Below are 106329 nucleotides of genomic sequence, written 5' to 3'. Positions count from 1 at the left end.
CAGAGCTGTTGAAGAGACCCCAGCCTTGTCGAGGATTCGGCCTGCCAGGCCCTCTTGGTCTAACAAAGCTCTCAGGAGGTGTTCGCTTTCAAGTTGTTGATGCCGGCGGTTCTGGGCTAGCTGCTGGGCTGAAGTGATCGCGGACCAGGCTTTTTCGGTGAATTGTTCTGCTGTGGGTTGCATCGCTGTCTTTAGGTTTTATTGATTGGAACCGTATTTGGATGTTTCGTATTTGTAGACCGGAGAACCGATCCAGATCGGTCGGTCTTTGCGCCAGTCTGCGGCTTACCGACCCGAACTTGTAGGGTCAGCCGATCCTTAACGTTGACTGGGTCATAACAATGGAAACTGATCAAACTTTGGTGTTAGCACTCGTTGAGCGTGTCCACGCTGTGTATGGAGCTCCACTCAGTGATGTAGAGCGCAAATGCTGGACCGTGGTGCACGAACATCACCATGGTTCAATGCCGACTGAATACGACATTCGAGAGATCGATGAGGATCTTTATCTTGCAGTGTTGGAGGCAGTTCGAAATTAATTTTAAGGCTCTTAGGAGCAGAATGAAGACGTCTTAAGTCGTGATTGTTTAGTTTTCAATCTTTGATTTTGGATGTCCTGGTGGATAACCATTCACAGCATTCGTCTGTTTGTCGCTCTCGAAAAATTCGTGCCATCGGCTGAGTGCTTCTTGGCGTTGACCAATAGGGCGGGCTGCCATGATGAGTCCTGCTTCGACCAGTGCGCCAGAACCAGCTTCGGGCATTTCTAAGCGCACTTGCTGCAGAGCTTCTTCATGCTCCGTTCTCCAAGCTTCGCCATTGATTTGATATTCCTCCCAGGCTTGGGCATAAGTCATTTCACTTGGACTTGGGCGATTGTTGAGTTCGGTCATTTCTCATTTGGTCTCACTTAGCCAACCTTAATCAAATACTGCTAAAAAAAGATTTGTCTATTCATTTGAAGTCCTCCTTAGTGTTTGCTGTTACAGGTTTTGTTGGGATGACCGTGACCGTAGCTGGAGTGCTTTTGATTGGCATCTGTAGGTCATGCTGATTTGTTTTTGGGATGTGGTTTGATAAATTTTTCTTGTAGTTATTGTGATTGGATTGTCCATAGATGCCTTTAGGATGTTTTGATGTAGCTGCTTTGAAGCCTCTTCGATTGCCAGTTTGTTTGTGGCTAACGAATTGGTTCAATCAAGAATGTATCGGTCTGAGCGAAGATGATGCTTTCTGTTGAGTCCTCTCTTAGCGTAAGCAAAAGGTCGTTGATTTCGATGAATCCCAAACAGGTCGGAGCTCTTCGAAGGGCTGGTATTTACTTTGTGGTTGGTTACGGAGGATTGGTCGTCATCAATAACAGTGGTCTACAGCTTGACAACATGTGGATCGCTTACTTGCCGATGTTTATTGCTGTTTATTTTTTTTCACGTTGGGCAGATGCCAAGATTGCGAGTCGTTCAAGCAAGCAATCAGACGATTAAAATTTAAATTTATTTAACTGTGGCATGCCGCTTTGAATCGATCGGCATTGCTCGTTGCTGCATGCTTTGTTTTGCGTCCTGAGACACGTTTACGCCAAGAACGGAAGGATCCAGGCTTCAATGATTGGCGCATCAAGCTGATCACCTCTTTTTCCATTAGGCCGAACTGATATTCAATGGCTTCAAAGGGAGTGCGGTCTTCCCAGGCCATCTCAATGACTCGATCCAGCTGCTCGCTGTCCATGGCATTCGCTTTGATCAATACCTGATGCTCGTCGTGGATCACTACGCTAAAGCTGCGATTTACGGGTCGTGATCTGCGGTTTTGTTTGATTATTGGATTCTGCTTTGCTCGAACCACTTGCTGATGGTTTCCGCTTGGGCATCACTGCTGAGATCGTTTAGGCACAAGGAAAAGCCAAGGCGTTTGCCAAGCTCGATGATGTCTTGCGCTTCGCTACAGGCGTTGATCTCACGCTGAAGAGCAGGACTTCGTTCTGCCGCATGCAAGAAGTCTTTCCACCCTTCTCGGCTCATCGTTGCCAGCCTTTTTCAGCTTTTAGTTCTACGTAAGCGGCGACATCAAGAATGTCTTGCTCGCTGAGTTTCCCAACGAACGATGGCATTGCATTTTTACCTTTCTCAATTTGGTGTTCGATGGCTTCCAGGTGGTCGTCGCCGTACTCGTTGAGATGTGCTTGCAGATCGCTCTGACTCAACGTTCTGGATGCGCTGATCACATTGCCTCCACCCATATGGCAGGCAGCACAATTTGCAGAAAACAGTTGTCCACCATGGTCAAGGTCACCGCTGGGACTGCTCGCCGCAGAGGCAGGTGAGACTCCTAACAGGTTGAGGCTGATGCAAAGTATCAAGGCGAACAGGGAAATGGGATTGAGCATCACCATCAGCTTCTCTTTCTTAAACCCTATCCATTTCGGTCGACAAAAAAAGAGCCCGGTGAGCATCTGTTAAAACGCTCGCCGGACTTGTGTTCAACTGCTGATCAAACGATCATTCAACGATTACTTTGCCGACCATGCCAGCGCCACGGTGGGGCTCGCAGTAGAAGTCGAAGGTGCCAGCCTCAGTGAAGGTCTCTTCCCAGGATTCACCTGGAGCAAAGGCAAGATCGCTGTGGCTGAGTTCGTCATGGCCATCAAACACAGCGTTGTGAGGGGCCAGCTTGTTATTGACGAATTTGACGGTGTCACCGGTCTTGATGTTGAGAGTGTTTGGCTCGAAAGCCAGCATCCCGGAGTCTGTACCGAGCTTCACCTCAACAGTGGCTGCATTGGCTGTGCCAACACCAAGGCCTAAAACGAGAGCGAAGGCAATCGCGGCTGAAATGAGAGAACGCAAACGGCTGATCATTAGCTCATAAACATTTCGATCAGTTTAACGCTGTTCAGATGCTTCCACGATGTGGAAGTCCTGAATTCATCAGAACTGTTTCAAGGTCCGGCCCATGGCTTTGACCACCGAACCGTTCGGGCTGGGTAACTGGATCATGGATGAAGTGACGTTGGTGAATTGAAAATCGATCCCATGCGTTGATTTCGATCGGGAGGATTTTGATCAAGCCTTCAATCAGCCAGCTCCAAAGGGGGATCCCAGGGGTTCGCGAAACACCTCTCCAGCGACAGAGCGTGGCAACTGCCTCGTTCACGCTGATTGATGGTTGTCCCATCACAATTTTGCGGACCGGTCCCTGGCCAGGCTCTGGATTGGGTTGGTGAGGCTTGGTCGCAAGAAGTCCGCAGATTGCTGCAATGTCAGCGGCATGAATGAAGTGAAAGCTAGCGTCGGCTCTCAGCCAGCGAGCAAGCCATAACCATTTGCTTGCTTCCGCAAGGCCTTCCGTTAAGTAACTGGTTGGGAACGAACTGGTTCCATCCACCCTTCCGCCGAATACCAGTGTTGGAAACACCGCCACAATGCGCTCAGCTAAAGGGTGTTGTTCAAGCTCCCTGAGGCATTGAGCTTTGGTTTGGATGTATTCGGTGCCATAGGCCAGGGCTTCTTGAAGCGGCTGCAAGGAACGATCGAGAATGCTGGCGGTGGAGAAATAGATGATCTGCTCAACCACTTCTGGATTCAACAGGGCCAGCATCCTCTTAACAGCTACAACATTGACCTGGTGGGCACGCTCCGGATCTCCCCATGCGGTGGCCGTGTGAATCACTCGGGTCACAGTCGAGAGTTCGCTGGCAAATCGATCTGTTTCACGTAGATCTCCCACCAACAGGCGAACACGCGGTTGATCTGTTGAGATCGCCGTCAGTTTGGCCGGATCACGCAGCCAAAGCAGCAACTCGGCATCAGAGTTTTCAAGCAGCCAAGCCGCTGTGTACTGGCCGACGCAACCACTTGCGCCGGTGATCAGGATTCGTGCGGGTGTCTGGATCAATCAGGCCCCCCCGATTCGATCCATCACAGTCTTGCCAGCTTCAAAGAAAGCGCGACCGTTCTCCTCAGGCGTGCCAGGCAAAATGCCATGGCCCAGATTGAGAATGTGGCGACGACCACGGGCCTTGCGCACACAATCATCGATGCGATCGCGAATGGCCTCTGGTGTGCCAAAGAGCAGTCCTGGATCGACGTTGCCTTGCACACCGATGTGGTCAGGTAGGCGGGCGAGTCCCTCAGCCATGTCGACCGTCCAATCCAGAGAAATGATGTCGACACCAGTGCGACCCATTCGTTCTAAGACCCCTGCGCTTCCTGAGATGTAAAGGATGAAAGGTGTGTCGGGATGGGTTTGTTTGACGAGATCGACAACTTTTTTCTGATACGGCGCTGCAAACGTGTCGTAATCGGCGGGGCTGAGTTGCCCTGCCCAGGAGTCGAACATCTGAACCACCTGCGCTCCGGAATCGATTTGATACCGCAGGTAAGTGGCAATCGACGTCGCGAAGTGATCGAGAAGTTTGTGCAGGAGTTCTGGCTCCTGAAAGGCCATCTTTTTAATGACCGCATAATTTTTGCTGCTTTTCCCTTCCACGACGTACGCCGCCAGGGTCCAGGGAGCGCCTACAAAGCCAAGGACGGCGGCCTGATTGCCAACACTGCTGCGCAGGCGTCCAAGCACTTCGCCGACAAAGGGCATGCTCTCTTCGGGCTGCAGAGGTCTTAGAGCTTCCACCTGACTGAGGCTCCGGATCGGATCACCAATTTGAGGGCCTTTGCTCTCAACAATGTCGAACTCGATCCCCATGCCAGGGAGTGGAGTCAAGATGTCCGAAAACAGAATCACTCCATCAGGCTGGAACGCCTTGAACGGCTGCATCGAGATCTCGTAAGAGAGATCTGGGTTCTCAGATCGTTCTCGGAAGCTCGGGTGGCGATCGCGAAGGTCGCGATAGACCTTCATGTAGCGCCCTGCTTGGCGCATCATCCAGACAGGAGGACGCTCTACCGTTTCTCCGCGGGCGGCACGGAGCAGTAGGGGCAGGGTCTCGCTCATGAATGCGTGCAGATCAAGGCGGCAACCTACCTGACGAAACTGACCAAAACGCTGTGTTTTACGGCGATCCGGGCAGTTTTGTCACATCACATGAACCTAGGCCCTCTCTTTGTTGGTGACTTCGGCCAAACTTTTTTTGGGGTCATGCTTGAACACCATCAGGCTGAGCGGTGGCAGACAGAGATCCAGGGAGTTCTCATAACCATGGATGCCCCACTCATCGGAGGGCTTTCCACCAAGATTTCCCAGATTGCTTCCGCCATATTTGGCAGCATCCGTGTTGAAAATTTCTTCGTAGAAACCAGAGATGGGAACGCCAACCTTGTAATGGGAATGGCTTTGGGGAGTGAAGTTGGCCACGACCACGAGCCAGGAGCCGCTTGTGCTCTCTCGGCGCATAAAGCTGATCACGGAGTGCCGGTTGTCATTGCAATCGATCCACTGGAAGCCGTACTGATCAAAATCGTCTTGCCAGAGAGCAGGCTCTTGCTTGTAGAGCGCATTCAGTTCTTTCACCATCCGATGAACGCCTGCATGCGGCTCGTAGTTCAGCAAATCCCACTGCAGATCTCCCCACACGTTCCATTCAGCGCGTTGGCCGAACTCCATGCCCATGAAGATCGTTTTCTTGCCTGGATGCGTCCACATGTAGGCAAGCAGGGCGCGCGTGTTGGCGTATTTCTGCCAGTCATCGCCAGGCATTTTGTGAAGCAGATGACTCTTGCCATGCACGACCTCGTCGTGACTTAGGGCAAGCATGAAGTTTTCGGTGTAGGTGTACCAGATCGAAAACGTGATGTTGTTTTGATGAAACTGGCGGAACCACGGATCCAGCTCGAAGTAATCGAGCATGTCGTGCATCCAACCCATGTTCCATTTGAGATTGAAGCCCAGTCCACCGTTCTCCGTGGGCTGAGTCACCATCGGCCAGGTTGTGGATTCTTCAGCGATTGAAAGAGCGCCGGGGAAATGCTCAAACAGAACGTGGTTGGCTTGTTGGAGAAAGCGGACGGCTTCGGTGTTTTCTCTGCCGCCATGTTCATTGGCTAACCACTCACCATCGGGTCGTAAATAATCTCTGTAGAGCATCGATGCCACGGCATCAACCCGGATGCCATCGATATGGAATTGGTCAAACCAAAAGACGAGATTGGCAACTAAGAAGTTTCTAACTTCATTGCGGCTGTAGTTGAAGATCAGCGTCCCCCATTCTTTGTGTTCGCCAATTCGTGGGTCGGCGTGTTCGTACAGGTGGCAGCCATCGAAGAAAGCAAGCCCGTGACTGTCTTTGGGGAAGTGACCAGGCACCCAATCGATGATCACCCCGATGCCTTCGGCATGGCAGCGATCCACGAAGGCGCGGAATTCGTCGGGAGTGCCGTAGCGGCTTGTGGGTGCATACCAACCAGTGACTTGGTATCCCCATGACCCATCAAAAGGATGCTCTGTGATTGGCATCAACTCGATGTGGCTGAACCCCTGTTCTTTCACATAGGGAATCAGACGATCGGCAAGCTCTGGATAAGTCAGCAGGCGTGCACCTGGCTTTAGGTCGGCCGCAGGCACCGGTGGGCGCGGAGTTCCATCGGCTTCGATGAATGGATCGTCAGCAGAGGCATGAATCCAGCTGCCGAGGTGCATCTCGTAAACCGAGATCGGCTGATCGAGGGGGTTACGACGATCTCGGCTGTTGATCCAGGCGTCATCATTCCACTGAAATCCGTCGAGATGACTAACGATGGAGCTGGTATCAGGTCTGACCTCATGCTGGAAGCCGTAGGGGTCAGCTTTCTGATAGCAGTGGCCGTCTTGGGTGCGGATTTCGTATTTGTAAAAGTGTCCTTCTTCAAGTTCGGGAACGAACAACTCCCAGATGCCGCCCAGCCTCTGCTGCATGGGGTGATATCGGCCATCCCATGAATTGAGATTGCCGATCACGCTGACGGTTAGTGCGTTTGGTGCCCAGAGGCAGAACATCACCCCCTGGATGCCACCTTGTTGGCATCGGTGGGCTCCCATCCGACGCCAAATGTGATGGTGATTGCCTTCTGCAAACAGATGGCGATCCATCTCGCCCATCCATTCATGACGGAAGGCCCAAGGATCGAATTGCTCGTGCTCGATCCCGCCTCGGCGGATCTGCAACTTGTAGTGATGCCCTGGATCCCTAGAGCACTCGGCTTCAAACACCCAAGGGTGATGAGGCGTCTGCATCGATAGGCGTTCGCCATCGAGGATTAGTTCAACGGTTTCAGCTTCAGGAACCCAAGCTCTAACAACCCATTGACCCGACTCCAGCTGTTGTGGCCCGAGAAGAGAGAAGGGATGATCGTGTCGGCATTCAGCCAGCCTCCGGCTGTCCTGAACCATCCAGTCGAGAACAGCGCTGGTCATGCAGGGGGATGGATTTCGTTAGCCCGGGAGCTTAAGCGGAAAACCCGCCCTGGCTCCATTGATTTCCCCGACTTTTTGGGATCAGACCAGATCCTCAGAGAAGTCCACGTTGATGATCCGGCCTTGAGCATCGAAAATGACGAACAAGTTGTCGGTCACGGTTCCAAATTCAATGGTGACCAAAACCAGTTGTTGTTCGGCTCCTCTGCTTGAAACAACAGCGTTTTTGATCCGCTTCACTCCACCCAAGACGCGGCTCAATTTGCTCCACTTGCGTTCCAGGTCTTCTGGGGAAATTTCTTTTTGAAAATCGAGAGAAAGGTAATAGCGAGCAGCAATCCAGCGTTGTGCATCGAGATCGCGTACAAATTTCAGAGCCGTTGTCTCGATCGGCAGCGTTTCACCTAGCCATTTCCAGGCCACAAGCTTGCCTTCGTCGTCAAGAACGAGCAGCAGCTCCTTGCTTCCCTTCTCGGTTTGGGCAATCACATCCACAGTGGTGTCATCCATTCCTGGATAAATCGCCACAACACGTGTGGATTGGATGCGATGCGCATGATTCAATCGCCCCTTCACTGCTTCAACAGTGGTTGCGTTTTGCAGGGGGGTGGACAGCCGATCAAACAAAGCCTGGGCGTTACGGGTTTGTAGAGCCGTTAGTAATGAATCTGCCGCTTGGCTGGCTTGACTGGCACTCAAAGGAGTACGTGGGGCCAAAGCTCCCTGGGCCAAAAGCTGTTCTCCTCGTGCCTCTGGCACAGGGAAAGCCTGCAGCATCGGAGCCGCGAGAGCGCAGACCAGAAGGCAGGAGGAGAGCTTCATGAATGTGGAGCAACAATGGAGTTAGTTTGCCGGAGTTCACCCGTCTTGGGGAACGAGTAGTGGCGCCATTTGCAGTGTCGCCTCATCTAGCTGTAAGTAGAGGGTGATGACGCGGCAATCGCTGTTGGGAGGGCCAAAGCGTTGCTCGCCATCTCCTGGATTGACACCAATGGCTGGCCATGAGGCTCCGGCCAGCGAGAGTCGCAGTCGATCTCCAGGTTGGAAGCTCACGAACAGCGGCTGCATCTCCAGTGTGATGTGGCCGTATTCCGTGTCCATGGACCGTCGCACTCGCAACACACCGGTTGAGAGTTGCTGCACCTCATCGCGATCAGCGGGGAGTCTGGAAAGTGCAGCGCAGAGATCAAAGGCTGGCTGATCGGCGGACACCTTTAATTTCAAGAGAGGGCGACCACATAGCTGGAGCGCTGTTTGGAGCGGCTCGGAACTAAAGGCGGCCACGTCCGAACGTTGATCAACAATCCTCCGATCGCAGGGACCAGCTGTGGGACTCAAATGCCCACCAATAGCCGGTGCTGGTCGCCACGGATCATGGACGATGACACAGGTCCCTGATCCAGGTATCGCTGCATCGAGCAATTGCCCATCGGTGAGATCAAGGCAAGCCAAACCTTGGCTGCTGAGGTGCCAACAGGCGCTGGAGCACTCGTTTCCAATCTGACGAGACCAGGTGGCATCGCCTTGATCCCAAAGCCTGATCTCTGCTGTTTTGTCTTTGCTGTGGTTCGGGGGACTTTTGAGGTGTTGATTGAAGAAATCCAGCAAAAGCTGGTTGGTTTCTGGCCACCACTGCAGATGGGTAGCAGGTCCGATATGGAGTTCTGGATTGCCCCCACTGGATCGGGCCATTTTGAGAAGGTCGAGGAGGCCTCGCAGATGGGGATCCCACCAGCCTCCGATCAGCAGCATGGGTTTGCGGAGCCAGGCTTCGGTTGGGCGATGGAGAGTCCATCCTTCGGCCTGATCTGCAGGTTGTTGCAACCAGCGCAACGCCATTCCCTTGGGGTCATGTCGCTGCAAGAGCCCGATTCCCTCACGTAGATAGCGACCATCCACCAAAGCGCTTTGGATTTCGTTCCAGACGACGGAATCGTTGTGGCGTTGGGCTTGCAGTGCTGCAAGCTGCAAACCCCAACCAAGACCGAGGTGCCACCAGTGAGCGCCGCCTTCGCAACTCCAATGCTCTCGTTCAGCCAAACCGCACATGGCGGGCGCGAGGCAATCAGGAGCTGGGCAATCCGCTGGTGCGAGTAGTTGGGTGAGGCCTTGATAGGACAATCCATACAGGCCAATGCGGCCATTGCATTCAGGCCGTTTGCGGAGCCAAGTGAGGGTCGCGGCGGTGTCGGCAGCTTCTTGGCCGAACCCTTGAAACGTTCCCTCAGAACTTCCCTGTCCGCGCACGTCTTGGACAACGACCGCAAAATCTTGATCGGTCCACCAGAGCGGGTGGGGGAGGGTCACGGTGGAAGCAATGGCCCTGCCGTAGGGCTGTCTCATCAGCAGGGTGGGCCATGGACCAGCCCCTTTTGGAGTCCAGATGCGCGACACCAACGCCACGTCATCAGGGGTGATCAATGTCGCGTCGGCGAACCTCTGGTGGCGAAACGTCTGATCAGCGACCATCCGAATTAGCGAACATCCGAGCAATGCAGTCCGATCACGTACGTGGCCAGGATTTCTGCATTTCCCGGACTCAGGTTTCGTTGGCTTGCCAGCTGATTGATGGCTTTAGATGACAATGCTGACTGGCCATTGCTGTTCATGGCTCTGAATGATTGGCAAAGCGCTTTGGCTTCCGCAGGGTTGCGCTTAACGCTCTCTAAAAGACTGGATTGAGCAAACCCTGCAGAAGAGGATATCAACAATGAAAGTGATAAGCATCGAATCGTCAGGCGGCGCATAGACCAAGTTTTGACGAGACCTTGTTGGAGGGGACGCAAGGTTCCTCCTTGAATAACTTTGACTATTTCAAAGGTGAAAGACGAGGGTTGCCGCTTGGAGCGGTCAGTTCGTGGTTTGCCTGGCTCTGGCCAGCAGGATCCAGTGTTTGGCAATCGCAAGATCCACAACCGGAGGTCTTCCACTCCCTAACTGCCGTTCGAGACGCCCGGTGCGGTTCGTAATTTCCTGCGGGGAAGAGTTGGCGATAGCTGCGACGGTTGCAAAGCCTGCGTGCATTAATAAGGCTGCATCGGCTGGGGCAAGTTCCAAACAGCACACCAAGTCAGCTATGCCGCGGAGGCGTTTGAGATTGCGTGCTGTGGATCGACCTGTTGCGACAAGACGACTCAGGTTTTGATCTGTGAGATCGCGTAGCTGCCCCCAGTGGGTAATGCCGGCTTGTTTTAAATCACGCTCTTCATCGCGAAAACCTTGGGGTAAAGAATGGAGAGGGAGCATTTGCGCTCATTCCTAACTGAAGTTTCGTTTGGTTTCTCCCAGCACTACCGGTCTGGAGGTGCCTTCCCTCACGGCCTGAATCTGCCGGAGTCGAACGCGTACTTCTATGTTTCGACCTCCGGGACGGAGGTTTGCAGCGATCTGGTTCAGCGTGGGTGTGATGGCGCCTTGTTCAAAATCACTGGAAGCCTGTGCCACGACAAGGTCGCTGCCGTTATCAAACACAATCGGCACTTGCAGAGCTCCTTCCACACGCACCGGGGGGGAATAACTGATTGAAAAAGCCCAGCAACTCACTGATAACAAGAACGTAAAACTACTGACGCCAACAAGTCGAAAACGCAGTCCCCATCGGGTTACGAAGGCAATCACGGTCAGAACAGAGAGGCCTAGGCCACTCCAGGCCAGCCATTTGCTGGATACCTCCAATAATTCCGGAAGCGGCATGGGCTGGTTAGGGACAAATCTCCTCTCTATATTGCGTCGACCTTGGCTGGGATGACGGTCATCAATGGGGAGCACTGGCAAAGGCGCGATGGCTCCACGAGTAGTGATCTCTGGACTTGGTTTCACAGTTGTGGCTGCTGCTGCCGTTTGGCTCACTGCTGACCGCTTGCTTGAACAGGCTGTGAATGGCCTGCGGCCCTCTCTCGAACAGCAACTTTCCGTACCGCTTGGGCATCCGATTGAGATCGGCCCTTATCGCGGACTTGGTTTTGATGGAATCGGGATTGGACCGATCAAGATTCGTCCTGGAACGAAGGATGCTTCATCACTTCGTGTGCAAAAACTCAGCTTGGGGATTGACCCTCTCTCCAGCATTCGCCATTTGCGGCTGGTGGTCGTGGCCCGACTGAAAGGGGCATACGTCAACCTAAGACGCAATCAGCAAGGGCAGTTTTGGGTGCCAGGTCCTCGGTCAGATGGTGAATTTCTGCATCGCGTTGACCTTCGAGTTCGGCTCATCGATCCAGCCAAAATACGTGTTGAGCCAGCCAACCTTCAGCTTTCTTTGGCGGGAGCTGCGCGCCTCCGTCTCAATGAGAAATGGGCCGATGGTGTCTTTCAGGTTGGTCTCCCTGATCGAGGCTCGGTGAAGTTAAAAGGGCTGGCTCACTGGGATCGTCCTGAATTTCGGCTTACGACCCGTCTGAAGCGGATACGCCTGGACAACTTGCAAGGGTTGCTCCCGATGGCGCAGCCCATCCAACTGAGGGGTCAAGTGGGTGGTGATCTCAGATTTGAATGGAATCGAGGTCAAACCAGCTGTGGTGGTGGTCTCTCTGTCGTGGGCTTTAAGGTCAGCGGCCAGCCGCTTCAGCACCCGCTTGAGTCGCGACAGCTGCGTCTCCATTGTGATGATGATCGCCTCACGATTCCCCGCAGTCAGTGGCGTTATGGCCCGTATCGGGCCAGCTTGGGCGGTCGGTTCCACCTGAATCAGCGCTTTGATTTGAGCGCCACTCTGAAGGAGTTGAATCAGGACAATCAGCTGGCTATGCGCCTTGATGGTGACTGGTCTCAGCCCCGTTTCAAGCTTTCAGGGCAATGGAGCTTCCCCGAAGCCAAGGTCCTCGATCAACCCGTTGCGATTGATTTGCAAGTGCGGGGAGATGGGCGTCGCCCGAAGGCATGGAAAGCCAGGCTCGAAACACTTGCTTTAGACGCTCCTGGTGTATCGGTGAAGGCGCAGGGAGCCTTGTACCCGCTGCTGGATATCAAGACGAAGCAGCTTCAACTGGTCGGGAAGGCCTGGAAGGGACTGCCTTTGATTCCTGAGCTGTTGGGGACGAAAGCCCCTCTCAATGGTGAGTTGCGTCTGTCTGGGCCCAGCCTGACGCCTCGACTTCAGTTGGCGCTTGATCAGGACAGCAATCCTTTGCTTGAACGTTGGTCTCTTCAGGCCGAATGGTCCTCAGATCAGGGGTTGTTGAGTCTCAATCGCTTCAGCAGCCCTCAGCTCCATGCTGATGCTGTATTGCCCCTTCAGCTCGGAAAGGGTGGCCTGCAGGTTGGCGCGTTGCAATCCAACTTGCGCTTACGGGCCTATCCACTCAGCAGGATCGGTTCTCTTCTTGGGACGGTGATGGATGGCACGATTGCCGCCGATGGGGAGGTCCGTGGTCCTCTTCAGTCATTGCAGCCTGACCTTCAGCTCGAAGTTGATAGTCCTCGTGCAGGGTTTATTCGCCTGGTTGAAAGGTGGAAAGGTGGCTTTAAAGGACGCCCTGGTGGTGGTGGACAGCTCCAGATGGCATCCGTTGGAGCTGTGATTCCTGGCTCCTTGGATGCGCAACTCGGGGGGAATTGGTTGCCAGAAACCGTTCGCTTGCAGCGCAGGAACGGTGAGCTGCAGATCAGTGGCAGTCCTGCTCTTTACCGCTGGACAGCAAATGACCTGAGTGTGGATGGTTTGGAGTTGGTTTTGCCTCCGAAACAGCGTTGGGAAGGGGTGTATGGCCGTTTGAGTGGTTCCGGTGATTTGAGCTTGCAGCCTTGGAGCATGTCGGCCGATCTCAAACTCGCGCAACCGGGATTGTTAGGCATTCAGTTCGGCCAAGCTCTGATGACGGTCAAATACAAAAATGATCGGTATGACATCAGCGGCGAACTCCTGCCTCGCGATAGCGGGCAGATCACCGTTGAGGCTGACGGATATCGGAATGCCGGACTGAATGCCACACTTCAGGCCCGTGGCCTTAGTGCACGCTGGCTGACAGCCAGTGCGCTCAGCCTCCCGCAGCTGTCCCAGGCTCTTCCTCCTGATCAAGGCGATGCCACCGACTTAGGCACCTTGCTGGTGAACACCTTTGGTGGATCACTCGATGGTCAGTTGAAGGCGCTTAGACGATCCCAATTGGCAATTGCAGATGCCCGTCGTGATCGCAGAGAGAAAGAAGCGTTTCATCCTGAAGATCTAAGGGGGCAGGTTGATGCTGTCGTTGACCTTCAGGGGCCAAGCCTCAAGCGCCTCGAGGTTGATCTCACAGCGCGTGGTCACCTATGGATCGATGGTGATGACGAAGATATTGCCTTGCAGGTGAAACCGTTCATCGCTGAGATCAAGGGGCCCCTTCAATCTGGTCAAGGCAGCTTTTCTCTGGTTCATTTGCCGTTCAGTCTTTTGGCACTGGTGGCACCGGTTCCACCAGCTCTGCAAGGGGCTTTGGGTCTTACGGGCAGCTATCGCTTGGGTGAGGGGGCACCAGTACTGACAACGGAGCTGGTGCTGGAGAAGGCACGCGTGGGTCAGGTGCCGATTGCACTCGATCGCGGTCAGATTTTGCTTTCAAACGAGACGGTGCAGCTTGATTTGGCTTTGCGGGCAGAGGGCGCTGATGAGCCTCTGACGGTAATTGGGCAGGTCCCCCTGACGCCTGATCGCCCCTTGGACGTCAGGGTTGAAAGTCATGGTGATGGTCTTCATTTTCTGGCTGGTTTCTCGAGAGATGTGGTTGCTTGGAATCAGGGGAACACCGATCTCAGACTGTTGATTGGCGGCAGTCTTTTAGCCCCTGAGGCCAATGGATTCATCGTGATGAACGATGGCGAATTTGTTGTTCGGGACCAAGCAATTAGCAAGGTTAAAAGTTCCATTGTGTTCGATTTCGATCGCCTTGAGGTGCAGGATCTCAAGGGTCGAATTGGTCGCTCAGGAACCATTCAGGCCAGTGGTGCTCTGAAGTTGTTTAAACCTGCGCCTGAAGACGTTCCTTTGGCTATCACCGTTGAGAAGGCACGAATCAAGATGCCCAACGCTGATGTGGCGATTGCTGCTGATCTTCGCGTGAGTGGAGCACTTGTGAGTCCAGATTTTCGAGGCAATCTTCAGCTGAGTGAAGGGGCGATTACTCCGAACCGATCTCTGTTCAGAAGATCAAAAACGAGTAATGCGGATAGTGCTAATAACGCCAATAATGTTGATCCTTCCAGATCTTTTGTCTCAGCGAATGCTCTGCTTGAAGAGGATTGGAATTTTAAGGACCCACTTGTTTTGCTGGGACCCAATGTTCAGGAGGATCCAAATAAAAGCCTCAAGGCATCTCTGCCCAATTTGCCGTTCATTGCCTTTGACAACTTTAGGGTGCAGTTTGGCCCTGGCTTAAAGGTGCAAGTGCAACCTGTCGCTAACTTTACGACGGCGGGATTGATCACTGTAAATGGTCCTTTAGACCCAAGTATTGAGCTGCGAGGTGTGCTGCAGTTGCTTACTGGGCGTGTGTCGGTATTTACGAGCACCTTTAATTTGGATCGTAAATCTCCAAATGTGGCAGTTTTTACTCCCTCGCTTGGTCTGATCCCTTATGTCGATGTCGCGATGGAAACAAGAGTTTCGGATAGTGTTAACCCTGGGGTTGGTAGTGATTCTTCGAATACGTCCATTTTTGACACGAATGGAACAGGTGCTCTCGGTGCTGGAGGTCAATTGCGTTTGGTGAAAGTGATGCTCCAGGCTGAAGGTCCTGCTAATCGCCTTGCTGACAGCATTCGATTGCGAAGTTCGCCTCCGATGTCCCAGACCCAGCTGCTTGGATTGGTTGGAGGCAATTCCTTGTCTGGGTTGACAGGAGCAGGAGCTGGAACAGCTCTTGCAGCAGTTGTTGGCCAATCTTTGCTTTCCCCTTTATTGGGAACGCTTACTGATGCCTTTAATCAGAGACTCCAATTTGCTTTGTACCCAACTTATGTAACGCCTAACGTAGATAACAATAGAGAGCGAGTTTCGGGTCAAGTTCCTCCTCAGTTGGCGATTGTGACTGACCTGGGAATCAGCATTACTGATCGCATTGACTTGTCTGTCCAGTCCGCGCCAAATCGTAATGATATTCCTCCTCAGGGCAGTCTTAGTTATCAAATAAATCAAAAGTTAAGTATCTCTGGTGCTGTTGATTCGCAAGGTACTTGGCAAAGTCAATTGCAGCTTTTCTTCCGCTTCTAAGTGATAAATTCCCCTGAGGTCATCGGAATCGATTTGGGTGGAACGGCGATCAAGCTTGGTCGCTTTTCGGCCGATGGTTGCCTTCTTGAGACACAGCAGGTGCAGACTCCTCAGCCTGCTACTCCAGGTGCGGTTTGCATTGCTTTGGTAGAGGCGATTGAAGCTTTAGATCCCGATCGCCGAGCCTTGATCGTTGGGATTGGTTTACCGGGTCCAATGGATGTGGGGGCTCGTGTAGCCAGGGTTTGCATCAACCTGCCTGGCTGGGAGGACATTCCTCTCGCTGATTGGCTGGAGTCTCGTCTTCAACGTCGGGTCACCCTCGCCAACGATGGCAACTGTGCCTTGGTCGGAGAGGCATGGCAGGGAGCGGCCATGGGTTATTCCGATGTGGTGATGCTCACTCTCGGCACGGGTGTGGGTGGCGGCGTGATGCTGTCTGGCCGTTTATTCACCGGTCACAATGGGGCCGCGGCTGAACCGGGGCTGATTGGTCTCGATCCCAACGGCCCACCCTGCAACAGCGGTAATCAGGGCAGTCTCGAACAGTTCGCCTGTATTTCTGCTTTGAGGCGGCTGTGGGATGGAGACCCAGCGGCATTGGCAACTTTGGCTGCAAATGGCGATGGGGAAGCCCAAGCAGTGTGGTCCCGTTATGGGACCACACTTGGCGTAGGAATCAGCTCGTTGGTGTACATGTTCACGCCAGAGCTGGTCCTCGTGGGTGGTGGAATTTCAGGAGCGGCGTCCCATTTTCTGCCTTCTGTTCGTAAGGAAGTTGAACGACGGGTGCAGGCCGTGAGTCGTCAAGGTCTGCAGATTGAAGCCTGTGCCCTAGGAAACGGTGCAGGCCGTCTTGGGGCTGCCCGACTGGCCATCGAACGCTTGACGTAACCCGAAACGAGATGATGAAGCAAAGAACAAGCGCGCGACGATGAACAGTCAGGGTGTGCCAGAACCATCAGCTGATCTTTTGAGCCTGGCTACAGCGGTTCGGCGTGCTGCTGTTGTCTTGGGACAGAGTTCTAATCAACAACGTCAACAGGCGCTGATGGCAATGGCAGCCTCACTGGAGGCCCATGCCGATCGCATCGTTGCTGCCAATGCGGAGGATCTTGCTCAGGCCTCCGCTGATGGCTTGGCACCTGCGTTGGTGGCACGCCTCAAATTAGATGCGGGCAAATTGGCAGGAGCCATCGATGGCGTCCGTCAATTGTCGTCCCTGCAGGATCCTCTGGGTGCCAGGCAATTGCATCGCGAGCTGGCCGATGGCCTTGTTTTGGAGCGCGTTACGGTCCCGCTCGGGGTCTTGGGGGTGATTTTTGAGGCAAGGCCAGACGCTGTGATTCAAATCGCTGCACTGGCGATTCGTTCAGGTAATGGTGCAATCCTGAAGGGTGGTAGCGAGGCCAAGTGCACCAATCAAGCTGTGATGCAGTCGCTGAAAGAGGGCTTGGCTGGCACATCGGTGTCTGTAGATGCGTTGGATTTGCTAACAACCCGAGCGGAGAGCTTGGCTCTTCTGCGCCTCGATGGTCTTGTTGATTTGATTATTCCCCGGGGTAGCAATGAGCTGGTCCGTTTTATTCAGGACAACACCCGAATTCCAGTCCTTGGTCATGCCGATGGTGTTTGCCATTTGTATGTGGATCAAGAGGTCGATTGCACGCAAGCTTTGCGGATTGCGATCGATAGCAAGACCCAGTACCCGGCGGCTTGCAATGCGATCGAGACGCTTCTAGTCCATGAAAAGATTGCGCCAATCTTTTTGAAAGAGGCTGTTCCCGCCTTCCAAGAGGCTGGTGTTTGTTTGCGCGGTGATGAAGCCAGTCGAGATTTAGGGGTCGAGCAGGTCGCCACCAGCGACGATTGGAGTCAGGAATACCTAGATCTCGTGCTTGCTGTGCGAGTAGTGAAGGATTTCGACGAAGCGCTCGAACATATACGGATGTACGGCTCACGCCATACGGAAGCCATTGCAACTGTCAATCACGACACCGCAGAAAGGTTTTTGCGGGCAGTGGATAGCGCCGGCGTTTATCACAACTGCTCAACCCGTTTCGCTGATGGTTTCCGCTATGGATTTGGCGCAGAAGTTGGCATCAGCACCCAGACCTTGCCGCCGCGTGGGCCTGTAGGGCTTGAAGGTTTGGTGACCTATCGCTACCGATTGCGCGGTGAGGGGCATGTTGCTGCTGATTTTTCTGAGGGGCGTGAACAGTTCAGCCATCGCGATCTACCCACCGGGACGGAGTGATTCCTTTGGATTTGATTCATATCCATGATCTACGACTCTGGGCTCATGTCGGCGTTCTGGACCATGAACGACGGGATGGTCAATGGTTTCAACTCGACATCACCCTGGGCTTGGATCTGCGTGCATCGGCCAAGTCCGACGATCTCAGCGCAACCGCTGATTACAGCCTGGCGGTGGGGGCGCTTCAGACGTTGGTGAGCGAGCTGTGTTGCCTCACCATTGAACGTTTTAGTGAGGAGGTCTTTGAGGTGCTGGAACGTCTCTACGGCCCTTTGCCAATGCATCTGGTCTTGCAGAAGTGCCACCCTCCCATTGCAGGTTTTACGGGGTCTGTTGCCATTGAACGGCGGCGCAACTGGTCTGGTCAGCAGGGCTTTTGATGCAATCTGAAGCTGCCACCCGTCCCCTCGTTTTGGTCCACGGTCTTCTCGATACGCCTCGTTTGTTCTCTTGCTTAGAACGTCGTCTTGAAGGACAGCATCGCGCAGTATTTTCTCCCCATTTGCCCCATCGATTCGGTGCAATTCCTCTACGCAAGCTCGCTCAACAGCTGGATGGCTTGATTCAAGAACGTTGGGGAGCGGAAACGCCGATTGACTTGCTTGGGTTTTCCATGGGCGGGGTGATTGGTCGGACTTGGCTCCAAGAGTTTGGTGGCGCCAAGCGAACGCATCGGTTCATTAGCGTTGGTAGCCCCCAAAAGGGAACGCTCACAGCACAGTGCATTCCTGCCTGGTTGCTCGCTGGTGTGGCAGACATGAAGCGGGGTAGTCCTCTACTGCGCTCTTTAAATGGCAATTACGCCGAGTTGCAGTCTGTGGAGTGCATCAGCTTTTTCTGCCGTTGGGATCTCATGGTCTGCCCTGGGTGGCAAGCCGTGCTCCCAATCGGGCCGAATACTGCGGTACCCGTCTGGACGCACCAGCAATTGATGTCACATCCCAAATCGCTTGATCTGTTGATCGAATCACTTCTTATCGATTGACTGACAACGTGGGTGGGCGTGGCCAAGCTTGGTCGTTCGATGATTTTGATTAGAGCTCATGTGCTTCTCGGCTTCTGCGAGTTTCACTGCGTCTGCGGTTCTCATGCCATTAGGGCTGTATTCCCATCACCTCGCTTCTAAGGCTGAAAAGCCTGGATACAAACCGTTAGCACTAGTGCCTTTCTTCTTTGGTGTTCAGCAATTTGTAGAGGGATTGGAGTGGACTGGAATCGTGGGTGGAAAAATTGAGCCATTGACATCAATGGCCGGGCTTGGATTTCTATTTTTTGCTTATTGTTTTTGGATGATTTGGATTCCGTGGAGTGCCTGGTCTATTAGTCGAACAACTGATTCAACGGGTTTGCAAAGGCGTTTGAAATGGGTGGCAATTGTTGCAACAGTTTTGGGAATCTTTTTCTATGTTCCTTTATTGCTTAATCCTCCAGCTCTTCAGCCTTCCGTATTCAGCAACGGTCGATTGATGTATGACGTCTCTAACCTTCAAAGCATCTTCCATAATTTCGTCAATACTGAGCCAGTTGGGGAACTTGTTTACTGGGGCTTCATTGTTCTGCCACTGGTTGCTGTAAGTGATCGGGCTGTGAAGTTGTTTGGTGTGTTGATCTTTGTCTCGATCTTCCTTACTTGGATTACCTACAGCGCAACATTTAACTCTGTTTGGTGCTTCTACTGCGCCGTTCTTTCCATCATGGTGTTGTGGATTGTAAATCGTCCTCAAATTCAGCGTTCGTGAGCTGATGATTCAGCAACTTACAGAGCAGCTTGTTTCGATGGGTCAGATTCTTCTGGCCCTTGATACTGGTGTGGGCCTTCTTGTGGCTGTCGGTTTTTCAATGTCTGTGTCTCATCTGTTTTCTCTGCTTGCTAATCGACTCACTCCCAGGCAAATCTTTCTCCATATGGTAGTAGATGCTCTTGTGCTTAGCCTGGCTCTTCTGCTTTGCCTGATCAGTCATTGTTTGATGCTTGCCTTGATGGCAGGGATTCCCTTGCAGCCCATTGCTTTCGGTAATCGGATGGCAGTAGCACTCTGGCCAGGCCTTTTTTATGTTCTGGCGGCAGCTCCTTATGTGAGTGATCTTATTGCCGTCACACTTCTGGCATGGATGCATCTCAATATGATGATATTAGTGAATGCGATGTACGGGATTCCTTTTCTTCAAGCCTTATTTGTTTGCCTCCCTGGCTTTGTGATTGCTCTGCTACTTGTAGGGGCTTTGTTTTCTCAGCGATGGCGATCGAGTTATGACACTTTGGCTAAAGAAGTTGCACTTCAAATCCAGCGATGACTAGAAGCAACGCCGTCGTTAATGGTCATCGGCACAGCATTCGCCTTGGCGCGCGTGTCTTGATTGGTGTGTTGGTCTTGGTGGGAATTCTGATGCTGATTGGTGTTGGAGTGGTGCGGCGCGATGCAGATTCCCTTCTGCAATCCGGATCTCTTTTAGAGCTTCTTGGCGTGTCTGGAGGAGCGATTGTTGTTGTGCTGGCCTTGGTAGGTGTGTATTCAGTGATGGTTGATTTTGTGTTCTGGGAAGGGTGGATGCAAAGCTTTCCTGATGCCAGCGGATTATTTGATGGGAATGAGGAGAAACGGTCAGATCACCGCCATTTTTTGGTTTATCTCGATGGTATTCATCAAAGTGAAGAGAGTCATCCTCCAAGAGTTCAAGAGTTTCTGAATTGCTTGGAGTCTGAGATTGCCAATGATTCCTTACTGGTAAAAGGAATTGAGGCTTATACCATTACGGATGTTGGACTTCGTGCTGCTTCTTACTCCAGATGGTTTTGGCAGTGGTTGTTTTCTCTTCAGGAGCATCATCCTAATAAGTTTGTGCAATTCGTTTGTGCGTTTTGTATTCAGGCAAATAATGTTATTAAGGTTGGGATCTCGTCTGATCGGCGTTATGGTCCTGTGATGAACTATGAATTAGCTTTAAAAATAGCCCGACGATTAGAGCAGTTAAATTTTCATCCTTCACATGCCTCTCGTGTGGTTTTAGTTGGTTATAGCGGTGGTGCTGAAATGGCCATTGGTACTGCTGAAATGTTGCAGAAGCTTTGCTGTAGTCCTGTACAAGTAATTACGATTTGTGGGGTCTTTAGTGGAAATGCGGCTCTCGAAAGTATTCAGGATGTTGCGATGGTGGTCGGTAGTAAAGATCCTGTCGCTGCATTTGGCCGACTCGCCTATCCAGGACGATTGAGCTTATTGCCTTTAACGAACTGGAACCGTTGGCAGCGATCGCATTGCTTGCATCGTTATCTCATTAACCATATGAGTCATAACGGTTCTTCGGGACCTTTTAGTGTCGCCTTCCGCCAAAAGGTTGTGGCTGCAATTTGTCGTGAACTTGAACGCAGTTTGGTCAGCTCTTCTGCAAGTTGAGATCTTGGATCAGTAAAAAAGGTGAATAACTAGGTTGACTGGCTAAAAGGCGTCTCCTCGCATCTGTTCGGGTCACTGAAGTGTGATAAAGATCTTGAGGCATGTCTTCAATTGCCCTCTTGTAGCGATCAACAGCGTCATCATTGGGCCGCATGTTTTGTTCAAGTAAATGATTCAGCTGTGCGCTTAGCCGTTCTCGCCATAGGCCTCCAAGCGTGAGTGGAAAAAGGTTGGTCTGACCTGTCAGTGCATATTCCAAGAGCGCAGTGGAGTCGATGCAGAAACCGATCGCTCCGTATCCACCGAGATGGAGGTTTTCCATGCCCGCCTCGCTGTTGTGAATGGCGCCCATCAATTCGCAGAGTTCAACAGCATCGGACAGTTGTTGATCGCGAAAGACCGTTGGCGAGTATTGAACGCTTCCGTTGGAACGTCCGTTTTGCCATGGTCGATCCAAGTCATTCATCGCGGCCCAGCCATTCAGGCCTTCTGTGCCTTGGTAGTACTGCAGCAGAACGGTGTCATCCTCTGGCGGTTGTAACTCCAGCTCTAGGCAGGCGTGGGGTAGTAAGGCGTTGATCTCTTTTTGGTTCGTCTCTTGTAATCCCGTTCGGTAAGGGACCGCAAGGGGGATTTGATTCCATTGATTGCTGTCAGAACTAGGTGTACTGGCTCCAAGTCCGAAGCTGGCCACACTGGTCCGTACTCTCGCTTGACACCTCCATCCTTTGGATTGAAGGCATTGGATTAGATCCTTTCCGGAGGACTGGCCTTCGAACCGATAGGTGTCCACGTTGAGGTTCTGTTCAACGAGAAGATTGCTTCCAAGAACGTTGAACACTTGAGCCATCTGTTGATTCCGATGTCTGGCCTCTGCGGATTGGAGATAGGAGAGTCCGTGATTGCTCCAAGCAATCTCCCCACCTAGCGATGTCAGTCCCGTTAGCCCTGAACGACCTTTCGGCTTAAGTCGCTCGTTTTGTGATTTGAGGGATTCCGCGGCTTGGGACCTCCATGTTTCCAGTCCCTCAGGCAGTGGCCATTGCTGGCTGCCGGGGTTGTTGTAGGTGCGCTGGCACCAAAGATCCAAAGCTGAGCGTCTGGGGTTTGTTCGTTGAGGCAGTAAGTGCTGCAAGTCATCAGCGAATGCCGCAAGAAGCAGTGGACTCATCAGTCCCTCTCCAAGCAGGTTCCCTAGACCTCTCAATTGTTCCGGCAGTGACGCAGGCTCCTGCCGCCAGCGGCGAGGAAGCATCGCCAGCAAAGGAAGCAGGCGTTGATGTTGAACGTCTTTCAGGAGCTCCGCAAGAAAATCTCGACGGCTAATCCCTTTCTTCAAACTGCTGCGCTCGAGGGCTTCGTCTAGCGAGACCAGCGGAACACGCGTTGATGGATCGGTTTGAGACAGGTTCCAGTTGGAATTCAGTGCAAGCAGGTCATGGTGCATGTCTGCAAGCTCAACGTCCGGTTGCTGCCAGTCCGGAATGGCGAATTAATGCATCAGTGCTAGCCGTTCGACCCCGGAAGGATTTGTAGATATCAGCTGGTCGCTGACTTCCTCCAAGGCTGAGAATCGTGTTGCGGAAGCGTTGACCGGTGGTTTGCACCTCCTCTTCCTGATCGAGGCCAACCTCCTCGAAAGCGGCAAAAGCGTCAGCGCTTAAGACTTCTGCCCACTTGTAGGAGTAATAGCCAGCGGAGTAACCACCAGCAAAAATATGGCCGAAGGCGCAAAGGAATCGGTCTTCCGGTATCGGGGGCAACACGGTCGTGCTGTCTGCGATCTTGCGTCTGAACGCATCAGGGGATTGACCGAGCTCGGGAGTCCACGTGCTGTGAAGACGTAAATCGGTTAAGGCGAAATGAACCTGGCGCAGCGTTCCGCATCCCTGCATGAAGGTGCGGCTGTTGCGCAGTTTGTTGTAATCCTCTTCAGGCAAGGGTTCACCTGTTTTCCAATGACGGGCCATTCCCATCAAGGTCTGGTGATCAAGGCACCAGTTCTCCATGAACTGACTGGGAAGCTCCACCGCGTCCCATTCCACGTTGTTGATTCCGGCTGCTTGGGGATGTTCCACCGTGGTGAGCATGTGTTGTAGCCCATGGCCGAACTCATGGAAAAGGGTCTCAACCTCTTCAAAACTCATCAGACTTGGGATGTCTCCGGAGGGTGGGGTCTGATTGCAAATCAGGTATGCCACAGGATGGGTGAGCTCACCTTCAGAATTACGAGACCGGTTTAGACATTCATCCATCCAGGCTCCACCTCGCTTGCTGGCGGGCCGGCTGAAGGGATCGAGATAAAACGCCGCGAGTGGATGGCCTTCTTGATCGTTGACTCTGAAAAAGCGCACATCCGGATGCCAGATCGGTGCTTCGCCATCAGCAGCTTCAATCCTGATGGAAAACAAACGTTCGCAAAGCTGGAAAAGTCCATCGAGCACTTGTGGAAGTGGAAACCACGGACGCAAAGCTTCTTGATTGAGATTGAAGCGCTCTTGACGAAGTTTTTCTGCCCAGTAGCTCACATCCCAGGGGCTGAAATCATCCGCTTCTGTCGCACCATGACGACGGGCACAGTCCCTGAGCTCGTCCATCTCTTGTTCTGCGATAGGCAGGGCTGCAACGCGAAGTTCTTCGAGAAGCTTTTCAACGGCTTCTACGTTGTCAGCCATTTTTGAGGCCAGGCTTCGTTCAGCCCAATTTTGGTAGCCAAGGCGAGAAGCCTGATGGGTCCGAAGGTCGAGGATTTCTTCGATCAGAGGAGTGTTGTCGAGTTCTCCTGAGCTCGCCCGACTCACCTGTGCCCTATAGACGGTTTCTCTCAGGTTGCGGTTGTCGGCATGGGTCAGAACGGGTAGGTAACGAGGCATGTCGAGACCTAGGCGCCAAGGCCCTTCCAAGGCTGTCGGGTCCTGTCCATTGCGATTCTGATCTCCAGCTTCCTTTGCGGCAGCAGCAAAAGCCTGCATGGCGCGCTCCGGTATGCCTTGAAGTTGGTCTGCGTCCTGAACCAGAAGGGTCCAACTCTGCGTGGCGTCGAGAACGTGATTGCTGAATCGGGTGGACAACGAGGCGAGTTGTTCGCTGGCTTCGTTAAAAGCCTCTTGATCAGCTCCGCTCAATCCCACCCCTCGATGGCGCATCGATAACAATTCGGCGTCAAGAATCCTGATCTGGGTGGAATCCAGCGGATGACTGGGGTTTTTTTGAAGGCTTTCCAGTGCTTGGTGGATGACCTGACTCTGCCCAGCACGGTTGCCAAAACGGACGACATCGGGTTGCTGTTCCGCATGGGCTTCGCGCAGCTCAGAGCTGTTGCAGACACCGTTGAGATGGCTCACCACCCCCCAGCTCCAGCGCAAGCGTTCGCCAATCAAGTGAAGTGGAGTCATCACCTCATCCCAGCTCAGCGCTGTGTTGTCAGCTAGGCGCTGCTGAAGGGTGGATTCCAGCGTGCTGAGCTGTTCTCCTAAGTCGTTGATCAGTGCTGGGATATGAGCTTTCACCTGGGATGCATCGATGGCCTCGAAACGCGGAAGGCCATGTCCGCGCAAGAGTTCTGAATTGGTCATCGCTGTCAGCCCGCCGGCAGCAGGGTCGTGAGAGCTACCAGGCTATGAGTGCCGAGATCACTGGCGAGAGCATCGGTGGCTGCTTCGTAGAAATCCATCGCGATACGAGGCCAAATTCCAATCACCAAAGTTGGCACCAGCAGGGTGAGACCGATCACTAATTCTCGGGAGCGCATGTCATCGATGAAAGCCAAAGCAGGGATTCGTGGGCCGAAGAACACTCGCCTGCACATGGAAAGGAGATACATCGGGGTCAGTACCAGCCCAATCGCTGCAATTGCAACAGTGGTAACGCGGAACAAGGTCGTGAAATTTTCTTGACTCGTGATGCCAAGGAAAATGGTGATTTCACTGATGAATCCGCTCATGCCAGGAAGGGCAAGGGAGGCCAGAGAGCTTGCTAGGAAGAACGCAAAGGTGATCGGCAACACTTTGGCCAGTCCGCCCATGTTGGGAATAGACAGCGTTTTGGTGCGTTCATAAAAACAGCCTGTCACGAAGAACATGGCTGCTGCGATCAGTCCGTGGCTGATCATTTGGAGCATGGCACCACTAAGACTGAGGGCATCGACAGCACCGATGCCAAGCAACACAAAGCCCATATGGCTGACGGAGCTGCAGGCGATCCGCCGTTTCACATTGTCTTGAGCGAAAGCATTCAACGCTCCATAAATGATGTTGACGATGCCAAGAACGATGAGTGCTGGCGCAAGAACAAGATGGGCATCGGGCAGCATCTGAACGTTGAAGCGCAGCAAGGCATAACCGCCCATTTTCAACAGCACACCAGCTAGCAACATCGACACCGGCGCATTGGCCTCTCCGTGAGCGTCTGGGAGCCAAGTGTGAAGCGGAAACATCGGTAACTTCACCCCAAAACCGATCAAGAAGCCGAGATAGCAGAGCAACCCAAAGGTTCCGCCTGGAGAGCGCGCAGCGAGCTCAGTCAGGTTGAGAGTGAAGGTGTCTCCGGAAAGGGCTAGGGCAAGACCGCTGATCAGAATCAGAAGGGATGCAATAGCGGTGTAGAGGATGAATTTTGTGGCTGCATATTGACGATTGCTTCCACCCCAGATCGCAATGAGGAGGTAGACAGGGACGAGTTCCAGCTCCCAAGCAAGGAAGAACAGCAGGAAATCCTGGGAGAGGAAGACCAGTCCCTGAGCAGAGGCTTGAACAAGAAGAAGACCGAAATAGAGCTTCGTCTTGTGTTGAACGTTCCAGCTGGCGGCAACGGATAAAAGCGTCACTAGTCCACTTAGAACCACAAGTGGAGCTGAAAGCCCGTCGGCGCCAAGGGACCATTCCAGGCCGATCGAAGGAACCCAGTTCACCCGTTCAACGAGCTGAAGACTGCTGTCGCTGGGGTCGAAATGCTGGCTAAAGACCACCAGCATCAGCACGAGGTCCACAAGAAGGACGCCGATGGCCAGATTGCGTGGCAAAGGTGATTGCTTCGAGTCGTCACCTGGGAGCAATGGCATCAGCAAAGCCATCGCTGCAGGAAGCAAAACGATGAGAGAGAGCCAGGGGAACGCTGCCTGAGACGCAGCCGTCAGCGGCAAATTGGCGTCCATGGCGTTCGCAAGATTGTGATTGAACTTATCAGCCCTAGGGGCTTTGTTGAGTAATTCTACTCAGCGTCTTTGGGTTGCCAGTGGCTCCCAGCCGTCTGAAGGTTAAGCAGTGGAGCGCGACTAGCGACGCCAGCCGCTTCCCAAGCCTTCACCATGGCATGACTCACGGCTGGCCCTCTCTCTTCTGAGCAAAGCGCCAAAATGCTTGGCCCTGCGCCGCTGATGGCGCATCCCCAGGCTCCAGCCGAGAGTGCAGCCTCTTTGACTTCCTGCCCACCTTTGATCAGCCTCCAGCGATAGGGCTCGTGCAGGCGGTCATGCATTCCGTCTGAGATCAAATCGCCGTTTCCGGTCCTTAGTCCTTGCAGCAGCAGGGTGAGGGCACCAAGGTTGACCACTGCATCACCAACGGGGACCGATTTGGGCATGGCTCGCCTCGCTTCGCTGGTGCTGAGGCGAATTGCTGGGATCGCAACAACTGCCTTAATGCTGTGCATCCATTCGCAACGCACCACTCGCCAGCGTTGAGATGCAGCCTTTGCTGTCATGCACAGTCCCCCCAGTAGCGAAGGCACAACATTGTCTGGGTGGCCTTCGATATCGATTGCGAGCTCCAGCAGTTTTTCTCGACTGAGCGGTTCTCCCACTAAGGCATTGGCACCCACGAGTCCTGCGACGATGGCCGTGGCACTGCTGCCAAGCCCCCTGGCTGGAGGAACGGCTAAACGCACTCGAGCCTCGATAGCTATGGGCTCTTGGCCAGCTGCTTTCCAAACCCTCTGTGCAGCTCGATAGACGAGGTTGTCCGGTCCTCCCCGTAAATGAGACCCCTCCTGTCCCTCGATGATCAGTTCAAATCGCTCTCCATCGCCATCGATTCGACGCATGGTGAAACGGTTGTTGAGATCCAGAGCAGCGCCTAGACAGTCGAATCCTGGTCCAATATTGGCGGTGGTAGCGGGAACATCCACCACCACTGTTTGGCCGATACGCGGCTGCGCCATCCCTGCGTTTCCACTCAGGCCAGTGTCCCACTCGACTCAGCCAGTTCTCGTGCTCTGCAAGCAGCACTAAACAGACCAGCTTCCGGATCGATCACAGCGCGCACCGTCAAACCTTCCAAAAACGGCTGAAAGCGCCCCTTTTGACGCATGGCGTTTAAAAAATGAATCGACTTCAATCCATCCTGGTTTTTTTCGGCCGTGCCCCCACCAATCCAGAGCCCACCCGTGCACAGTTCCTGTAGGGCAAGATCTCCTGCGGCTGCGCCGTAAGCACTAAGCCAAAGCGTCATTGCAGCGTTCGCGAGCTGGTCGCCTGCTTTGGCGTATTGGCATGTTGAAGCAGGGAGATCGTGATAATCAGGGTGATCTGGTTTGTTCCATCTCCATGCTTTGGCCTTCTCTTGAAGCGGGTGCTTTGCATCTTTCGACTGCTGCAGCATCCAGTGCATGACATGGCCCAATCCGGTTCCGCTCACAACCCTCTCCACAGAAATCCTCTCTAGAGACAAATCGCGCTTGAGCCATTGAACAAGGCCCCATTCGTCGTCGGATCGGGGCGCGAACTCTCGATGTCCCCCCTCGCTGGGTAAGGCAATCCATCCCTTATTGCTCGGAAGCCCCCGAGCCATTCCCAAGCCCGTTCCCGCTCCAAGAATGGCGACGGGGCCTGGCTCGGATTGGGTGTTTTCAGAATTCTTTGTAGATCCAGCTTGAAGCGTGATCTGCTGGCTATCGCTGAAATGGGGAAGGCCGTAGATCAGAACAGCAAAATCGTTAACGAGTTCCACCTGCTCTAAACCAGCCGATTGTTTCAGCGACTCTTGGCTAATCGTCCATCCCAAATTAGTAAGTTCAGCAGCACGGTTCTTAACCGGGCCAGCGACGGCGAAGCAGCTGGTTTGAGGAGTGGAGTTGGTGTCTGGGCGTGCTTGCAGGAAGTGATTGAGCATGGAGTCCAGAGACGTCCATTCCGCCGACACGTAACGCTGGACATGCTCTTGTTTCAGCTCGCCATTTTGATCGCTGTAGATGGCTAGGAGCGTTTTGGTGCCACCGAGATCCCCGGCCAGGTAAGTCGTTGGCTGCATTGGGTCGATCGGTGCATCTCAGCTCAAGGCTGATCGCTTTGCTCGGAATCGACAAGTCTTGATCAGGCTCTGGAACGCTCAGTCACGAAACAGGTCGAGAGGCAGGGGGCCCCAGGTGGGACCTGATTGTTGCCATTCACCTTGATGGCCGCTGAGCAAGAAGCCTTTACCCAGGCCTGCCTCTGCACGGATGCGAATGCAACCGGTGGATTGGTTGGCTTTCAGGAAAACTCCGCTGTCAATGCGTGTTTCGTCCTCGAGATGCATGGATGGCCAACCCATCGCCAGCTCAAGGTCGCGAAGACAGGTCATCGCTTCAGTGGATGAGGAGGCCATGACGCCAACAGTGAACCAGGCGAAGTGGTTCATTTCAGCGATCAGCTCAGTTTTGAGAGTTTTCCGCTCAAGCACACTCAGCGGAGGAGCAGTGCGTAATCGATTGAGATCGGCCAAACCAGTGATCGCTGGATCGCTCATTCTTCGACGCTCACACTGTTATCAAAAGAAAGTGATGCTTTCCGATCTTGGTTGGCCGATTGTGCCGTTGCGATCAGGCGTTCCTTGGTGATCACGCCAAGGTCGCCATCGCGGCGGCTGCGCAGGCTCGCGGCGCCCTGTTCAGCTTCCTTGGCTCCAATAACAGCCAGCACCGGGATTTTCATTTTTTCTCCTATGCGAATCAGCTTCCCAAGTCGGTCTCCGCTGCGATCGATGCTGGCGCGAATACCAGCTGCTTTGAGTTGGTTTTGAAACTCTTCCGCATAACCCAGAACTTCATCCGTCACCGGAAGTAGCCGGATCTGTTCTGGGGCAAGCCAAAACGGAAAGTCTCCCGCATAGTTTTCGGTCATGATCCCGAAAAATCGTTCGAGTGAACCGAAAATGGCCCGGTGAATCATGATCGGGCGCTGTTTGCTGCCATCAGCAGCGATGTAGTCGAGTTCGAAGCGCTCAGGCAAGTTGAAATCGAGCTGAATGGTGGAGCATTGCCACATCCGACCAATGGCATCTTCAATTTTTAGGTCGATCTTGGGTCCATAAAACGCTCCGCCACCCTCATCTATTTTGTAGGCCCAACCCTTGCGTTTTAGGGCTTCGATCAGGCCTTTGGTCGCGAGCTCCCAGACAGCGTCATCGCCGATGGCTTTGTCTGGTTTTGTTGAAAGGTTGATCTCGTAGTTACTGAAATCGAACGTTGAAAGAATCCGTTCTGTGAGATTCAGGATTCGCAAGATCTCATCACTGATCTGTTCGGGTAGGCAAAACACGTGGGCGTCGTCTTGCGTGAAGCCACGGACTCTCATCAGCCCGTGCATCACCCCCGGTCGCTCGTAGCGGTAAACGGTTCCGAGCTCCGCCCATCGGATCGGGAGTTCTCTGTAGCTGCGAAGTTTGCTGGCGTAGGTCAGAACGTGGAATGGACAGTTCATCGGCTTGAGCTGGTATTGCCTCTCATCCACCTCCATGGGGCCGAACATGCTTTCCGCATAGAAGTCGAGGTGTCCAGAGGTCTTCCAAAGGCTGATGTCCGCGACGTGGGGTGTGTAGAGCAGCTCATACCCCCCCTCAAAGTGCGCTTGCCTCCAGAAGTCTTCAATTAAGAGACGCATGCGTGCGCCCCGGGGGTGCCAGAAGACAAGGCCTGCTCCCGCTTCATCTTCGATGGAGAACAGATCAAGGTCTTTGCCAAGGCGGCGATGATCACGTCGGAGTGCTTCTTCTTTGCGGCGTTTGTGCTCTGACAGTTGGTCGGCGGTTTCCCACGCTGTGCCATAAATGCGCTGAAGTTGAGCCTTGGTTTCGTCACCACGCCAGTAGGCACCTGCCACACTTTCGAGCTCAAACGCTTTTGGATTGAGTTCGCTTGTGTTGGCCACATGAGGCCCAGCACAGAGATCCCACCACTGCTCACCCAGGGTGTAGAGCGTGATGGGCTCGACCAATCGCTCGAGAATTTCTAATTTATAAGGTTCGTTTTGCGCCTTGATTCGACGTTCTGCTTCCTCACGACTGACTTCAATGCGTTCTAACGGGAGCTTGCGGCCAATGATTTTTCCCATCTCCTTCTTGATCGCCTTGAGATCTGCTTCCGTGAAGGGTTCCGGATTGTCGAAGTCGTAATAAAAGCCTGCTTCAGTCCATGGACCAATGGTCACTTGGGCCTTGGGAAATAGCTTCTGAACTGCCATGGCCATCACGTGGCTCATCGAGTGGCGAATCTTGAGCAGATTCTCACTTTCGCTGGTCTTGGGCAGAACCACAGGCGCGATAGGTGCGGGGGTGGTTGCTGCGACGCTGCTCACCATTTCCTGTTCAGGGCCAGTCATCCTATGAGTGTGCGCTGAATAGGCAATGAATCAAGAGGCGGATGCTCTGCTGGAGTCGTTGTTGGACTCGTTGCTCAATGACTTCAACCACTGGTTCAAACGTGGTCAGGAGCTTTTAAAAGCTTGTCCGGATTCAGTGATGCCCCGAGTTGAACGCGAAGCGATGGGAGTGCGAATTGATGAGGGTCTAAAGGCGATTATTGCCACAAGAGCCCTCGTGAATGCCACCCCAGCAGCTATGGCTATCTCGATGGAGGCGATGACTCCTTGGCACCAGCTCGTGATCGAGGTCTGGGGCCTTGCAGCCCGTGTATCGGAGGCAAATGCGAAGAACTCGCTCTAGGCGCCTTGACGAAGCTTCTGAAGATTTTTTGAATAGAAACTTGCTAGCTCAGCATGGCTTTTGACGGGCTGACCGTAGGCACTGCGTCCTGAATGGGTGGGAAAAGATGCCCATTCAGGGGCGAGGCTATTCATCGCTTCGGCTGTTAATCCTTTTTGGTCTACCTCTTTGAGAGCTCCGCGTCTTTTGACTAGATGAAGAGCCGCTTGGTCTTGATGTTCTGGAGAGAAACTGGGCAAGCTCAAACGTCCTGAAACTTCTTCCCAAGTGGTGGGCAAAAATTGATAAGCCCCTGCAGCGGCACTGACGTAACGCTTAACGACCACCTTCTCTGGGTGTTTTGAGAGATCTTCAAACTGGCCGCCTCCATAAAGAGTGCGATAGCCAAGATCGTGCCCATCCTTCCAAGTTCCTTCTGCAAAGCGAATGGTGTTTAGCAGGGCGCGTCGTTCTGGAGTGATTGAATAGGGGGAAGCTTTGTGGTCCGTTTTGACGTCTTGCAGAAGGGCTGATGCCACTTGCTCTGCTTGATCAAGTCTTTCGCTGGAGCGCTCGGCATGAATGCCTTGTCCAAGGCCTAGAAGCAGCCCCACGCTGACAACACCAATGCCTCTTGCTTGACGGAAAGCGGGTAAGACGGCGAAGGGCAGCTTGGCGAAGGAGCTCAGCAAAAGGTGACGTTCCGTAATGGAGACACCACTTTCTTCAGGAAGGGATGCTTTTGGCGAGTCGTTTGCTACCGGCCTTGACGAGTGAGGATCAGTTGTGCATGAGCAGAAACACTTAATTAGTCCCTGCTCGAGACTCGCGAGACGCGCTGTTTTGGCTGGTTCTTGCTGGCATTTCTCGGGGTTGGCGTCAAGGCTTCTCAGTCAGCTTTAAGCATTAGAGAATCTTTTCGATAAATGCTCTATTGATTAGGCCGTCAGGAAGCCCATGGCCTTGCGTACGCGATCCACTGTTGCTGTTGCAACGCCTTCAGCCCGTTCACGGCCTTGTTGCAGCACGTTTTCTAACTCTCCCCTGTCATTCATGAGCTCGTTGTATCGGTCTTGAATCGGCTCAAGAGCGTTTACGGCGGCCTCTGCCAGTAGGGGCTTAAACGTGCCCCAGCCCATCTCTGCACATTCCTCGGCCGCGGCTGTTCGGCCTTTGCCACTCAACAGCGCATAAAGGCCGAGGAGATTGTCTGTTTCAGGCCGATCTGGGTTGCTGAACTCAAGACCCATTTGAGGGTCTGTTTTGGCCCGCTTAATTTTTTTGGTGATCAGTGCAGGTGGATCAAGAAGGGTGATTCGACTGTTGTCATTCGGATCACTTTTGCTCATCTTGTTGCGGCCATCTGTGAGGCTCATCACCCTTGCCCCCTCTCGCATGATCAAGGGTTTGGGAACCTGAAGCAGCGGTTGATCCTCTGAGCCGAAGCGAGCGTTGATGCGTTGTTGGGCGATGTCGCGAGCCAATTCCAAATGTTGTTTCTGATCTTCTCCAACAGGTACAAGGTCTGCGTCATAGAGAAGGATGTCGGCGGCCATCAGCACTGGGTAGTCAAGAAGGCCTACCGAGACGTTGTCGCCTTGTTTAACGGCTTTTTCCTTGAACTGAATCATGCGCTCGAGCCAGTTCAGGGGCGTGACGCAGTTCAGAAGCCAGCACAGCTCGCTGTGAGCTTTGACGTGGCTTTGGACAAAGACGGTGGATTGATCGGGATCGAGACCGCAGGCCAGGTAGAGGGCTGCGGTGCTGAGGGTGTCCTCCGCTAAGCGATTTGGTTGGTGCGGAACGGTGACGGCATGCAGATCAACGACACAAAAAAATGTGTCGTTGTCATTCTGCAGATCCACCCAATTGCGAATAGCGCCCAGCCAGTTGCCCAAATGAAGAGCACCTGTTGGTTGAACGCCGGAGAGAACCCTCGGCCGCCCCATCGTTCAGTCTCCTGTTTCAGTGTTGTTGTCAGTCACTTGCGTGTCAGTCCCATCGCTAGCGCTGGCGTCTGCTGACGCGTCTGTCTCAGTTGAAGCCTCTGACTCCGCTGCAGGCTCTGCTTCGGCAGCAGCCTCTGGTTCAGGGGCAGGGGGTTGGGGTTTGGCTGGCCGTGCAAATGGATCAGGACGAGGTGTCCGATTCCGGTCACCTCGATTACGTTCTCCGCGTCCGTCTTCGGATCGTCGTCCTCCGCCTTGGGCTCTTTGCTGAGCGACCAGCTCAGTGAGTTGGCCGTCCTCCAGCATCTGAGCAAGTGTGCGAACAGCAAAACCCAGCACTGCAACTGTTGAGCGCAGATTGAAAGCCTCTTGAAGGGCTCTCACTGCGCGCATTTCATTGTCACTGAGTCGAATACGGAACCCTCCCCCTTCTCGGCTGCCGGCATTGCGGCCGCCACGGGACCCCCCGCCGCCCTCACCTTGTCTGCCCTGTTGACGGGAATCGCTGTTGGAATCAGTCATGGCCCGAGGCCTGGAATCAGGCGCAAGTGTGACGCATCACCGAACGAAAGGTGCCTCTTTTCTTGATCTCCGTGCTTAACCGTGGGTTCCACGGAAGGTGATCACCTGTTCGACATAGTCCCGAGGTTCGAGATGAATGGTGCAGCGAACAGGGCCGAAGCGGGATTCCAGGCGCTCTTCCACTCGCTCAGTGATTTGATGAGCCGCAATCAAGTCATCGACATCCACAACCATGTGCATGTCAATGAACACCTGTTGACCCAGAACTCCTCTGCTGGCGATGTCATGGCAATTAAGAACTCCAGGTACCCCTAAGGCCGCTTCGTTAATCGCCTCGGGTGCAATCGCTATGTGATCCACAAGCCAAGGGAGGTTGTCGCGTAAAACCTGCCAGCAGACACGGATCAAAAACACTGCAAGTGGAATGGCTAGGGCGACGTCTAGCCAGCTGATCTTGAGTAGCCAAGCCCCAGTTAGGCCTACCAGCACAATCATCGTGGTCCAGATGTCACTTGTGGTGTGGTGGGCATCGGCGAGGAGCAGCGGGCTATTTAATCGGCGCCCCTCCCGGCGCTCGTAACCGGCAAGAAGAAGATTGAAGACGAGCACTACGAGCAGAAGCAATAGCTCAGTTGCATTGATCCGCAGTTCAGGCAATCCCTTAGTGAGTCGTTCGCTTGAGGTGATCAGGATTTCGATCGCGGTGAAGAAGATGAAACCGGCGACCGCCAGAGCTCCAATTCCTTCATATTTGTGATGTCCGTAGGGATGATCTCGATCTGGTTTCGGATCCGACAGCCCGTTCGTGATCAGTCCTGTCAAGCTTGAGAGGGCGTCGGTTGCGCTGTGCATCGCATCAGCAATCACAGCCAAAGATCCACTTGCTATGCCCACCACCATTTTGAGCAACGTCATGGCCACGTTGATGGTGAGGGCCACCATTAGGACACGTGTGACCTCATGACGACGATCGCGGGCCATCGATGTCAGGCACAGGTCTCCATACCATATGAATACCTCGATCAGAGGTAAAGTTGTTAGGAAAGAGTGGACGCTGCCAGTTTTTATAGGTGCGCAAGCACTGGCCCTGACTAGTCAGGTTGAGCTAAGAAAGCCCCAAGTCATGGATTTGTCGTGCTGATGCCGGTTCCATCAATCAGCACCATCAAGCTGATTCCATCCATCGCAGGGAAACTTGCTTTGGCTGGAGGAACCCTCGCATTTGGGAGTTGGCTGTTCAGCGACCTTGTTCACCTTCCTGGTGGTGGCGCAGGCTTCCTGGCCTTGGGGGCTGGGATCTGGTGGGTGTCCCGCTCCTCTAGGCCTGCTCAATTTTCAGAGCCGTCCTCAATCCCTGGTTGGATCCGACGTTGTGAGAAGGTGCTGGCGCAGTTCACAGAGCTTGAGCTGTCGTTAGGTCTCGATGGTTTGCGATCTCCTCGCGAACAGGAGCTTGACCGCTTGAAAGCTCAGCACTCACCTCTCAGCGTGGGGGTGGTTACCAGTGAGGGCGGGACTCATCCGAGTACTTCAGAGCTTCACACCGCTTTGGAGGGTTCCCATTCACTTGAGCTGTGCATTGCCAAGCCATTGCCAGTGGTTGCTGATGCCTGGAGCTGGCCTCAGGAGCTTGAGTCGCTTGATGTGATCTTGTACGGACTTCCAATGCCTCTAAGGGCAGCTGATCTTTTGCGGCTGGAACAATTGCCCACGGATCAACCTGCTTGGTTGCTGATCAAGGATTCTGTCCACGACTCTCGTGAAGCACGACAGGAGGCCTTGAGTTGTCAGTTACCTAAGCCATGGTGCGATCGACTGTTGTTCTGGAGCGGGGAGTCAGCTGATCTACGGCGGGGCTTGCTTCCAGTGCGACGTCATTTTGCCCAACCGTCTCGGAGCCGCGAGATCACCAAGCAACGCCTGTTGACTTCACTTCATCGCCGTTGGCAAGCAGAACTAGAACAGTTGCGTCGTGAGCGATTCCGCTCCCTGCTTCAACGGAGTCAGTGGATTGTGGCGGGTGTGGTGATTGCCTCCCCTGTTCCAAGCGTTGATCTTCTTGCTGTGGCTGTAGTGAATGGCCTGATGGTGAAGGAAATGGCTGAGATCTGGGGCTGCTCCTGGAGCTCTGAGGTGTTGCAGGTTGTGGCGCGCCAATTGGGGACTGCAGCTCTTGGGCAGGGCGTTGTGGAGTGGAGTGGTCAAGCCTTGCTTGGCATGGCCAAACTTGACGGTGGTACTTGGTTGGCGGCAGGTTTGATTCAAGGCCTCAGCGCTGCTTATCTCACAAGAGTTGTGGGCGCATCAATGGCTGATTGGATGGCTCTGAATGCCGGAGTTACCCAGCCTGATTTGGACGATCTCAAGCGTCAGGCACCGTTGTTGGTGGCGAAGGCTGCAGAGCGTGAACGCTTGGATCTCTCCGGTTTTGCCGATCAGGCAAAGGAATGGCTCAAAACGCAGAGATACGCGGGTGCTTGACACAACTTCATGAACAATTCATGAAGTTGTCATGAACAATGTTGTCGAGATGATGAGATCCGTTTGTTTCTCTTGAATTGTGGAGGTCTTTTCATCATCTTGAGCTCGATCATTTGTCCTTTTAAGGATGGAGTGATCGATCCCGTTCTTATTTTTTTCTCATGGCTACTGCCGTTCGCAGCGGTCGCTTAAGCAGCTGGCAAAGCTTTTGTCAGTGGGTCACAGATACCAACAACCGTATTTATATCGGTTGGTTTGGTGTGCTGATGATTCCTTGTCTGCTTGCCGCTACCACCTGCTTCATCGTCGCTTTCATCGCCGCACCTCCGGTTGATATCGACGGCATCCGCGAGCCTGTCGCTGGCTCACTGCTTTATGGCAACAACATCATTTCTGGTGCTGTTGTTCCTTCCAGCAACGCCATTGGCTTGCACTTCTACCCAATTTGGGATGCTGCCTCACTCGATGAGTGGCTCTACAACGGCGGCACCTATCAGCTGGTTGTTTTCCACTTCCTGATTGGTATTTCGGCCTATATGGGCCGTCAGTGGGAACTTTCCTACCGCTTGGGCATGCGCCCTTGGATCTGTGTTGCATACAGCGCTCCGCTGTCTGCAGCCATGGCTGTTTTCCTGGTGTATCCCTTCGGTCAGGGTTCGTTCTCTGATGGCATGCCTTTGGGCATCTCTGGAACCTTCAACTTCATGTTGGTGTTCCAGGCTGAGCACAACATCCTGATGCACCCCTTCCACATGCTGGGAGTTGCTGGTGTGTTCGGTGGTTCACTGTTCTCCGCCATGCATGGCTCACTGGTGACCTCCTCCTTGGTTCGTGAAACAACCGAGAACGAGTCCCACAACTATGGCTACAAGTTCGGCCAAGAAGAAGAGACGTACAACATCGTGGCTGCTCACGGCTACTTCGGTCGCCTGATCTTCCAATACGCCTCCTTCAACAACAGCCGTAGCCTTCACTTCTTGCTTGGAGCCTGGCCTGTTGTCGGCATCTGGTTTACGTCCATGGGCGTGTCAACCATGGCCTTCAACCTGAACGGCTTCAACTTCAACCAGTCCATCCTTGATAGTCAGGGCCGCGTCCTGAACACCTGGGCCGACATGGTGAACCGTGCCGGTCTCGGCATGGAAGTGATGCACGAGCGCAACGCTCATAACTTCCCCCTCGACCTTGCAACTGTTGAGTCCACACCTGTGGCTCTTCAGGCACCTGCAATCGGTTGATCTGGAAACCAACCAAAGTTCAGATCAACTGAACTAGAAAGCCCCCGCCGATTGGTGGGGGCTTTTTTATGTATTACTCAGAGGGGAAGCGTCTTTAAGAGCCATAGGACCAGCTGGTGTCACGCCGATCCAAAGTTGGAAACGATTTTGAGCTCAATTGCTTTGGTAGGGAGTTAAGGCTGATGGGCTCCAATGTTTTCAAGCTGAATGTGGTTTCACGCACTGTTTTTGTGGCTGGAAAAAGATCAAGCAGTGTGAGGCTCGGATCAGATGTGCGTTGCGTCCCTAACAATCGACGAGGTCCGTTTCCCATAGCACCAAGACTGAGCAATCGCTGTCCCCTGAGTTCGCCTGGATACCAGGCGTGGTGATGTCCTGAGAGATAGAGGTCTACCCGATGACGTTGCATTAAATCGGTGAGGTTCACGGCGTCTTCGATGCACTCACCGGCACGATCCCGACCATGACTGATCGCGGTCAGTGGGAGATGTCCCATCACTACACAGCAATCGTCGGAAGATCTGGACTCTGAGGTCAGTGCTTGCTCAAGCCACTGCCGTTGACCTCGATCAACCGTGGCGGAAGAGGCATCAATCACGATGACGAACAAGCCAGGTTGTTTAACGCTGAATTGAAATGGGTACTGCTTCGCATCGATGAACTCGAGCCCTAGCCGGTTCTTCTGACGTGCCCAAAAGCTTTCTGCCTGATGGCGTTCTCTTGCAAACACGTACTGAGAGGACCATTTCTGACTGGATGCGTCGTGATTGCCCATCGTTGGGATCATTCCAATCCCCTGCTGAAGGAGGGGATTGAGAATGGTGGATTGGAAGCTGCTCCACATCGCCTCAAGCTGCGAATCCGTCAGGCTGATCTTCTGGCCGGCCACCATGTCTCCTGCGCAAAGCACCAGATCTGGTTTCAGTTCAGAGAGCAGATCAAATCCTGTTGCAACGGTGGGGCTGTAGATGGTTGATCCATAAGGTCCGTTGAGATCACTGATCAATGCAAGGCGAAGATTCCCTCGCTCTAAGACGGCAACTGATTCAAACGTTTTTTGGTTAGGCGCTGCTTGCACGGCATGAAGGAAGGACGGACTCACTGCCGTGGTTGCTAACAGCTTCAGAAATAAGCGCCGACTTGTTTGCATCTCGCTAACGCTATGAGCCGAACAGCAACAAGGCCACTTATTAGCTGGCTTTATGGGCGTGATGATGAGTCGCTATCCCAGGCGCAACACAAGGCAACACAACTCAATTAAATTTTGTGAGCTGGATCTTTCCAGTCTTATTTCGCCTCAAGGGCTCGTCTCTACAGGCATCTATTTCCGTTCTCATGACTACCACCATCCAGCAGCGCTCCGGCGCTAACGGTTGGCAGCAGTTCTGTGATTGGGTCACCTCCACGAACAACCGTCTGTATGTCGGTTGGTTCGGTGTGTTGATGATCCCCACACTGCTTGCCGCTACCACCTGCTTCATCGTCGCTTTCATCGCCGCACCTCCGGTTGATATCGACGGCATCCGCGAGCCTGTTGCAGGTTCACTGATGTATGGCAACAACATCATTTCTGGTGCTGTTGTTCCTTCCAGCAACGCCATCGGCTTGCACTTCTACCCAATCTGGGAAGCTGCCTCACTCGACGAGTGGCTCTACAACGGCGGTCCTTTCCAACTGGTTGTGTTCCACTTCCTGATCGGCATCTACGCCTATATGGGACGTGAGTGGGAACTTTCCTACCGCTTGGGCATGCGCCCTTGGATCTGTGTTGCATACAGCGCACCTGTTGCTGCTGCATCTGCAGTGTTCCTGGTTTACCCCTTCGGTCAGGGTTCGTTCTCTGACGCCATGCCTTTGGGCATCTCTGGAACCTTCAACTACATGTTGGTGTTCCAGGCTGAGCACAACATCTTGATGCACCCCTTCCACATGCTGGGAGTTGCTGGTGTGTTCGGTGGTTCACTGTTCTCCGCCATGCACGGTTCATTGGTGACCTCCTCCTTGGTTCGTGAAACAACCGAGACCGAGTCCCAGAACTATGGCTACAAGTTCGGCCAAGAAGAAGAGACGTACAACATCGTGGCTGCTCACGGCTACTTCGGTCGCCTGATCTTCCAATACGCCTCCTTCAACAACAGCCGTAGCCTTCACTTCTTCCTTGCAGCCTGGCCTGTTGTCGGCATCTGGTTCACCGCCCTTGGCGTGTCAACCATGGCCTTCAACCTGAACGGCTTCAACTTCAACCAGTCCATCCTTGATGGTCAGGGCCGTGTCCTGAACACCTGGGCCGACGTGTTGAACCGTGCCGGTCTCGGCATGGAAGTGATGCACGAGCGCAACGCTCATAACTTCCCTCTCGACCTGGCAGCTGCTGAGTCCACACCTGTGGCTCTTCAGGCACCTGCAATCGGTTGATCTGGAAACCAACCAAAGTTCAGATCAACTGAACTAGAAAGCCCCCGCCGATTGGTGGGGGCTTTTTGTTGCTTTGGGCTTAAAGCGATAGACCAAAGCCAGTCGGCTTGCAGTTCAGCGTGGTTCACCAGTGCTGCGATCACAACAGATATAGCTGTCTTTGCTGTTGCTGGTTGGAGTCCACGCCGAATTCATATCGAGCAGATTGGCAAAGACATCTGTGCTGAGCACCCCATCCTTTCTGTGAAGAGGCCCCTCTTGTTGCCGCCTGTGTATCCGTTAAAACGACACTTCAGATCAGACATAGCAATCGTCTTTGCTTAGTTCTTGTCTTCTCGGGAGTATGTATGAATAACAGCGTCTCCCAAACCGCTGGAGCGCTGTGTTTTTGGGTTCAGGCGTAAGGACCAAAGTGTGTTGCACAGGTCGCTCCGCACTGGGCTCCAAGCTTGATCGCGTCAGTGATGGCAAATCCTGCAGCGAGTCCGGCTGTTACTCCAGCTGCAAAGCTGTCGCCGCATCCGTAGGTTTCTGCGAGGAGGCCAGGGAGAGGTTGGGCTTCAAATCGACCACCTGGAATGAGAATCCCTCCCTTCTCTCCTTCCGTGGCGATCCGCAAGGTTGGCGCTGGGGTGAGTGCATCCTCTTCGATGGACTCTGCTGGATCCAAATTGCTGCCGATCAAGGCATCGAGACTGACACCTGCCTCTTGAAGAACCGGTAAACGAAGGCGTGGCGTTGCCGTTAGAACTTTGGCTGCTCGTGCCAGCCTTAGCCCCTGCGGATCGGTTGCTGAGACGAACACCCCATCGCAATCGGCGAGATGCTCCCAGGGCAATGGATCATTGGCGACCGGCGTTAGTCGCTCTCCGATCACTGTGATCGCCCGATCGCTGCTGTGATCAACCAAGCTGATTCCGCGTCTGGTGGGTTGGTCACGCCAGGCAACGATTGGTATGACACCCAACTCAAGCAGGCGGGCTTCGCTTCGCTCGCCGATTTCATCCTTCCCGAGTGCCGTGAAGAAGGCCACTCTTTGCCCTGTAAGCCTGGCCAGTTGAACAGCCACGACAGCTCCGGCTCCAGCTGGCTCTTCTAGCGAGCGATGGGCACGGCTGATCTGCCCAGGCGCAGGCAACGCATTAACGGCAAGGAAATTAACCCATTCGAGGTGTCCAACAACAGCAAGAGTGAGATCAGCGTGAAGTGATGCCATTTAAGGAATCGGCAAAACAGATTTCGCCGCATCTCGCAGGCGCACATTAATTGGACCGCCTACTTCGGTTACCTCTACAGCTCCACCCACGGTTAACTGATCTTCGTCGGATGTACCTACAAGGACAGGACCTTCATCCACACCTTGCACTTTGACTGGGTTTGTCACCTCGTTAACTGACACCTGTCCTTGAACATCAAGTGATTGATTGGATTCAATCAAGACGGGTTTGGTTACTGATACTTCGCCTTGAACAGGAAGGGCCTCAGAGGCTTCAATGGGGAGTTTTTTCGAAGCTTCGATGGCGATCGAGCCCTCACTTTTCACACGGATAGGTGCCTTGAGTTCGTCAACAGTGACTCCACCAACGAGGCGTACTGGAAACGGCTTATCGAGGGGAAGTCCGATGGGGATGGGGTGACGGAGAATCTGGATCGCAGCAAGAGCGACTGACCATGCCGCAATGACGACAGCGAGGGGCCAGCGGCTTGCCATCGCCAGAGTGAACCAGCGCGGTTCGTCGTTGTTTAGCATCAATTTATTTTTAAAAACCCATCCGGTTTTACCGGGTTTTTAGAAAAAAATTAGTGTATGAGGACCAGGTTTTGAAAATGTCCTAAAGCTCGTAGTCTTCTTCAAATTGATTGAGAAGACCTTTGTAGAGGACCAGTGTCCCCTCGCTTTCTTCAGTAATGCCTTCAGCGTCGTAAAGCTGGGCGAGGTGGGTGCATGCGGCATGCACTTGTACAAAGGCTTCCGCGTATTCGTTTTGGATGTCTTCTTCGCGGATGTCTCGAATTAACGCAGAAATAAACTCAACTTTTTTATTGGCCGCTTTAATTTCGGCCTCCATGTCTTTGCTTAGTTTGCGCCGCTTTCGAGCCATTGGCCTGAACTGTCAGCCCTTAATCCTAAGGCTAGGGGGCTGACAAGCACTGTCTGATCTGATCAGAAACAGAAGGGGAGCATCTGAACGCTGCAAGTCACGTATCCGTCAACGAGGGGGCCGAGGCCGATCTGATGGAGAATTCCCTGGCCTGTAAGTCCTTCTGTGATCACGCCGATGACGAAACCAATCATGGCTGCACGACCATTGAAGAGCTCAACCTTCTTGAGTTGATCTTCGTGAATGGAGCGGGTTGCTTGGCCTTGGAACCAGGTGTCGTTAGCGGGAGTGCGTTCCATCGTGCTCATTCAATTGAAACGAACTGTAACAGAGTTTTGACGTTGGGCTGGTAATTAGCTAGGGCCTCCGCCAAATTACTGGCTTCCGTCGCTTTGGATACAGCTCCCGGCATATTGGGCAAACGGTTCCGTCGCATCCACGTGCAGTGCAATGCTCGCGTCCATAAAAAATAATTTGCAGATGAAGTTTGTTCCAGCTCTCAGCTGGAAATAGGGATTTCAGATCCTTTTCGGTGCGCTCCACGCTGTCTCCATTGCTGAGCCCCCAGCGCTGCGCCAATCGATGAATGTGTGTGTCCACAGGGAAGGCCGGTACTCCGAAGGCTTGGGCCATCACCACGCTGGCGGTTTTGTGGCCAACGCCCGGCAGTGCCTCGAGCTCTTCAAAGCTGCTCGGCACTTTCCCCCCATGCATCGTGATCAACATGTGAGCAAGTTTGTGCACGTTTCGGGCCTTGGTTTTCGCAAGCCCCAGCTGGCGGATGTGTCCGAAAATCTCCGCTTCTGTTAATGCCGCCATTGCATTTGGGGTTGGTCCCGCAGCAAATAAGGCTGGTGTGACTTCATTGACCTTTTTGTCGGTGCACTGCGCACTTAGGAGCACAGCGATCAGCAGGCTGAAAGGGTCGCTGTGATCGAGAGGAATGGGTGGATCTGGATAGTGCTCATCCAGGCGGCAGAGCAGATGGGAAGCGCGCTCTTTTCTGAGCAATGGTCATCGAGTTGCAGGACTGCCATCATGGCCACACTGCTTTGGCGGCCATGACATCTGTGCGTAATGACGACTTATCAGACGTAACTTCGGCCTATCAGCGTGCGATCGCTCGAGAAGAAAACGGAGTGATGCCTAAACAGCGGATTGAAGCGGTTGAGCCGCGAGAGCGCCAAGCGAAATCTGAGCCGGAAGCTGATGGAGACAGCGATCTCTATCGCCATCACAGCCGGCAGCAATCGCTCGAGGGAGGGTGAAGGAATCTGCTCTTAGGACTAGGAGCCAGGCTGAATCGCTTTTTTAATGGTGTCTACGCCTTTCTGGATCGCTTCTTTGGGCGCCTCGATCATTCTTTTCTGTGTGTTTGACCAAATGGTGACGGAGTAGACAAGCGCACCTCCAAGAATTAACGCCGCCAGAACCAGTCCAATGCCAGTGCCGCCGCCTCCTTGCTTGATTACGACAGGTTGCTGCTGATTGTCTTCAGACATAGGGGAACCTTTCAGCTTCGATCAAAGTGATTACGCCAAGGTCTTAGCGACACGAAGGATGTTTGTCAGGTTGCTTCAAGAAGCTTTGAAGAAACTTTTTTGAAAGGAATGAGTGATCAGGTTCATTGATTAGTCATCCCATCAGCACTGAAGGACTTTGATTGAAGGTTGGCCTAGCGTCGAAATGAACAAGCATTTTCAAAAGGAGCTGCCGTGAACACCGCCGTGAGGGGGATTCTCTACGTTTCGGTTTGGGTTGTTGTGTGGGGTGTGGCCTCATCACTGGTGGATTGGGTGTTGTTAAGCGGCGAGGTTTATGAGATGGGATCTTTTGGTCAAGTGGCCACCTTTATCGGCTATGGAGCCGCTTGCTCTGTCTTGGCTGTTCGTCTGTCAGGTCGCTTTCTCAAATCAGCTGAGGATCAAGCTGACGGCTGATGAGGCTCACGTGACACAGCTCCTGCTGCCAAAAGGCCAGCTATGAATCCACTCGCGTGGCCAATCCAGCTCACTCCCGCGGGTGAGGCCCAAGGCAGCAATCCAGGTAGGGCGCTTCCGTAAAAAGCAACGGCAATCACGCTTAAAGCGATGGCCAGTGGTCTGCGTTCAAGAAATCCGATCAGAACGAGGTAGCCAAGGAGTCCGTAGACGACTCCTGAGAGTCCGTGACTGCCAACCGGCCAAAACAACCAGAGCGGAATTTCGAGAAGAATCACGGCAATCCAAACCGCTACATAACCGCGCAGGTTTTTCAAGAGCACGAGATAGCTGAGCGGGAGAAAAATAATGCTGTTCCCAATGAGGTGACCAAGATCTCCGTGGCTGAATGGAGCGGTCAGAAGGGTCCACCAAGGAGTGCCAGGCCCCATAGCCAAATTCCAGCGTCCGCCCAGCAGGAGTTGGTCGATGCCTTCCTGAAGCCAGGACAGACCTAACAGGATCAAGGGAAGAATGATCACTGCACTCTGAACGTCACTCCCATCACCGCGGTGATGTCTTTGTCGATGGTGCTGGTGTCATAGGAGCCATAGCTCCCCATTTTTGTGGAGTTCGGCACGGTGATTTGGAAGGTGCCTGTGTCGGCATTGGTGATCGCTCCAATGCCGGAGCCAGCTTGACCCGCGATCGCAATCGCTCGTTCTCGAGCATCAGCGGTGGCTTTGGCCAGCATGTCGACACGTTTTTCAGCCAGTTTTGTGTAGGTGTAAGCCGGTGGCTGAATCGCCAACGACACACCGTCGCCAATCAGGTTGCTGATTTTGTTCGATGCCTTGCGGATTAAATCCACATCCGAGCTGCCAACGTGGATGGATTGACGTGCCGTCCACTCCGTGTTGGTGAGCACCCCGGTCACACGGTTGCGAATGTCGTTGCGATCAGTCCGTAAAACAGTGAGTTGGGTGCTGCTTTCTGGGATGCCAGCATCACGCAGAAATGCAAGCGTGCGCTTTAAATCGGGTTGCAGATTTTGATAAGCCTGCTGTTGGCTCAGGCCATTGCCACTCACGGTCACGGTCCAATCTGCATAGTCGCTGCGCAGCCTTTCAGTGCTGGCACCGGTCACGGTCACGGTGTCTGTTGCGGTTCGAATTCCTTTCACGGCAACAGCTCCGGCGACCACAAGCCCGCAGCTCAGCACCAACATGGGCAACACCAGGGGAGGCGTTCGACGCCATAGCGATAGCTGGTTCTGGCCTGGGGAGGATTGTTCTGGCATGAACTTGGTGCTTTGAACCATTTCAACCGATCTTTTGATTGGGACCAGTTTTTCGCGATCACAGCTGTGACTGGCTATGACCCGAGTTGGGATCTCTGATTGGTGATTGATGCCAAAAAGCGCTGAGGTGATCGTGATTGGCAGCGGTATCGGTGGCTTGTGCTGTGCCGGTCTCACTGCCCGGGCTGGAAAGGAAGTTTTGGTTCTAGAAGCCCATAGCCAGCCAGGCGGCGCTGCCCATGGCTTTGAACGGCACGGCTATCACTTCGAATCTGGTCCATCCCTTTGGAGTGGATTGTCACGTTGGCCAAGCAGTAATCCCCTCGCTCAGATCCTGCGTGCGTTAGATCAGCCCCTGGATGTCTTGACCTACAAGGATTGGGATGTCTTGTTCCCGGAGGGACATCTCCGTGTAGGGGTTGGAGGGGATGGCTTCGAACGCGTGGTGGAAAGGCTGCGTGGACCTGAAGCTGTGGCTGAATGGCAGCGCTTCACCGCCGTGTTGCAGCCGATTGCAGCAGCTGCAGATGCTTTGCCATTGCTGGCATTACCAGCATCTGTGGATGGGATTGGTCCTCTGTTGAGGCGTAGTGGACGACTGGTTCAGCATTTGCCGGCCATCCGCCACCTCAGCGGTGCTTTCGGGCCTTTAGTCGACCGTCACCTGCAGGATCCATTTCTTCGCCATTGGGTTGATTTGCTCTGTTTTTTGATCAGCGGTATGCCGATGGTTGACACCAACGCAGCCGCTATGGCCACTTTGTTTGGTGAATGGTTTGACCCTGAATCGTGTCTTGATTTTCCGCGCGGAGGCAGTGCAGCCGTAGTGAACGCACTCGTGCGCGGCATGGAGTCTTACGGCGGTAGTTTGCGGCTTGGTGCAACAGTGAGCGAGCTGCTGCTTGATGGTGATCGTGTCATCGGCGTAGAACTCAGCAATGGTGAGACGCTTTACGCCGATGTTGTGGTGAGCAATGCGGATGCCTGGGGTACGGCGGCTCTGTTGCCCGAGATGGCTGCGAAGACTTGGAGTCAGGAACGGCTTTCCACTCCTGGTTGTCATTCTTTTTTGCACCTTCATCTGGGATTCGATGCGAACGGTCTCGAGGATCTGCCGATCCATACCGTTTGGGTTGGTGACTGGGAACGGGGCATTGATTCCGAGCGCAATGCCGTGGTGGTGTCGATTCCATCTGTGCTCGATTCCTCGATGGCGCCTGAGGGCCATCACGTGCTTCACGCCTATACCCCTGCCAATGAACCCTGGTCAGAGTGGGCTGGTCTACAGAGGGGAACGGCGGCTTATCAGCAGAAACGTGAACAACGTTGTCAGGTGTTTTGGGATGTGTTGGAGCAACGCATACCCGATCTCCGCGGTCGTTGCCAAGTGGTGATGGAGGGAACTCCTCTTACCCACCGTCATTACCTATCCACGCATCAAGGCAGCTATGGCCCTGCGTTGTCTGCGGCGAAAGGGCTGTTTCCTGGGGTGACCACCCCTCTTCAGGGATTTTTGCAGTGTGGAGCGAGTTGTTTCCCAGGGATTGGTATTCCACCCGTGGCTGCGAGTGGTGCGATGGCAGCCCATGCCATTACAGGCCGTAAGGCCCAGCGGGACTTGCTTCGCTCGCTCGAACTTTAAGCGTATGTCCTGATTAAAAATTCCAAAATCTCAGCTTCTCGATAGCGAGAAATAACTTGAAAGAGAGGAGGACTCGATGATTGTTTGTAAGACCTCAATCAGAATAAAATTTATACGATAAGCATGATTATGTTGATTATTTAATCAATTGCCACAGGTTTGGCTTGATGCAATTTCTCAGACTTTGTATTGTCTTGTGGATCAAGTATTGATTATGAATCGATACTTTTGCGCGCTACAACTGCAAAAAATGGGTCGCCTTTGCCTCCTACCAGTCCCATCAATCCTGAGGCTTTTGTCTCTTCAGCAAACACCCGTACGTCAGACCATCCATTGGCTTGCAGCACTGTGCCGACATAGTCGAGATGCTGCTTGTCGTCGTTATCGGTCCAAACCTGTGGAGCCTTTGTGAAAAACATCCGATTCGAAAATGCAACGATGGCAGTGCCATTGGGCCTCGTGACTCGGAGCATCTCCGACGCGACATTTTCTGGTTGAGTCCAGTACTGCCAAGCAGCAACAGCGAGACAGGCATCAACGGATGCATCCTTTAAAGGGATTGTGGGATCCAGGTTCATGTCTTGGACGTAGTGGCTGTCGAGCCTTGTGTTCGCTACGAGTTCCGCTTCATTCATGCCATGGCCAATCACGCGCTCGTAATGGATCTCTTCTGGTAGGTGACTCACCCAAGACGATCCCAAGTCAAGGACAACAGCTCCAGACGGAATGTGCTCTCTGTAGAAGTTTGTGAGACGTGTCCTAAAGCCTTCGTCTAAGTGTTGAACGAAGCGTGGTTCAGCATAAAAAACCCGATCGGGCTCCCGGTCGAGCTTGTATCGCTGGTCTTCGGTAAGAATTTGAACTGGCATTAGCGCATTTTGGCGCGTTAGTTGGTTGCACTGCGAGTAAGACCTCACTCGTCTGGTGGCAGCTGTTGCCAACCGCTGGTCCAAAGTTCTTGCTTCTTGAGTTCGTTCCAGTTGATGCGTAGACGCACGTTTGAATCAAGAACTGCTTCCAGTTCCACCCATCGCGATTGCCCTTTCCCGCCCTGAAGGATTAGTCGAAAATGTCGGTAACCCTGTTGGGGCAAAACGCTTGTCCAGGATTTGGCAACAGTCCAGCTCATGGTTATGGTGCGGAGGTTTTTATTGAAAAGTTGAAATTCTGGCTTGTTAAGAGTTGGCTTTCAATATTGCTGTTTATGAAACTGATTGGATTCAGAGGAGTGTAAAGCATCAGGTTTCCGGTGAAGGTAAATGGTATTTGATGGTTGTCAGGTGACAAAGCTTTGAGGATTTTAACTGTGTTTATCGTCAACCCGATTAAATAAATTCATTAGCAAAGCCAACAGGTGCTGATGTTGAAAATCTTCAGTCATTTAATGCAGTGGTAGACGCTCGAATGAATGCACTCCGTAAATCTGTTTGAAACGGATTGATTAGAAGTTTGAGCTCTCGTCTTATTAGTTTCTGTTGCTTTCGTTTTAAAAGGAATTGTTGTCACTATGATTGTGACCTGTCTTTGCTATGAGCTTAGTTAGGATCTTTTATCCATTTCTATTGTTCCACGTTAGGGCTTCGGATTAATGGTGTCTGCGATTATTGTCTTATTCTGTTTAATTCTGAACGGTTAATTTGTTGATCCCGGTGGCTTTTACCCATGCGGCAATGGCTTCGAGGTTGTTGCGATTAGGAATGCAAAGACATCCGCTTCCGGGATTGCAGTGGTGTATGCCGAGTCCACTTCGGTCTGTTTTGAATTGTGGCTGTAAGTTCAACCAGATGTCTGTTCCCCATGGTTCTGGCTGCCCCAGCACATAATCTCCTATTGGTAGAGCTGCTCCATTTCCTGGGCTCCAACGCCGATCGGCCGAGGGCCTGGTGTTGTATCCGCTGATGGCAGGCCATAGGGCAAGGCGTTTGCTCCCCTTAAATAATTCGACGACCCATTGGCCGTTGCTCATTGTGACGGTACTGCTAAGACGTCTGGCTTTGAGTGAAAAATCATCGTGATTTCCCTGAAGAAGGTCAGGATGTGGACCTGTTTGGCCAGGATCAAGCTTTTTTGAAGTTTGTGCAGTGCTTCGTTTGGTGTTGTGTTCGCTATTGGCCTGCTTCGCCAAATTTCCCGGTTCACAGCTCATGATCAAAAGCAAGGCTGTTACCCAGGACAACCCTTTAATAACATGAAGCATTGCTTTGGAAGGCATGGTTTTCTGTTGTTTGCTCTGTCCTTTGCCCTGAAAAGATAATTGTTCCTTTGAGAGGATTTGATGCTTTTTGATCAGTGACTTTGGATTAGTTGCGCTTGTATGAATAATACCGCATCTTTTAAGGACTATTTTGCTACAGCTTTTTGTCCCTATAGTCTTAGGTGTTTGAGTGATATGTTTTTCCGCATTGGGTGTGCGGAATTGGTTTGTTTGGGCCTAAATATTGCATGATTTCCTGCTATCGAATTGCTTTTGGTTGTTTCCGGCTTGTGGGCTGTGGACCAAGGTTTTATCCAGAAGTGTTGCTACTAATGAGTGGTCGTCTCTTTTCCTGATATGAAGCGCCTGGCTCGTTTTGGTGTTGTGGTGTCTGGGGTGGCCACTATGTCATCCCTGGCATTGTTAACAGCTCCTTCAATGGTTTCCGCCAAAACAATTGCGCGTGCTCAGGGAGTGTGCCGCTTAATGAGTGGAGGTGCTGTTGCCTTTCAGGGGCATTGTGTGAGCCAGCAAAAAGTCAATGGTGGCAACACCGTGCTGGTGATCAAGCTTGAAAATGGCTCTACTTTTCGCTTCCGCGGACCTTCCAAGGAGGCACTGCAAATTGAAACGTCCTCTGGATTGCATAACGCGCAATTTCGTGATGGAGGAAATCGCAATGTTTTTGCCTGGAACGATGCAGGTCAAGCGCAGCGTCTTGCTGTTCGTTTAGAAACCGCACACGATCCGAGCCCTCGTTATGACAATTCTTCTTCGACGAGTACAGGGTCTGCAATCGGAGCGTTTGCAGGAGCTTTGATCGGAAGTTTGATTCAAGGTCACTCTGGCCATGGCGGTGGCAATCAGCGCCAGCATGCAGAGTCCACTTGTCTTCGCGCGGTCTCGCATCAGGTTGGGCGAAGCCGTGATTCTCTTCAGATCGTTGGGACTGAACCATATAAGGGAGGCTTTTCGGTTCGCGTCCAGGTTCCTCGTGCCAAGGCACCCTGGCTTTGCCGTGTAAATGGTGAAGGTCATGTGGTGCAAGTTCAGCACACCCACCCCAATGGTTTCCTTTGATCCTGATTTGTGTCTTTGTATCGAGGTGAACGACGATTTCCTTGACCAATCACTATGTTTGTGCAGTAGCAACTGCTACACATTGCATCGTTCACCTCGTTTTTGCGAGGCGCAGATCGGCCCAAGCCAAGGAACGGGGACTTGGGTTTTCTCGGAGAACATCATGACTACTCTTCACTACAGAGGTCAGGCCTACGTAACTCGTGAGCCTTCTAGTGTTAAAGCTTGCGTTGAATTGACTTATCGTCATGAGCACTACAACACGTGCCGTGAACTCGTAAGGGCTGAGATGCAAGAACATCCCTCCTTGACCTATCGAGGGGTTGCTTACTCCAGATAAATTACGCTCTATTGATCTGAGCTTGTAAGTTCTTTGTTTTTTTGCCGATAGCCTTTGGTTGTCGGCTTTTTTGTGTTCCAGTTGAGTACGTTCGAGTGTTCATTAATTATTTGTCCCAGATGCTTTTGCAGTTGGCTTTTTTGTATTGTTCTTTTGCTGCTCTATAGTTTTTTGTTTGCTCGGAAAGATCATTGCTTGCTTGCTTGATCAGGTTTTCGTCTTTTTTGCTCGAGATGACATACCGATTAATGCTCATCTTTGCCCCCAGCTTATTCATGATCCGTGTCAGCAGCTCACACTCAGTCATCGCTTGGCTTTGCTGTGGATGAATACTGGAGATCGTTAGTAAGGCAAGGGTTGTTAAGGATTTCATTGGTTGATCAGTTCCCCTTCCGAATGATGCGTTTTTTATGACAACTCATCTTAGTTCTCGTTTACGGTTAACTCATGAATTCTTGGGTTGTACCAGGTGATTTCAATGAGTGATAGAACGATTGCGATTACAGGGGCCTCTGGGAAAACCGGGTTTCGGATTGCTGAGGAGTTGTTGGCTTGTGGAGATCGTCCTCGTTTGTTGGTGAGGCCTTCTTCTGTAATTCCTGACACCCTTATGAATGCTGAGCAAGTTCGACTCAGCTTGCAAGATCCAACTGCTTTGGATTCAGCCTTAAAGGGGGTGGATGCCTTAGTGATTGCGACGGGTGCGAGGCCTTCGATTGACTTGTTAGGTCCGATGAAGGTTGACGCTTGGGGGGTGCGTTCTCAGGTGGAAAGCTGTCTGAGAGTTGGTGTGTCCAGGGTGATTCTCGTGAGCTCTCTTTGTGCAGGACGTTGGCGTCATCCCCTGAACTTGTTTGGTTTGATTCTTGTTTGGAAGCGAATTGGTGAGCAGGCTCTGGAGAATAGCGGCCTTGATTGGACCGTCATTAGGCCAGGCGGTCTAAGTGAAAGAGAGGAATCACTGGAAGAAGAGGGGGTGTATTGGTCAGGTCCCGATCAACAGGAGGAAGAGTCCATCCCAAGGCGTCTCGTTGCTCGCTGTTGCTTGGAGGCGTTGAACACTCCGGCCTCGACCGGAAGGATTCTTGAAGTAACAAGCAGTAGGTTTCGACCAATCATCTCTCTTCCTGAAGCATTATTTAGAATGGATTCCTAGAGACGAGCTCCTATGAATATGCGATAAATCTGCTATCAGAATAAAATCCTTGATCCTTGTAATCGTATTAAAAAATGGGTCGCCACCCATCTTATTAACGGCTCTTGATTGTTTTTGGTTGATTGCGTGGCAATCAATCTCAAACAATGCTTTTGCTGTTGATGAATTCATGGATGCCAAGCTTACCCAGCTCTCTCCCATAACCACTATCTTTAATCCCGCCAAAGGGAACCCGAGGATCACTTCGTACAAAATCATTGATCGCGATGCATCCTGCCTCAATGTTTTCGATGGCGATTCGCTGGGCATTGGCGGTGTTTGCTGAAAAAATGGCAGCTCCTAATCCAAAGCGTGTCTCTGAGGCCAGTTCTATCGCATGGTCGTCATGCTCTGCACGCACAAGGCTCAGCACAGGACCAAAAATCTCATCATCAAATGCAGGCATTCCCGGCTTGACGTCTTCGAGGATGGTGATGGGATACCACCAGCCTTGTTGTTCAGGGAGAACGCCACCTTTGCGTAGTATTGCTCCCTGTTCAATACTTTTTTTAACCTGCTGATGAACTTGTTGCCGTAGATCCAATCGTGCCAATGGTCCGATATTGAATGCAGGATTCATGGGGTCCCCCATGACATAGGAATTCAACTTTTCTTGCAGAAGGTCAAAGAATTGATCGTAAATATCATTGACAACAATCAATCGTTTTGCTGCAATGCAAACTTGTCCGGAGCAAAGCATCCGACTTGCTGCACAACGATCTGCTGCCAAATCAAGATCTGCATCGTGAAGGATTAGGTAGGGGTCTTGACCCCCTAGCTCTAAAACACATTTTTTTAGATTGGCGCCTGCAATCGATGCCACAGCTCGACCAGCCTCTTCACTCCCTGTCAGGGTGACTGCTCGTACTTTTGGATGGGAAATCACCAGTTCTGCATCCGTTGATCGAATGGGCATATTCGTGAATACGCCTTTAGGGATTTCGCAGCTGTCAAAGATATTTTGAATGGCCCTGCTACATCCCGGCACATTGGATGCACCTTTTAGAAGGAGCGTATTTCCTGCCATTAAGGCTGGGGCAATCGCCCTGAATGCTTGCCATAGCGGGAAATTCCAAGGCATTACTGCAAATAGAACCCCAAGTGGTTGTGCTGTTACGATTGCATTCTTGTGATCCAGTTCGATCGTTTCATCAGATAGGTGCTGTTGACCATATTTTGCAAAATAGTCGCAGACCCAGGCACACTTCTCCACTTCTGCAAATGATTGCTGAATGGGTTTTCCCATTTCTTGGGTGATGCATTCCGCCAAGGCAACGTTGTTGGCTTTTAAGGCTTGTGAGGCGTGAGTGAGGGCTTTTGACCTTTCGGAAAAAGCAGAATGTTTCCATTGTTTGAATCCAGAATGCGCCTGTTCTATGGCTTGTATGATCTCCTCTTGATGCATTAAAGGATATGTGGCAATGATTGCTCCAGTGGCAGGATTGATTGCTTGAAGACCTGTTGTCTCTGTCATTTTTCTCTGGCGTGGATACTTTTCACAATGATGGCTTGTGATCTCAATTTTAACTTCTATGTCCAACGAACAGGATCTTTGGAAAAGTGGTGGAGACATGAATCGGATTCATTTCCAAGTAAGTCTCGGCTAATTGTCAGACAGATTGCATTGAGAGGCAATGCAAATGTGCTTCCATCTTCGTCAAATGGTCCCTCAACGTAGGCACCAATACGCTCTGCCATTAAAAAGCCTAGGAATAGCAAGATCCCTGTGATGCTTCCGACAAAGGATGTGCCATCCATCTTGAAGTTCAACAAAAGTTGAAAACCGAAAATCCAGCTGAGCATGCGGACAAATACGTCGTAACTTGCCGGCAAGGGTGTGTTTCTAATTCTCTCTAGACCGCCAATTGCATCAACAGTGGCGTTTGCAATATTCATTAATTGCTCTCGGCCACGAGCATTAATTTTTTTATTCTCATATAATTCACGAACAGCAACTGCCCTGGCCTGCCCTAATTGCCTGAGAGTGGTGCTTGGCTTCATTCCTAGATTTTCCAGGAGGTAGTCTTGAAAACATCTGAGATCGTGATGGTAAAAATTTCTCAACTGAAAGTTAAGCTGCCATACCATCGCAACTTGATAACGCACTAGATTTCGTCCTTGTGTACTCATTAACTCTTCTTCTGGGAGGAGGCTTGCCAGAGTGTCTGTCCAGTTGCGGCTTTGGTTAACGATTTTGCCCCATAATTGTCGTGCTTCCCACCAGCGGCCAATGGCCTGAGTATTTCTAAAGCCTATAAAGATTGAAACCGTGATTCCCATAATTGAAACTAAGCTGCCGCTTTGTTGCCAATTTGTAGGCACTGTTTCGGTCAAGATTAGAGTGCCAATTGCTGCTAACAGCAAGAGGTCGTAGCGCATACGCCACAGCAACAGCAACAAAACAACGAAGTAGTCCCGACGCGCTGTGCGCGGTGGATCGCCGTAAGGCCCAGACTTAATGGGCATGGCGTTTTTGAAGATTCGCTTTGACATCGTTCTGCCACCTTTGCGCTTCACAAGCATGACCTTATTGGGTGATTCTCAGCACTTAGACGTTGATCTTGCTGTGATCGGAGCGGGTCTTGGCGGCACAGGTCTTGCTGCCGCGCTTCGCCAACGCGGTTTTGACGGCTCAATATTGCTACTAGAGGCTGGTCGAGGTCCGGGTGGTCGAGCGGCGACGAGGCGTCGACGTGATGACCTGCTCTGGCGCCTTGACCATGGAGCTCCTTGTTTCAGCTTCAGTCAACCACCGCAGGGCTCTCTTGCTGAACTGTGGAATCCTCTTCTGGATCAAGGGATTGTTCAGCCCGATCTAGGACTTGTGGTTGGGCTGAGTGAGACGGGTTGTCTTGTTGACCCACCTCAGCATCCACTGCTCCAGGGTCCGCGTTTTCGTGGTGTGCCAACCATGTCGTCCGTGCCGGAAGCTTTCCTGCGGGCTGCTGGTTCTAAAACCCAAGGGGCGTTTGGAGAACGAATCTCTAGCTTGCGCAGAGAGAACGGATGGTGGTGTTTCTCAGGTCGACGACGGGCGCGCTCTTTGGTGGTCACAGGCAATCTTCTCGCTCATCCTCGCTCTCTAGCGATGTTGGGTTGGCCCGATGTTCCATTGCGCTCGGCAGTTCCGCTGTATGTCGATCCCTTATTGGACGCTGCACTCGCGCAAATATCTGAGATGGATGCATCGGTGCGCTGGAATTTGATGCTCGAATTACCTCGCTGTACCGACCATCTTCCTAGGCAAATTTGGTTGACATCTGATGCCCAAGAAAGGTTTGGCATCGAACGGATTGTTCTCCATCGTCAGCGCGATCGAAGGCTGGGTTTAGTCGCCCACGGTAAAGACGACGGATCCCCGATCACGCCAGCTAGCCAACCAGGTTTGTTGTTGGAGCAGGAATCACGTCAACGTAAGGCTCTAACTCAATTATTGAGGCCTTGGCCCGAATTAGCTCAGGCACTTCCCTTGGCCCGTTCCTTGGGGGTGATGCGCTGGGGAGCATCTCAGCCTCTGGATTACCCTCTCCCCAAGTCCCTTCAATGGTGCGAGCTCAGCTCGGTTGGCTTTTGTGGAGATTGGATCGCCGGCCCAGGCTTTGGCATGGCTGAAGGAGCTCTGCAAAGTGCGGCTGATTTAGCCGACCAACTGGTCTGAGAGAAGACTGATCTAAGTCAAAATGGACTGCTGAAGCATTGATAACCACCATTTCAGAATGAATTGGCAGATCTGGTGAGTGTTTCATTGATGCGTCAAAACAGTCCTAAGCGGATGACGCATGCGCCCGAGTTATCGACCAGTTCAGCACCATGCCAGCTTGCATGACTACGCCCCTTGTCTGTGTCCGAGGTGCACTGATCAACGTGGTCGCGTGACATTGAACACCACACAATCTCAATCAATCTTGCTTGGACAAGACAGACTCCAAGCTTCGGAGACGTTGTTCGTTGACGCCAAGATCTGATTCTCCAAGTCTTGAAACTGAGCGTGCTTGGAGAACGGAACGTGCCGTATCGGCATAGAGCTCTAGATCGTCAACGAAGCCGAAGATCTGACTGCTGGCCGTTGCATGGAGGTAGTTCGTGTGCTGTTCGACGATCTCGGATCGTGGGGTTTGTTGGATGACTTTGGCGAGTTCGTTCAGGCTTCCGATCGGATCATTTCGCTCCCACTCAAGTTGAGCGCAGTGTGCGGGTGATTCACATGGACTCAGTTGACCTTGATGGATGCCCAGATCGGTAGGTATCGGCCCGACGAAATGAAACAGCGCCAGAAGGAATGAAAAAACGGTCAAGACCATAGAAAAGGTGTCTAGGAGTTGATCAAAGGTTGAAGGGAGCGGATGGTTATCGCATTGAGCACTGCAGAGGCAGGGGCAGCAATACTCTCCTTTCTTCCATGATCGCGCGCTTTGGAGTCAGCTTGACTTGCTCTGAACGACCAATCTGCTCGGTTCGGTATTTCTCCTCACGTCACGGATCATGATCCGACGATCATGTCGTCAGTCGTGCAATAGCCATGCACCCCAGCTGGAGTGAACAGTGGTGGCCTGTGGCCTATTTGCGCGATCTTGACCGGACCCGTCCCCAGCGATTCACCCTCCTTGAGCAAGACCTGGTGTTGTGGTGGGATGCTCCAGGCCAATGTTGGAGGGCTTTTGAAGATGTCTGCCCTCATCGACTAGTTCCTCTCAGTGAAGGTCGTATTAATGAGGCTGGTCAATTGGAATGCCCTTATCACGGTTGGAGTTTTGATGGGCAGGGCACCTGCCGGGCGATCCCTCAAATGGGAGAGCGAGCTCGCTCGGAATCCAAGCGAACGGGTTGTGGAAGTTTTCCTACAGCAACAGGCCAGGGGTTGTTGTTTGTCTGGAGTGGCACCGCTTCAGCTGCTGACTCTGCAGCACTTCCTTTGGTTCCCGTTCTTCAGGAGCAAGGAGATGGTTGGGCAGATGGCTGGATCGTGCAGGACACCTTCCGCGATTTGCCGATGGATGCCCTCACCCTTCTTGAAAATGTTTTGGATGTGAGTCATGTCCCATTCACCCATCACCGCACCGTGGGCAAAAGGGAGAATGCGTCTCCCGTGGAGGCGGTGATTACCCGCGAGGACTCGCAAGGATTTGAAGCGTTTTGGCAGGAAGGCCCTCGCAGGGGAAAGCTCGGCTCACAGGACACGCACTTTCGAGCTCCCCAGCTGATGTGGCACGACCTCACGGCTAAGGGGTTTGCGCGGATTCTGACGGTGGTTTATGCCGTACCGATTAGCAGAGGGAAATGTCGCTTGTTTGCTCGGTTTCCCTTTCAGTTCAAGGCAGCTGCTCCTCGTCTCTTGGTGGGACTTCGGCCTCGCTGGTTACAGCACATCGGTAACCACAAGGTCTTGGAAGACGATCAGGTGTTCCTGCACTGGCAAGAACGGGTCCTTGAAACCGCTGGTGGTAGTGCTGCCGCTGAACAGGCCTTTGTCCTCCCAACATCAGCCGATATATATGTCAAGGCGCTGCATCGTTGGGTTAACCGCCAAGGTGGGGGCCCCTTTGCCGGTCGACCGCTTCCACCTCGTCAAGAGGTGGAAGCCTTAATGGACCGATATCACAGTCATACCAAGCACTGCCGTAGCTGTTCGGTTGCACTGCGTCGCATTCGCTCGCTACGGCCTTGGCTTTGGGGATCGCTGTGGCTGTCTGCTGTCCTGATTGGAGCCGGTCAGTTGAGTTGGCTGCTTTGGTTGGGTGTCGGTCTTGCTGGTTTCAGCGGTCTTTTGCTCCGACAAACATCACGTTGGCAGCGTGGATTGCTTGTTGGGGATGGTCAGGCGCCCCGAAATCAGCGAGTCTGAGAAAGTCTGCTTAATTAGTGTGATGATCAGCGTCACATCGACTTGCCCCGAGAGCACGATCCTGGCTCTTGGGTTGCGCGACTGGCCGATTTGGGGCTGCGACATCAGCACATTCCCCTGGACTTACGACCAGAGTGAAACCTGTTTGTTGCTGGACGGGGACGTAACGGTGACCCCGGATGGGGGCGAGCCGGTCCGCTTTGGGGCTGGAGATCTTGTTGTGTTTCCAAAGGGAATGAGCTGCACTTGGGAGGTTCACCAACCTGTCCGCAAGCATTACCAATTTGGTTAAACGCTTTGGATGAGGCATTCCGAATGCAGCGTTGACTGGTAATAGAGGAAGCTCAGATGTCTGAGTCTGGACTCCACTGTGGGCTGCAGGGTCGCCATCCGACGCGTAAGAGTTCTCGCCAAAGTTGATTAGCTGTTTGCTGGCTCAAATGGACACGCGTCTTCAACAGGGGAGGGTCACCTGAAAGAGGTCGCCCTGAATCCACGAAGACGTGTGGATCACGGCCCCAACTCTTTTCGTCGGGGTGGAACCGTTTCGTGTCAGTGGAGTTGGGGTCCTGGATCCAGTCCTGGTGTGGCATGTCTTTCGAGGGCTGATGACAGAGTCATGCATCCACGCTTCAGCCTGGAAAGTGGCATAGGGCGAGCTCGGAGCCAAGAGTCTGTCGCTGGTACATTCGTTCTAGTTGAGTTGGTTGCGCGCGTCAACGCCGAGGTTGTTGCTGGCTAAAGCTGAATCAGGCTGCCTGGATCGATCCTGGATATTTCTTCCTGGGGAAGAGGCGAGTGCATTGGCGTTTCTTTGAAAGGTCAAGCCAGTTCTGTTTGAGTCTGTTGCTAAGAAACTGGTTTTAAACGCTGCACTGGCCTTTCTTGTTGGTGTTGTGGAATCAATCATTCAGTACAACTCAAGGAGAGGAGCTCAATGTTTACTTTCTCTCGCTTGGCCTGCCAACTCGCAGCATTGACAGCCCATTCTTTTTTGAACGCGTCGCTGTTCCTCGCACTGAGTTTGCAATTTAAATATTGAAATCGTCTGGAGCCTGCCGCGCCTCCGATCCAGGATTGGCTTTGAGATCCACATTTCTTTTGGACGTACTTTTTTCGCGCTTCTTTGAAGGATTTTTCCTCTTCAGCATTAATCCTGCTCAGCTTGGTTGAAAAGGTGTCGCAACTGGCATGAACTGAGCTGGATGCTCCGAGCGCAAGCAGCAGCAGCGGAAGGTAAAGATGTTGGCTTTTCATGCTGAATGCTGCATTCATGGATGGGTCATCATCGCTCTGTGGCTAACGATTCTCAGTCCTCATCGCCCGCCCTCCATGGCTTGTGATCGTGGCTGGTGGTCGGGGGAGGCCAGCCAGTCTTGATGTGCTCCCCAAGACAAACCCTTGTGACACCCTGCATGGTCCGATCAGATTTGGATTGTGGATGGAGACCTCGCCTTGATTGTCACCTCTAAAAAAATGGTTGATCCCAGCCAGTACCTTGTGACTGATGGTCACATTTACAAGCGCATTGACATTCCGAATGCTTCCTCCAAGCAGTGGCGGTTAGAAGAGTTAGAGATTGAAGAAGCGATCCTGTCAATGATCTCGGATTTTGGATTACGCAGTGATGAGACTTAATCACTTTGTTGAAACGCGTGCTGATTCAGCACAGGCGAAGTGATTGCACCAATAAAATTCATTGAAAAGTTGCCATGGCTAGGGGGAATTGATTGTATTTAGGAAGATTCAAATCTGATCAGTCAAATGTCATACACGCGAATCTTTTTGGGTTGCTGTTGATGGTGCAAACAGCAATCGCTTGGTCTTTCCCATGATGTTTTCTACATCCTGAGTTGGTGCATGAAATTTTTAAATTAGGAGATCGGATCCAATTTTGCTTAGGCTTGAGATCTCAGTATCGAATGACTCCGTTAAGGCTTGATCGAATATGAAAGCACCAGAAGCCATACGCGCTTACCTCCAGCAAATTCCTGGCATGGAATCAGGCTCCAAGCGTTTGGTATTGCTGTTCACACAGCTGGGTGATTTCGACTCAATGGAATATGCCCAAGCCCTTGTGCCTGCGCTTTCTCGTTTGGAGCACGCAGGGATCAAGACGTTGGGTATTGCGATCGGAGATCAAGCAGGTGCTGATCGTTTTTGCGTGTTTACAGGATTTCCAAGGTCTCAGCTTCGGGTGGTTCCCGATGCGGATCTGCATCGCAGTGTTGGTCTTTCACCAGGACTTCAAGCTGCTGGAGGCCCTTGGCCATCTCTTCTGTTGATGTGTGCAGGGATTGGTTCCCCTGGCACTCTTGCTGAAGTTCTGAGGGGATATATGGGAGACCGCAATGCTCCCGCTCGTTTTGAAGACTCTCCTTTGTTTCGCCTGGCTGGGGGAAGCGGGTTTCTACGCCCGTTCGAGCTGGCCACGGTTCGTCTTCGCAACATGAATGAAGTGCTAACAAAGTGGGGAACTTATGTTCCCAACAACGCTTACATCACTCAGCGAGGCGGCACATTTCTGTTGGACGAGGATGATTCAGTTCTCTACTTTCATCGCGACCAGGGCATCTTGGGCTTCTCGGAAACAATGAATAAGCCACTTACTTTTCTTGATCCTTGGCTGGACATTGAGCACTGATATGGATGCAACGCAGTCCCTCCCTCCTTGGAGACCACTCTTGATTGCGGCACGCAAGAGGGAAGGTCGTTCACCGGGTGGTCGCTGGGTGCAGCTTGCAAGTCTTGCGGTTGATGGTTGTCCAAGAGTGCGAACGCTCGTTTTCCGCGATTGGAGTGCGGCGGCGACGATGGACCTGCTAACTGATGCCCGCAGTGAGAAGTGCTTAGAGATTGAACGAACACCTGAGGTGGAGTTGTGCTGGTTGTTTCGTAAGGCTCGCGAGCAGTTTCGCCTCCGTGGAACGGCAAGACTGATCTCTGCCGCAGATGATTCTGTGGCTTTGAATCCAGAGTGGAAGCGACTCTCACCTTCTGGTCGAGCAGTCTGGGCCTGGCCCCCTCCCGGTGATCCATTTGATCCTCAAGGTCCATGGCCTCAGGAAGTGTCAGAGGATTCAGCGATGCCAGAGCATTTGCGCCTTCTTCGGATTTCCTTGCATCGCATTGAGCAGCTCGATCTCAAGTCGCACCCGCACGTGCGACGTCTGTGGTTGTCTTCCACGCAATGGCAAGAACAAAGGATTAATCCTTGAGTGTCCAGAGCGCGAGTCCGCCACCCCGTCCACGGGCTGCCATCCAGCCATCAGGATTGCGTTCGATCAGAGCAAAAAAAGGAGTGCGCTTTTTCTCTGGAGCGGGCAATGCTTTTTTGAGCAAGACAATTCCACCAATCCGCAGCGTTAGCGAGTCAAAGTGAAAGATCAGTAATGGGCGCTTCCCTTTCAACAAACCTGGGCCTTGAAATTTAAGTTCAACAGGCCCCAAGTTGACGGCGTTAGAAAGACGCAACTCTCTGCAGTTGTCCCCTAACTCTGCGTTGATCATGAGGCGGGCATCCAGGCTTCTCAGCATCCAGCTGCTAAACGGGTTGGCTTTCTGGTCTCCTTTCGACCAAACCGTTTGCAGATACCAGCATCCCAAGAGATCACTGCTCTTGAGGCCAGTGCCCGTCAGTCGCACAGCCTTCTCTCTCGCATTCAGAATGGCGAAATTCATGAGAGCGGGCAAGAACAAGACAATCGTCGCATTGGAAATAAAAAAAACCTAAAGATGGGTCTGTTTTTGTGTTGAGTTAGACAACCTTTCTGAGGTTTTCAGAGGATGTTCTTCTGATCGTGAATGTGATTCTTAGATGGGCGAATGTTGCTATCACAACGACTCCTCAAAAATGGTCATTCTCAAATGTATTGGCGAGAGTCATTTCTTTTGTGAAAAAGTTTTGATGCCGTTTGAGGTGTACTTTTTCGAGGCGCCCGATGATGCTCGGCTTGAACTCTGGTTGCTGAATGGCGGTGAGCCAATGCTGCACAACACGTTTGAGGCTAAGGAGTATGCCCTCCTGAGCAACCGCAGGCTCGGTGATCCTTGATCATGCATAGATCCGAACGTGGGCTATGTCCGATCTGCTCGCTAATGCTGTTGCCCTGAGTTGGGAGGAGCTGGATGCCTTGGCACCTGAACCTGCAGAGCGTTGTGAAGGTCCAGCTAATGCACAAGCCACATTGCGATTGTTTGGAGAGTTGGAGTCTCAGGTACGGGTCACGCTGTTTCGTGATCACCACGCTTGGTGCCCCTATTGCCAGAAGGTTTGGCTATGGCTGGAGTTTCATCGAGTCCCTTATCGGATTCGAAAAGTCACCATGCGCTGCTATGGGCCGAAAGAGCCATGGTTTACCGCAAAGGTGCCATCAGGAATGCTTCCAGCCCTTGAGTTGGATGGACGCCTTTTTACAGAAAGTGATCGCATCCTTGAAGTGTTGGAGCATGCCTTTGGCCCTTTGGGCACAGGGATGCATGACAAACGTGTGCGACGGTTGCGCGATCTTGAGCGTCTTTTGTTTCGCGCTTGGTGTATTTGGCTCTGCACACCCAGGCTGAATAACCGGCAGGAGGTTCAAGCGCGTGAACAGTTTCATACGATTGCACGTCAAATGGAGGAGGCGCTGACAGCCGGAGGTGGCCGATGGCTTGATCCTGATCATCCGGGTGGAGCGCATCCAGGAACGGCAGATTTGGTGTTCGTTCCTTACGTCGAGAGGATGAATGCATCGTTGGCCTATTTCAAGGGCTTTGCGCTTCGTCAAGAGCATCCAGGTATCGATCAATGGTTCAACGCTTTGGAGCAGCTTGCGACTTATCGCGGTACCCAAAGTGATTTCCATACCCATGCCCACGACTTGCCACCACAAATGGGTGGTTGTTGGAGCAATGCAAGTCCCGAACAGCAAGAGATGGCGCGTGCGGTGGATCAAGGTGCTGGTCTCGCTGAACTCGAAACTGGTTGGTGTGCCGAGATGACTGACGACGGTGTGATGTTTTCTGAAAGGGCACTCGAGAGAGTTCTGCGCCATCGTGCTGCGCTATTGGCTCGCAATCCTCTCGGTGCTGGGTTTGATCAGCCCCTCCGTGCTGCATTGACCTATTTGATATCAGGCGATCTTTGCCAGCCAAATGCCGATACTGCAAGCGGTCTCCGTTACTTAAGAGATCGAATTTCGGTGCCCAGAGATATGCCTTTGCAGAGTGCTCGGTTGTTGAGGAAGGCCCTTGATGCGACAGCAGCTCTTGATGGTGAGGCCCAGTCAGCCCCCCCGCCCTTTGATCATCGTTTCGATCAAGACCCAAGGCCATTTTTGAACCAGTGAGGGTTTGCTTTGCATCCGGTGATCGCGATCCGGCAGGCTGGCAATTCATGTGCGATCACCATGACGAGCGATCAAGATGCCCAAGGGGGCTCTGGTTTTGGAACAGGTAATGCTGGCGGGAGCAAGCGAAACCGAAGTAGAAAGCGCAAACCTGGTCAGTCCAACCATGGTCGCGAGCGTCAGCCCTTGGGTAGGGATCCTGATTTTGAAGCGATTTGTGCGAGACAGACCTTGGGATTGGCTCTTTCAGGTCGATTAACTGAACAGGCGGTGAAGAGGGTGCACAAAGCATTGGCTGTGCAGCACCACCCTGATAAGGGTGGTGACCCAGAGATGATGATTCGTCTGAACAATGCCCGTGACGTCTTACTACTGCCTGAGATGTCAGACATCGTCACGTCGTGACTCGATGATCTATTGGAAGCGTGATGCCTAGATGTTGATCATATTTGTTGACCTAATCTGAAAATAACTGCTAATGGGTAAAAGAGATGTGAAACAGTATTCATACATGCTGGTTGTTTGCTCAATCGTGAGTGATTCTAATGATAAGAACTGATTGATTTCTGTTATGCAATAAGACTAATAGCAAGGTTTCACCTTCGCATCTAAGGCTCGAAAATTACTTAAAGATATTGAATGATACCTTTTCCTATGCGTAAATGGCTGGAGCTTTAAATTGAGCTCGGTACGGTCTTTGTAAAAATGATTTAACGGAAATCAATTGTTTTTGGTTTGGTTTACAAAGACAAATACCAGCGGATTACGTCTGCAACCTGACCTGCTGGGCCATGACCACTTATCAGCTCTCCAACAATCGCAGCCATAAAGCCCAACATCGCTACTCTTCCGTTGAGGAGCTCAACAAAGCCAAGTGATCCTTGATTCCAGGGACGTTTGGTGGTTAAGCCTTCGCCGAAAGCCTCTACAGGTTCGTACTGGAAATTCTGGCTCGACAAAAGATGTCCAACAAATTTGGATCTACTTTATGCAGAGATCACACTTCTTTTCATAGGCTTAGGACAGCCTTAGGCCTGAACCCATGGATGCTGATCGTTTAAAAGCTCTGTTCACCAAGCCTTATGGGCAGCCAGCACCAACGGAATCTCAATGGAGAGAGTTGTATGACGAGAACGTTAGTTTTCGAGATCCAACGCAGGAACGTCAAGGTATCGAAGCTTATATCGGAGCACAGGATGGCTTGATGAAACGGTGTGATGATCTTTATCTTGTCCCAGGTGCGATAGCTATCAATAACAAAATTGCTTTTGTCGAATGGGAAATGGGTCTTAAAATCAAGGGAATTGAATTCATCTATCCCGGAGCTTCGCGGCTAGAGCTTAATTCCGATGGAAAGGTTATCAGTCATCGGGATTATTTCGATTTTGTAGGTCCTACCTTTGGCCCCGTACCTGTTCTTGGCGGGTTTGTTCGCTGGCTTTACAAGAGATTTGTTGACTGATTGAACATTCGGCACAGATGCAAAAAGTGTCTAAGGACACTTGTATCAGCGGGTCGAAGAATCCTGGGGTGAGCGACTTTGGCTTAACTTCCAAAACGTAAGACTTGTCACTGCTGCACCAAAACCTAGAAAAACAGTGATCAACGCTTCGCTAGTCATGTTAATAGTTCGATACAAAACTCATTATGGCGCCTGTGCTCGCTCAGGCGTGAGTGAGTATTTATTCCTAATAACACGCCTTGGCGATGCTTTTCTTCGCGAAGGAGCGTGGTTTTCATTACGATATATTGAGAAGAGTGAATCCAGTGTTGAGATCAATCGCGACAAAACCGTTTTTTGCCAATTTTGGGATCTTGATCCTGAGGGTCATAACGGGAACTCTTTTGATTCATCACGGTTACGAGAAGCTTGCCAATATTGAAAATTTTGCTGATGCGTTTGTACGGCCTCTCCATCTCCCCTTCCCAGTCCTTCTTTCCTATATCGCAGCCTTTTCAGAAGTGATTGGTAGTTGGCTCCTAATCACAGGTTTTTTGACACGCCTCGGTGCTCTAGCGGTCATGGGAACAATCTCAGTCGCTATTTATCACGCGATCATTACGGCGGGCTTCAACATCTATTTGCTAGAGCTTCTTGGCCTTTATTTCGCAGCATCGGTTGCGATCTTGGCCATGGGGCCTGGTTTGTTTGCGATCGATGAATTGATTGTTCGTCGTTTCAGTCCAGAGCTTGAGCGCGAGCAATCAGGCGTTATTGATACTTTTGTATCAGACGGTGTTGCTTAAGCTGTTTGGCGCTTCATGGCAGGGTGAATCCTGATTGAAGATGTTTGACGTCGAGCATCACCCAGCTCAACCAGATCACCACGCCGATTACTCCCGACACTGCAGCAAACTTCCCTACGTTGCGAAGTAGCAGTTCGGCCACACTCATTTCGCGCAAGGTTCTTTCCCGATCAGCCTCCATCCTGCTTGATCAGAGTCACAGTCATGGCCCTTCCACTCGATTCCCCCACAGTCAGTTTTCTGACTGTGGGGTTTTTCTTTGCAGCTCTTCAGGTCTGGTGGATTCGTTCCTTGCTGCTTAGAAATTCAGCGAGGCAAAAAGCTCAGCCTTTGAGCTCCCAACAGTTTCGAAAAGATTTGGAACGAATATTCAAGAATGAATTCTGAGTATCTAAGAGGGTTTTTCCCCATGATTGAGGCCGTGCAACGTTTGTATTGGTTGGATGGGGTCTCTTCAAATTTGTGAATTGGAGTCAAACCAGATTCCAATCGTGACGGATTGGTCTCGTCGTGAGGGATTTGCTCCAGGTCTTGGGGATATTGAGATTTACAGGCATACGGATCGGCAAGGGTTGTGGATCGCCTGGCTCGATCAAGAGCCGATTGGTTGCATTGCTGGCGTTCGGTACAACCCTGATTATGGGTTTATTGGTCTTTATCTCGTTGTCCCCCATCAGAGAGGTCATGGGTATGGACAACAGCTTTGGAAGCATGCTCTCGATCACCTTTCTGATCTCACCTGCATTGGATTAGAGGCTGCCCCAGCTCGAATCTTGGACTATGCAGGATGGGGATTTGAAGCGTCTTCGTTGACCACCCGTTGGAGCTGCTTCAACGAGAGCAATTCAGAAGACTTGTGGGGCGATCTTCCGCCCGGTTTGAAGGTGGTGAAGGGGAGCAGTGTTCCTTCAGATGCTGTTCAGTTGTACGACGCTCAAAGGGAGCTAAGCCCCAGACCCCACTTCCTTGCCGATTGGCTAGGACACCAATCTGGTCAAGTTCTTACTCTTTTTGATGACAAGGGAAACTGTCATGGTTTCGGGCGCATTCGCCCCTGCCTGTTGCAAGAGGGAGAAGGTTGGAGGATCGGACCGCTCCTCGCTGATTCTCCTGAGTTAGCCGCTTATCTCATCCGAAACCTTCAGCAACGCCACCCGGGGGTGTTGTTGATCGATACCCCCGGATTTAATCCTGCGGTGGAGGAGCTCATGGCCACACTTGGTTTTACGGCTCAGTCGGAAACCATGCGGATGTACCGAGGTGGTCTCCCAAACGTTGATTTAAGTGATGTGTTTGCTTTGGCCTGTTTGGAATTGGGTTGAGTGCTGAGGTCCTGCTGGACTGCACCCACAATAATGTTGGATTCAATTCCTTATTTTTTGGCCGCGTAGACAGCTGCTCCACCTGCAACAAGCGTCAGGGCTCCGGTGGTGAGCAGGAAGCCAACCAACAGGGTGAAACCAATCAAGGAGCCCAGAAGCGACATCTTGATGCGTAGAAGCTTGGATTTCATCAACATCACCATCAGGATCACGATGGTGGCTTTAAGGCCAGCAACCTTGCCTGCACTGATCAGGCAGAACGGATTTAGAGGAAGCATTCCTGCGTCTACAAAATTGACACAATTCTGACGACTTTGATCTCCCATCCGTGAGATTTTTATCGACGTTGCCCGCCACCTATCCCATCCGCCATTGATGATGGATGACATGTGTGGTCGTTTTGCTCTCACGGCAGATGCCCTTCAGCTTCCGGTGGCTATTCGGGAGCGGATGTCTGATGTGCACCTGTCGCGCTATGCGCCTCGAGAGCTCATTCGCCCTTCCGAGCCTGTGTTGGGATTGCGTCAAGAGGAGGGCAAGATCGACGCTGCGCTCATGCTTTGGGGTTTGATTCCCTCTTGGGCGAAAGACCCATCTGCCGGCCCTAGACCCATCAACGCCCGCTCGGAAACTGTCGCAGAGAAGTCAAGCTTCAAGGCGGCTTGGCGTCATCGGCGATGTTTGATCCCAGCCACAGGATTTTTCGAGAAAAACCACTTTGTTTGCCGTCGTGATCAACGTTCCTTTTGGATCGCTGGGTTGTGGGAACGCTGGCTTGGCTCAGATGGAAGTGAACTAGATACCTGCACGATTCTCACCACCGAGCCGAATGCTCTCATTCAGCCGCTTCATGATCGAATGCCTGTGTTAATTCCGGATGGTCTGGAGGAGGCCTGGCTAGCCAGCGCTGATGCGCATGACCTTCGGGCTCTAGAGCCACTCCTCATGGGTTGGGATCCTCAAGGTTGGAAGGTGGAGCAGATTCAACGGGGAGAGCAAGAACCCTTTCCATCGTCCATCCAGGGTTCCCTGTTTGACATCAACTGATTTTGGATCAACGAACACTGAGCTATTCAAATGGTTGGCCGATCAGTCTCGTATTCGTTGGTCCCTAAGTCGTCGCATGCTGTTGCGGGGCATCATTCGATTGTCTTTGATCGAACGGAGAGGGGAGTCTAATTTCGCTGCTCTTGGGTTCATGCTGATGAGCAACATCAATGCAATCAAGCCCAGCATGGTGAATCCAGACTTGATCGGGGAACTCATTTTCAATCCTGCGCTGCCGTCACCACATTCTGTTCGAGTGGTAGTAATTCATCGTCGTCATTGGCACGACTACGGACTGGAGAATTGAATCCCCGAGCTCTTGGGTTTTTGACATCAAAGGGGCCTGGTGTTCCTTTGGGAACAGCGAGTCTGAGGGCAAAGGCTTGGGACCCGGGTTCCACATCTCCAATGGATCCAACCCGTGTTCGGTTTTGAAGCACCGGTTCACCACTGCGATCAAGAATGCGTGCATACACATCCGTATCGACGACAACGCGTTTGCTTGGATTCTCCACTGTGCCGCTGAGTACATAGCAGCTCGCTCCCTCAGGGCTCGTGATGTTGTTGCGTGTATTCCCGAGAGCCTGACCGGGTTGAGCCCCTGGATCATTGACGTCGCAAGGAGCTAAGGCCACGTCACTCAACCGCAGCTCAGCGGCTAGCACGGGGGTACTGATCAGCAAACACATTGCGATCAACATGGAAATGATGGAGCGCCGAAGCATGTCTTGGATAGTGGGCAGATGGTTACCATGCCGCAGCAAAGCCTTTGCTGAGACTTTTTTGCCGAAATTGGAGATCAGTGTTCTGGCCTTACCTATTGCGATAAGAGCTTTGGGCTGGGGATTTTGAGTACTTAAATGATAGAGATAGGCGATTTGATTCTCCTAAATAAGCTGAGATGCCTTTTGGATTTCATTTAAGACTGTTTGACTGGTCTGTGATGAGTTCGAACTGTCGCTATAGCTTTAAAAAAATGATCGGATTTGTCAAATGCCATGGAGATTTGATCTCTGCTTTGCATTGATAAAAATGCTCCCTAGGAAATGCCTTGAGTTGTGTTATGACTACTGTTGCGATGGCTCTTATTGTTTGCCTGTGCGCGAGATACTTGTTGTGATTGAGGTGGGAAATGAAACAGGACGCAAGTTTCAGTAGGGGACGATTTGGGTTTGAGGGAAATGATGTTTTTGCTTTGGTATTGATAAGTTTGATTTTTTGTTGTTCTTGGTATGGGTTTGATTTTTCCCTGACTCTTTTTTAGGTGCTGAATTAATCGGTTAATGTTGAGAATGTTGGTTGAGACTATGAGTGGGAAGAAAGATTTTCCTTCGCTATCTTCAGCGCTTCTTCGCAGGCGAATCGATCCTCGGAATCGATGTCACCTTGACTTCCATTCAGTCGTGATTCCAGGAAGGAAATTTCGTCGATCCAGTAATCCTTGCTCTTGTCTGAATCGTTGGCCATCTGTTGCCTATTCACTATGGCTGCATTCTCTCTTCATTCGCTGCAATTGGCAATATCCCACTCCATGCAATTTGGGTTTTCAATCACCAGAGTTGAAATTTAGTTGTATCTGTTGCTGATGAAGACAGGTTTTGGCTAAGAGTTACTGCGGCTAGAACTGGTGCAATCACTCCTATGACAACTGTCTTGGTAATGAGTTGTCGCAGTGGATTGTTCTTCGAATTGCCATAATGAAATGCTTTCAGGGCGCATGTCATGGGACTATCTTGTTCTTCTAAGAATAATATTCAGTCGAGTTTTGTTGTCCTTAAAAATGGCTGAAAGATTGATTGGTGGTCAATGAAATGTGAAACTTGTTCGGTCAATACTATGCCTTTGTTTTCTGCTTTTGCATGGACATGAGGGGTCAATTCAGTACTAGCTGAATGGCGCGGCGGCTGCTGTCGATGGCCAACACGATGGCTAGTCCGCGTAGACAACGAACTAATACAAGCGAATCAAAAAGATCCAGGCGTTTTGCGGTCCATTGGGCGGCTAGTGCCGCCACGCTTCCCAGCGTGAGTCCCATCCAGGGAATACCCCGACCTTCGTGCAGAAATTGCAGTGACGCTGCACTCGCTGAGCAAAGCACTGCCACTGTGCTGAGTCGAATGGCTTGATGGATGGGGACTGAGAAAGGCCCACTCATGAGTGGTACGAGCACAAGTCCTCCGCCGAGACCAAGCATGCCTGCTGTCCAACCCGCGATGCAGCCCACACTTGCCAGCAGGGGTGCAGAGGTTTCTTTTGTTTCTGGGCAGAGTGGCACCTTGATCTCTTCTTTCTCTTCTTTCTCTTTTTTTTCTATATCGATATCTGTGACTGTTTCTGCATTTGGATCTGGTTCAACCTCAGCCTGTGGCGGCTCTTGGATGGTGAAAGCCAACAATACATAGACCCCTGTCTGCATTGCCACCAGCACCCATCCAGCAGCAAGGCCACCGAGCCCACCAAATAAAAACGCTGATCCGAATCCTGCTAAGCCGATCGCTAACGCTGATCGTGAAGGCAGGCGTCCACTTTGAAGATGCACGATTGTCCCTGCTAATGCGGTTGGGACAATGGCAAAGCTGCTAGTAGCGAGCGCTTGATGAGGAGGCAGGTTGAGCCAAAGGAGAACAGGCGCAAAAATAAGCCCGCCACCGATCCCTAACAATCCAGCCAACCCTCCCGCTAGGAGTCCGAGGCTGATCAAGATTGGTATATCCCACCAAGGCGCCACGGCATCTAGTTGAGTGCTGCCTCAGCATGCTGAGAACAGCTGTCAATATGTGGCTTCTGGGTTCAGATGGTTACTGATGTTGTTGGGTGGCGAGGAAATCACCCGCTCAGTTGCCTGTGTCCCTTTAAAAATGTTAAAAAGGGGTATGGGTAGGTAAAGGATGAATCCCGCTAAGCAGCATCGAAAACTTCATAAGCTTCAATCACGAGCTGAAGAGTGCCTCACAAGAGGCGAGGCGCAAAAAATTCTGAAGAAAGCCGCAAAAGCACAGCGCAAACTTGAGAAAGGTCCTTCCGTTGAAAATGACAATGAATCAGATGCTTCATGATATTAATGCTTTGTATATGAGATGCTTTAATCTGCATACAAATTTTGTAATTTGTCAGTAAATTATTGGAATCAATGCACTACTCAGTAGTAATGTCGTTGTTGATTTTTGGATGTTTAGTCTTAAAACAAAGACATTGCTTTGATTTTTGAGACTTTTTTAGGATCTAGTCCCTGCAGATCATTGGCCTCTATCAGATTTCTTTTCATCATTTCTGCGAGAGAAAAAAGAATTGTGTCGTGATTGAATTCCATTCGCCCTTCTATCTCAAATCTCTCGGTACTCAGATAGTCATGGAGTGAGCAAACTGATTCCAACGTACTCAAAGACTGACTCATATTTTGGATAACACTGATTAAAACAGTCACGGCACGCTCGTTGCCTTTTTGGAAAGCTTTGCGCGCAATTTCTGTTTCTGCGGAAGGCCAGTCAACTTGCGTCATGACGTGATTCAAAAGAGGTGGTGTTAGCCGGAGGTACAGGCCGTCTGACTCAATGGGGATCGTTGACGCAAACGCGGAAGATCAAACCAGGGGGTGGACGGTGATAGGTGATGTTCGCGATGATATCCAAAGTGATAGCAAGCTGCGAACGAGAGCAATGGATGAATCGTCAAACTCCTCGGTGTCTGACGATTGGGATTGTTCTTATTGAGATGGTGAGGAAACCAGGTGCCTACAAAAAAGAGTTGCAGCGCGCTGAGGATCAAAGGGAGGACGCAGAACACAGCAACGGATAAAATTGCTTGTTCATTCGTTGAAGGGATAAGGATGACGAGAGTCATCCAGTACATCGCCAGAATCGTGAGAGGTCCAGCATTTAAGTATCGGGTCAGGAAGTCCCAAAACCAGCGCAATGCTGAATGGTCTGGATGACTTTGGAAATCAGGATCTCGTTCTGTCTCTGCCTTTAAGTGGTGAAGAGCATGATTTCTTTTGCAGAGGCGATAATTGAGACCTGCATAAAGAATGAGAGCAGTACGTCCAATGCAGCAGTTCAGTTTTGGACTTTTGGGTGCGAGGTTTTCATGCATGGCGTCGTGTCCAATGATGAATAAACCTGTTTGAACAAAAGTTCTCAACATCACGAGTGGGATTAATGCCCAAAGCTGCAAAGACTCCAAATTTAACGAAAGGCAACTCACAAGTGTGATGAGCCAAATCGCTGTAATCAATGCTGCGAGCACTAAACCCAACTCATGATTCTGAATTGATTTAGCTTCTACCAAGTTTCAGAAGTTCAGCTGGTGAGGCTAGGAGGTCGATTGCAACGAAATAGATTTTGTCGTTCTCGTCGAGCAAGAAACGCCAAGCAACATTCATGCCGACTTCTCCTCCAAACCATGGAGTTTGAACTTGTCCGGTCACTTTGATTTGGTTGAAACCACCATCGGTGGGTTCGCCATAACCGCCTTTAGGCAAAAGCTTTAAATTTTGACAATCGCGTTTGAAGAATCTAAGAATAGCTTCTGTTCCGACGATAGGTCTTTGAAAGGGAGGTTGAAGAGCACCGTCCGATAAGAACAATTGAATCAATCCATCAAAATCATTGGAATTAAGCAATTCCATATAGTCAAGAACAGTTTGATTCAATACACCAGGAATGAAGACTTTCTCGCGAGCTTCTGAAGGTGTTGGGTTGACAATCGGTTCAGAAATAATGGCTGAATCGTCGCTGTCGGGGTCAAAGCCCATGTCAACAACAAAGTTACGTAAAATGCTGATTTGCTGTCCTTGCTCAACTTTCTTGACTGATTCAAGAACGGCATTTGCATTGGCTGACAACTTATAGCCTTCGGGAATTGGTGCAACTTTTCCTTGACGCATTAGCTCGCCAAGCTCGTACCAGAACCCCAACTTCACGTTGATCGACCAGAAGGCATAACGCTTTGAAATGGGAGCATCAACCTTTCCTGCCAAGTCGCACATCACTCGGCTTTGCTCGCTGAAGCTCATCCCAATAATTTCATCCAAGGTTGGCTGTGCGATCGCCATTCGTGCGGCGCCAGGAGCTGCAACTGTGATCGTGCGCCCCATTTCTAAATAGGCAAACCAGATGAGTGCGAGTTGATCCTCTGCACTCAACAATTTATAGCGAGCGGTAATTGCTGGAACAGCATCTGCAGTGCGTGTATCTGGAAAAATCTGGGCGGCCTTATCGATTGTGAACATGGAAGCCACGCGCTTGAAGTTTTGTGAAGTGTAACACTGTGTATCGAGGCGTTAGCGCTTCGTGATTTGATTTGGTAGCGATTGTTCCATCTGTAAGCGAAGAATGGCGTCCCGCAAATAAGTGGCCAGCAGCCTTTGTATGACTGCAGATTCGGCTTTGTGTTCGCATCGATATCGGGCTTTTGGTGCTCTTGCATTCAAGGCTTTTGGGATGGTTTCAGCGACGACATCTGCTTGGGATGTCCTTTTGAAGCCCTCTTTCCAACTTCCTTCCACTTTCTTCATCATTGGAGCCCAAGTGGGGTCGCGTTGAGCTTCAGGCATTGATTTTCCCTCGATGGTTTCGACGCTAGCCTCAATTAATCCGCGTTTAATAATGACGACTTTGATACCGAATTGGTCAATCTCGAGTTGCAAAGCACCGATTAATGCATCCAAGACAAGCTTGCTTGCTTGCTTGCCCGGAACTAACTGATTCCAGTAGTTGTCAATCGACCCGCGAGCGATTAATGATTGATGACCCTGCTTTTTCACGTTTTCTCATTTCTGGTGAAATCATTTTGTTGAGCACGATCAGGCCGAAACGTATACATCACACTGGTCCTGAGCCATTGGTGTTGAAATGGTTTCCATAGGTTCTACTTCTCCCAATTCTTCGTTGTTGACCAGGGCTGCTAGATCTCCAATTATTGACGGATTTATGTCAAAAGAGGATTTCTTGAATCGATGTTACTTATGTCAAGAGGCAGCACTTCGGTACCTGACTCCCGAAGATTGCTAATCGATTCTGTTTTCCTTACTGTTGCGATGACCTTCCACTTTTGATGCAGAAGAAGAGCTGTGGCTTTGCCAATTCCGCTCGATGCCCCCGTGATCAAGACAGTTCGATCTGGCTTGGTTATTAGGGACTGTTGTGGAAGAGTGCGCTAAGGCCGACAGCGATGCAATGAAACAGCTTCCAGCCCGCAAGCGTCCTCGTTGGCAGCAACAACTTATTGCTGGCCTTGTTGTTGGCCTCGGATTGGTGGTGATGTTGGCTTTGCTACCCATCGTGCTGCCGATCCTTCTGATTGCAGGCTTGCTCGCCGCACTTGCCCTGATCCCGATCCTTCGTCAATTGCGCAGTGAACTTGAGCAACTGGATCAGGTTCAGCAGAAATCGGCTGATCGCATCCCTATGGATGTGACACCTTGGCAGCAAAAATTGTGGGATCGATGGAAAGCGTCGCTGAATCGACGTTCATAGGGCGCTGTCATCGTCTGCTGTTCGAACTACTGAGATAGTTCGAGGTCCGAATTCATCAAGAGCTGCAGCCCAAGCTGCTGCATGATCTGAGGCAAACACTGTGATGGAGCCGACACTCTCACCAGTGAGTTTGAAGAAAACGGTGAATCGCTGGGACATCGCTCTCCAGTCGATACCAAGATCACTGTGGCATTTTGAGCACGATGGTCGCCTCAATCCCGTGCGTTTTCGCTAAAGAAGGTACAGAAAAGTTCTAGTGGACAACATTTCTCATGCAGACCCCATCCCAAATGCGTTCGGTGACCCCAGGAGGGCCTGAAGGAGGGCTGGTCGCAATTCTTGGTCTCGTCTTAGCTGCTTTGCTTTTGTTTGCTCAGGCCTTGTTTGTGGTGCCAGCTGGTGAAGTTGCTGTTGTAACCACACTGGGCAAGGTCAGTGGTGCACCTCGCCAGCCTGGATTAAATGTCAAAATCCCACTCGTTCAGCAGGTTTGGCCCTTCAGTATCCGTACCCAGGTACGGCCTGAAAACTTTGCGACTTTGACGAAGGATTTGCAGGTGATTGAGGCTACGGCCACTATCAAATATGCATTGAGAGCTGATCAAGCTGGTCGTGCTTACAGCACGATTGCAAGCAATGACCGCGATGTGTATCCAAGAATTATTCAGCCTTCGTTGTTGAAAGCGCTCAAGTCTGTGTTTTCTCAGTATGAGTTGGTCACAATCGCTTCTGAATGGAATGACATTTCAACTCTCGTTGCAGAAACAGTTGCTGATGAGCTTGACCAATTTGATTACGTAAAGGTGCTAGGCCTTGATCTCACTGGATTGGAAATCGCTGAAGAGTACCGGGCAGCAATTGAGCAGAAACAGATTGCTGAGCAGCAACTTCTCAGAGCTCAAACCGAGGTCAAGATCGCTGAACAAGAAGCCTTGCGCTACGACACCTTGAATCAAAGCCTTGATGATCGCGTGTTGTACAAATTATTCCTTGATAAGTGGGATGGAATGACCCAGGTTGTTCCTGGATTGCCAGGAACCAATGGTGGTATGCCTTCAGTGATCGTTAGCTCTAAGAAGTAAATGCTTTTTTGAGAGTAAGCTTCTGTTCGATAAAGTCTCGCAGAATATTTCGTGATTTTATAATTTTTCTATTGCTGTCTGGGATTCTGCTTCCGCAATCGCTTAGTGCTTCCCAGATGTTAGCTTTGGTTTTGATTGATCTTTTGTTCGTTGCTAATTGCCAAGATTATATGTTTCCATGACCTTGTTTGAATAGTTGGATTGATTCGAGGCTTAAATGAGCATTCCCATGAAATGCTGGTTATGGTGGTTTGATAAATGTCAAATCGTTGTGGATTTTATTGATGCACACAGCTTGATTGCTTGGGATGATGTTTCTGGTTTTTGTGCCTGGTCTGAAGAGGTGAGGGAGTGAATCATCGTGTTGTGATGGGGCTTCTTATTGTGTTGTTCTTGGGTTTGCTCACGCACTGCGCATCCAAAACACAAGTACGTGTCCGCTATCGAGTCGTTCCACAGCGTTCGCCAGAGGTGTTTCAGCTCCCGAAGCAGAGGCCCCCAGCACGGGGTGGGCTCTTGCTGTGAAATCCAGTCGTTTTTAGGTGCGAATCTGAATATGTTTCCGTTAGGAAATCTTTGCTTCTGCCGAACGTAGAGTTGTGTTATGCACGTTCATCATCAAGTAAGCGGTTTGCGTGCATTGCATCCCTAGGTTGATGTTAAGGAGCTGTCTTTTGATGCGATGTTCAGGCTCTTTTGCTTGTCCATCATCCTTATTGAACTAAAAATCATTGAGCTGTGTAACAGCAGCCTCACCTTATCCACGAACGGTTGTTCAAGTCACTTAGAAGAGTTGGGTCCTGTATTGAGCGTCATCCATGCAGAATTGCTTTAGCAGGGATCTGGCACGTTCACTCGTGGTCATGCTCTTAGAGATGCAGGCAGAAATTCGCGAGTTCTCCTATCAAATGGATCTTGAAGAGCAGCTTTATCAAAAGACTCAGGCACGGTCTGGATCAACGGGCAATCCTTTGAGTGTTAGAGCGAGTTGACGAGCTGCAAGCAACCCTGGATACAAAACACTCGCTCGTTTCTTATTTCGAAAGAGTCCATTCAGTAATGCCAAAAGAGGATCGCTCGGTTTTAGTTCTCTGCAAAGAATGGATATTGCTTCGCTTCCGTGCCAAATCTGATCTCCGTCCATTAATACCGCTCCCTCACTCAAATTGAAACCTCGTCGACGTAAGTCGTTTCGGAGATCATCTTCATGCCTTCCATCCCGGATCATGAGATCTGGAATCCCCCCTTTCAGTTCGCTTCGCAAGGCAAACGCCTTGCAGAAAGGACACCCACCGTCGTAGACCAGCGTCTTCAGCAGCCCCTCCAACCGTTCGTTCGGTAAGTTGATGTGATTGACAATAATTTAGATGGCGGACAAAGAGCTACTCAAAGAAGTCGGAAAGGAGTTATGGGGTTCTGTCAAGAAGCTTCGCCCGGGTTTGCCTCGCGAATCCCGATTGGAGCTCACCCTCAAGGCACTGATGGTGATTGGCGATCTGTCGGATCAGGTTCAGGCTGCAGTTGTTGTGGGTCTGATTGCTGAGCAAGAACCGCCTGAGAACGAACCAGAGGGGAAAGATGTCACAACCAGTGCTGACAGCGAGCCGGATGTGGAGCAGACACCCGATGGTCGTCGAGTGGTGCGTCGTCGATCACGCGCTGCTGGTTGATCTTGAAAGTGAGTGGTCGATCATTGGTTGTTGATCGAGTCCCTTAATCCTGCTGAAATGCACGGCAGAACATTTTTCTGCGGTGCATCTAGGGGCATTGACATGCGTTAACTCAGCAAAGCCTGGCCTTGGCTGTGAATGTTGCGCGCGTACTCCGTCCAAGTGCCTTGGCCCCAGTAACGGAAGCAGCTTGTCTCCAGTAAAAGCAGATGCAGTAATGCTTTTTGATACCTGTCGCTTGTCGTGAACGATGGGTCTTCTGCCGTTTGCTTGTCGAAATGTTGATGAAAGGCTGCGCTGAGTTTGTTCATCGGTTCCAAGACGTTGTCGTACCCCTCAACCCAACTCAGGTTGTTGGTCCAAGAGGCTCCCTCCATTGAGAAGTCGCTGTTACTGGCTTTGAGTTCATCGATTGCTGCGTTAACGGTCTCACGAGTCGAACAGCTGCCTACCTGCTTCCATAGCCGGTGCTGTTGTACGGCTTGAACTTCAGGGAAATCGGAAGCGGTAACCCCTGCCTGCTCGAGAAGCTCGAGCCACTCGCTTCCGTTGATCGCCACCGTTTTCACTTGCCCGCTGTCTCCCTGTGAGTTCTGATCCATCGCTTTGCGGTGCGCTTGAACGAAGGCCTCTGGGAATTCATTCATCATGACCCCCCCGTTTTCGCCATCAGCAATTTGCGTCACTACTGATGGAATGTTTCTGCTTCTAAGCGGTTGTTGTCCAAGGGTGAGTGCTTCGTAATAGGGCTGCATTTGACCCACCAGTTTCGTGTCGGAGCCCTGTGTCTTGATTAAAACCGTGATCCGTGCAATCTCGCCTGTTGAGCTGCGTGCGACCAGTTGGTTGGGGAGGTATTTCTGTGAATGGGAAAGAGGTGAACCATCCAGGTTTTCTACGCTGTGTTCTTGAACCATCAACCACTTGTAACCACAGTCATTGAGAGCCTGGATAAAGGCATGAAGTGTATCTGGGTGGTTTGGAAGATGCATTTCGGGTGGTGAAAACCCTTTCACCCTTTTCAGTGCTTCTTCTCCGAATAGATCAAAGAATTGGTGTTGCCAGGCACTGATCTGAAGTTTGAGATCGGGAATTGGTGTGGATGGAGCGACCGCATGGCTCCAGAACGTACCCAGCCACTCGACATGACGTTGCATGGCTGGATCACAGGCGAGATAGCGCATTGCGCCTGTGATGTCGTCACGACCCATCTGGTGAACACCCCAGAGGAGGTTGCCGGAATAATCGAGCATGATTCGCGGATTGCATCCTTCGCTGATCAGCTGAGGAATGAGATCAGCCATGCGCCGATAGCACTGCGCGAAGGACTCCGCGTTGTGGTTGTCGCCTTCCCCCTGGTTGTCAAACATGTATTGCAGATGAGAGACCAGTTCTCCGCTTTTGCCAGCAGGGATCGTGGGCTGATGCATGTGCAGTGCACAGGCGAACGCTGAGCTGATCCCCTCAACCCTCAGATTTGTGTGCTGTATCCAGACAGGCTCACGATTTTGCAAAAGAGAATGCAGATCGGCTTCTCGGCCAGCGATCGCTGGAGATTGGTGATGGGTCATGCCTTGATTCGTACTCCATCGAGCCTTCAACGTCATGTCATGACCGCTTCAGTTGCTCATTCCAGTTCTTGGTTTTGTTTGCGTCGGCTCTCGCCGGGGTTCCATTTCGTGATTCACTGGCGGAGTCAAGGACATGGGACATCTTTTGTGAGCGCTCTCCAGTCCTTTTTGGAGCATTTGCAACGGGATGCTCGTTTGCAAAGCCGGGTTTACTCTGCAATGACAGCTGCTGAGGTTGCAATGATCGCTCAGGAGCTCGGTTATCCCGTGTCTGGTAGCGAAGTGCTCCTGCTATCGGGCAAGTCTCTGAGAGGGATGCGTGTTCATCGTGTCGATCATCCTGGTGAATATCCACACCGTTACTGAGTGAAGCTGCTGAGTACAAACACTGATGTGTCAGGGAGATTGCATGCGCCATAACGAAAGAGCCCAATGTGAAGAGTTCAGATCAAGCTCTATGAATGCGTCTCGTGGGCCGTGGCCGGGGGGTCACGGCCTTTTCATTGGTTGTTTGCATTCATGCTCGACGAGATCTATTCGTCGTTTGTATTTCCTTTGAATGTGATGAAATCTTGAAAAATCACGTTTATTTGTCTCTATTACCACATGAATCATCCGTGATCCCGAAGACTTCTGATCGATGTGGGTGGTTTGTACCGTCTTTTGGAGGTTGGGTGCATAAATTGTGTATATACGAAACGTCATTGATGTACAGAATTCAAGAGCTGAGCTCCTCGGGGTGGATGGATCATGGATCCAGAACAACTGAAATCGAGGCTTTCTGGGCTGCTCATGCCCTCAGCCAGCAGGAAGGACAATCTGCGAGAGTCCTGAACCCTTTGGATGAGATGGTTTTCATCATGAATCGCTCGGGTTCGACCGCGATTCAGACTGATCACGAAATGGTGGCTTAACCGATGGCTTATTTCAGTCACTACAAACATTTCACGATTCGCTACAAGCTGTCAGATGGCAGCAAACAGGAAGCTTGTTTCTACGCATCCGACGCTTGGGAGGCTCGCATCCTTGCCATGGAGTTTTACGAGCACATTCGGCGATGGCCCAACAGTATTGACCTGATCCATGAGGTCGGGTGTCGCTTCTGATGATGAGCTGTCGAATCTTCCTTTAGGTCAAGAAATGGCAAGGAATGGAGTCAGAGGCGTGAACTGGCTCCAAAATTGACGTCATGACTTTGACTCACTGTCCTCTCTGTATCGGCTTAGCGCTGCTTTCAGCGATTCGAACCACGGCTCATCTCGTGATGATTGCTCAGCTCGAGCGTCGAACTGCAGAGCAGTTTGAGCACCCAGCCAGCCTGCTTGGAACCGTCTTTCAACTTTGAACCTGGTGAGGGATGGCTTCAATCTCTGTGACCAGTGTCCTGGTAATGGTTCAAGGTGATTTGACGTAGAAAAGATAGATGAAAGCGTGGTCTGCAAAAAAAACATTAAACATTAAACAATAAGCAATGCAACTTGTTGTGTTGTTAATTTCAGATAGCTGTAAAAGCAAGAGAGTTTTATTGAACATTCGCTGGTAACAGGCTTTTTTAGTGTCTTTGCGAGTAAGTATTCTTTATTAAGGCAAGACTTTCTTGTTATAAAGGTGTGAGCAGTAAATGATTGATTTTATCTGTAAGGCTTAAGTCTAAAAGTTAAATGTTCTTCGAAAGGAGGAGCTTGAAATCAGATGGTTCATTTATTTGCAATGACCCAGGCAGTAGCAACGCGTTGTTTTAGGTAGAGATCTGCAAGATGTCTCGCTAGTGCTTGGAGTTCAGCCAAGTCAGTCATGGAATCGATTTGCCTCTTGATTGATTCTGTTTCGAATTGCTGGGCAAGAGTGGCTTGCATGAAATTGCCTGTTGGTATCACCACCTTAAAAACTCTCTATGTGGACTGCGGGCCACGGCTGGGCCACGGAAGCGCCAGAATGTAACGAAGTTGTTACAAACCCAATGACTGTCGGTGAGTTAGTGCTGGAAACCCTCTCTACGGGGATAATTACGGAAGATGAGGTCACATGGCTGACAGATCACCTTCAGACCTTTTCACGGCCTGAAGAAGCAGCTGCCATTCGTTTAGGCCGTCTTATGGACGAAGGGCAGGTCAATCTTGGATGCCGCGTCTCAAAACGCTGGCTGCATCATCGTGAGGTGCTAGTTGATTGGATTGAACCTCTTGGTAGCCATCGTTGATTATGCTTCGAGGTGTGACGACTACGCCTCTAATCAACGCTGCATCATTGGGCTGAAATTTAGTACCTATCTAACCTAGAATGTCTTCATTGGCTCATTTGTTTTGCATGAATGTATGCAAAATAGTTGACGGATGTGGGCATCTTTTCTATTGAATTATCCTCGAATCATAATGTTTCGAAACTCCTCTTGTTTTTGATATATTTTTTATAGTTGATTTTTTATTCTTTGGCCAAGAGTGATTTGACTTCGAGCTTAGTCTTTTAAGCCATTGTTTCAACCTAGGTGTGATGGACTGTCTTCAAGAGATGGTCCAAACTATTTGATTAGGCATTCTTGCTTATTTCGTGAAATCTAATAATAATTTTATCCACCAGACCTGCTAGAAGATGATCTTATCTCTAATATGTAATGTATTGCAAGCTGGGGGGATATGCTCAAAAAATTACGTTCAGCCAACAGGATTGAATTGTTGGTGGGAATCAGCTTCTCTTTAGTGGGCTTTTCTATTGGCTCAACATTAATCGGAAATACTTTCAATAGTGAAATACAGTTGGATTCGCCTCAGGAAGTAACTCAATCTGAATCCAAGCCTTATTTGGATGAATCATTCCTTGATCGTGAAAATCCTAATAGTGTCTCTAAGTCAGAAGCAACTGATGCTAAACCGCTGCAAGATGAAAATCTACCAGCCATCACTTCCTCTTCCGAAAATGAATTTACAAGTTTGTCTCAGGAAGAGAAAAATTGTGTTATTTGGAAGAATGCCTATCCTGAAGCTGCTTATAAGCTTAAGCAAGGGGATGCATGTTATTGATCGGTGATCAGCCATGTAAACATGAAGGTTCAAGCAAGTAGACATGACTTCCTCAAATGATCTGAGGTCGTGTCTACTTGCTGCTGAGATGACCGATGGGTCAACCGTTTGGTTCGAGTCGCCGCTGGTTTAGAAAAGTTGTCGGCTAGACGATTCTCAGCTCACTCGCTGCTCCTGAGTTCTAAGCATTTCATAGGCTTTCCACAATCCATCAACCTCTGAACATGTGAATTCCTTGTCACAGACTCGGTATTTTCCATTCCCAACGGCATCGATTGTTGAACCTTTGGATGTTGCGCAGATTCTGCTGAGAAAGGCCACTGGATTGACTCAGTTATTCATGGTCTAAGTCAGCATCGTGCAATTGCGCTCCATTTTCTCCTATTCCTTTTCAGATCGAAATAGATTCTGGCAGAGAATAAAAAGCTGGTTCGTTGTCTGGTCTTTACGTGGCTTCTCCACGTCTATGCGTTGACTGTATTGATAATATTTGCAGTCAGTGTTTAGTAAAAGTTGATTCTTTTGTTCCTTTCTTTGGAACAAAATGTGCAGACAATTGCCAATTTAGATTAGAGTTTGCCTTGGAGAATTCTTAAAAAGACTATTGGTTTTGTCGTGCTATTTGATTGGTTCTGACCCGACTTCATTTGTGTTAGCGATACCAATTCTCACACCTCAGCACATTGCTACTTAATATAGGTAAAAACTGGGTCTCAATGAAAGCAATTTTTAACGGTAGTCTTCTTGCTGAAAGCGATGATATTGTTTATGTGGATGGAAATCCTTATTTCCCTCGTGAAGCAATGCAAATTCAATATTTTCGCGACTCCCGGCACACGTCGGTGTGTGGTTGGAAAGGAAAGGCGCGCTACTGGGATTTGATTGTTGACGACCAAATTATTACTAATGTGGCTTGGAGCTATGAGACACCAAAACCTGATGCCGAAGCTATACGTTATCGGTTTGCTTTCTATTCTGGCAAGGGTGTAGATGTTTCTTGACTGAACTGTAGTAAATTCATTTAAACTTGTTTAATTCGATAGTTTTTCCTAGATCTATTTTTTGTTGATGTGATGCTGATGAGCCAAGAGATTGACTTGTTATCAGGCCTTGGTTTGATTGCATTCTGTCGATCATTGATCTAGACAGGCTATTCTGTTTGTTGATATTGTGATTCTATGCAAAGCGAATCATGTGAGGCCCCTCAGTCAAATACCAAAAAGGTAGATGCGGATGAACCGTTGTATCGCATTGTTCGTGATGATTTTCAGGAAGATTCGATCACTAAATTAAAGTTTACTCGCTACGATGATGCCTATGATGAACTGGAGAGCTTTTATGGGGATTTGTGTTGCTCTGATGAGCGGGTTGAATACTCAATTGTGATAATTTAATCCCTTGCTTGAGCTGTGGGTTGCTTTGGATAATGATTCTCTAAGTCAGATGCTTGCCGTCTTGCATTTAATGAGATGAATGCATTATGTAGCATCAGTAAAAGATTTGAAGGAATGTTGTTTGTTTTCGACGTCGATCACTTGATAGCGTTCTGCATCGAACAATGAAGGCTCGTCAAGTTCCGTGTTTTCTTCTCACTGCATCCATCGTTAGAGTCGTTGAGCTTCCAATACATTTTGCTTGGTCTACCTGTTGACTGCTTTACATAATGTAGTCACAACCTTGAGCGAATCGATACTCGTGCTCTGTTGGCGTGTGTTGTCACTATGATCTGCACATCACATCTCAATGTGGTGAACAAGGCCGGGTGATGGGGATTGCTTGGTTAAAGGCCGCTCGTGTTTTGGGCGGTTTTTTTGTGTTCGATTGACATGGTTTATTAGGTTTTGTGGTTAGTCTCTTGTTTTGGTTGTCTCTGTAGGCTTACTTCCCTCGCTGAAGTACTCATTAATTGACGATTGGTCTAGTAATACATTGAATTGATCTGCTACTGGCTTTAGTTATTTGCCTAGAGTATGGTGGTTTTACGATTTAATGGAACCTGGATTGCCTGAATTTTTATCGATATCCTATATTTTATTAAACCTACTGACGTTCATGTCACCAACAAAAATTTTGCTCATAGTCGTTATTTTGGCTTTTCTTGGATTAGCTGCTTTGGCATTCCAGCTGACCAAGGGCGTTAGCGATTCTGAATCTTCTACCGAGCTGCAAGAGGCTATGCCAGCCTTGCAATCACGACCTTGAGGTCTCAAGCTATTAATGATTTGAAAAAAGTTGTTTTTTGCAGGCATCTAATGTAATTGTGTACCTTACATTGTGTTTGTCATCCACGACTCTATAAATTTTCCCTGTAGCCAAACATTTTGTTCGAGCATCTACAAATGCTTTGAACTCGGTCTCTCTCGTTACTTCTGGTGTCCAGCTTTCATCAGATAAGTGTTCAATCGTGTACATCAAGATCTGTCCGTTATCGATATGCTGGCCTTGATTGGCTCAAAAACGTTCGATCTACTGATTAACCTTGGGATCAGGAAGGTTTTTTTGACTGCTTTAAAGCGTTTCTGTATATTTTATTTAGTTTCACTTGAATTAGTCCGTACCTATGCGAAGAGATCGAACACTTCTCTGAGTGTCGGCATTGAATTTATTTTGAATTTTCTGTGGGTTCCAGGCACCGTATTTTTCGCTCAAAAGCTTGTGCCTGATTCATTTTGCTGAGCAACTTATGAATGTCATGAGTGGAGAGCTCTCCATTCGATGCCCACTTCATCGAAGACAATTCGTATTTCTGAAGAGGTGCGGACATCGACCAACCAACTAGGTACAAGAGCTTACGTTGGATCTTGAAATCAGAACGGGTTCATCCTTGTGTTTGCCCTTCAGAAATTCTGTAATTCGCTTTCTCCTCATATGGTTCCCCTCATCCGACGCTCTCTAGGGAGAAGCTGCGCGGTGCGACTCTGAACGTTTGAATCCCTCGTCCAGGGTTGTGAAGTGAATTCTTTTTCGCAAGTATTGCAAAACGGCAGCCCGGGGGAGCAAGATAAAGAAAATCTGTAGTTTTCTGGCGTGATCCACGGTCCCTGTTGCCCTATCCATCAGTCCACTCTCGACTCACCTGACTATTGGACTGATCCAGCCTTGATGTCGTCTGCGGCACCTGCCTCTTCAACGGAGTGGCGTCGTTGGGAAATCGAGAGTAGAAGTCGCCATGCTCGGTGGGCGACTCGTCATGGCCAATGACAGGCAAGACACGGCCACTGGATCAGTGTGCTGCCTTAAGCCTTCATGTTTGTGGCTCCTTTTATTTTGTGTTGATTAGATTCTCATGTTCTGGCTGAATAGTGACGTATTCGATATCTAGAAGCTTCTTTGTTGATGGATGTTGCTTGTTTAGCTTGTCTTTGACGCACCACTTATTGTTTTGTCGATGGAATTGTCCCGTTGGCCGAGCATAGTCGCTTTTGTTTTTTGCCTTCCTGCTGCCTTCCCTCGGCTTTTCGATCATTGTTCGGTGAACTCTGAGATGCGCTTGAACGTTGATTGACTGGGTGTTCTCAGTTTTAGGTTGATGACCTAACTGGCTTAGACCAGTCATGTGTTGCTGCCCATAAGGCAGACTATCCAAAGGTCAAGGAATCAAGCATGGCGACAGCAGAAGAGAAGCGCACCATCACCAAGAAGCGTTTGCAGGAACTGCGCAATATGTGTCGAGAGCACTACAACGTTCTTATCGAAGAGGGCACCATGCCAGATGCTGCAGATGTTCGCGTCACGAATCAAAAGCTGGAGGAACTCATGGAGCTCCTTGATGGCAAAATTAAATGGGACAACGTCTGATTGATTGATCGTCAATCACTTTCTAGTATGCTTTTAAAAATATTTTTATAAAAAAGAGGTTTGAGTAACCTCTTATTTTTTACTTTTTGCTTACATTGATTATTCTTCGGTGTCTTCCGCGCCTTCAGGGATAAGCCGGATTTGCTTTCGACCTAGTTTGATGGTGAAATTATCTCCAGGATTGAGCTCAAGCATTGCTGTATAGGCTTTCCCGATCAAAAGATTTCCATTGCCTTGAACTTTGGCGATGTAGCTCAGTTTGCGCCCACCTTTGCCAATTCCCCCTGCTCCGCCACCAAGATCAATGCCTTTTGCATTTAGAAGTGCTTCATAAAACGCCGTGAAGTTCACTCGATTACTTCCATCTTTCTTCTGAGAAACATAGCCGCACTGAGTGGCTAAATCGGTTTTTGATACATCGCCAAGGTCTTTGACCTTAGTGAGCAGGTCTACACCAGTAAGCATTTGAGAAAAGCTTCAACAAACTATTACTAACAGCCCTTCCTTATCGAAGTCAACGTATTGGATTGATTTGACTTCAATTTGTGTATTTGTTGCCTTGAGCTGCTGATGTCGATCCAGTCGCTTGTTGTCCTTTTACGTTTGCTGTTGGCTTTCCTGTCGATGTTGTTGCTTAGATCCTTCTGCCTCTAGGTTTTCCGTCTTTAGCTTTTTCTATCGATCCCACTGTTGTGCTGGATCCCGAGTTTCTGTGTACTAAGACATCAGCTGGAGCACGGCCGTACGAGGCTTCACTGGTCTTTTGCCTAACTTGCTCAATCCTCGTCATGCAATTGGGATAAAACCCTGGCGGCCAGACCTCGCGAAATCCTTCGTTCGATCAACAAGTTGCAAACCCAATTAAAAAGTGGAGGATTGGCTGGGTTGGAAGTAAGCCGCTCTTGCAAGAGGATGAGCTCTGGTTTTGTTTTGATTCCTCGCAACGCATCAATCAGCATGTCTTCGCCTGTTGTGGCCTGAATTGTGCGTTGAGCTGTGCTGGTCATCTGCCAAAGGCATGCGTTCCTTTGTTCTGGCACGTCTTGCTGTGAGTTTGCAACCCTTGTTGGTGATTCCTATTGACCAGGCATCCAGTTTGTGATTTTGTCCCTTTGCCTACTGGTCAGCTAGCTTTTCCAGGGAGTTAGCTGTTCGATACATCTGGTGTGAAGCTTGCGGGCTGATCCCGTCAATTGAACTCGCTGAATAGATGCTCCCGTCCCAGGCGAGATACTGGACCCCTTTATCTTCGGTCCACATCCAGCCGAGCACATTAATGAATGCACTGCCGTCTCTGATGGCGTGGACGTTTGAAAAGGCTTGAAAGTCGCTAGGAATGTTCATTGTGATTCTGATTATTGGCAAGCTCGTCGTTCTCAGCTTGGCAACGGATGCCTTGAAGGACCACTTCAGTTGCAAGCTGTCTCATCCCCTCCGTTAGCGATTGCCTTTCCAGCGCAGCATGCTGATCCAGATTGCAAATAGGGTCCCTACAGGGATCACGATCACTAAAAGCTGAGCGATCACGAATTGTCGTACTTCTGGATTCATGGTTTTGTTCCTTGCGTACAGCTCCTATTGACTAGTTCGTCCGATCAGTTGGAACGATGGTCATTCCGACCGGCGCTAAAGCAATTAGAGCGAGTTTGATGTGCTGAATTCCGAAGGGGATCCCAATGATGGAGACGAAGCATGCGAGTGCAGAGGTGAGATGGCCAATCGCTAACCACCAGCCAGCCACTAAAAACCAAATTACATTTCCGATGAGTCCCATCGGGCCAGTGCCTAGATCAACGCGTCCGCTGAGATCTCGGCGGTTGATGGCTTCAAACCCAAAAGGCCATAGAGCAAATTTGCCAATCACAAAACATGATCTGCTCCATGGAATGCCCACGATGCTGATGGCAGAGACAAGACCTGCTAACCACCAGCCCAATGCCATGGGCAGTCCGCCAAGGACGACCCAAAGAATATTGAGGATTGATCTGACCATGTATACATTCTTACCAAATTCCAGGGATTAAACGGAAACTTTTTGATTTGTAATCTGAGAACCCTTTGTATTTATTTCTCATTGATGACTCCCTGTCTCGGATTCTCTGAACATATAAAACGAAGATGCATAGTGGCACTAAAAAAGCCCATAGGGATCCGGCTATTATGCTAAAGCTTAAATAGCGCATCAAATCACCTGTGTAATTAACATGCCTTACGCCGCTCCAAATGCCAGTATTGACTAACCCTGCACCTGCTGCTTTCTCTGTTGTTTTCTGGATGTCGGCTGCGGTATTAATCAAGCTGCCAAAGTAAAACAATGGGATAGCTGTTGCCGTGGCTGCTATCGAGAGTTCTGTTGGATTGGTGAAAGCAATAAATGCTGGTAGTGAATAAAAAATTCCAATAATAAGGATTGCTCCTGTGAATCCACCGGTATCAACTTTTTCTGTAAAAATCTGCTTACAACGATCAGGGTAAATTTGTTGTTCTAAAAGCCACCATATGCAGTAGCTGATATGCATGCATGCATAAAGAATCTGTCGCTGACCATCGATGCCAAAGAGTGAGATTAGTAAGAGAATTAATGCAATTGTGACTGCTTTGGCCCAATTGATTGCTGTTAGTTGCGTTGTCATATGTGTCTCGAATTATTTCATCAAAAGTTTGATGACAACCAAAGCTGTGCAGATCGCGAGTATCCACCAAATCCAAGTTGCGCTTGTTACGACTGCTATTGCAATTCCGATGACCAAGAAGATCAGAAATTGGTTGAGTGTCATGGGTTTGAAAGTGGTTCCCCCATTCTGAATGCGCCTTCGCGGATCTTCAATCCGTGATGGAAGTCTCAGGTTGATCCAAGCCTCGGAAGCGGACAACCAGTAGGTCTTCTCCTGTGATGGAACCGTCCGCATCTAGGAGTTCTGGATGAGTCGTCAACAGTCCAGTGCGGTCTGTTCGGCGTCTTGAGTGATCAGGGCTAGAAAAGCCAGGGCTCAAGCGCATCATTCGAAAGGCTTGAACTAAAAGGAAAAGAAAGACTGTGCCGTAAGCCAAGGGGAAAAGCGCAGAAAGCATCCGTCAAATTCCTAATATTAAGAAACGTTAACCGGTTTGTTGCTGATTTGCGTTTCTGAATCAGCTGGAAACTGGAAGCTTCGGTGGTTTTGCTCATCCTTGGGCCAGCTTTAGGTCATGACGATCTCCCTTCAACTGGCTGTGGCTCGATGTACCGCTCGCGGTCTGATCAACGGAACTGCTGCCGCTGATTACAGCGAGGTCATCAGCCTCCACCGAATGATGCAGCTTGAAGGTGAAACTGTTCTTGCTGCTGGCCTGTTGGCTCTGGCGCGTTCGTTGAATCCATCTGAGGCCATGCGCGACGTTTCAGCCCATGGGGGGCAGCCATCGACTTAGGAGAGCGCCCGAGGATTGTCGCGCTGGGTTTGATGTGGGTTTAATTGTGTAGCAACCAGCTTTGAAGTTGGGTTACACACTCAGTAGTTGATTCATAGGGAAGAACGTTTCGCCCACGAATCGTTGCGCTCGAAGCATTCGGCATCTGCTGCGCATAAGTGTTGATGCGATCTTGTGCATCATCCCAATGCTTGGAACGGCCAATGCCAGTTGCCTCCTGCCCGAATAGCAGCCATACAGGTTGCTTGATGTCTTGCCATTGCTTGGTCCAGTTGCGTCTCCAAAAACCAGCTAAAAAGGAAAATGTTGCCCAGCGTGTTGTCATGTTTGCTGCTTCTTGTTCCAGCGTGTCGAGCCATTCAGCATCAACATTTTCGTTGCTTGCAAATAAATTATTGGTTGAAAATGATTTTAAAAATGTACGGCGGCGTGCATAGCGGTAAAACAGAGATCCGATTGGTCCTTGAAACAGCAATCGCCAGAGGAGTTGAGATTGCATTTTTGGAACGGAGTCCTCAAGAATGCGCCAACTTGGTGGGCTGATCGCGATCAAGCCACCAACGAGTTCAGGTGCGGTCTTGATTACAGCTAAAGCAATCGGAAGGGAGGCTCCTTGTGAGACAAGGATTGCTGGGGTGTTGTTGTGTTCTCTCAGAAGATCGATCAGTGGTGCCGCCCAATCCTCGGGGGCAATCTGTTGTTTTGAATGCTCGTTCTCTCCGCAACCGAGTAGGTCAGGTGCGAGCAAGGTAGTTGTGTCGTCATAGGCTCGCCAACACCTGATGAATCGATCCCAAAATCGACTGGATAAGCCAACGCCAATGGGATGAATGAGGAGCAGGAGAGATGCGCTCAAGACCCCACACCGCAGGCAATGCGTGCACCGCCTCCTCCTAGGGGGGGCGTGTCGGAGTAGGTGTCTCCCCCTGCATGCACCACAAGAGCGCGGCCGCGAAGATCGGAGGCCTTAAGTCTTGGTGCCACAACGCTTGTTGTGGTGTTGCCATCTCGGTCCACCACTAATCGACTGAGATCGCCGCGATGGCCATTCCCAAATGGTCCGAGATGGGTGTTGGTTTGGTCTGGATCCCAATGTCCGAGAGCTGCCAGACCTGCAATGGAGGCCCCTTCGGAGTTGGTTTGTGGAGCGCACTGATCTCCAGCATGCAAGTGGAAACCATGCTCGCCTTCGCTCAAGCCACTGAGTTCAGGAATAATCACCAAGCCTTGGTCTGTATCCCGGGCACTAATTGTGCCGATGGATTCACCGATTCCCTCGGTGTTGATGCTATTAATCGTGACCTCAATCGTGCTGGCTTGCACGGTGGCAGGCATTAGCAATGCCAGGCACAGAGCCAAGAGTGCACCAAGTCGGTACATGGGGGTTTGACAGATGCATTCATTTTGTCTGGATGTTGGCTCTAACCGCTAGAGCGCCTGATCCTCGGCAAGGGAGCGTCCTTTCCAGGTCCAGCCCCTACCCGTCAAGCTTTTCCAAACGGAAGTGGGTGCGATCAGCCCGATGATCACTCCGCCTATGCCCATCAGCCACCAGTGTCGTAAAGGCACCGAAAAACGGGCTTGGGTCCAGAGGCGAACGCTGAGCTGCATCAAGATTGCAATCAATCCGAAACCCGCATCAATGAGCCATAGGATCTGATCGTGGTTGCTCAGCAACGCCATCGTCAGGCTGGTCGGTACAAGTAGCCATGGCAGCGTGAACATCAACAGCACCACACCTCCAGCACCCAGGGATTTGCTGATGCTGCGATCTAGACCAAGAAACCAGTTCTTGCTCCAGCCTTCCCAGAGAGCCTCGAAATTGGCGTACATCTGTAAGTCGACGGCATCAATTCCAAGGACGTATCTCAAGCGGAATCCCCCCTCCTTAATCCGACGCGCCAAGGCCAGATCCTCCACAACCTCTCCTGCGAGGGCCCTATGGCCGCCGATGGAGTTGTAGCTGCTTCTGCGGAACAACATGAAAGGGCCTGCAGCAAAGGCCACCTTTGAGTCAGGGTCGTTGGCTTCAAGGATCGGAAATCCGAGTCCTAACAAGCTCGCAATGATGGGTTGGACCATCCATTCGGCAAGACATCCACAGCTCAGGCGTGGAGCCAAGCTGAACAAATCGGCCTTTTCGTTGATGCTCTGCTGCAGTGCGCGAAGGATGGCATCGGGCGTCAAGGTCACATCTGCGTCGATGAACAGCACCCATTCGGTTCGGATCCGCTCCATGGCTTGGCTGCAACCCCAGTTTTTCCCCACCCAGCGCTCTCCTTTCGGTCGCGGGCCAGCTTGGAGAACGGCTGCAACGGGTTGGTCAGCACGAGCGACGGTACCGATCGTCTGTTCCGCAATCTTGACTGTGTCGTCGCTGGACTGATCGTCGACAACCAACACTTCCCAGTGAGAACAAGGCTTGTCAGACATCAGCACGTGAGTCAGGCAACCCTCAATGTTGTTCGCCTCGTTGAAGGCTGGGATGACAACGGTGAGACTGGTGTCGGTGACGAGCTCATCGTTGTTTTTCCAGAGCGTGGGAGCTGAGGCAAAGACGCGTTGTAGGCCTACGCGAAGGATGCTTAGGCCTATTCCAGCCGCTAGAGCTGTGACTCCTGCAACCAAAGCCACAATCTGGATCAGGTTCAAGAGCTAGGCGGCGTCTGCTGCCTACTTTGACCAACCTCTGCCTCGATGTTGTCTTTGCAGGTTGAGCAAAGGAGATGACCCTTGTGTTTCCAATAGGCACGGGTTGAACGTTCGATCGTTTGTCTGCAGATCAAACACTGAAACATCGGGCTCATGGTTTTAAAGCCATCACGCTTATCCCTTATCCCACGTTCCCAAAAGAGGTTTTGCTCATGGAGAGGCAAAGCTGATTCACATTGCTTTGTTTGTCTGCAGAGCTTTTTAATCCCTGTTGGTTGATGTGATGAATTCGTTGCTCATCAACGTTGTCGTTTGCGACGGTTTGCTTTTCGAGTTCCCCCGTATTGATAACCAGGTTGGTGTTGCAGATTGTTCAAGCAGCTGGGGCATGCAAATCGCCAGTTTGGTTGTGCTGCTGTTTTAACCCTGTACTGAATCGGTCCTTGTTTAGAGCATTGATCACAAGCGTGAGAAAGGCATCGTTTCTGTTTGGCACGTGAATTCCAATCCTTTAAAAACCTCAACTCCTCGTGAGTGGAGGGTCTTCCCAGTGCGGCATTGCGTTGTGGATAACGTCCAAAGCGTTGGATCAAAGTCTTGTTGCGACAAGCGACTGCCACTGTGGCTGGGTCGCTCCATCGCTCCAGAAAGGAAATCGCGTCCACAATGACTTCCAATTCCTCGCTGTGGAGCATCGGCATCAACCAGAACTGGCGTCGCACCTGTGCTGGTTCTTGGGCGATCCATCCTTCGGCGACCGCTTTCTGGGTCAGGCTTAGGGCTTGAGCATCGCCCGCAAAAGCTCTGGGTTCATCCCTCCACAGTTGCCGTGTGAATTGATCCATCATCAAAACAAGAGCCAGTGCACCGGTCGCGTTCTGCTCCCAGTGGCTGAGTTCACTTTTTAATGCTGAGGCTGTGAGCTTTCCGAAGCGTTTCCACACCACTGCGTCAAAGTCTGCATTCCTACGAAACCATTGGTGCGGGCGACAGTCATGAAACCAGAAGCGGAGCACCGCATTCGGGTTGGTCTGCATTAGCTGTTTTGACGGACTGCCTTTACAGCCATCCCAGCTTCAGCGCTGGTCACAGCTGCCAGCACAATCAAACCGATCAGCCCAACGAGTTGGTTTTGTGGTTCAGCTTCAGTTGCGGAGTTCTGAGTTAACACTGCTCCAACAACAAACCAGGTTGTGGCAAGTATGGATGTGATCCAGTAAGCCTTCCAACGTCGTTGATACAAATAACCGGCACCAAGTCCTGGCACCACGTTCAGGACAACGGCCACCCAGCCAGCGGATGCGGCGAGCAGCTGATCTTTAGTAGGGATCATCAATACGCTCTGTCTTCACAACACTCTGTCGTGTTTGGTGCTTGGGTGGGGTGAACGATGTCCCCCGCTTTGCGCACTCTCTTTTCGTTTTGTCTGGGGGCATTGTTTTGGCTCGCCCCATGTTCTGCTGTCTTTGCCGATAGCTATTTGTGTGAAGGAGACCTGCTCACTGCCGAGCGGACCAATTTGGGGCAGGAGGCAATCGGTGCTGTGTTGGAACCAATCCCTAACAGTTCTGATGGAACCGTGCCTGGCGATGGGATCCTTCTCCACTGGCGAAACCTCAACTTGCAACTGCCACGTACCAACAATGCTGGTCCACCCAGCTATACCGATGGGCGTTGGTGGTGGCGGGTGGAGGATGTTGATCACCCTGAATTCCGCCAAAGGAAGGCGTCTATTGAAACCTATTCCTGTGAGGCTCAGGTGGAGGGTGCTAATCCTCTCAACAACAGGAATTCATAGATCGCAACTGCGGTCACAAGCAGTCCGATGGCCCCAACTACGAGCTTTCCGTTCATCGACTAAATCCTTACAACCACCATCATGGGGGTATTCACAACATTGTCGTGCACGGTTCTGCCTGGATCTTGTTCGCTTGGTTCGTCGTCGCGATAGCTTGCGCTACGCGTTTCTGGCGGATCACAGCAGCCTTTCGTCGAAACAATCGCTTGGCTGATCCTTCGAGCAAAGCGATGAGAGAGTCACTCGAACGGGCCTGGGAACGCAGCCCCCATTGAAAACGGCGATAAATTAATCCGATGGATCCTTTTTCCAGCACGGACAAACTTGAACGTGAGTTCAAGCAGGCACAACAGTTCGGACGTTGGCTGAGCGATGAAGAGCGTTTGGCTTTGGAAGAGGAGGAGACCCAAGCGTTGAGGCTGATCGAACAGCAACGACATCGACGCGTGCGTCTTATCGCTTTGACTGGAGTTTGTGTCTTGATTCCTCCTCTTTGGGGACTTGCTGCAGCTCTTAGCTTTTACTTGCTGTTCCCAGACGCAGCAAAACGTTTCGCCTTAATTGCTGGAAGCACTCTGATCTTTGTTTTGATTTTATCTATATTGTTTTTTGGGCTTTTAATGATGGCCATTGCGAATTTTCTTTTTTGAGAAATCTGATTGTCGCAGCGTTTTAATTTGTTGCTTTCTCTTGGCTAAAGTTGATAGCGTTAAGTTGCGACTTAATGGAAGTAATCAGAGTTTAAGGATCAGCCAAGCCAGTGCGCAGCTCAGTACCAATGAGAAGGTGCCGATAACTGCTTTCCAGAAGCGAGGATCATTGGTTTGGAACATGAGACCTACCTGAACAGATCAGTCAGGATGACAGTTGAATCGTTCCTGCTTCAACGCGTTTCAGGAGATTGCTCCTCAGCTTTTGGTCTTGCTCATCCAATCCACGGTTCAGTAAGACTTGGCGATAGTGATCAACACTGATTTGGTTGTGCAAGGTGGCATTTAAATAAAGCTCGAGCATGTCGCGGAGGCATGAAGTTCTGTAAAGCTATGCGTCCGAGTCCGCGACTGCGCGAAACGTTTCGCTCGCTTCTTCTGAGCTCAGTGATGGCAGTAGCTGGGCGCTTCACCGTTCGGATGGAGTCTTGCCGGTTTTGCTTGGCTCCTGCCTTCGCTCCACTTGGTTTGGACGCCGTTGCTTGGTGCTTTCACCTGTGAATCATCGTTTGCTTCAATACAGCCGCTTTGGCCTACGAGCATTGCGAATCGCGGCGAGCACTTTGGCCTTGGTTGCGTTGCTGCGCTCTAATTGGGCTGCGGGAGCAGGAGCATCGTTGGCCTGGTTGCTATTTGTTCAAGTGGAGCGGCGCTGGACAGGTTCAACTGATGACGACTCCTAGGGTTTAGAAGTGTTGGCTGATGCACACGTTGAATCGATCGAAAATTGCTTGCTGATTTTGTTAGTTAAAGGAATAAAAAGGTTCAATGGTTGCGTTAGAAGGCCTTGTTTGAGGTTGCTTTGATTTGATTCTGTTGTGCTGGTTGGTGTGGTCTCATTTCAGTATCGTCAGCCTTTAGAATGGAACCTTTAAAGGCATCAAAAGCCTGATTAGCTTTCCTACATTAGGTTTTCTGTTAGATGGCGTCACCGGATCGCCCCACGAAAATATGTGCTGTTTGTGGTCGCCCATTTCAATGGCGTCGCAAATGGAAAGATGTTTGGGATGAGGTTCGTTACTGCTCTGAGCGCTGTAGGCGTCGGCGTGGAACTATTGGAGTAAAACCATCTTCATGAATGAATATTTGTCTACCCACTGATTCAACTGTTTTGGAATTCATGAACAACTTTCTTTCGAAGTCATCGAGAAGGCGGCTTTTGCGCCAGATGACAACACTTGCAGTGGGCTTGCCTTTGGTTTTTGCATGTTCTAAGCAAGGTGATTTATCTAATAAATCTGGTAATGGTTCTGATGATCGTCCAATTGTTTTGACAACATTTACGATCCTTGCTGATATGGCTCGTCAGGTGGCTGGTGATCGTTTGCAAGTGAAGTCAATTACGAAGCCGGGTGCAGAAATTCATGGATATGAGCCTTCTCCTAAGGATTTAGAACAAGCATCAGGAGCAGATTTAATCGTTGAAAATGGATTGGGATTAGAACTTTGGGCTCGTCGCTTTGTTCAATCAGCTGGAGACGTGCCCACTGTCACTCTCACCGAGGGGATGCAGCCATTGCTCATTGAGGGGGATGTGTATGCCGGAAAGCCCAATCCCCATGCCTGGATGTCACCTTTGCGGGCTCAGGGATATGTGGATCAACTCGTCGATGCCTTTTCTGACCTCGATCCAGAGGGGTCTCAGATTTATCGAGACAATGGCAAACGCTACAAGTTCCAATTGAAAAATTTGGATACCGAGTTGCGAAACCTCCTCGCTGTCATTCCCAAAAAACAGCGAGTTTTGGTCAGCTGTGAAGGGGCATTTTCCTATTTGGCTCAAGATTATGGATTTGATGAGGCCTATTTATGGCCGGTCAATGCTGAAAGCCAGATCACTCCAAGACGCATGGCTCGGTTGATTGAGCGTGTGAAAAGAGATCAGGTTCCTGCGGTGTTTTGTGAAACCACGGTGAGTGATAAAGCCCAGCGAGAGGTGGCTCGCGCTTCAGGCGCTCGTTTTGGTGGCAATTTCTATGTGGACTCTCTATCAAAACGCAACGGTCCTGCACCAACTCTGCTCGACCTTCAACGCCACAATGTGAAACTTCTTAGGCAGGGGTTGGCTGCTTCCTCCGAAAAGTCCTCATGACCCAGAGTGAATTGATGAGGATCGAGGCAGATCAGATCTGTGTTGACTACAACGGCACAGTTGCCCTCTACGACGCTTCTCTTCATCTGCCTGCGGGATGCATCTGTGGTCTGGTGGGGATGAATGGGTCTGGTAAATCGACCCTTTTCAAGGCGCTCACTGGTTTTATTCGTCCCTCACGTGGACACATCAAAATCAATGGTCGCAGTGTGTCTAGGGCTCAGCGTGATCAAGCTGTTGCGTATGTGCCTCAGAACGAAGGGATCGATTGCGATTTTCCTGTCTCTGTTTGGGATGTGGTGATGATGGGTCGCTATGGAGCCATGAATGTGCTCCGGATCCCACGGCAGTCAGACAGGGTTGCGGTTCGCGATGCCCTTGAGCGCGTTGAGCTTCTTGATCTAAGGGATCGCCCGATCGCTGCTCTCTCCGGAGGTCAACGTAAACGGACCTTTTTGGCAAGAGCCATTGCACAGCGCGCATCGGTGTTGTTATTGGATGAACCCTTCAATGGCGTGGACGTTCGTACGGAGAAGTTGATGGCAGAGCTGTTTTTCCAGTTGCGTAAGGAAGGACGCACCATTTTGATTTCAACGCATGATCTCAGTCATGTCAGAGACTTCTGCGATCTCACAGTTCTAATCAATAAAACGGTTTTGGCTTACGGTGAAACATCGAAGGTGTTCACTCCAGAAAATCTTTCTTTGGCCTTTGGTGGCCTCCCTCCAGATTTATTGACCGGAAATAGTTCCTCGGAGGACGCTTGACTACATTTTTGCTCGAGCCTCTTCAGCACGCCTTCATGGTGAGGGCTCTTCTAATCAGTGCCACCGTTGGTGCCGTTTGCGGTCTCCTGTCTTGTTACATGACTCTCAAGGGCTGGGCGTTGATGGGTGATGCGGTTTCTCATTCAGTGTTGCCAGGGGTCATCCTGGCCTATGCCATTGGACTGCCTTTTTCGGTTGGGGCCTTTGTCTTTGGTGTGGGATCAGTCGCCATGATTGGCTTCGTTAAGCAGAAGTCCCGAATTAAAGAAGACACGGTGATTGGCCTTGTTTTTACTGGTTTCTTCGCTCTTGGACTGGTGCTGGTCTCGAAGACGCGGAGCAATATTGATCTCACTCATATTCTTTTTGGCAATGTGCTTGGTATCTCTATTGCTGATATTCAACAAACGGTTCTGATTTCAGCTCTTGTAACTGCTGTTCTTTTGTTATTCCGTCGTGATCTTTTGTTGTTTTGTTTCGACCCGACGCATGCACGCTCGATTGGAATCAACACGGGTGTTCTCCATTACCTCCTTCTCTCTGTGCTCTCTCTTGCTGCGGTTGCTGGTTTGCAAACGGTAGGCATCATTTTGGTGGTGGCCATGCTGGTTACTCCTGGGGCTACTGCTTATCTGCTAACAGATCGCTTTGATCGAATGAGTTGGTTGGCGATTGGCAGCAGCATTCTTTCCAGTCTTCTTGGCGTATATACAAGTTATTGGACTGATAGTTCACCAGCTGGTTGCATCGTTCTTGTACAGACAGGTTTGTTTGTGATGGCGTTTCTGTTTGCTCCTAAGCACGGGATCTTGCGCCATCGATTCGCATCGTCGATGCCAATTTCAAGGTTGCCGAATCCATAAGATCCACTTTTGAGGTGTGGGATGGAAGCGTTTAGATCATTCACCATCACATTCAGCACCATCCGCAGCTCATCTTGTAGGGGAACCTGTCCAGGGGCGCCTGATGCATCAAAATCAGAGAGTTGCAGTAAACCTGAGATGCGTCTCACCACATCCGCTGGATTGCTTTTGAGCTTGCTGGCTTTGACGACTCCGGCAATTGCTCATCACGAGATTGGTTCTGACCACAGCAGAACGTTGCTTTCGATGGGGAAAGATCCTTCCCCATCGAAACCTGGTACAGAGCCCATCAAAGCGATGTATGACACGAAGGCAGAAGCCGAGGAGGCCGCAGCTTTGTTCAACTGCAAGGGAGCCCATCAGATGGGGGCAAAATGGATGCCTTGCAACGCTCATAACCATGGCTCCAGTGCAGGACACTGAATTGGAACTGAAGTAGAACGGTTAATCGGTTCTAGTGGGATTCAGTCACTAGAGGTAACGGGGAAAGAACGGTGAAATTCCGTCGCTGTCCCGCAGCTGTGAACTGCTGAAAAATTCGTCAGCAGAAGTCAGAACGCCCGCCGATTTTTTTCAATCGACGAGGATCGACCATTGACGTCCAAACGAATCACCAGAGTCTTTCGCGGTCTCGGAGTTTTTGCTGTAGCTGCGTTGTTACTCATGACTGCTGGGCCCGCGGTTGCCCACCATCCCTTCGCGATGCCTGAAGGGGGTGAAATGAATGCGGTGCAGGGATTGCTCAGTGGCATTGGCCACCCTCTGCTGGGCCCTGACCATCTCTTCTTTCTGCTGGCAATTGGATGGATCGGACTTAAGCGCCCAGTCGCTTGGGTGATTCCCCTTTTGGCGTTCGCCCTTGGAGGTGCGCTTTTAACGCAATTCATTCCCCTCCCCTCCAGTCTCGAGCCCGCTGCTGAGGCGCTCGTCTCATTGAGTTTGGTGGTTGAGGGTTTGATCGCTCTCAATATCATTCCTGCAGGACTGTTGCTTCCGGTCATTGGATTGCATGGGTATTTGCTAGGTGGGGCGATTGTTGGCGCTGAATCCACGCCACTCATCACTTATTTCTTGGGTCTGTTGATTGCCCAAGGTGCCTTGCTTCTTGCTGTCAGCCTGGGCTCGAAGCGATTGCTGAATGCTCTTGGCGATCAGGGCAAGCGTGTTGCTGCTGGGATTTGGATTGGTATTGGCGGAGCTTTCGCTTGGGCTGCACTGGTGGCTTAACACTGTCAGATTCATTCCATAACGATCTGCAGCAACGGCACCACCGCTGCTTCAGATCTCCTGAGAATGGTGACAATTGATAATGGTGCGCCATGCGTTTTTTACTCTCCGTTGTTTTTGCTTTGGTCCTGGTCTTGAGCATGCCTCTTCGTGCGATGGCCTCTGACACGGTGAGGGGTGGTCAGATTTTCAATACCAATTGCGCCGCCTGCCATGCCGGCGGTGGAAATATTGTGAAGAGTGAGCGGACCTTGCGCCAGGACGACCTTGAGGCTTTTCTCCCTAACTACTTGACCGGTCATGAGACTGGAATCGTGGCTCAAGTGACCTACGGGCGTAATGCAATGCCTGCATTCTTGGATGTGCTGAGTGAAAATGAAATTGCTGATGTTGCGGCCTACGTGGAAGATCAAGCCAGCCATGGCTGGAGTTAGCTGCTTCCAGGGTTGATGACACGCTTCGCCACTGGCTGGGCCATTTTTCAAGGTCTGTTAATCGAAGCGCTTCCTTTTTTGCTTCTGGGCGTTTCGATTGCTGGTTTGGCGAGATGGCTTGTCCCCCAGTCAACATGGATCAAGCGTTTGCCACGCCATCCACTGCTTGCTCCAGTTGTGGGAGCCTTGCTGGGCTTCGCGTTGCCCGCCTGTGAATGTGGGAATGTTCCAGTTGCCAGACGTCTGATTGCAAGCGGAGCGCCGTTGGGCACCGGCTTTGGTTTTTTGTTCGCAGCACCGGTTCTCAATCCGATTGTCTTGGCCAGTACTTGGGCCGCTTTCCCTGACCAGACCTGGTTGCTCTGGGGGAGACCCATTGGTGCGTTTCTAATTGCCATAGGGCTCAGTGCTCTTCTGGGGTTGCTGCCTGAATCCAGTTTGTTGGCGTCTGCCTTGCTCGAAGAGCGAAGACTGAGTCAACCCCTCTCACGTGTGGGACTGCTTGAACGTCGCAGTGGGCTGGTTGGAGTGAGCCTCAATACGTCTGAACGTCGGCTAGAGGAGGTGCCGCTTCGGCCTGCGGATCTGCTGCAACACAGCACGCGTGAATTTTTGAGCCTGCTCACCTTGTTGGTGTTGGGCTGTGCTCTCGCAGCAGCGGTTCAAATCTGGTTGCCGCGCAGTTGGTTGCTGGCTTTGGGGTCAGGCCCCACCGTGTCGGTGCTTGCTCTGATGCTTCTGGCACTGGTGGTTTCGGTCTGTTCCAGCGTTGATGCGTTTCTTGCCCTTGGCTTTGCCGCCCAGGTCACGCCTGGAGCCTTGTTGGCCTTTCTCCTTCTCGGTCCAGTGGTCGATCTCAAGCTTGCTGGCTTGTTCACTGTGCTTCTTTCAACGCGAGCCATTGCAATCACAGCAGTCGCAGCATCGTTGCTCGTTCTATTGATCGGGCAGTGGGTCAATCTTGTGCTGCTGTAACGCGATGGCACGTCTGAACTGGATTCGGCAAACGCGATATCTTCCCCCCCTTGTTTTGTTGCTTTGGGGATGGGTGTTGGTCTGGAGCAGTGTGTCCGCTCGCTTGGATCTGCTTCTCAATGCGGTGTTCCATCCGGTGGTTGCGATTGCTGGAGTTGTTCTGATGGTGCTCGGTGCTGTTCAGCTGCGCTCTGCTCCACGCTTGAAAACATCGCCGGCACCTCTGAGTTGGTTGGTTGCGATTGCGGTGGCCTGTTTGGTTTTGTTGTTTCCCCCATCACCTTCCTTCAGTGATTTGGCTGCGAACCGCAGCGAAAATTTGCCTGAGGCGCCGCGATTGAGTTTTTTCCTTCCGCCAGAACAACGCACGTTGACGGAATGGGTGCGGTTGTTGCGCAGTCAACCGGATCCCAATTTGCATGCAGGAGATCCCGTGCGGATTAGTGGCTTTGTGCTTCAACGTCCAGGGATGGAACCACAGCTCGCCCGTCTCACGGTCCGTTGCTGCCTGGCTGATGCCACTCCTGCTGGTCTTCCGATTGAATGGCCTGCGACTGCGGACCCTCAGCCGGATGAATGGCTGGCTATCGAGGGGACGATGACAACGCAGATCAGGGATGGATTGCTCACCAATGTGGTGAAGCCCAGCACAATCACAGTCATCCCGCGACCTGAGAGGCCTCTGGAACCATGAGCTCAAAGGGGTTTGGCTCATCGACTGGCAAGGTTCGACTCCTCAGCGTTGCTTTGATGGGCCTGGGCCTTGTCGCTTTGGTCCAGCAGCAGATTTTGTTGCGTCGTCCGCCGCGTTTGCAATCCGTCGCGATTCAATCCATCCGTTCTGGCGCTGCAGCACTTGACGTGCGCTTCAGTCGGACGATGGACCGCAAGTCGGTGGCTGAGAACAGTCGTCTTGTGCCTCATCAGCCCCATCAATGGTTTGGTCAACAGGACCAGTTCCGCTTGCTTCTTGATCCAGGTGCCCTGATTCGTTCGCCCCAGAAGCTTGTTCTTGCCGGTCGTGATCAACGGGGGCTTGCACTGCCGAACCGTTCAATTTGGTGGGACCCTCGTTCTTATCTCGTGGCCGTGATGGTCGAGGAGGAGGGAGAACAGTTGAAATTGCTTCGTGAGGATGGCAGTTGGTTGCCGTTGTCGTCTATCGAGCAGCGCATTCTTCAGATCGAGCCACTTGGTAATGGTGAGGGCGTTGCTTTCGTAACCGATAAAGATCCATCCAAGCTGGAGGTGTTGCTTCGCCAGCTCACTCCACGGGCGATGAGCGATCGAGTTCAAGGATTGGCAGATCCCCTTCCAGGTGCCATCCAATCATTAGCGACTGGATCCCTTTTATTTGCCCACTTAAGTAGTAATCGGCGCGGGGAGTTACTCGTACAAGTTGGAGGTATCGAAGCTGGTAGTGACCGAACCTGGATTCGTTCTGCTAATGCCAAGCGTCGTGACCTCGACCTGGAGGTTGCAGGTGCGATCCGTCTTCTTCCTGATGGCAGTGGATTGGTTGTTCCTTCCTACGACGGTCTTGACCTTCTGCCAATGAACCCTGATAAAACGGGGAATACTGCACAAAGCCTGCCTGGAAGCCGAGAACTTAAGTCGTTTTGTTCTGGCTCCGGTCGCGCGGTGTTGTTAAGGAATTGGCCTGATTATCGACGCTCGATTGAGCTCGTTATTCCCGGAAAGCCTCCACGCCAGGTTTGGTTAGGGGAGGAGGGGGTCATGGCAACGGCTTGCGATAACCGGGGAGAAAACATTTGGATTGTTCTTCGTGATGCATCGCCCATTCTTCGCGATGAATTACTGCTTCTGAATAGCTCTGGATCAGTGCTCAAGCGAAGGTATTTTCCTGGATGGTACTTGGCTTCAGGAGCGGTACTTGATGTGGACCCCGCTACGAATCGTCTTCTCACAGTGATGACAAATGGGGATGGTGCGAAACGCCGAGCTGCCCTAATTGATGGAAAAAGTTTGGAGTTTGAGCTTCTTAAGCCTCAAGTTGTCTTGGCACGGTGGTTACCTGCCGGTGGTGACTTGGATGAATTTCATCGGGTCCGTCGATAGGTTGGGCCAACTTGACGGTTCGATTTTGGAAGAGCCAGTTCTCAGAGCAAGAGATGTGAATGTTCAATATGGCGATAACGTTGTTCTGGAAAACGTTTCGTTGTCGCTGCAATCGGGCACATTGACAGCTCTAGTTGGTGCCAATGGCGCCGGTAAATCCACTCTGCTGCATGTGCTTCAAGGGCAATTGCGTCCTAGTGGTGGAACGATTTTTTGCCATGGGGATCCGATCGAAACTTGTCGTGAAAGAGTGGTATTGATGCCTCAGCGCAGTCGGATTGATTGGTCGTTCCCAATCAGCGTGCGTGATCTCGTTGATCTTGGATCGATGAATGGTCAATCCTTCGGGTGTTGCGATCGGGAGGCTGCAATCCAACGCGTTGGTCTGGCAGAACTTGCAAATAGACGCCTTGATGCACTTTCAGGTGGACAGCAGCAACGAGCTTTGCTTGCTCGTTGCCTTGTTCAACCCTCTCGGATGCTTCTTCTCGATGAACCTTGTGCCGCGATCGATCCGCCCTCCCGGGATCAGTTGTTGCTTCTGATGCGTCAGTTGGCTGATGCGGGTCATACCTTGCTGGTGAGCAGTCATGACTGGGGTGAGTCGCTGGATTCCTTCGACCGCGTCATTGTGGTTGATCGGTGTGTTCTTGCTGATGGACCTCCTGCTGAGGTGAGACGCGCTCTCAAAGGTTTGGTTAATCCGGGAAATCATCTCTGTGGATGAGATCGTTTTTTGGTTGTTGCCTCTGTTGATGGCACTTTTGGTGGGGATTTTATGTCCTGTCACTGGGACTCTCTTAGTCACTCAACGCCGGGTTCTTCAAGCCAACCTCATTTCCCATGCCGTGCTTCCAGGATTGGCATTATCGGTGGCCTTTGGTTTTGACCCAGCAGTGGGGGGAGTCATCAGCGGCATTCTTGGTTCATTGTTGGCGGAACGATTGCAGCGCAGCTCAAAGCTGAATGAGGAAGCTGTCATCAATACCGTGCTCGCTGGTTTTCTTGGGCTCGGAGTCTTGCTGATCCCTTTGCTGAGTTTGCGGCTGGACCTTGAGGCCTTGTTGTTTGGTGATTTGCTCACGGTGGGTTGGCTCGATGTGGGTCGGGTCTTGTTTGCTTGCTTGGCTGTGGCTTTGCTTCTTGGCACTCGCTACAAGCAGCTTGTTTATTTGGGGGTTGATCCAGAGGGTGCTGCGGCGACTGGACTGCCGGTGCGCGGACTACGGCTTGCCCTATCTGCGGTAACTGCTGCGGTGATTGTCAGCGCTATGGCAGCAGTGGGAGTGATTTTGGTCATTGGTTTGCTGTGTGCTCCTGTTCTTCCGGGGCTTCGTCGTGTGAGAAGTCTTCGTGCGGCAATGGTGCAGTCAGCTTTTGTGGGTTTGGCTCTCAGTGGCGGAGGTTTTCTTTTGGCTTTGCCTCTTAATCTCCCACCAGGACCGTTGATCGGCGTGGCTTGCGTTGTGTTGCTTTGCCCATTGGCGTGGAGAAATACCTAGACAATTGTTTGAGAATGATTATCGTTTCATTGCTTCTTTTCCTTGTTTTTCAAGTGTCCTTGCTCGCGTCCTTACCGTTTGCAAGTCTCCTGCTGGCGGCAGCCAATACGGCAACTCCCACTGTCGTGGCCGCGGACGGGATCCTTTGCGATCTCACGAACACCTTGGTGGGTGACCAAGCAAAAGTGATCTGTTTGATCAAACCAGGTTCAGATCCCCACACCTTGGCGTTGCGTCCTGCTGATCGGCAAAATCTTGCGAAAGCAAAGATTGTGCTTTTGAACGGGTACAACCTCACTCCGGCGTTAAATAAGATCAGAACACCTGGCAATGTTGTAAAAGTTGGAAATATTGCTGTCCCAAACAACTCTGTAAAAGATCCCCATCTTTGGCATGACCCAGCCAACGTGATTGCGATGGCTAACACCGTGGCATCGAGTTTAAAACCGCTGTTTGATGTCAATGGTGATGCTCAGATTGATCAGCGTCGTGCGAAGGCAGATCGCGTTCTTGTCTCTCTTGGAGGATGGATTGGTGAACAGGTAGCAACTGTTCCGGAAAAGCAGCGCGTCCTTGTGACTGGTCACCGAGCTTATTCTTTCTTGGCTAACCGTTACGGCGTTCGGGAGCTTCCCGTTCTGGATGACTACACCACAGGTGGAACTCTGCGTCCCTCCAGCTTGTCAGCAATTAGCAAGTCGATCAAAGCATCTGGAAGTCAGGCCATTTTTCCTGAGTCGCTTCCTCCCTCTAAAACGATGCGACGGATTAGTCGTAGCAGCGGGGTTCCAATAGCAAAGCAAGCTCTTTTTGCTGATGGTCAAGCTCCAGGGAAAAGTTTGGTGCAAACAGCTACGAGAAATGTTTGTATTTTTGTTGTAGCTCAAGGTGGCAGTTGTAATGAAGCCGCTGCTAGCAGGTTGCAAAAGCAATGGGCCTCTATTAAATAATTAGCGTTTTCTTTTTCTTCTTTACTGTATTGATTTCATGCAATCATCATTCACTCGACAACTTGTTCACATTGGAGCTTCGGCGGCCTTTTTTGTACTTTCTACCTCATCTTTTACAGCCGTAAGAGCTCATGGCGCTGCAGGTGGTGAATCATTAGAAGCTGGAGAATTTAAAGCTTCGCCAGTCCTGACCATAGAAGGTCATGCAGGACTAGAAGATAATCTCGAAGGCCAACCCAGGCACTATGCCATTGATCTCCAGTTCGGAGGTGTTTTTGAGTGGGGGCTCGAGAACGATGGTGCGTTTGCGATTGAAGCACTGATCGGTCCTGCTGCTGTCTACGGTGAAGCGGAGCACTTTTATGGCAGAGTTGAGATTGAGGAAGAAGGTGAAGAGGAAGAAGAAGAAGAATCAGGGGCACCCTTTCGAAGGGTTGATGCAAAGGCTTATTTAGCAGCCAGATATCAGCCCAATGATCGTTTTTCTATATCAGTTGATTGGAAGCCGTACTACGTAACTTCCAGTATCGCTGAAGATACAAAGGGACTTAAGCATGAAGTTGGAGCTAAATTAGCTTATGCATTTGGAGATGGTGATCTCAATTTTGCACTTGGTGATGGGCTGGAATCAATTGCAGATGGCATATTTATTTCAGCTGAAAATCGCAGTGGATGGGAAAGTGACGGAACCTATTTAGGTAATTACACTGATACTTGGCTTGGTTTAGGTTTCAACGTTGATTTGCTAAATGTGACTCTCACGGGAGGACCACGTTTTTACACCCCAGGAGACTATTCAGGTCTATCGCAACGAACTGACTGGGGTGGAGAAATTGCTCTTGAATACCCGATCAATGACCAAGTCGTCTTGTTTGCTCATTGGGAGCCTATCTACAGCACCGATGAGCGCAAAGGAGGGGGATGGGGAATAGGTTGGCAGCATCATATTGGTACTGGTGTTAGCTTTAGTTTCTAATTTTAATTCTCGTACGATGACTAGATCTTCAGATAAGTTTGATGACGAGCATGACGCTCGTCATCTGGCTATTAGCCGTCTCAGCCGCAAGAGGGCTTATCGCCATCAAGTGATCAATTACCTCTGGGTGAATGGTCTCTTGATTGTGGTGTGGTGTTTAACAGGATTTGGCTTTTTCTGGCCGATCTACCCCCTCTTAGGCTGGGGGGGCGCACTCTTGATTCAAGGTTGGAAAATCACTCACCCGCATCGTCACTCGTTTAGTGAAGCGGAGATCAATCGGGAGATCAACAGAATTTAATACGAAGTTGTCTGCAGTGTGTCTCTTTTAGATTCGCACTTTTCCCACTTCTGCTTTGATGGGCTCTCTTCCAGTTCCTACAAGAATAGGCAGACGCGTGAAGATTTCAACTCGGATCCCAATTCTTGCAACCATGATGAGGGCACGACTCACAAAATACATCGAAAGGACGATTGCTATAGGCCATTTCCAGCTTTCTAGAAAGTTAAAAAAGTCGCTCATCAGTTGATGTCACTGCATCTTCAATGGAGTGATAGCAACTTTTCAAGGGGATGAGACGCTTAGTCAGACTTTCCAGTTTAAGCTTTGCAGTTAGCTATCTATTTTCAAGAGATTTAAACAATGCACATGATGCTTGGCATCGATCTTTGATCCTTTGAAATCGATTGGGGTTAAAGCATTTCAGGTTTGAGTCGGCTTGGTCGGTAGCCAATCAGAAATTTTTGTACAGTTCCGCTCGTTCGCTTCACGGCTGTGATCAGGTCTTCACCTGTGTTCCATACCCAGAGCTGATCCTCATAGTTAGCTTCTTTAATCGATGTGCTGATTGGTTTGCCGTGCCGAGCATTTAAACCAGCAAGAACCTCTGTCATGTCATCCATGCTGAATTCGTAGGCCAGTGATTCAAGCCCTCCCTGCTCGTTCATGTCCAACGTGAGCTGAGGAACAGGTAATTGATCGAGATGGACGTTTCTTGCGATCAAACGTTGATGGTTGAGGTCTTCTTGCCTGATCGCACCAT

General features: G+C 51.0%; 136 protein-coding genes and 1 riboswitch (2 of these 137 cut by a window edge). Of the genes, 67 read left to right on the top strand and 69 right to left on the bottom strand.

The genetic code is table 11. The features are described from left to right. Positions 1-183, bottom strand: partial view of an ATP-dependent chaperone ClpB gene (gene clpB, locus SYNC_RS08730; RefSeq protein WP_011619814.1) — the start only. 2409 nt of this gene lie to the left of the window's left edge; 183 of the gene's 2592 nt are visible here — the first part of the coding sequence; the start codon lies at positions 181-183; the stop codon falls past the left edge of the window. Positions 184-341: 158 nt separating this feature from the next. Between clpB and SYNC_RS08725 the strand changes: the two genes are divergently transcribed. After that, positions 342-539 (top strand): hypothetical protein, encoded by a 198-nt coding sequence (locus tag SYNC_RS08725; protein ID WP_011619813.1) that lies wholly within the window; start codon positions 342-344, stop codon positions 537-539. 48 nt (positions 540-587) lie between these two features. On the opposite strand, the gene SYNC_RS08720 is transcribed toward SYNC_RS08725, so the two are convergent. Next, a complete protein-coding gene (locus tag SYNC_RS08720; protein WP_011619812.1) occupies positions 588-893 on the bottom strand; it encodes a hypothetical protein in 306 nt (101 codons plus the stop codon). 384 nt (positions 894-1277) lie between these two features. Between SYNC_RS08720 and SYNC_RS08715 the strand changes: the two genes are divergently transcribed. After that, positions 1278-1484 carry a hypothetical protein gene (locus tag SYNC_RS08715; RefSeq protein ID WP_041426624.1) on the top strand — a complete coding sequence of 69 codons (207 nt, stop codon included), beginning with the start codon at positions 1278-1280 and terminating at the stop codon, positions 1482-1484. 13 nt (positions 1485-1497) lie between these two features. Here the strand turns inward: SYNC_RS08715 and SYNC_RS08710 are convergent, their stop codons facing one another. The 12 genes from SYNC_RS08710 to SYNC_RS08655 all read right to left on the bottom strand — a co-directional run bounded on the left by SYNC_RS08710 (position 1498) and on the right by SYNC_RS08655 (position 11037). Beyond that, the gene (locus SYNC_RS08710) at positions 1498-1728 is read right to left on the bottom strand and encodes a TIGR03643 family protein (RefSeq protein ID WP_041426623.1); all 231 of its coding nucleotides are present in this window, start codon (positions 1726-1728) and stop codon (positions 1498-1500) included. A gap of 89 nt (positions 1729-1817) precedes the next feature. Then, complete coding sequence (locus SYNC_RS08705) at positions 1818-2021, bottom strand: Nif11-like leader peptide family natural product precursor (RefSeq protein ID WP_011619808.1); 204 nt, start codon at positions 2019-2021, stop codon at positions 1818-1820. Next, complete coding sequence (locus SYNC_RS08700; RefSeq protein WP_041427049.1) at positions 2018-2386, bottom strand: c-type cytochrome; 369 nt, start codon at positions 2384-2386, stop codon at positions 2018-2020. Before SYNC_RS08700 ends, SYNC_RS08705 begins: the two co-directional genes overlap by 4 nt. Before the next feature lie 112 nt (positions 2387-2498). Further along, the gene (gene petE / locus SYNC_RS08695) at positions 2499-2858 is read right to left on the bottom strand and encodes a plastocyanin (RefSeq protein WP_011619806.1); all 360 of its coding nucleotides are present in this window, start codon (positions 2856-2858) and stop codon (positions 2499-2501) included. Positions 2859-2892: 34 nt separating this feature from the next. Continuing rightward, the gene (locus SYNC_RS08690; protein WP_011619805.1) at positions 2893-3894 is read right to left on the bottom strand and encodes an NAD(P)-dependent oxidoreductase; all 1002 of its coding nucleotides are present in this window, start codon (positions 3892-3894) and stop codon (positions 2893-2895) included. Further along, the gene (hemE, locus tag SYNC_RS08685) at positions 3895-4950 is read right to left on the bottom strand and encodes a uroporphyrinogen decarboxylase (RefSeq protein ID WP_011619804.1); all 1056 of its coding nucleotides are present in this window, start codon (positions 4948-4950) and stop codon (positions 3895-3897) included. A 96-nt stretch (positions 4951-5046) separates the two neighbouring features. Beyond that, complete coding sequence (gene glgB, locus SYNC_RS08680; RefSeq protein ID WP_011619803.1) at positions 5047-7344, bottom strand: 1,4-alpha-glucan branching protein GlgB; 2298 nt, start codon at positions 7342-7344, stop codon at positions 5047-5049. Between the two features lie 81 nt (positions 7345-7425). Beyond that, entirely contained in the window at positions 7426-8166 is a 741-nt protein-coding gene (locus SYNC_RS08675; RefSeq protein WP_011619802.1) for a DUF3887 domain-containing protein, read from the bottom strand. Between the two features lie 36 nt (positions 8167-8202). Further along, on the bottom strand, positions 8203-9813 hold the full coding sequence (locus SYNC_RS08670; RefSeq protein ID WP_041426622.1) for a CocE/NonD family hydrolase: 1611 nt from the start codon (positions 9811-9813) through the stop codon (positions 8203-8205). Positions 9814-9818: 5 nt separating this feature from the next. Further along, positions 9819-10091: a hypothetical protein gene (locus tag SYNC_RS08665; RefSeq protein ID WP_011619800.1), complete on the bottom strand. Its 273-nt coding sequence runs from the start codon at positions 10089-10091 to the stop codon at positions 9819-9821. Between the two features lie 103 nt (positions 10092-10194). Beyond that, on the bottom strand, positions 10195-10590 hold the full coding sequence (locus SYNC_RS08660; protein WP_011619799.1) for a DUF4332 domain-containing protein: 396 nt from the start codon (positions 10588-10590) through the stop codon (positions 10195-10197). Between the two features lie 12 nt (positions 10591-10602). Then, complete coding sequence (locus SYNC_RS08655; RefSeq protein ID WP_011619798.1) at positions 10603-11037, bottom strand: Ycf51 family protein; 435 nt, start codon at positions 11035-11037, stop codon at positions 10603-10605. Positions 11038-11125: 88 nt separating this feature from the next. On the opposite strand from SYNC_RS08655, the gene SYNC_RS08650 reads away from it, so the two are divergent. From SYNC_RS08650 to SYNC_RS08615, 8 genes are read left to right on the top strand one after another with little or no spacing between them, the layout of a single operon-like run. Continuing rightward, entirely contained in the window at positions 11126-15529 is a 4404-nt protein-coding gene (locus tag SYNC_RS08650; protein WP_011619797.1) for a translocation/assembly module TamB domain-containing protein, read from the top strand. A gap of 3 nt (positions 15530-15532) precedes the next feature. Beyond that, on the top strand, positions 15533-16423 hold the full coding sequence (locus tag SYNC_RS08645) for an ROK family protein (RefSeq protein WP_041427048.1): 891 nt from the start codon (positions 15533-15535) through the stop codon (positions 16421-16423). 40 nt (positions 16424-16463) lie between these two features. Continuing rightward, entirely contained in the window at positions 16464-17786 is a 1323-nt protein-coding gene (locus SYNC_RS08640; RefSeq protein WP_011619795.1) for a glutamate-5-semialdehyde dehydrogenase, read from the top strand. 5 nt (positions 17787-17791) lie between these two features. Further along, positions 17792-18166, top strand: a complete 375-nt coding sequence (locus SYNC_RS08635) for a dihydroneopterin aldolase (RefSeq protein ID WP_011619794.1) — start codon at positions 17792-17794, stop codon at positions 18164-18166. After that, the gene (locus SYNC_RS08630) at positions 18166-18771 is read left to right on the top strand and encodes a triacylglycerol lipase (protein WP_041426620.1); all 606 of its coding nucleotides are present in this window, start codon (positions 18166-18168) and stop codon (positions 18769-18771) included. The genes SYNC_RS08635 and SYNC_RS08630 overlap by 1 nt, the downstream gene beginning before the upstream one ends. Positions 18772-18829: 58 nt before the next feature. Next, complete coding sequence (locus tag SYNC_RS08625) at positions 18830-19525, top strand: hypothetical protein (protein WP_011619792.1); 696 nt, start codon at positions 18830-18832, stop codon at positions 19523-19525. 4 nt (positions 19526-19529) lie between these two features. Beyond that, on the top strand, positions 19530-20081 hold the full coding sequence (locus SYNC_RS08620) for a hypothetical protein (RefSeq protein WP_041426619.1): 552 nt from the start codon (positions 19530-19532) through the stop codon (positions 20079-20081). Then, positions 20078-21181 (top strand): hypothetical protein, encoded by a 1104-nt coding sequence (locus SYNC_RS08615; RefSeq protein WP_041426618.1) that lies wholly within the window; start codon positions 20078-20080, stop codon positions 21179-21181. Before SYNC_RS08620 ends, SYNC_RS08615 begins: the two co-directional genes overlap by 4 nt. Here the strand turns inward: SYNC_RS08615 and SYNC_RS08610 are convergent. The 7 genes from SYNC_RS08610 to thrS form a co-directional block, all read right to left on the bottom strand. Further along, positions 21162-22628, bottom strand: a complete 1467-nt coding sequence (locus SYNC_RS08610) for a hypothetical protein (RefSeq protein WP_011619789.1) — start codon at positions 22626-22628, stop codon at positions 21162-21164. The two genes, SYNC_RS08615 and SYNC_RS08610, sit on opposite strands and share 20 nt — an antisense overlap. A gap of 10 nt (positions 22629-22638) precedes the next feature. Further along, positions 22639-24756, bottom strand: a complete 2118-nt coding sequence (locus SYNC_RS08605) for a M3 family metallopeptidase (protein ID WP_011619788.1) — start codon at positions 24754-24756, stop codon at positions 22639-22641. 5 nt (positions 24757-24761) lie between these two features. Further along, the gene (locus SYNC_RS08600; protein WP_011619787.1) at positions 24762-26333 is read right to left on the bottom strand and encodes an NAD(P)H-quinone oxidoreductase subunit 4; all 1572 of its coding nucleotides are present in this window, start codon (positions 26331-26333) and stop codon (positions 24762-24764) included. Between the two features lie 56 nt (positions 26334-26389). Then, positions 26390-27337 carry a homoserine kinase gene (thrB, locus tag SYNC_RS08595; RefSeq protein ID WP_011619786.1) on the bottom strand — a complete coding sequence of 316 codons (948 nt, stop codon included), beginning with the start codon at positions 27335-27337 and terminating at the stop codon, positions 26390-26392. 14 nt (positions 27338-27351) lie between these two features. After that, entirely contained in the window at positions 27352-28425 is a 1074-nt protein-coding gene (glk, locus tag SYNC_RS08590; RefSeq protein WP_011619785.1) for a glucokinase, read from the bottom strand. A 78-nt stretch (positions 28426-28503) separates the two neighbouring features. Continuing rightward, positions 28504-28902: a DUF1824 family protein gene (locus SYNC_RS08585; RefSeq protein ID WP_011619784.1), complete on the bottom strand. Its 399-nt coding sequence runs from the start codon at positions 28900-28902 to the stop codon at positions 28504-28506. Further along, positions 28899-30752 carry a threonine--tRNA ligase gene (gene thrS, locus SYNC_RS08580; RefSeq protein ID WP_011619783.1) on the bottom strand — a complete coding sequence of 618 codons (1854 nt, stop codon included), beginning with the start codon at positions 30750-30752 and terminating at the stop codon, positions 28899-28901. The genes SYNC_RS08585 and thrS overlap by 4 nt, the downstream gene beginning before the upstream one ends. A gap of 25 nt (positions 30753-30777) precedes the next feature. Here thrS and SYNC_RS08575 point away from each other — a divergent pair, with 25 nt between their 5' ends. After that, positions 30778-31095, top strand: coding sequence for a DUF2605 family protein (locus tag SYNC_RS08575; RefSeq protein WP_011619782.1), 318 nt, complete (start codon positions 30778-30780; stop codon positions 31093-31095). Here SYNC_RS08575 and SYNC_RS08570 read toward each other — a convergent pair. The 4 genes from SYNC_RS08570 to SYNC_RS08555 all read right to left on the bottom strand — a co-directional run bounded on the left by SYNC_RS08570 (position 31092) and on the right by SYNC_RS08555 (position 34526). Beyond that, positions 31092-31766 (bottom strand): glycoside hydrolase family 104 protein, encoded by a 675-nt coding sequence (locus SYNC_RS08570; RefSeq protein ID WP_011619781.1) that lies wholly within the window; start codon positions 31764-31766, stop codon positions 31092-31094. The genes SYNC_RS08575 and SYNC_RS08570 overlap by 4 nt on opposite strands. Before the next feature lie 246 nt (positions 31767-32012). Beyond that, complete coding sequence (gene trpS / locus SYNC_RS08565) at positions 32013-33023, bottom strand: tryptophan--tRNA ligase (RefSeq protein WP_011619780.1); 1011 nt, start codon at positions 33021-33023, stop codon at positions 32013-32015. Positions 33024-33026: 3 nt separating this feature from the next. Continuing rightward, positions 33027-33545 carry a hypothetical protein gene (locus SYNC_RS08560; protein ID WP_011619779.1) on the bottom strand — a complete coding sequence of 173 codons (519 nt, stop codon included), beginning with the start codon at positions 33543-33545 and terminating at the stop codon, positions 33027-33029. 75 nt (positions 33546-33620) lie between these two features. Beyond that, positions 33621-34526: a cation diffusion facilitator family transporter gene (locus SYNC_RS08555; RefSeq protein ID WP_011619778.1), complete on the bottom strand. Its 906-nt coding sequence runs from the start codon at positions 34524-34526 to the stop codon at positions 33621-33623. A gap of 159 nt (positions 34527-34685) precedes the next feature. Between SYNC_RS08555 and SYNC_RS08550 the strand changes: the two genes are divergently transcribed. Continuing rightward, positions 34686-36026, top strand: coding sequence for a YcjF family protein (locus tag SYNC_RS08550; RefSeq protein WP_041426617.1), 1341 nt, complete (start codon positions 34686-34688; stop codon positions 36024-36026). 161 nt (positions 36027-36187) lie between these two features. Next, on the top strand, positions 36188-37264 hold the full coding sequence (gene psbA / locus SYNC_RS08545; RefSeq protein ID WP_011619775.1) for a photosystem II q(b) protein: 1077 nt from the start codon (positions 36188-36190) through the stop codon (positions 37262-37264). Between the two features lie 94 nt (positions 37265-37358). Here the strand turns inward: psbA (SYNC_RS08545) and SYNC_RS08540 are convergent, their stop codons facing one another. Then, complete coding sequence (locus SYNC_RS08540) at positions 37359-38366, bottom strand: metallophosphoesterase (protein WP_237699198.1); 1008 nt, start codon at positions 38364-38366, stop codon at positions 37359-37361. 233 nt (positions 38367-38599) lie between these two features. On the opposite strand from SYNC_RS08540, the gene psbA (SYNC_RS08535) reads away from it, so the two are divergent. Further along, positions 38600-39679 (top strand): photosystem II q(b) protein, encoded by a 1080-nt coding sequence (gene psbA / locus SYNC_RS08535; RefSeq protein WP_011618340.1) that lies wholly within the window; start codon positions 38600-38602, stop codon positions 39677-39679. A gap of 394 nt (positions 39680-40073) precedes the next feature. On the opposite strand, the gene SYNC_RS08530 is transcribed toward psbA (SYNC_RS08535), so the two are convergent. The 5 genes from SYNC_RS08530 to nth form a co-directional block, all read right to left on the bottom strand. Continuing rightward, complete coding sequence (locus SYNC_RS08530; protein ID WP_011619771.1) at positions 40074-40895, bottom strand: PfkB family carbohydrate kinase; 822 nt, start codon at positions 40893-40895, stop codon at positions 40074-40076. Further along, the gene (locus SYNC_RS08525) at positions 40896-41429 is read right to left on the bottom strand and encodes a hypothetical protein (RefSeq protein ID WP_041426616.1); all 534 of its coding nucleotides are present in this window, start codon (positions 41427-41429) and stop codon (positions 40896-40898) included. 82 nt (positions 41430-41511) lie between these two features. Then, positions 41512-41781, bottom strand: coding sequence for a hypothetical protein (locus tag SYNC_RS08520; RefSeq protein ID WP_011619769.1), 270 nt, complete (start codon positions 41779-41781; stop codon positions 41512-41514). A gap of 62 nt (positions 41782-41843) precedes the next feature. Continuing rightward, positions 41844-42080: a high light inducible protein gene (locus tag SYNC_RS08515; protein WP_011619768.1), complete on the bottom strand. Its 237-nt coding sequence runs from the start codon at positions 42078-42080 to the stop codon at positions 41844-41846. A gap of 58 nt (positions 42081-42138) precedes the next feature. Then, positions 42139-42792 (bottom strand): endonuclease III, encoded by a 654-nt coding sequence (nth, locus tag SYNC_RS08510; protein ID WP_011619767.1) that lies wholly within the window; start codon positions 42790-42792, stop codon positions 42139-42141. Between the two features lie 50 nt (positions 42793-42842). Between nth and SYNC_RS08505 the strand changes: the two genes are divergently transcribed. Further along, entirely contained in the window at positions 42843-43049 is a 207-nt protein-coding gene (locus SYNC_RS08505; RefSeq protein ID WP_148201889.1) for a hypothetical protein, read from the top strand. An 18-nt stretch (positions 43050-43067) separates the two neighbouring features. On the opposite strand, the gene SYNC_RS08500 is transcribed toward SYNC_RS08505, so the two are convergent. Continuing rightward, the gene (locus SYNC_RS08500) at positions 43068-43283 is read right to left on the bottom strand and encodes a hypothetical protein (protein ID WP_011619765.1); all 216 of its coding nucleotides are present in this window, start codon (positions 43281-43283) and stop codon (positions 43068-43070) included. 213 nt (positions 43284-43496) lie between these two features. Here SYNC_RS08500 and SYNC_RS08495 point away from each other — a divergent pair, with 213 nt between their 5' ends. After that, entirely contained in the window at positions 43497-43721 is a 225-nt protein-coding gene (locus SYNC_RS08495; protein WP_006853199.1) for a hypothetical protein, read from the top strand. Here SYNC_RS08495 and SYNC_RS08490 read toward each other — a convergent pair. Both SYNC_RS08490 and SYNC_RS08485 read right to left on the bottom strand, forming a co-directional pair. Further along, a complete protein-coding gene (locus SYNC_RS08490; protein ID WP_011619763.1) occupies positions 43706-44242 on the bottom strand; it encodes a rhomboid family intramembrane serine protease in 537 nt (178 codons plus the stop codon). The two genes, SYNC_RS08495 and SYNC_RS08490, sit on opposite strands and share 16 nt — an antisense overlap. Continuing rightward, on the bottom strand, positions 44239-45000 hold the full coding sequence (locus SYNC_RS08485) for an SIMPL domain-containing protein (protein WP_049750400.1): 762 nt from the start codon (positions 44998-45000) through the stop codon (positions 44239-44241). The genes SYNC_RS08490 and SYNC_RS08485 overlap by 4 nt, the downstream gene beginning before the upstream one ends. Positions 45001-45109: 109 nt before the next feature. On the opposite strand from SYNC_RS08485, the gene SYNC_RS08480 reads away from it, so the two are divergent. Then, positions 45110-46642: an NAD(P)/FAD-dependent oxidoreductase gene (locus tag SYNC_RS08480; RefSeq protein ID WP_011619761.1), complete on the top strand. Its 1533-nt coding sequence runs from the start codon at positions 45110-45112 to the stop codon at positions 46640-46642. A gap of 212 nt (positions 46643-46854) precedes the next feature. Here the strand turns inward: SYNC_RS08480 and SYNC_RS08475 are convergent, their stop codons facing one another. The 3 genes from SYNC_RS08475 to SYNC_RS08465 all read right to left on the bottom strand — a co-directional run bounded on the left by SYNC_RS08475 (position 46855) and on the right by SYNC_RS08465 (position 48788). Further along, entirely contained in the window at positions 46855-47511 is a 657-nt protein-coding gene (locus tag SYNC_RS08475) for a class I SAM-dependent methyltransferase (protein ID WP_011619760.1), read from the bottom strand. Between the two features lie 44 nt (positions 47512-47555). Next, complete coding sequence (locus SYNC_RS08470; protein WP_011619759.1) at positions 47556-47771, bottom strand: TIGR02450 family Trp-rich protein; 216 nt, start codon at positions 47769-47771, stop codon at positions 47556-47558. 489 nt (positions 47772-48260) lie between these two features. Further along, positions 48261-48788, bottom strand: coding sequence for a hypothetical protein (locus SYNC_RS08465; protein ID WP_237699197.1), 528 nt, complete (start codon positions 48786-48788; stop codon positions 48261-48263). Between the two features lie 405 nt (positions 48789-49193). On the opposite strand from SYNC_RS08465, the gene SYNC_RS08460 reads away from it, so the two are divergent. Both SYNC_RS08460 and SYNC_RS15270 read left to right on the top strand, forming a co-directional pair. Then, positions 49194-49916, top strand: a complete 723-nt coding sequence (locus SYNC_RS08460) for a hypothetical protein (RefSeq protein WP_041426614.1) — start codon at positions 49194-49196, stop codon at positions 49914-49916. Continuing rightward, positions 49861-50256 (top strand): DUF4278 domain-containing protein, encoded by a 396-nt coding sequence (locus tag SYNC_RS15270; RefSeq protein ID WP_369791610.1) that lies wholly within the window; start codon positions 49861-49863, stop codon positions 50254-50256. The genes SYNC_RS08460 and SYNC_RS15270 overlap by 56 nt, the downstream gene beginning before the upstream one ends. 106 nt (positions 50257-50362) lie before the next feature. On the opposite strand, the gene SYNC_RS08455 is transcribed toward SYNC_RS15270, so the two are convergent. Beyond that, on the bottom strand, positions 50363-50629 hold the full coding sequence (locus tag SYNC_RS08455; RefSeq protein WP_041426613.1) for a hypothetical protein: 267 nt from the start codon (positions 50627-50629) through the stop codon (positions 50363-50365). Between the two features lie 105 nt (positions 50630-50734). Here SYNC_RS08455 and SYNC_RS08450 point away from each other — a divergent pair, with 105 nt between their 5' ends. Further along, a complete protein-coding gene (locus SYNC_RS08450; protein ID WP_011619753.1) occupies positions 50735-51412 on the top strand; it encodes an SDR family oxidoreductase in 678 nt (225 codons plus the stop codon). Between the two features lie 139 nt (positions 51413-51551). Here SYNC_RS08450 and SYNC_RS08445 read toward each other — a convergent pair whose 3' ends face one another. Then, positions 51552-53024, bottom strand: a complete 1473-nt coding sequence (locus SYNC_RS08445) for an NAD-dependent succinate-semialdehyde dehydrogenase (protein ID WP_011619752.1) — start codon at positions 53022-53024, stop codon at positions 51552-51554. Further along, a complete protein-coding gene (locus tag SYNC_RS08440) occupies positions 52982-53974 on the bottom strand; it encodes a bestrophin family ion channel (protein WP_237699196.1) in 993 nt (330 codons plus the stop codon). The genes SYNC_RS08445 and SYNC_RS08440 overlap by 43 nt, the downstream gene beginning before the upstream one ends. Here SYNC_RS08440 and SYNC_RS08435 point away from each other — a divergent pair. Then, on the top strand, positions 53973-55109 hold the full coding sequence (locus tag SYNC_RS08435; RefSeq protein ID WP_041426611.1) for an NAD(P)-binding protein: 1137 nt from the start codon (positions 53973-53975) through the stop codon (positions 55107-55109). The genes SYNC_RS08440 and SYNC_RS08435 overlap by 2 nt on opposite strands. Before the next feature lie 241 nt (positions 55110-55350). On the opposite strand, the gene SYNC_RS08430 is transcribed toward SYNC_RS08435, so the two are convergent. Further along, positions 55351-55752: a DUF1499 domain-containing protein gene (locus tag SYNC_RS08430; RefSeq protein WP_011619749.1), complete on the bottom strand. Its 402-nt coding sequence runs from the start codon at positions 55750-55752 to the stop codon at positions 55351-55353. Between the two features lie 218 nt (positions 55753-55970). Between SYNC_RS08430 and SYNC_RS08425 the strand changes: the two genes are divergently transcribed. Then, positions 55971-57293 carry a Rieske 2Fe-2S domain-containing protein gene (locus SYNC_RS08425; RefSeq protein ID WP_011619748.1) on the top strand — a complete coding sequence of 441 codons (1323 nt, stop codon included), beginning with the start codon at positions 55971-55973 and terminating at the stop codon, positions 57291-57293. Continuing rightward, positions 57262-57585, top strand: a complete 324-nt coding sequence (locus SYNC_RS08420) for a cupin domain-containing protein (protein ID WP_011619747.1) — start codon at positions 57262-57264, stop codon at positions 57583-57585. The genes SYNC_RS08425 and SYNC_RS08420 overlap by 32 nt, the downstream gene beginning before the upstream one ends. A gap of 52 nt (positions 57586-57637) precedes the next feature. Here SYNC_RS08420 and SYNC_RS13850 read toward each other — a convergent pair whose 3' ends face one another. Together SYNC_RS13850 and SYNC_RS08410 are read right to left on the bottom strand one after the other, a co-directional pair. Then, positions 57638-57886, bottom strand: a complete 249-nt coding sequence (locus SYNC_RS13850) for a DUF1651 domain-containing protein (RefSeq protein ID WP_011619746.1) — start codon at positions 57884-57886, stop codon at positions 57638-57640. A gap of 313 nt (positions 57887-58199) precedes the next feature. After that, positions 58200-58568 carry a hypothetical protein gene (locus tag SYNC_RS08410; RefSeq protein WP_041426610.1) on the bottom strand — a complete coding sequence of 123 codons (369 nt, stop codon included), beginning with the start codon at positions 58566-58568 and terminating at the stop codon, positions 58200-58202. A 180-nt stretch (positions 58569-58748) separates the two neighbouring features. Between SYNC_RS08410 and SYNC_RS08405 the strand changes: the two genes are divergently transcribed. From SYNC_RS08405 to SYNC_RS08395, 3 genes are all read left to right on the top strand, one after another. Then, on the top strand, positions 58749-58931 hold the full coding sequence (locus SYNC_RS08405; RefSeq protein ID WP_148201888.1) for a hypothetical protein: 183 nt from the start codon (positions 58749-58751) through the stop codon (positions 58929-58931). A 310-nt stretch (positions 58932-59241) separates the two neighbouring features. After that, positions 59242-59937: an AhpC/TSA family protein gene (locus SYNC_RS08400; RefSeq protein ID WP_011619742.1), complete on the top strand. Its 696-nt coding sequence runs from the start codon at positions 59242-59244 to the stop codon at positions 59935-59937. Further along, positions 59927-60511, top strand: coding sequence for a pyridoxamine 5'-phosphate oxidase family protein (locus tag SYNC_RS08395; RefSeq protein WP_369791609.1), 585 nt, complete (start codon positions 59927-59929; stop codon positions 60509-60511). The genes SYNC_RS08400 and SYNC_RS08395 overlap by 11 nt, the downstream gene beginning before the upstream one ends. On the opposite strand, the gene SYNC_RS08390 is transcribed toward SYNC_RS08395, so the two are convergent. Next, positions 60501-60974: a hypothetical protein gene (locus SYNC_RS08390; RefSeq protein ID WP_041426608.1), complete on the bottom strand. Its 474-nt coding sequence runs from the start codon at positions 60972-60974 to the stop codon at positions 60501-60503. The two genes, SYNC_RS08395 and SYNC_RS08390, sit on opposite strands and share 11 nt — an antisense overlap. Before the next feature lie 136 nt (positions 60975-61110). On the opposite strand from SYNC_RS08390, the gene SYNC_RS08385 reads away from it, so the two are divergent. The 3 genes from SYNC_RS08385 to SYNC_RS08375 are packed head-to-tail and all read left to right on the top strand — an operon-like array spanning position 61111 to position 63028. After that, positions 61111-61347, top strand: a complete 237-nt coding sequence (locus SYNC_RS08385; protein ID WP_011619738.1) for a DUF1830 domain-containing protein — start codon at positions 61111-61113, stop codon at positions 61345-61347. A gap of 25 nt (positions 61348-61372) precedes the next feature. Continuing rightward, complete coding sequence (locus SYNC_RS08380; RefSeq protein ID WP_041426607.1) at positions 61373-62623, top strand: glutathione S-transferase; 1251 nt, start codon at positions 61373-61375, stop codon at positions 62621-62623. A 60-nt stretch (positions 62624-62683) separates the two neighbouring features. Further along, entirely contained in the window at positions 62684-63028 is a 345-nt protein-coding gene (locus SYNC_RS08375; RefSeq protein WP_041427046.1) for a molecular chaperone DnaJ, read from the top strand. Between the two features lie 335 nt (positions 63029-63363). Here the strand turns inward: SYNC_RS08375 and SYNC_RS08370 are convergent, their stop codons facing one another. Next, positions 63364-63582 (bottom strand): chlorophyll a/b-binding protein, encoded by a 219-nt coding sequence (locus SYNC_RS08370; protein ID WP_011619735.1) that lies wholly within the window; start codon positions 63580-63582, stop codon positions 63364-63366. Positions 63583-63665: 83 nt separating this feature from the next. Here SYNC_RS08370 and SYNC_RS08365 point away from each other — a divergent pair, with 83 nt between their 5' ends. Both SYNC_RS08365 and SYNC_RS08360 read left to right on the top strand, forming a co-directional pair. Beyond that, entirely contained in the window at positions 63666-64085 is a 420-nt protein-coding gene (locus SYNC_RS08365; protein ID WP_011619734.1) for a nuclear transport factor 2 family protein, read from the top strand. A gap of 245 nt (positions 64086-64330) precedes the next feature. After that, a complete protein-coding gene (locus SYNC_RS08360) occupies positions 64331-64870 on the top strand; it encodes a DoxX family protein (RefSeq protein WP_011619733.1) in 540 nt (179 codons plus the stop codon). A 13-nt stretch (positions 64871-64883) separates the two neighbouring features. On the opposite strand, the gene SYNC_RS14735 is transcribed toward SYNC_RS08360, so the two are convergent. After that, positions 64884-65027: a hypothetical protein gene (locus tag SYNC_RS14735; RefSeq protein ID WP_167897106.1), complete on the bottom strand. Its 144-nt coding sequence runs from the start codon at positions 65025-65027 to the stop codon at positions 64884-64886. A gap of 286 nt (positions 65028-65313) precedes the next feature. On the opposite strand from SYNC_RS14735, the gene SYNC_RS08350 reads away from it, so the two are divergent. Continuing rightward, complete coding sequence (locus SYNC_RS08350) at positions 65314-66192, top strand: GNAT family N-acetyltransferase (RefSeq protein WP_011619730.1); 879 nt, start codon at positions 65314-65316, stop codon at positions 66190-66192. Between the two features lie 50 nt (positions 66193-66242). Here SYNC_RS08350 and SYNC_RS08345 read toward each other — a convergent pair whose 3' ends face one another. Then, positions 66243-66470, bottom strand: coding sequence for a hypothetical protein (locus tag SYNC_RS08345; protein WP_011619729.1), 228 nt, complete (start codon positions 66468-66470; stop codon positions 66243-66245). A 109-nt stretch (positions 66471-66579) separates the two neighbouring features. On the opposite strand from SYNC_RS08345, the gene SYNC_RS08340 reads away from it, so the two are divergent. Next, entirely contained in the window at positions 66580-67239 is a 660-nt protein-coding gene (locus SYNC_RS08340; RefSeq protein ID WP_011619728.1) for an SOS response-associated peptidase, read from the top strand. A gap of 42 nt (positions 67240-67281) precedes the next feature. Here the strand turns inward: SYNC_RS08340 and SYNC_RS14730 are convergent, their stop codons facing one another. The 3 genes from SYNC_RS14730 to SYNC_RS08330 form a co-directional block, all read right to left on the bottom strand. Then, positions 67282-67458 carry a hypothetical protein gene (locus SYNC_RS14730; protein ID WP_167897211.1) on the bottom strand — a complete coding sequence of 59 codons (177 nt, stop codon included), beginning with the start codon at positions 67456-67458 and terminating at the stop codon, positions 67282-67284. Between the two features lie 2 nt (positions 67459-67460). After that, on the bottom strand, positions 67461-67964 hold the full coding sequence (locus SYNC_RS08335; RefSeq protein ID WP_041426605.1) for a hypothetical protein: 504 nt from the start codon (positions 67962-67964) through the stop codon (positions 67461-67463). A 1148-nt stretch (positions 67965-69112) separates the two neighbouring features. Then, positions 69113-69967 carry a sulfite exporter TauE/SafE family protein gene (locus SYNC_RS08330; RefSeq protein ID WP_011619724.1) on the bottom strand — a complete coding sequence of 285 codons (855 nt, stop codon included), beginning with the start codon at positions 69965-69967 and terminating at the stop codon, positions 69113-69115. A gap of 160 nt (positions 69968-70127) precedes the next feature. On the opposite strand from SYNC_RS08330, the gene SYNC_RS14725 reads away from it, so the two are divergent. Further along, positions 70128-70295 carry a hypothetical protein gene (locus SYNC_RS14725; RefSeq protein ID WP_011619723.1) on the top strand — a complete coding sequence of 56 codons (168 nt, stop codon included), beginning with the start codon at positions 70128-70130 and terminating at the stop codon, positions 70293-70295. 122 nt (positions 70296-70417) lie between these two features. Here SYNC_RS14725 and SYNC_RS08325 read toward each other — a convergent pair whose 3' ends face one another. From SYNC_RS08325 to SYNC_RS14360, 5 genes are all read right to left on the bottom strand, one after another. After that, positions 70418-70738: a hypothetical protein gene (locus SYNC_RS08325; protein WP_041426604.1), complete on the bottom strand. Its 321-nt coding sequence runs from the start codon at positions 70736-70738 to the stop codon at positions 70418-70420. A gap of 23 nt (positions 70739-70761) precedes the next feature. Continuing rightward, positions 70762-71439 (bottom strand): fatty acid desaturase, encoded by a 678-nt coding sequence (locus SYNC_RS08320; protein WP_255322036.1) that lies wholly within the window; start codon positions 71437-71439, stop codon positions 70762-70764. 70 nt (positions 71440-71509) lie between these two features. Continuing rightward, positions 71510-72466: an orange carotenoid protein N-terminal domain-containing protein gene (locus tag SYNC_RS08315; RefSeq protein ID WP_041426603.1), complete on the bottom strand. Its 957-nt coding sequence runs from the start codon at positions 72464-72466 to the stop codon at positions 71510-71512. Between the two features lie 51 nt (positions 72467-72517). Further along, positions 72518-73000 carry an oxidoreductase YneD gene (locus SYNC_RS14015; protein ID WP_011619719.1) on the bottom strand — a complete coding sequence of 161 codons (483 nt, stop codon included), beginning with the start codon at positions 72998-73000 and terminating at the stop codon, positions 72518-72520. A gap of 164 nt (positions 73001-73164) precedes the next feature. Further along, positions 73165-73344, bottom strand: coding sequence for a hypothetical protein (locus tag SYNC_RS14360; protein ID WP_011619718.1), 180 nt, complete (start codon positions 73342-73344; stop codon positions 73165-73167). Positions 73345-73412: 68 nt separating this feature from the next. On the opposite strand from SYNC_RS14360, the gene SYNC_RS08305 reads away from it, so the two are divergent. The 4 genes from SYNC_RS08305 to SYNC_RS14720 all read left to right on the top strand — a co-directional run bounded on the left by SYNC_RS08305 (position 73413) and on the right by SYNC_RS14720 (position 75149). Beyond that, on the top strand, positions 73413-73712 hold the full coding sequence (locus tag SYNC_RS08305) for a hypothetical protein (protein WP_237699192.1): 300 nt from the start codon (positions 73413-73415) through the stop codon (positions 73710-73712). A gap of 103 nt (positions 73713-73815) precedes the next feature. After that, positions 73816-73947, top strand: coding sequence for a hypothetical protein (locus SYNC_RS15165; protein ID WP_011619716.1), 132 nt, complete (start codon positions 73816-73818; stop codon positions 73945-73947). Positions 73948-73984: 37 nt separating this feature from the next. Then, positions 73985-74794, top strand: a complete 810-nt coding sequence (locus SYNC_RS08300; RefSeq protein ID WP_011619715.1) for a prohibitin family protein — start codon at positions 73985-73987, stop codon at positions 74792-74794. A 217-nt stretch (positions 74795-75011) separates the two neighbouring features. Beyond that, positions 75012-75149 carry a hypothetical protein gene (locus SYNC_RS14720; RefSeq protein WP_011619714.1) on the top strand — a complete coding sequence of 46 codons (138 nt, stop codon included), beginning with the start codon at positions 75012-75014 and terminating at the stop codon, positions 75147-75149. 585 nt (positions 75150-75734) lie between these two features. Here the strand turns inward: SYNC_RS14720 and SYNC_RS08295 are convergent. Beyond that, the gene (locus SYNC_RS08295) at positions 75735-76112 is read right to left on the bottom strand and encodes a DCC1-like thiol-disulfide oxidoreductase family protein (RefSeq protein ID WP_071813713.1); all 378 of its coding nucleotides are present in this window, start codon (positions 76110-76112) and stop codon (positions 75735-75737) included. A gap of 49 nt (positions 76113-76161) precedes the next feature. On the opposite strand from SYNC_RS08295, the gene SYNC_RS08290 reads away from it, so the two are divergent. Next, positions 76162-76464, top strand: a complete 303-nt coding sequence (locus tag SYNC_RS08290; protein WP_011619711.1) for a TIGR03894 family protein — start codon at positions 76162-76164, stop codon at positions 76462-76464. 107 nt (positions 76465-76571) lie between these two features. On the opposite strand, the gene SYNC_RS08285 is transcribed toward SYNC_RS08290, so the two are convergent. Then, the gene (locus tag SYNC_RS08285; protein WP_041426601.1) at positions 76572-78035 is read right to left on the bottom strand and encodes a glycosyl hydrolase family 57; all 1464 of its coding nucleotides are present in this window, start codon (positions 78033-78035) and stop codon (positions 76572-76574) included. A gap of 39 nt (positions 78036-78074) precedes the next feature. Between SYNC_RS08285 and SYNC_RS08280 the strand changes: the two genes are divergently transcribed. The 9 genes from SYNC_RS08280 to SYNC_RS08240 all read left to right on the top strand — a co-directional run bounded on the left by SYNC_RS08280 (position 78075) and on the right by SYNC_RS08240 (position 84850). Further along, positions 78075-78401 carry a Nif11-like leader peptide family natural product precursor gene (locus tag SYNC_RS08280; RefSeq protein WP_083756074.1) on the top strand — a complete coding sequence of 109 codons (327 nt, stop codon included), beginning with the start codon at positions 78075-78077 and terminating at the stop codon, positions 78399-78401. A 551-nt stretch (positions 78402-78952) separates the two neighbouring features. Next, the gene (locus SYNC_RS08275; protein ID WP_011619707.1) at positions 78953-79141 is read left to right on the top strand and encodes a hypothetical protein; all 189 of its coding nucleotides are present in this window, start codon (positions 78953-78955) and stop codon (positions 79139-79141) included. Between the two features lie 83 nt (positions 79142-79224). After that, entirely contained in the window at positions 79225-79380 is a 156-nt protein-coding gene (locus tag SYNC_RS14715) for a hypothetical protein (protein ID WP_011619706.1), read from the top strand. Between the two features lie 615 nt (positions 79381-79995). After that, positions 79996-80235 carry a hypothetical protein gene (locus SYNC_RS08270; protein ID WP_011619704.1) on the top strand — a complete coding sequence of 80 codons (240 nt, stop codon included), beginning with the start codon at positions 79996-79998 and terminating at the stop codon, positions 80233-80235. A gap of 433 nt (positions 80236-80668) precedes the next feature. Further along, entirely contained in the window at positions 80669-81052 is a 384-nt protein-coding gene (locus SYNC_RS08265; RefSeq protein WP_041426600.1) for a hypothetical protein, read from the top strand. Between the two features lie 716 nt (positions 81053-81768). Further along, on the top strand, positions 81769-82053 hold the full coding sequence (locus SYNC_RS08260) for a DUF427 domain-containing protein (RefSeq protein WP_011619703.1): 285 nt from the start codon (positions 81769-81771) through the stop codon (positions 82051-82053). 177 nt (positions 82054-82230) lie between these two features. After that, on the top strand, positions 82231-82446 hold the full coding sequence (locus SYNC_RS15035; protein WP_011619702.1) for a hypothetical protein: 216 nt from the start codon (positions 82231-82233) through the stop codon (positions 82444-82446). 595 nt (positions 82447-83041) lie between these two features. Continuing rightward, positions 83042-83254, top strand: a complete 213-nt coding sequence (locus tag SYNC_RS14355; RefSeq protein ID WP_148201886.1) for a hypothetical protein — start codon at positions 83042-83044, stop codon at positions 83252-83254. Positions 83255-84655: 1401 nt separating this feature from the next. Beyond that, positions 84656-84850: a hypothetical protein gene (locus SYNC_RS08240; RefSeq protein ID WP_011619698.1), complete on the top strand. Its 195-nt coding sequence runs from the start codon at positions 84656-84658 to the stop codon at positions 84848-84850. Positions 84851-84949: 99 nt separating this feature from the next. Here the strand turns inward: SYNC_RS08240 and SYNC_RS08235 are convergent, their stop codons facing one another. The 5 genes from SYNC_RS08235 to SYNC_RS08205 all read right to left on the bottom strand — a co-directional run bounded on the left by SYNC_RS08235 (position 84950) and on the right by SYNC_RS08205 (position 87922). Continuing rightward, complete coding sequence (locus SYNC_RS08235; RefSeq protein ID WP_011619697.1) at positions 84950-85315, bottom strand: AbrB family transcriptional regulator; 366 nt, start codon at positions 85313-85315, stop codon at positions 84950-84952. A gap of 311 nt (positions 85316-85626) precedes the next feature. Continuing rightward, positions 85627-85857 carry a hypothetical protein gene (locus tag SYNC_RS08230; protein WP_011619696.1) on the bottom strand — a complete coding sequence of 77 codons (231 nt, stop codon included), beginning with the start codon at positions 85855-85857 and terminating at the stop codon, positions 85627-85629. Positions 85858-86432: 575 nt separating this feature from the next. Beyond that, complete coding sequence (locus SYNC_RS08220; RefSeq protein WP_011619693.1) at positions 86433-86843, bottom strand: YccF domain-containing protein; 411 nt, start codon at positions 86841-86843, stop codon at positions 86433-86435. Positions 86844-86853: 10 nt separating this feature from the next. Further along, entirely contained in the window at positions 86854-87483 is a 630-nt protein-coding gene (locus SYNC_RS08215) for an isoprenylcysteine carboxylmethyltransferase family protein (RefSeq protein WP_011619692.1), read from the bottom strand. 190 nt (positions 87484-87673) lie between these two features. Further along, entirely contained in the window at positions 87674-87922 is a 249-nt protein-coding gene (locus SYNC_RS08205; protein WP_011619691.1) for a DUF2973 domain-containing protein, read from the bottom strand. Positions 87923-88039: 117 nt separating this feature from the next. On the opposite strand from SYNC_RS08205, the gene SYNC_RS08200 reads away from it, so the two are divergent. Next, positions 88040-88261 carry a hypothetical protein gene (locus SYNC_RS08200; RefSeq protein WP_011619690.1) on the top strand — a complete coding sequence of 74 codons (222 nt, stop codon included), beginning with the start codon at positions 88040-88042 and terminating at the stop codon, positions 88259-88261. Between the two features lie 40 nt (positions 88262-88301). Here the strand turns inward: SYNC_RS08200 and SYNC_RS08195 are convergent, their stop codons facing one another. The 5 genes from SYNC_RS08195 to SYNC_RS08175 all read right to left on the bottom strand — a co-directional run bounded on the left by SYNC_RS08195 (position 88302) and on the right by SYNC_RS08175 (position 92246). Continuing rightward, positions 88302-89117 carry an alpha/beta fold hydrolase gene (locus tag SYNC_RS08195; protein ID WP_237699191.1) on the bottom strand — a complete coding sequence of 272 codons (816 nt, stop codon included), beginning with the start codon at positions 89115-89117 and terminating at the stop codon, positions 88302-88304. Continuing rightward, a complete protein-coding gene (gene sodC, locus SYNC_RS08190; RefSeq protein ID WP_011619688.1) occupies positions 89114-89641 on the bottom strand; it encodes a superoxide dismutase family protein in 528 nt (175 codons plus the stop codon). Before sodC ends, SYNC_RS08195 begins: the two co-directional genes overlap by 4 nt. Positions 89642-89689: 48 nt before the next feature. Continuing rightward, entirely contained in the window at positions 89690-90913 is a 1224-nt protein-coding gene (locus SYNC_RS08185; protein ID WP_011619687.1) for a glycosyltransferase family 2 protein, read from the bottom strand. Positions 90914-91212: 299 nt separating this feature from the next. Continuing rightward, on the bottom strand, positions 91213-91950 hold the full coding sequence (locus SYNC_RS08180) for a DUF924 family protein (protein WP_011619685.1): 738 nt from the start codon (positions 91948-91950) through the stop codon (positions 91213-91215). Next, positions 91950-92246: a hypothetical protein gene (locus SYNC_RS08175; RefSeq protein ID WP_041426595.1), complete on the bottom strand. Its 297-nt coding sequence runs from the start codon at positions 92244-92246 to the stop codon at positions 91950-91952. The genes SYNC_RS08180 and SYNC_RS08175 overlap by 1 nt, the downstream gene beginning before the upstream one ends. Positions 92247-92303: 57 nt before the next feature. Between SYNC_RS08175 and SYNC_RS08170 the strand changes: the two genes are divergently transcribed. Continuing rightward, positions 92304-92711, top strand: coding sequence for a hypothetical protein (locus SYNC_RS08170; protein ID WP_011619683.1), 408 nt, complete (start codon positions 92304-92306; stop codon positions 92709-92711). Positions 92712-93007: 296 nt separating this feature from the next. Next, positions 93008-93361, top strand: a complete 354-nt coding sequence (locus SYNC_RS08165; RefSeq protein ID WP_011619681.1) for a hypothetical protein — start codon at positions 93008-93010, stop codon at positions 93359-93361. A 205-nt stretch (positions 93362-93566) separates the two neighbouring features. On the opposite strand, the gene SYNC_RS14710 is transcribed toward SYNC_RS08165, so the two are convergent. Continuing rightward, positions 93567-93725 (bottom strand): hypothetical protein, encoded by a 159-nt coding sequence (locus SYNC_RS14710; protein WP_011619679.1) that lies wholly within the window; start codon positions 93723-93725, stop codon positions 93567-93569. Between the two features lie 178 nt (positions 93726-93903). Between SYNC_RS14710 and SYNC_RS08160 the strand changes: the two genes are divergently transcribed. From SYNC_RS08160 to SYNC_RS08090, 16 genes are all read left to right on the top strand, one after another. Then, on the top strand, positions 93904-94104 hold the full coding sequence (locus SYNC_RS08160) for a hypothetical protein (protein ID WP_011619677.1): 201 nt from the start codon (positions 93904-93906) through the stop codon (positions 94102-94104). 239 nt (positions 94105-94343) lie between these two features. Beyond that, entirely contained in the window at positions 94344-94499 is a 156-nt protein-coding gene (locus tag SYNC_RS15160) for a DUF2256 domain-containing protein (protein ID WP_011619676.1), read from the top strand. A gap of 90 nt (positions 94500-94589) precedes the next feature. Next, complete coding sequence (locus SYNC_RS08155; RefSeq protein ID WP_041427041.1) at positions 94590-95513, top strand: metal ABC transporter substrate-binding protein; 924 nt, start codon at positions 94590-94592, stop codon at positions 95511-95513. Between the two features lie 14 nt (positions 95514-95527). Next, the gene (locus SYNC_RS08150) at positions 95528-96280 is read left to right on the top strand and encodes a metal ABC transporter ATP-binding protein (RefSeq protein ID WP_011619674.1); all 753 of its coding nucleotides are present in this window, start codon (positions 95528-95530) and stop codon (positions 96278-96280) included. A gap of 35 nt (positions 96281-96315) precedes the next feature. Then, entirely contained in the window at positions 96316-97143 is an 828-nt protein-coding gene (locus SYNC_RS08145) for a metal ABC transporter permease (protein ID WP_049750399.1), read from the top strand. Between the two features lie 138 nt (positions 97144-97281). Then, positions 97282-97566 (top strand): hypothetical protein, encoded by a 285-nt coding sequence (locus SYNC_RS08140; RefSeq protein WP_041426594.1) that lies wholly within the window; start codon positions 97282-97284, stop codon positions 97564-97566. A gap of 9 nt (positions 97567-97575) precedes the next feature. Next, positions 97576-97726, top strand: a riboswitch (cobalamin riboswitch). A gap of 11 nt (positions 97727-97737) precedes the next feature. Then, positions 97738-98370, top strand: coding sequence for a HupE/UreJ family protein (locus SYNC_RS08135; RefSeq protein ID WP_011619671.1), 633 nt, complete (start codon positions 97738-97740; stop codon positions 98368-98370). A 92-nt stretch (positions 98371-98462) separates the two neighbouring features. Beyond that, positions 98463-98804, top strand: coding sequence for a c-type cytochrome (locus SYNC_RS08130; RefSeq protein WP_011619670.1), 342 nt, complete (start codon positions 98463-98465; stop codon positions 98802-98804). Between the two features lie 15 nt (positions 98805-98819). Continuing rightward, complete coding sequence (locus SYNC_RS08125; protein WP_011619669.1) at positions 98820-99779, top strand: permease; 960 nt, start codon at positions 98820-98822, stop codon at positions 99777-99779. 4 nt (positions 99780-99783) lie between these two features. After that, positions 99784-100473, top strand: a complete 690-nt coding sequence (locus tag SYNC_RS08120) for a TIGR03943 family protein (RefSeq protein ID WP_041426593.1) — start codon at positions 99784-99786, stop codon at positions 100471-100473. Then, on the top strand, positions 100470-101858 hold the full coding sequence (locus SYNC_RS08115) for a hypothetical protein (protein WP_049750344.1): 1389 nt from the start codon (positions 100470-100472) through the stop codon (positions 101856-101858). The genes SYNC_RS08120 and SYNC_RS08115 overlap by 4 nt, the downstream gene beginning before the upstream one ends. Then, positions 101833-102585, top strand: a complete 753-nt coding sequence (locus SYNC_RS08110; RefSeq protein WP_083756073.1) for a metal ABC transporter ATP-binding protein — start codon at positions 101833-101835, stop codon at positions 102583-102585. The genes SYNC_RS08115 and SYNC_RS08110 overlap by 26 nt, the downstream gene beginning before the upstream one ends. Then, positions 102578-103360: a metal ABC transporter permease gene (locus tag SYNC_RS08105; RefSeq protein WP_011619665.1), complete on the top strand. Its 783-nt coding sequence runs from the start codon at positions 102578-102580 to the stop codon at positions 103358-103360. Before SYNC_RS08110 ends, SYNC_RS08105 begins: the two co-directional genes overlap by 8 nt. A 14-nt stretch (positions 103361-103374) precedes the next feature. Beyond that, positions 103375-104310 (top strand): metal ABC transporter substrate-binding protein, encoded by a 936-nt coding sequence (locus SYNC_RS08100; RefSeq protein WP_011619664.1) that lies wholly within the window; start codon positions 103375-103377, stop codon positions 104308-104310. Positions 104311-104347: 37 nt separating this feature from the next. Then, positions 104348-105286, top strand: coding sequence for a hypothetical protein (locus SYNC_RS08095; RefSeq protein ID WP_011619663.1), 939 nt, complete (start codon positions 104348-104350; stop codon positions 105284-105286). A 16-nt stretch (positions 105287-105302) separates the two neighbouring features. Next, positions 105303-105587 carry a 2TM domain-containing protein gene (locus SYNC_RS08090; protein ID WP_049750343.1) on the top strand — a complete coding sequence of 95 codons (285 nt, stop codon included), beginning with the start codon at positions 105303-105305 and terminating at the stop codon, positions 105585-105587. Positions 105588-105979: 392 nt separating this feature from the next. Here SYNC_RS08090 and SYNC_RS08080 read toward each other — a convergent pair whose 3' ends face one another. Next, a protein-coding gene (locus tag SYNC_RS08080; protein ID WP_237699190.1) for a hypothetical protein crosses the window boundary here: on the bottom strand, positions 105980-106329 show its 3' portion. The gene runs 79 nt beyond the window's last position; 350 of the gene's 429 nt are visible here — the last part of the coding sequence; the start codon falls outside the window, past its right edge — the gene reads right to left on this strand; its stop codon occupies positions 105980-105982.

This window comes from Synechococcus sp. CC9311 (assembly GCF_000014585.1).
Classification (GTDB): domain Bacteria; phylum Cyanobacteriota; class Cyanobacteriia; order PCC-6307; family Cyanobiaceae; genus Synechococcus_C.
Note: the sequence above shows the minus strand (reverse complement) of the source record. Positions and strands in the feature narration are given on the sequence as shown.

Excerpts from the sequence above, each read along its gene's own strand:
- SYNC_RS08725 (WP_011619813.1), top strand. The coding sequence starts at position 342 with ATGGAAACTGATCAAACTTTGGTGTTAGCACTCGTTGAGCGTGTCCAC.
- SYNC_RS08720 (WP_011619812.1), bottom strand. The coding sequence starts at position 893 with ATGACCGAACTCAACAATCGCCCAAGTCCAAGTGAAATGACTTATGCC.
- SYNC_RS08715 (WP_041426624.1), top strand. The coding sequence starts at position 1,278 with ATGAATCCCAAACAGGTCGGAGCTCTTCGAAGGGCTGGTATTTACTTT.
- SYNC_RS08710 (WP_041426623.1), bottom strand. The coding sequence starts at position 1,728 with ATGGACAGCGAGCAGCTGGATCGAGTCATTGAGATGGCCTGGGAAGAC.
- SYNC_RS08705 (WP_011619808.1), bottom strand. The coding sequence starts at position 2,021 with ATGAGCCGAGAAGGGTGGAAAGACTTCTTGCATGCGGCAGAACGAAGT.
- SYNC_RS08700 (WP_041427049.1), bottom strand. The coding sequence starts at position 2,386 with ATGCTCAATCCCATTTCCCTGTTCGCCTTGATACTTTGCATCAGCCTC.
- petE (WP_011619806.1), bottom strand. The coding sequence starts at position 2,858 with ATGATCAGCCGTTTGCGTTCTCTCATTTCAGCCGCGATTGCCTTCGCT.
- hemE (WP_011619804.1), bottom strand. The coding sequence starts at position 4,950 with ATGAGCGAGACCCTGCCCCTACTGCTCCGTGCCGCCCGCGGAGAAACG.
- glgB (WP_011619803.1), bottom strand. The coding sequence starts at position 7,344 with ATGACCAGCGCTGTTCTCGACTGGATGGTTCAGGACAGCCGGAGGCTG.
- SYNC_RS08675 (WP_011619802.1), bottom strand. The coding sequence starts at position 8,166 with ATGAAGCTCTCCTCCTGCCTTCTGGTCTGCGCTCTCGCGGCTCCGATG.
- SYNC_RS08670 (WP_041426622.1), bottom strand. The coding sequence starts at position 9,813 with ATGGTCGCTGATCAGACGTTTCGCCACCAGAGGTTCGCCGACGCGACA.
- SYNC_RS08665 (WP_011619800.1), bottom strand. The coding sequence starts at position 10,091 with ATGCGCCGCCTGACGATTCGATGCTTATCACTTTCATTGTTGATATCC.
- SYNC_RS08660 (WP_011619799.1), bottom strand. The coding sequence starts at position 10,590 with ATGCTCCCTCTCCATTCTTTACCCCAAGGTTTTCGCGATGAAGAGCGT.
- SYNC_RS08655 (WP_011619798.1), bottom strand. The coding sequence starts at position 11,037 with ATGCCGCTTCCGGAATTATTGGAGGTATCCAGCAAATGGCTGGCCTGG.
- SYNC_RS08650 (WP_011619797.1), top strand. The coding sequence starts at position 11,126 with ATGGCTCCACGAGTAGTGATCTCTGGACTTGGTTTCACAGTTGTGGCT.
- SYNC_RS08640 (WP_011619795.1), top strand. The coding sequence starts at position 16,464 with ATGAACAGTCAGGGTGTGCCAGAACCATCAGCTGATCTTTTGAGCCTG.
- SYNC_RS08630 (WP_041426620.1), top strand. The coding sequence starts at position 18,166 with ATGCAATCTGAAGCTGCCACCCGTCCCCTCGTTTTGGTCCACGGTCTT.
- SYNC_RS08625 (WP_011619792.1), top strand. The coding sequence starts at position 18,830 with ATGTGCTTCTCGGCTTCTGCGAGTTTCACTGCGTCTGCGGTTCTCATG.
- SYNC_RS08620 (WP_041426619.1), top strand. The coding sequence starts at position 19,530 with ATGATTCAGCAACTTACAGAGCAGCTTGTTTCGATGGGTCAGATTCTT.
- SYNC_RS08615 (WP_041426618.1), top strand. The coding sequence starts at position 20,078 with ATGACTAGAAGCAACGCCGTCGTTAATGGTCATCGGCACAGCATTCGC.
- SYNC_RS08610 (WP_011619789.1), bottom strand. The coding sequence starts at position 22,628 with ATGCACCATGACCTGCTTGCACTGAATTCCAACTGGAACCTGTCTCAA.
- SYNC_RS08605 (WP_011619788.1), bottom strand. The coding sequence starts at position 24,756 with ATGACCAATTCAGAACTCTTGCGCGGACATGGCCTTCCGCGTTTCGAG.
- SYNC_RS08600 (WP_011619787.1), bottom strand. The coding sequence starts at position 26,333 with ATGGACGCCAATTTGCCGCTGACGGCTGCGTCTCAGGCAGCGTTCCCC.
- thrB (WP_011619786.1), bottom strand. The coding sequence starts at position 27,337 with ATGGCGCAGCCGCGTATCGGCCAAACAGTGGTGGTGGATGTTCCCGCT.
- glk (WP_011619785.1), bottom strand. The coding sequence starts at position 28,425 with ATGCAGCCAACGACTTACCTGGCCGGGGATCTCGGTGGCACCAAAACG.
- SYNC_RS08585 (WP_011619784.1), bottom strand. The coding sequence starts at position 28,902 with ATGAGCGATCCAGCGATCACTGGTTTGGCCGATCTCAATCGATTACGC.
- thrS (WP_011619783.1), bottom strand. The coding sequence starts at position 30,752 with ATGACTGGCCCTGAACAGGAAATGGTGAGCAGCGTCGCAGCAACCACC.
- SYNC_RS08575 (WP_011619782.1), top strand. The coding sequence starts at position 30,778 with ATGAATCAAGAGGCGGATGCTCTGCTGGAGTCGTTGTTGGACTCGTTG.
- trpS (WP_011619780.1), bottom strand. The coding sequence starts at position 33,023 with ATGGGGCGGCCGAGGGTTCTCTCCGGCGTTCAACCAACAGGTGCTCTT.
- SYNC_RS08560 (WP_011619779.1), bottom strand. The coding sequence starts at position 33,545 with ATGACTGATTCCAACAGCGATTCCCGTCAACAGGGCAGACAAGGTGAG.
- SYNC_RS08555 (WP_011619778.1), bottom strand. The coding sequence starts at position 34,526 with ATGGCCCGCGATCGTCGTCATGAGGTCACACGTGTCCTAATGGTGGCC.
- SYNC_RS08550 (WP_041426617.1), top strand. The coding sequence starts at position 34,686 with ATGCCGGTTCCATCAATCAGCACCATCAAGCTGATTCCATCCATCGCA.
- psbA (WP_011619775.1), top strand. The coding sequence starts at position 36,188 with ATGGCTACTGCCGTTCGCAGCGGTCGCTTAAGCAGCTGGCAAAGCTTT.
- psbA (WP_011618340.1), top strand. The coding sequence starts at position 38,600 with ATGACTACCACCATCCAGCAGCGCTCCGGCGCTAACGGTTGGCAGCAG.
- SYNC_RS08530 (WP_011619771.1), bottom strand. The coding sequence starts at position 40,895 with ATGGCATCACTTCACGCTGATCTCACTCTTGCTGTTGTTGGACACCTC.
- SYNC_RS08525 (WP_041426616.1), bottom strand. The coding sequence starts at position 41,429 with ATGCTAAACAACGACGAACCGCGCTGGTTCACTCTGGCGATGGCAAGC.
- SYNC_RS08520 (WP_011619769.1), bottom strand. The coding sequence starts at position 41,781 with ATGGCTCGAAAGCGGCGCAAACTAAGCAAAGACATGGAGGCCGAAATT.
- SYNC_RS08515 (WP_011619768.1), bottom strand. The coding sequence starts at position 42,080 with ATGGAACGCACTCCCGCTAACGACACCTGGTTCCAAGGCCAAGCAACC.
- SYNC_RS08505 (WP_148201889.1), top strand. The coding sequence starts at position 42,843 with ATGACATCTGTGCGTAATGACGACTTATCAGACGTAACTTCGGCCTAT.
- SYNC_RS08500 (WP_011619765.1), bottom strand. The coding sequence starts at position 43,283 with ATGTCTGAAGACAATCAGCAGCAACCTGTCGTAATCAAGCAAGGAGGC.
- SYNC_RS08485 (WP_049750400.1), bottom strand. The coding sequence starts at position 45,000 with ATGCCAGAACAATCCTCCCCAGGCCAGAACCAGCTATCGCTATGGCGT.
- SYNC_RS08480 (WP_011619761.1), top strand. The coding sequence starts at position 45,110 with ATGCCAAAAAGCGCTGAGGTGATCGTGATTGGCAGCGGTATCGGTGGC.
- SYNC_RS08475 (WP_011619760.1), bottom strand. The coding sequence starts at position 47,511 with ATGCCAGTTCAAATTCTTACCGAAGACCAGCGATACAAGCTCGACCGG.
- SYNC_RS08470 (WP_011619759.1), bottom strand. The coding sequence starts at position 47,771 with ATGAGCTGGACTGTTGCCAAATCCTGGACAAGCGTTTTGCCCCAACAG.
- SYNC_RS08465 (WP_237699197.1), bottom strand. The coding sequence starts at position 48,788 with ATGAGCTGTGAACCGGGAAATTTGGCGAAGCAGGCCAATAGCGAACAC.
- SYNC_RS08460 (WP_041426614.1), top strand. The coding sequence starts at position 49,194 with ATGAAGCGCCTGGCTCGTTTTGGTGTTGTGGTGTCTGGGGTGGCCACT.
- SYNC_RS15270 (WP_369791610.1), top strand. The coding sequence starts at position 49,861 with ATGGTGAAGGTCATGTGGTGCAAGTTCAGCACACCCACCCCAATGGTT.
- SYNC_RS08455 (WP_041426613.1), bottom strand. The coding sequence starts at position 50,629 with ATGAAATCCTTAACAACCCTTGCCTTACTAACGATCTCCAGTATTCAT.
- SYNC_RS08450 (WP_011619753.1), top strand. The coding sequence starts at position 50,735 with ATGAGTGATAGAACGATTGCGATTACAGGGGCCTCTGGGAAAACCGGG.
- SYNC_RS08445 (WP_011619752.1), bottom strand. The coding sequence starts at position 53,024 with ATGTCTCCACCACTTTTCCAAAGATCCTGTTCGTTGGACATAGAAGTT.
- SYNC_RS08435 (WP_041426611.1), top strand. The coding sequence starts at position 53,973 with ATGACCTTATTGGGTGATTCTCAGCACTTAGACGTTGATCTTGCTGTG.
- SYNC_RS08440 (WP_237699196.1), bottom strand. The coding sequence starts at position 53,974 with ATGCTTGTGAAGCGCAAAGGTGGCAGAACGATGTCAAAGCGAATCTTC.
- SYNC_RS08430 (WP_011619749.1), bottom strand. The coding sequence starts at position 55,752 with ATGGTCTTGACCGTTTTTTCATTCCTTCTGGCGCTGTTTCATTTCGTC.
- SYNC_RS08425 (WP_011619748.1), top strand. The coding sequence starts at position 55,971 with ATGCACCCCAGCTGGAGTGAACAGTGGTGGCCTGTGGCCTATTTGCGC.
- SYNC_RS08420 (WP_011619747.1), top strand. The coding sequence starts at position 57,262 with ATGGTCAGGCGCCCCGAAATCAGCGAGTCTGAGAAAGTCTGCTTAATT.
- SYNC_RS13850 (WP_011619746.1), bottom strand. The coding sequence starts at position 57,886 with ATGCCACACCAGGACTGGATCCAGGACCCCAACTCCACTGACACGAAA.
- SYNC_RS08410 (WP_041426610.1), bottom strand. The coding sequence starts at position 58,568 with ATGAATGCAGCATTCAGCATGAAAAGCCAACATCTTTACCTTCCGCTG.
- SYNC_RS08400 (WP_011619742.1), top strand. The coding sequence starts at position 59,242 with ATGAAAGCACCAGAAGCCATACGCGCTTACCTCCAGCAAATTCCTGGC.
- SYNC_RS08390 (WP_041426608.1), bottom strand. The coding sequence starts at position 60,974 with ATGAATTTCGCCATTCTGAATGCGAGAGAGAAGGCTGTGCGACTGACG.
- SYNC_RS08385 (WP_011619738.1), top strand. The coding sequence starts at position 61,111 with ATGGGCGAATGTTGCTATCACAACGACTCCTCAAAAATGGTCATTCTC.
- SYNC_RS08380 (WP_041426607.1), top strand. The coding sequence starts at position 61,373 with ATGTCCGATCTGCTCGCTAATGCTGTTGCCCTGAGTTGGGAGGAGCTG.
- SYNC_RS08375 (WP_041427046.1), top strand. The coding sequence starts at position 62,684 with ATGACGAGCGATCAAGATGCCCAAGGGGGCTCTGGTTTTGGAACAGGT.
- SYNC_RS08365 (WP_011619734.1), top strand. The coding sequence starts at position 63,666 with ATGGATGCTGATCGTTTAAAAGCTCTGTTCACCAAGCCTTATGGGCAG.
- SYNC_RS08360 (WP_011619733.1), top strand. The coding sequence starts at position 64,331 with ATGCTTTTCTTCGCGAAGGAGCGTGGTTTTCATTACGATATATTGAGA.
- SYNC_RS08350 (WP_011619730.1), top strand. The coding sequence starts at position 65,314 with ATGGGGTCTCTTCAAATTTGTGAATTGGAGTCAAACCAGATTCCAATC.
- SYNC_RS08345 (WP_011619729.1), bottom strand. The coding sequence starts at position 66,470 with ATGCTTCCTCTAAATCCGTTCTGCCTGATCAGTGCAGGCAAGGTTGCT.
- SYNC_RS08340 (WP_011619728.1), top strand. The coding sequence starts at position 66,580 with ATGTGTGGTCGTTTTGCTCTCACGGCAGATGCCCTTCAGCTTCCGGTG.
- SYNC_RS14730 (WP_167897211.1), bottom strand. The coding sequence starts at position 67,458 with ATGAGTTCCCCGATCAAGTCTGGATTCACCATGCTGGGCTTGATTGCA.
- SYNC_RS08335 (WP_041426605.1), bottom strand. The coding sequence starts at position 67,964 with ATGCTTCGGCGCTCCATCATTTCCATGTTGATCGCAATGTGTTTGCTG.
- SYNC_RS14725 (WP_011619723.1), top strand. The coding sequence starts at position 70,128 with ATGAATCCCGCTAAGCAGCATCGAAAACTTCATAAGCTTCAATCACGA.
- SYNC_RS08325 (WP_041426604.1), bottom strand. The coding sequence starts at position 70,738 with ATGACGCAAGTTGACTGGCCTTCCGCAGAAACAGAAATTGCGCGCAAA.
- SYNC_RS08315 (WP_041426603.1), bottom strand. The coding sequence starts at position 72,466 with ATGTTCACAATCGATAAGGCCGCCCAGATTTTTCCAGATACACGCACT.
- SYNC_RS08305 (WP_237699192.1), top strand. The coding sequence starts at position 73,413 with ATGAAACAGCTTCCAGCCCGCAAGCGTCCTCGTTGGCAGCAACAACTT.
- SYNC_RS15165 (WP_011619716.1), top strand. The coding sequence starts at position 73,816 with ATGGAGCCGACACTCTCACCAGTGAGTTTGAAGAAAACGGTGAATCGC.
- SYNC_RS08300 (WP_011619715.1), top strand. The coding sequence starts at position 73,985 with ATGCAGACCCCATCCCAAATGCGTTCGGTGACCCCAGGAGGGCCTGAA.
- SYNC_RS14720 (WP_011619714.1), top strand. The coding sequence starts at position 75,012 with ATGAGCATTCCCATGAAATGCTGGTTATGGTGGTTTGATAAATGTCAA.
- SYNC_RS08290 (WP_011619711.1), top strand. The coding sequence starts at position 76,162 with ATGGCGGACAAAGAGCTACTCAAAGAAGTCGGAAAGGAGTTATGGGGT.
- SYNC_RS08285 (WP_041426601.1), bottom strand. The coding sequence starts at position 78,035 with ATGACCCATCACCAATCTCCAGCGATCGCTGGCCGAGAAGCCGATCTG.
- SYNC_RS08280 (WP_083756074.1), top strand. The coding sequence starts at position 78,075 with ATGACCGCTTCAGTTGCTCATTCCAGTTCTTGGTTTTGTTTGCGTCGG.
- SYNC_RS08275 (WP_011619707.1), top strand. The coding sequence starts at position 78,953 with ATGGCTTATTTCAGTCACTACAAACATTTCACGATTCGCTACAAGCTG.
- SYNC_RS14715 (WP_011619706.1), top strand. The coding sequence starts at position 79,225 with ATGACTTTGACTCACTGTCCTCTCTGTATCGGCTTAGCGCTGCTTTCA.
- SYNC_RS08270 (WP_011619704.1), top strand. The coding sequence starts at position 79,996 with ATGACTGTCGGTGAGTTAGTGCTGGAAACCCTCTCTACGGGGATAATT.
- SYNC_RS08265 (WP_041426600.1), top strand. The coding sequence starts at position 80,669 with ATGCTCAAAAAATTACGTTCAGCCAACAGGATTGAATTGTTGGTGGGA.
- SYNC_RS08260 (WP_011619703.1), top strand. The coding sequence starts at position 81,769 with ATGAAAGCAATTTTTAACGGTAGTCTTCTTGCTGAAAGCGATGATATT.
- SYNC_RS15035 (WP_011619702.1), top strand. The coding sequence starts at position 82,231 with ATGCAAAGCGAATCATGTGAGGCCCCTCAGTCAAATACCAAAAAGGTA.
- SYNC_RS14355 (WP_148201886.1), top strand. The coding sequence starts at position 83,042 with ATGGAACCTGGATTGCCTGAATTTTTATCGATATCCTATATTTTATTA.
- SYNC_RS08240 (WP_011619698.1), top strand. The coding sequence starts at position 84,656 with ATGGCGACAGCAGAAGAGAAGCGCACCATCACCAAGAAGCGTTTGCAG.
- SYNC_RS08235 (WP_011619697.1), bottom strand. The coding sequence starts at position 85,315 with ATGCTTACTGGTGTAGACCTGCTCACTAAGGTCAAAGACCTTGGCGAT.
- SYNC_RS08230 (WP_011619696.1), bottom strand. The coding sequence starts at position 85,857 with ATGACCAGCACAGCTCAACGCACAATTCAGGCCACAACAGGCGAAGAC.
- SYNC_RS08220 (WP_011619693.1), bottom strand. The coding sequence starts at position 86,843 with ATGGTCAGATCAATCCTCAATATTCTTTGGGTCGTCCTTGGCGGACTG.
- SYNC_RS08215 (WP_011619692.1), bottom strand. The coding sequence starts at position 87,483 with ATGACAACGCAACTAACAGCAATCAATTGGGCCAAAGCAGTCACAATT.
- SYNC_RS08205 (WP_011619691.1), bottom strand. The coding sequence starts at position 87,922 with ATGCTTTCTGCGCTTTTCCCCTTGGCTTACGGCACAGTCTTTCTTTTC.
- SYNC_RS08200 (WP_011619690.1), top strand. The coding sequence starts at position 88,040 with ATGACGATCTCCCTTCAACTGGCTGTGGCTCGATGTACCGCTCGCGGT.
- sodC (WP_011619688.1), bottom strand. The coding sequence starts at position 89,641 with ATGTACCGACTTGGTGCACTCTTGGCTCTGTGCCTGGCATTGCTAATG.
- SYNC_RS08180 (WP_011619685.1), bottom strand. The coding sequence starts at position 91,950 with ATGCAGACCAACCCGAATGCGGTGCTCCGCTTCTGGTTTCATGACTGT.
- SYNC_RS08175 (WP_041426595.1), bottom strand. The coding sequence starts at position 92,246 with ATGATCCCTACTAAAGATCAGCTGCTCGCCGCATCCGCTGGCTGGGTG.
- SYNC_RS08170 (WP_011619683.1), top strand. The coding sequence starts at position 92,304 with ATGTCCCCCGCTTTGCGCACTCTCTTTTCGTTTTGTCTGGGGGCATTG.
- SYNC_RS08165 (WP_011619681.1), top strand. The coding sequence starts at position 93,008 with ATGGATCCTTTTTCCAGCACGGACAAACTTGAACGTGAGTTCAAGCAG.
- SYNC_RS14710 (WP_011619679.1), bottom strand. The coding sequence starts at position 93,725 with ATGCTCGAGCTTTATTTAAATGCCACCTTGCACAACCAAATCAGTGTT.
- SYNC_RS15160 (WP_011619676.1), top strand. The coding sequence starts at position 94,344 with ATGGCGTCACCGGATCGCCCCACGAAAATATGTGCTGTTTGTGGTCGC.
- SYNC_RS08155 (WP_041427041.1), top strand. The coding sequence starts at position 94,590 with ATGACAACACTTGCAGTGGGCTTGCCTTTGGTTTTTGCATGTTCTAAG.
- SYNC_RS08150 (WP_011619674.1), top strand. The coding sequence starts at position 95,528 with ATGAGGATCGAGGCAGATCAGATCTGTGTTGACTACAACGGCACAGTT.
- SYNC_RS08145 (WP_049750399.1), top strand. The coding sequence starts at position 96,316 with ATGGTGAGGGCTCTTCTAATCAGTGCCACCGTTGGTGCCGTTTGCGGT.
- SYNC_RS08140 (WP_041426594.1), top strand. The coding sequence starts at position 97,282 with ATGCGTCTCACCACATCCGCTGGATTGCTTTTGAGCTTGCTGGCTTTG.
- SYNC_RS08130 (WP_011619670.1), top strand. The coding sequence starts at position 98,463 with ATGCGTTTTTTACTCTCCGTTGTTTTTGCTTTGGTCCTGGTCTTGAGC.
- SYNC_RS08125 (WP_011619669.1), top strand. The coding sequence starts at position 98,820 with ATGACACGCTTCGCCACTGGCTGGGCCATTTTTCAAGGTCTGTTAATC.
- SYNC_RS08120 (WP_041426593.1), top strand. The coding sequence starts at position 99,784 with ATGGCACGTCTGAACTGGATTCGGCAAACGCGATATCTTCCCCCCCTT.
- SYNC_RS08115 (WP_049750344.1), top strand. The coding sequence starts at position 100,470 with ATGAGCTCAAAGGGGTTTGGCTCATCGACTGGCAAGGTTCGACTCCTC.
- SYNC_RS08110 (WP_083756073.1), top strand. The coding sequence starts at position 101,833 with ATGAATTTCATCGGGTCCGTCGATAGGTTGGGCCAACTTGACGGTTCG.
- SYNC_RS08100 (WP_011619664.1), top strand. The coding sequence starts at position 103,375 with ATGATTATCGTTTCATTGCTTCTTTTCCTTGTTTTTCAAGTGTCCTTG.
- SYNC_RS08095 (WP_011619663.1), top strand. The coding sequence starts at position 104,348 with ATGCAATCATCATTCACTCGACAACTTGTTCACATTGGAGCTTCGGCG.
- SYNC_RS08090 (WP_049750343.1), top strand. The coding sequence starts at position 105,303 with ATGACTAGATCTTCAGATAAGTTTGATGACGAGCATGACGCTCGTCAT.